The following is a 110,165-nucleotide window of genomic DNA, read 5'->3' as shown; positions in this document are numbered from 1 at the left end:
GACGAGTTCGCCGTGCTGCTGTGGAATCTCAGCGAGACCGATGCCCGCGCCAAGGCGGCTGCGCTGGAAGAGGCGATCGATCGGTTGACCTTCATGTTCCGTAACAGCCAGGTCACCGCAGGCGCCTCCGCGGGCGTTGCGATCCTCACCGCGCATTCGGATATCGATCGCGTGCTCGATGAGGCCGACCGTGCGATGTATGTGCGCAAGGCCCAGCGGCGCCACGAATCCCGAGAATTATAGCGCGCTGAGATCCTCCGGCACGTTGCCGTAGGCCCGCAACAGCTTGGCATCGCCGAATTCGCCGATCGCTGGATCGCCGGTGCGGCTGAACGCGACGGCGCCGATGCTGCCGGGCATCCGCGACATGGTCTCGGCGCGGCGCAGCGCGACCGCCGAGCTCTGGCATTCCTCGGCATTGCCGGCGACCGGCGTGCCGTCATCGTCCTGCATGAAGGGCAGTGCCACGTAGTAGGTCACATCGGCCATCGCTGTGCTCCCGAAGGGTTAGAGCGTTTTCGAGCGAAGTGGGTACCGGTTCGCGTGAAGAAAACGCGTCAAAACAAGAATCAGAGCCTCCGTTTCGATTCAATCGAAGTGGGCTCTAGGCGGCGTCGCTCGCCACCCGGGTCTGCGCCGGCACGCAGCCGGCGGTGATCGCGGCCTGCAATTCCTCAAGCTCGGCTTCCAGATATTCGTTGGCCATGATCAGCGCCTTGATGGTGCTGCGCAGGTTGCCGTCGCACATCGCGATCGCCTGATCGCAGGCCTTCTCGTAGCGGCTGTTGTCGGGCAGGGAAGGCGGTGCGGACATGGCGAAACTCCCTCTGATGGCTGGCGGCTGGGTCGGCATGTTCTCTTTTGTTCCTTCGGAGTCAAGCGCCGAGAAACCGCCTCGCGTCCGTTGCCGCGAACGTGAAGCCGGTGAGGCGCTGTGGATGACGGGGAAAACCGCCGCCCGGTCTGAACCGGAACGCCGAACCGCGAAGGCCCGCGCCGCGGCGCGCGTCAGGCAATGATGTCGGGCGTGATCTGGTCTTCGATGAAGGCGATGCGATCGCGCAGTTGCAGCTTCCGCTTCTTCAAGCGTTGCAGCATCAAGAGATCCGGCGCCGGCGACTGGTGCAGCGCGTTCGATCGCGGCATCGAGGTCGCGGTGCTCTTGTTGCAGCCGCGCGAGCTCGGCGATTAGTTCGCGCTCATCCTGATCGTTCATGGTTGTGTATTAACTGATAAGCACGATAAGGTTGTTACGGCGGAAGTCGCCGCTCGCCGGAATATCCTCCTTGAACGCGCGCCGCGCAAGCCGGACCGGTTCCATAGTCACGATTGGTTACAGATAAACCGAAATGAGTGCGTGCGGCATTTCGCGTCCCCCATCGACAGCGCCGTCCACTCGTGTACACTCGACGGTCCGGATCGAACCTGAGGTTTAACGCACCGAGGAGTGTTCGCAATGGCAATACAGGCCCATCTCATTGAGCTGGAGCGTAAACACAAAATACTCGAGAACGAACTGCACGAAGCGCTCGTTCACCCCTCTGTAGACGACCTGCATATTTGCGAGCTGAAGCGCCGCAAGTTGATGGTCAAGGATCAAATCGAGCGGTTGAGACTGTCCGCCGACGACACGGTCCACTAGACCGCCCCCCTGCAAATTAGCAAATAGCCTGGCCTTTCACCGAGGGATGAACGCCCAAGTGCGCGCGCATCCCCCGGAGGGCCTTGCTGTACTTGCTCAGAGTTCCGCCAACTCGCCGACATGGTCGGCGACCGCGAGCGATGACGTCAGTCCGGGCGATTCAATGCCGAACAGGTTGATCAGGCCCGCGACGCCGTGATCGGCCGGCGCCTGGATCAGGAAATCCTGGGTCGCCACCGCCGGCGGCACGATCTTGGGGCGGATTCCCGAATAGCTCGGCATCAGCGCGCCGTCCGGCAGGGCCGGCCAGTATTTCCGGATCGCCGGATAGAACCGCTCGGCCCGATCCGGGTCGACCGCGTAATCGATGTGATCGATCCATTGGACGTCGGGCCCGAACCTCGCCTGGCCGGCCATGTCGAGCGTCAGGTGCACGCCGAGCCCGCCGGGTTCCGGCACCGGGTAGATCAGCCGCGAGAACGGCGCCCTGGCGCTGCAGCTGAAGTAATTGCCCTTGGCCAAATAGGCCGTTGGAATCAATTCGATCGGCATGCCCTCGACGTTGCGCGCGACTGCCGTCGCGCCGAGCCCGGCGGCATTGACCAGGAGATCGCAGGCCAGCATCATCGGCGCGGCGCCGCCGGCCTCGATCTCGAACCCGTCGGCGGTGGCCCTGGCGTGGAGCAGCGGCGTATGGAAGGCGAACGCCGCCCCGGCCGCCTCGGCGTCACCGCGCAGCGCCAGCATGTAAGCATGGCTGTCGATGATCCCGGTCGAGGGCGACAGCAGCGCTGCGTCGCAATTCAGCGCCGGCTCCAGGGCGCGCGCCGCCTCGCCGGACAGAAGCTGCATGTCGTCGACGCCGTTGGCCTCGGCATGCGCGCGGATCGACTGCAGCTTCTCGGTCTCCGCAGGCGTGGTGGCCACGATCAGCTTGCCGCAATTCTTGTGCGGGATGCCGTGCTCGGCGCAGTAGCGGTAGAGCGCCCGCTTGCCGCTGACGCACATCCGCGCCATCAGGCTGCCGGCGCGGTAGTAGATGCCGGCGTGGATCACCTCGCTGTTTCGCGACGACGTCACCGTGCCGATCCCCTCGGCCTCCTCGAGCACAATCACTTCGCGGCCGGCCTGTGCCAGCCGCCGCGCCACGGCGAGGCCGATCACCCCCGCACCGACGATCACGCAATCAACCCTGTCCATCTCGTCCTTCAGGTCCGCAAATTTCCGCCCGGCCACGCCATGACCGCTGCCGCCAACATCGTTCAGCCGATCCAGCCGCTTCGGGCAAGTGCTTATTAGGCAAGTGCTTGGGCCATCTCAAAAAGTTGGGAAGCCATGCCCTGTTAGTGGAGCATTAATCATGTCAGGGCAATTGCCATAAATTAAGTCAGCATTTTCCGGTTGCATCAGTACGCGTTTACCCGATCCAAACCGCCGGAGCCGGACACTCGCCCCCGGAAATCCGCGGGTGATCGATGGCTGGCAGGAAGGTGCAGGCGGGCGGGAAGAATTCGATTCCGGCAAGGGCCGTGCTCTGCCTGATTGCCGCCGTCGCGCCGTGCGCTGCAGCCCGGGCCGGCACCGGTGCGTTCGCGCCGTCGAGCTATCTGGGCAGCCTCGATCCCGGCCTGGTCTGGGAGCTCCTGATCGGCAGCGTGGTGGTCGCGTCCTTTTTCGGTGCGGTCGGGCTGTGGATTCTCTCGGCGCTGCGCAAGGCCAAGCGCGCGCAATTGCGGCGCAACGCCTTCGTCTCGTCGGCACTCAACCATTTGAACCAGGGCGTGGTGATGACCGATGCGCAGGAGCGCATCGTGTTCTGCAACGACCGCTATCTCGACATCTACGGCCTGTCACGCGCCGACATCAGGCGCAACATGACCGGCGTCGAACTGCTGGAACTGCGCCGCGACCGCGGCGTGCTCGACCTCAGCGCCGAGGATTTCTTCGTCAGGGCCGCGGCGCCCGACGGACTGGTTACCGAGCTGCCCGGCGGCAGGTCGGTGCTGGTGAAGTATTTTCCATTGCCGAACGGCGGCTCGGTCGCGACCCATCTCGATTGCACCGACCAGCGCAAGCTGTCGCGCAAGCTCGCCTCGACCACGCAATTCCTGGAATCGGTGCTCGACAACGTTCCGGTCTGCGTCGCGGCCAAGAACATCGAGGACGGCCGCTACATCTTCGCCAACCGCGCATTCGAGCGCTTCTCGCGCTTCTCGCGCGATCACATCGTGGGCAAGCGCGCCGACGAGATCTTCCGCCCCGAGACCGCCGCCAGCATCGACACCGCCGACCGCGCGGCGCTGAACGCGGCGGAAGGCTATCATCGCAGCGAATTCTTCGTCGAACGCGGTTCGGACAAGCGGATCCTCGCCTCCAACCGCGTGATCGCCCGCAACGAGGCCGGCGAGCCGGAATTCCTGATCGCACTGTTCGAGGACGTCACCGATCGCCGTTCGCTGTCGCGCGAGCTCGAGAACAACAAGAAGTTCCTCGAGCTCGTGGTCGACAACATCCCGGTCTCGCTGATCGTGCAGCGGGTCAGCGACGGCCGCTACCTGCTGGCCAACCGCAGCGCCGAGACGATCCTCAATCGCCGCCGCGAGGACGCCGCCGGCCTGACCGCGTCCGACATCTTCAATGCGCGTGAAGCCAAGCTGATCATCGCCCGCGACGAGGCCGCGATCAGGAAGCGCAGCATGATCGCCGAGGAGCATCCGATCTCGACCAAGGACGGCCTGCGGCTGTTCCTGACCCGCCGCATGACCGTGCTCGACGATGTCGGCGAGCCGCAATATCTGATCAAGACCCATGAGGACGTCACCGACCGGCGCCAGACCGAGTCGCGGATGGCGCACATGGCCTATCATGACGGCCTGACCGATCTGCCGAACCGCGCCGCCTTCCTGCAGGCGCTGACCCAGATGATCGAGGCCTGCGACAGCACCGACGAGGAGTTCGCCGTGCTCTGCGTCGATCTCGACGGGTTGAAGGAGATCAACGACGTCTACGGCCATGCGATGGGCGACAAGGTGCTGATCGAGGTCGCGCAGCGTTTGCAGGCCGTGGCACGCGGCGGCGTGGTGGCGCGGCTGTCCGGCGACGAATTCGGCCTCATCATCGACGGCAAGCAGCCGGTCGCCGGCATCGCGCTGGCCGAGCAGGCCGCCGAGGCGCTCGGGCAGGATTTCCTGATCGACGGCAAGTCGGTGCGAACCGGCCTCACCACAGGGATCGCGGTGTTCCCGGACAACGGATCCGACGCGGCCTCGCTGCTGGCCAATTCCGGCGCGGCGCTGTTTCGCGCCAAGGCGAAGTCGCGCGGCACGATCTCGATCTTCGAACCGGAGATGGACCAGCAGATCCGCGATCGCCGCGTGCTGCACCAGGAGCTGTCGGTCGCGATCAAGAATGGCGAATTGTCGCTCTACTACCAGCCGCAGGCCGCCGCGGGCGGCAGCGTGGCGGCCAGCCAGATCATCGGCTTCGAGGCGCTGGCGCGCTGGCACCATCCGGTGCGCGGCTTCGTGCCGCCCGGCGACTTCATTCCGCTCGCGGAAGAAAGCGGCCTGATCGTCGAGATGGGCGAATGGATTCTGCGCGAAGCCTGCCGGGAGGCGGCCTCCTGGGCGATCCCGCTGCAGGTCGCGGTGAACCTGTCGCCGGCGCAATTCACCCATGGCGACCTCGTCGGCCTCGTGCATTCGATCCTGCTCGAGACCGGGCTCACGCCGGACCGGCTCGAGCTCGAAATCACTGAGGGCGTGCTGATCGAGGATTTCGACCGCGGCCTGTCGCTGCTGCGGCGGCTGAAGGCGCTCGGCGTCCGCATCTCGATGGACGATTTCGGCAGCGGCTATTCCTCGCTGAGCTACCTGCAGGCATTTCCGTTCGACAAGATCAAAATCGACCGTGCCTTCGTCATCAATCTCGGCCGCAACCCGCAATCGGCCGCGATCGTGCGCGCGGTGATCGATCTCGGCCACGGCCTTGAAATGTCGATCGTCGCCGAAGGCGTCGAGACCGAGGCGCAGCTCGACTTTCTCGCCGAAGAAGGCTGCGACGCGGTGCAGGGCTATCTGATCGGCAGGCCGGCCCCGATCGGTCAATTCGCCGCGCTGGTCGGCGGCGACCAGCTTGCCGAAACCGTGCGCAGAGTCGGGTAATTTGGCCTGAATGGTCGCCGGTCCGGCCGGCTGTGCTTGCCATCCGCTGCACGTCCGGCTACATCTCGACCCACCACATCATTTCAGCCGAGAAAGGAGGGCCGCGTCGTGGCGAGATACACCGATCCCCACCTCAAGCGTGGCCCCGTCAACGCCCTGCAGATGCGTTTGCAGGGCTGACCGGAAACTCGCGCTAAATCCTTCCTGGTCTGCCCTTCGTGGCCGTGCGGCGTCGAACGCTTGAGCGTTCGCGCCTCCACATCAATCCCTCGCCGCGCTTCGACACGCACATCCGATGATGGCTGGACGCCTCGGGATGTTGCGATTGCCGGCAAGACCAGAGAATTGATCGTGACCCTCATCAATGTCCGCAATCTCGGCGTGACGCTGAACGCGCCGCTGTTTTCCGAACTGAATTTTGTCGTCAATGCCGGCGACCGCATCGGGCTGGTCGCCGCCAACGGCCGCGGCAAGTCTACGCTGCTGCGCTGCATCGCAGATGCGATGGAGCCTAACGAAGGCGATATCACCCGTGCGCGCGGACTGACCGTTGGCCATGTCGAGCAGGATGCGCCGCCCAAACTCCTGGATACGCCGTTCCATGCCGCCGTGCTCGAGGCGCTTCCCGGCGAGCAGCGCGCCAGCGAGGGCTGGCGGGTCGACGTCGCCTTGCAATCGCTCGAGGTGCCGGAGGAGCTGTGGACGAGACCGCTGAAGCAGCTGAGCGGCGGATGGTTGCGGCTTGCGGTGCTCGCCCGCGTGCTGGTGACCGAGCCCGTTGTGTTGCTGCTCGACGAGCCGACCAACCATCTCGACCTCGCTAAGATCGGCCGGCTTGAGGCCTGGCTTAACGCGCTGCCGCGCGAGATGCCGGTGGTGATCGCAAGCCACGATCGCGCCTTTCTCGATGCGACGACCAACCGGACGCTGTTCCTGCGCCCGGAGCGGTCGCAGCTGTTCTCGCTGCCCTATACCGCGGCGCGCGCGGCGATCGACGAATTCGATGCCGCGGACGAGCGGCGCTATCAGCGCGACATGAAGGCCGTGCGGCAGCTCCGCCAGCAGGCGGCGAAGCTCAACAATCTCGGCATCAATTCCGGCAGCGACCTTCTGCTGTCGAAGACCAGGCAATTGAAGCAGCGCGCCGAGAGACTGGAGGAGACGGCGAAGCCCGCGCATTTGGAGCGCTCGGCTGGAACGATCCGGCTCGCCAACCGCGACACCCATGCCAAGGTCCTGATCAGGCTGGACAACGCCGGGATCGCCACACCCGACGGCAGGCTGTTATTCAGGACCGGTCAGCAGTTCATCTGCAAGGGCGACCGGATTGCGCTGCTCGGGCCGAATGGCGCCGGCAAGACCCGCTTCGTCGCGGCGCTGCGGCTGGCGATCGAGAATGCCGCAGCGGCACCGGCCGAGATCCGGGCCACCGAGTCATTGGTGCTTGGCTATTGCGACCAGGCGCTGGCCGATCTCGCCGATAGCGACACGCCGATGCGCATGCTGACGCGGCGCTTCGAGGTCGGCGATCAGCGTGCGCGCGGCTTGCTCGCCGGCGCCGGGCTCTCGATCGAGATGCAGGGCCGTCCGATCGGGCGGCTGTCGGGCGGGCAGAAGGCCCGCCTCGGCATGCTGGTGCTGCGGCTCACCCAGCCGAACTTCTATCTGCTCGACGAGCCGACCAACCACCTCGACATCGAGGGTCAGGAGGCGCTGGAGGACGAGTTGATGGAACAGCAGGCCAGTTGCCTCCTGGTGTCGCACGACCGCCAGTTCGTGCGCACGGTGGCCAACCGGTTCTGGGTGGTCGAAGGCAGGAAGCTGATCGAGGTCGATGGACCGGAGCAGTTCTTTGCCGCGGCCGGTACGGACTAGCGCGTGATGGAGTCAGATTGGATAGCCGTCGCGAAGACGGTGTGCCTCTCCCGCTTGCGGGGCCGTCGCAGGAGGAGCGCTGCCAAAATATCGAAAACAACCCCATGCAAAGTAGCCGGGGCGGCCGGCGTTCGAGCAGGCTACTTGACACGTCGGGCAACTCAGGGGCATTATTCCAATATTCCGAAATCATGCAAGCGTGCGCTCGCCCCAGCAAGCGGGAAGGTGAGTGTGCCGTGATTCACCCAGACATCATGTCGTTCAGCGCCGCGCCTTGACGCATTTTTCGTGCGAACCCGTCTTTCGTTCGCATGAAAATGCGATAGGCGTTGCGCATGGCGGACTACGACGTCGCGATCATCGGCGGTGGCCTGAACGGCACGAGCATTGCCCGTGATGCCGCCGGCCGCGGCCTGCGCGTGATCCTGCTGGAGCAGGGCGATCTCGGTTCCGGCGCATCGCAGGCTTCGCCGCGGCTGGTCCATGGCGATCTGGCCGGGCTGGAACGGCGGGAGTTCTTCCGCGTCCGCAGGGCACTGAGGGAACGCGACGTGTTGCTGCGCATCGCGCCGCATCTGGTGCGGCCGGTGCGCTTCGTGATCCCGGCGCATGCCGAGGAGCGGCCGGCATGGCAGTTGCGGTCGTTGCTGCTGCTCTATGAGCGGCTGACTTCGCGCAGCGGTCTGCCGCGCTCGGCGACGCTCGATGTCACCCACCATCCGGTCGGCAATGCGCTGAAGCGGCCGTTCGGAACCGCGTTCGAATATTCCGACTGCGTCGTCAACGATTCCCGGCTCGTCGTGCTCACCGCCGTCGATGCCGCCGCGCGCGGCGCCGATATCCGCACCGGCGCCCGCGTGACCCGGGGCGAGCGCGGCGAGACCTGGCGGCTGGTCGCGATCGACCGCGGCTATCGGCGCGTGATCACGGCGCGGGCGCTGGTCAACGCGACCGGCGCGTGGACCGCCTCGGTCGCCGACATTGTGCTGCGGGTGCCCGCGCCGCAGCTTGCGACCGTGCAGATCAGCCAGATCGTGGTGCGCCGCCTGTTCGACTGCGACAACGTCTATGTGTTTCAGAATCCTGACGGCCGGCTGATCTTCGCCAGTCCCTACGAGCGCGACTTCACCCTGATCGGCAGCGTCAGTCATCCCTTCAAGGGTGATCCGGCGGTTGTCGCAATTGATGTGCGCGAGGAGGCCTATCTCTGCGACGCCGCCAATCGCTACTTTCGCGAGCAGATCGCCCCAGTGGATGTGCTGCGGACCGTCTCCGGTGCCAATTCCGTGCTCGTGCCCGCGCGCCGGCACATGAGCGATGGCGCCGCGCTGCTCGATATCAGGTGCGGCAAGGCGCCGCTGCTCACGACCTTCGGCGGCGACGTCACCACCGCGCGGCGCCGCGCCGAGCGGGCGGTGTCGGAGTTCACGCGGTTTTATCCGATGACGCCGCGCTGGACCGCAACGGCGCCGCTGCCGGGCGGCGAGTTCGCGTGGCAGCGCTTCGAGACCGAGGTCGACATCGCCCGCGACCGCTGGCGCTTCCTCGGCGAGGCGCAGGCGCGGCGGCTGGTGGCCGCCTATGGGCTGAATGTGAAGGACATTTTGGGAGGCGCCAAAGAGAAGGCCGATCTCGGCCCGGCCTTCGGTCCCGAACTGACCGGCGCCGAGGTGCGCTACCTCATGCGCAAGGAATGGGCGCGCTTTGCCGACGATATCCTGTGGCGCCGCTCCAAGCTCGGGCTGACCATGCCGCAAGCCGATCGCGACGCGCTTGCGGCGTTCATGGCGAAGGCGGATTGAGCTCGCTTCAAACCCCCCCTTGAAAGGGGAGGTCGCTTTGCTCGCCAGAGCAAAGCGGGTGGGGATTCTGCCTCTATGACAACCGGTGTCGTCCGTGGCCGACCCCCATCCCGACCTTCCCCCTTTCAGGGGGAAGGAGGAGAGCTCCAGCAGCGGCTATTGCCTTGCAGCCTCTTGCGACCAGGCGAGGTCGCGCCGGGACGGACGGCGATGCAGCCGCTCCGAGATCAGGCTCGTTGCCTGTCGGCCCTGGCCGGCGCGCAGGCATGCGACGATGAAGGTGTCCTCCCACAATTCACGTTGCGCATGGCTGCCGCCGATCCGCACCAGTTCGGGCATCAGCGGCGCAAGGATGCGCACGGCGTCGTCGTGATCGCCGGCGGCGAAGGCCGCGATCCCGCGGCCGAGCCCGATCGCCGCGGGGCCCGGCGCCAGTCTGCCGTCGGCGTCGCGCGTGGCCATCTCGACCAGCCGCGCCTCGAGCGCGTCGTTGTTGGTCGTGGCTGCGACGAGCGCGTGGTGCACGTCGGCGAAATGCGCGCCGGCCTTCGGGAAGTAGCCGTCGCCATAGGCGGCGACATCCTTCCAGTGCTGCTCGAGACCGGTCTTGCCGGCGACCGTCAGCCGCCACAGCAGCGAGGCCGTGTCGGTGAAGATATTGAGCGGCGGATAGGGGCGGCCCGCCGGCTTGATGTGCTGCTCGTAAATGTCGAGCGCGCTGTCGGCGTCGCCTTCCTCGATCGCGATCAAGGCGAGGTGCCAGGCGAGATGGCCCTGCAGGAAACTCGTCCGGTCATTCGCCGGCAGCCAGGCGGAGAGGAAGCTGCGGCCTTCCGCCCCATTGCCCTGCTCGAACAGCGCGTGCGCCACCGCGTGCGCCGCCCCGGCATTCTCCGGCTTCAGCGCGTAGCCGCGCTCGGTGACGGCGCGGCCCGAGATGAGGTCGCCGGCCTCGGTCTTCGACCAGCCGAGATAGGTGAGGAACCACCAATCGTCGCCATAGTCGCCGGCGTAACGCTCGCAGACGGCAAGCCGCGCGGCGTCATGATCGGGCCGGCCGGAGAACGCATAGAGGCCGAAGGCGCCGAGCAACAGCGACAGCACCTGCGCATCGCGCGGATATTCGCTGAGATGCTGCTCGGCCGCGGCCATCGCCTTCTTGCCTTGGCCCTCGATCACAGACGCGATGATCTCGATGTGCTGGCGCTCGCGCGGGCTTGCGGCCGCGGCCAGCTGCCGTGCATCGGCTGCCTTGGCGCGGGCCTTGGCACCTTCCATGTTGAGCTGGTGCACGCGGGCACGGCCGATATGGGCCAATGCGAAATCGGGCTCCTCGGCGATCGCGGCCTCGAACGCCGCATCGGCGCCGTGCAGCGCCGCCAGCATGCGATCGACGCCGTCGACATAGTAGGCGGCGGCGCGGTCCGAGCTCGTCGTCAGCGGCAGGCCGTAGCGGTCGTGAATCATCGGTTGCCCCTCGAATTTGGCTGCGAAGTCTAGCAGAGGCGCGGTCGCCGACAATATTGCGGGAGATGTTCTTGAAGCGGTTGAGCCGGTGGCGATCCGCCGCTAGCTTGCCGCCAGAATCGCACCTTACGGGGAATCGGGGCTGACGGACGTGACATCGGGCGAAGCGAGTGCGGAGGCGGCAAGGCCGTTGCCTGAACCGGCCGTCTCGGACATGCCGCTGCTGCGGATCGAGGGTGTCGCCAAGTCGTTCGGCAATTTCCGCGCGGTTGACAAGCTCTCGCTCGATATTCGCGCCGGCGAATTCTTCGCGCTGCTCGGTCCGAGCGGCTGCGGCAAGACCACGCTGCTGCGCATGCTCGCCGGCTTCGAGACGCCGGACGAGGGCCGCATCCTGCTTGGCGGCAGCGACATCGCCCAGGTGCTGCCGCATGAGCGGCCCGTCAACATGATGTTCCAGAACTACGCGCTGTTCCCGCATCTGTCGGTGCGCGACAACATCGCCTTCGGTCTGAAGCGTGCCGGCATGGCGCGCGCCGACATCGCGGCCCGCGTCGCCGAGATGGTGGCGCTCGTCAAGCTCGAGGGGATGGAGAAGCGCAAGCCCGACCAGCTCTCCGGCGGACAGCGGCAGCGCGTCGCGCTGGCGCGCTCGCTGGCGCGGCGCCCTCAGGTGCTGCTGCTCGACGAGCCGCTCGCCGCGCTCGACAAGAAGCTGCGCGAGAGCACGCAGGCCGAATTGATGGAGCTGCAGCGCCGGCTCGGCATGACCTTCATCATCGTCACCCACGATCAGGAGGAGGCGATGACGATGGCCGGCCGCATCGGGGTGATGGATGCCGGCCGTCTGGTTCAGGTGGCAACTCCGCGCAATCTCTACGAGGCGCCGGCCTCGCGCTGGATCGCCGAGTTCGTCGGCGACATCAATCTGTTCAACGGCGAGGTCACGTCCCGCGAGAATGGGCGCCTGACGGTCGCGACGGCTGATGCAGGCGCCCTCGCGGTCAGCGAACTGTGGCCGCCGGTGACCAAGCAGGTCGTTTCCGTCGCGATCCGCCCCGAGAAGGTGAAGCTGTCGCGCCGCGCGCCGGCAACGGACGGCGGCGCGTCGCAGGCGATCAACCGGCTGGAGGGCGTCGTCACCGACGTCAACTATCTCGGCGGCGCGACCAGCTACCGGGTGAAGCTGGAGACGGGCGCGGTGGTGCGCGCGTCGATGGCCAACACCGCGCGGCTCGATGTCGATGCCTATCTTGCCGGCCAGCGCGTGGTGGCATGGTTCACCGCCGACGATTGCCTGGTGCTCGAGCAATGAGCGCGCGCCGCATCTTCGCCCGGCCGGCGCGGTTTGCCGCGATCGCGCCCTATCTGTGGATGGTGCTGTTCTTCCTGGTGCCGTTCGGCTTCGTGCTGAAGATCAGCCTGTCGCACACCGCGATCGCCCAGCCGCCCTATACGCCGGTGTTCGATTTCACCGAGGGCCGCGCCGCGCTGGCCGCGGCGTTCGCGCAATTGTCGTTCGACAATTTCCGCCTGCTGATCTCGGACAATCTCTACATCCTGTCCTATCTGCGCAGCCTCGTCGTCGCGGTGACCGCGACGCTGATCTTGCTCCTGATCGGTTATCCCATTGCCTACGGCATGGCGCGATTGCCGCAGCGTTGGCAGGGCGTGGCGATGATGCTGGTCATCGTGCCGTTCTGGACCTCGTTCCTGATCCGCATCTATGCCTGGATCAACATCCTGCAGCATGACGGCCTGCTCAACCAGGTTCTGCTCGCGCTGCACATTGTGTCCGCGCCGGTGGTCTGGCTGTCGACGGACAGCGCGATGTATCTCGGCATCGTCTATTCCTATCTGCCGTTCATGATCCTGCCGCTCTATGCAACGCTCTCCAGGATGGACGCGTCGCTGCTGGAGGCCGCGGGCGATCTCGGCGCCTCGCCGTTGCAGGCGTTCTGGCTGGTGACATTCCCGCTGTCGCTGCCCGGCGTCGGCGCCGGCGCGCTGCTCTGCTTCATTCCGATTGCCGGCGAGTTCGTGATCCCCGATCTGCTCGCCGGCTCCAACTCGCTGATGATCGGGCAGACGCTGTGGCTCGAGTTCTTCACCAACAAGGATTGGCCGGTGGCGTCAGCCGCCGCGATCGCGCTGTTGCTGCTGCTGGTGCCGCCGCTCGTGCTCTACGACCGCCTGCAACGGCGTCAGCTGGAGGCGGGCCGCTGATGGCGCGCACCGTCACCAGGCTCACCCGCTTCAACATGACGTCGCTGGCGCTCGGGTTGGCGTTCCTCTATCTGCCGATCGTCATCCTCGTGATCTACTCGTTCAACGCCTCGCGGCTGGTGACGGTGTGGGGCGGCTGGTCGCTGCGCTGGTACCGCGAGTTCTTCAACGACCGCGCCATGCTGGAGGCGGCGTGGATGAGCCTGTCGGTCGCCGCGGTGTCGGCGACGCTGGCGACACTGCTGGGCACGCTGGCGGCGGTCGGGCTGGCGCGCGGCGAGCGGTTCCGGGGGCGGGCACTGTTCTCCGGCATGCTGTATTCGCCGCTGGTCATGCCGGAGGTGATCTCCGGCCTGTCGCTGTTGCTTCTGTTCGTGGCGCTGAATGCCGAGCGCGGCTTCTGGACGGTGACGATCGCCCACACCACGCTGACGATGTGCTTCGTCACGGTCGTGGTGCAGTCGCGCCTCGCCACGCTCGACCGCAGCCTGGAAGAGGCTGCGATGGACCTCGGCTGCGATCCGGTGCGGGCGTTCCTCCTGGTGACGCTGCCGCTGATCGTGCCGGCGATCGTCGCCGGCTGGATGCTGGCCTTCACGCTGTCGCTCGACGACGTCGTGATCGCGAGCTTCACCACCGGCCCGGGCTCGGCGACGCTGCCGATCCGGATCTATTCCGAGGTCCGGCTCGGCGTGAAACCCGAGATCAACGCGATCTGCACGCTGGTGATCGCGCTGATCGCCGTGATCATCGTGATCGCCTCGTTCGCCTCGAAACTGTCGAGCGCGCGCGGCGAGAGCGCCGCGCCGCTGTAATTTCCGTCATTCCGGGGCGATGTGAAACATCGAACCCGGAATCTCGAGATTCCAGGTCTGGTGCTAGCGCACCATCCCGGAATGACAGCGCGTCACGACTTGACGGCGCCGGCGGTCAATCCGCCCACCATGTAGCGCTTGAAGGCGTAATAGACCGCGGCCGGCGGCAGCGCGTAGATGAAGCCGGTGGTCATGAGCAGCTCCCACGGCGAGTCGTCCGCGGCGAGGAAGTTGCCGAGCGCGACCGGCAGCGTGATGTCGGTGTCCTTTGACAGCAGCAGGAACGCGTAGAGATATTCGTTCCACGCGAGCAGGATCGCATAGGTGCCGACCGCGACCAGCGACGGCATCATCAAGGGCACATAGACCAGGCGGAACAGCTGCAGCGTGGTGGCGCCGTCCATCGTCGCGGCCTCGTCGAGCTCGACCGGCAGCTTGTCGGAGGCCTGCTTCAAGACCCAGATCGCGTAGGGCGCGGCGATCGTCACCATCGCGAGGATCAGCGACCAGTGATTGTTGAGCAGGCCGTAATTGCCCATGGTGCGGTACATCGGCACGGCGAGGAACGCGGCCGGAATGAAGTAGGTGAACAGCGCCAAGTTCATGACGGCGCGGCCGCCCGGCACGCGCAGCCGCGAGATCGAGAACGCGGCGGCGGTAGCGACGAACAGCGTCAGCGCACCGACCGCGAGCGCGATCACGGTCGAATTCCAGAACTGGATCCAGAAGTCGCGCAGGAAGTAATGCTGCTGGTGGAACACGATCGAGAAATTGTGCAGCGTCGGATGCGTCGGCCACAGCTTGCCGGTGAACGCGTCCTCCTTGGGCGAGATCGCGAACACGAACATGTGGTAGATCGGAATCATGGTCCAGATGAAGACCGGGATGCCGATCAGGAGCAGCTTGGCCTCGGTACCGACTTCGCGGAGGGTGGGCAGCTTCATCGCGACAACCGTTTCATCATGAAATAGACCAGCGGCAGCACGAACGGCATGGCGCAGACGATCGAGGCCATCGCCAGCGAGAGCTGGTCGAGCCTGAGATAGCGGATGCCGAGCGTCGACAGCACATGGGTGAGGTCGGCTGGCCCGCCGCCGGTGAGCAGATAGACGCTGTTGAAATCGCCCAGCGTCCAGATCATCGAGAGCAGCGTGCAGGTGATGTAGAGCGTCTGCATCGACGGCCAGGTGATGTAGCGGAATTTCTGCCACCAATTGGCGCCGTCGACGTCGGAGGCCTCGTACAGATCGTGCGAGATCGCGAGCCGTCCGGTCAGCAGGATCAGCGTCCAGAACGGCAGCGACTTCCAGATGTGGACACCGATCGCCATTGCGAGCGCGACCGCCGGATCGTTCAGCCAGTTCGGGCCGTCATCGCCGGTGAACTTGAAGATCAGCTGGTTGACCACGCCCCATTCGGGATTGAGCATGAAGCGCACCGACAGGATGGTCGGGATCGACGGCACCGCCCAGGGCAGGATGAAGATGACGGACAGCCATCTGATCCAGGGCCGCTGCTGGGCGAAGAAGCCGGACAGGAACAATGCGATCAGCATCTTGATGTTGATGCCGATGACCAGGAAGATCAGCGTGTTGACCGCCGCGCGCGCGAAGATCGGGTCATGATAGAGTGCGACATAGCTCGCCGGATGGCGCGCCAGCCACAGGCCGTAGCCGACCGGATAGACCACGAAGGCGAGGAAGACGAGCAGATAGGGCGCGAGCAGCGCGATGCCCCAGACCTGCGGCGGCGACAGCCGCGCCGACAACGGCGGCGAGGGCGCATCGGATGCGGAGAGTGTGATCGCCATTCGGTTACTCTAAGATGTCGCCTACGTCGTCGTCCCGGCGAAGGCCGGGACCCATAACCACAGGGCCCGGCCGTTGCCAGAAAGCCGTCGACCAGCCTGCTCCCAAATTACTGCCTCGGCGTATGGGTCCCGGCTTTCGCCGGGACGACGCGGAGCAAGTGTCGGCAGTGCCGGTCATCGTTGATGTTACCCCGCGACCTGCTTGATGCGGGCAATCAGTTCGTCGACGGCCTTGTCCACCGGCACCTTCTCGCTGACGACGCGGTTCATGGCCTTGGCCCAGACGTTCTCGTTGTTCAGGATGGTGAACTTCCAGTTCTTGGTGAAGTCGAACGGCGCGGTGCCGCCGGTGAACTGATTCCAGACCGCCTTGCGATGCCGGTCGGCCTGCCAGAATGGGCTCGCCTGGCTGGCCTTGGTCACCGGGAACCAGCGCCCGAGCGCGCCCTCGACATAGGGCCGCACATTGTCTTCCTGCATCAGGAACGCGATGAACTGCTTGCCCTCGGCCTTGTTCTTGGCGTTGGCGAAGATCAGTCCGGTCTTGACGTCGGAGCGGTACTTGATGGTCGAGCCGTCCGGCGCCTTCGGGAAGGACGCGGTGATGATGTCCTGCTCATAGGCCTGCTTGCCGGCGGCGCGCTGCGCGTCGGTCAGCGCCGGGTTGGTGGAGTCCTCGAACCACTTCGCCGCGATCGAGATCGTGAAATTGTGGGTCATCACGATCGTCTTGTTGTGGAAGGCGACATTGTTGTCCGGGTCCTTCCAGGTCGTGGAGGACGGCGGCGTGCAGCCCTTGATGTATGTGTCGGTGTAGTCCTTCAGTGCGTGGATCAGGCCGTCGCGCACCTTGGGATCGTCGACCAGGAGCTTGCCGTCGTCGTCGACCAGCTTGACGTGGTAGGCGTCCATGAAGGTGTAGAACGACTGGAACGAGTCGGTGGATTCCACCCCCATCGGCTGGCCGACGCCGTAGATGCGCTGGCCGGTCGCCTTGCGGATCGCGGGCTGCACCTTGTCGCACCAGAACGTCCAGTAATCCTCCCACTTGGTCGGAATGTCGGCGGCCTTGAAGCCGGCCTTCTCCAGCATGTCGCCCCAGATCTGGACGTGCATGCTCTGCTGCTTCAGCGGGAAGCCGTAATAGGACTTCTTCTTGGTGACGTCATTGTAGAGCAGGGCGGCTTCCAGCGTGTTCGGCGCGAAGGCATCCTTCATCGGCAGCATGATGTCGGACAAGTCTTCGAGCTTGCCCTCGAACGCCCACTTGCCCTGGGCCTGCACGTCGTAGGTGTCGGAATAGGCGACGTCGGGCACGGTGCCGGAATCGAGCGCGGCGACCGTCTTCGGAATCATGTCCTGGATCGCGTATTGCGACAGTTCGACCTTAATGCCGGTCTTGGCTTCGAATTTCTTGATCGTCTCGAGCAGCGCGTCGTCTTCGGATTTGTAAAATCCCTTGCCCCACCAGACGGTGATCGTCTTGCCCTGGGCGAGCGCGGGTGCAGTTGCGGCGAACAGGCCGACCGCGGCGACCGCAATTGATAGCGCACCGATAACCTTGGATCTCACGTTGTTCTCCCTCATGAGGCCGGCTTTTTAACCGGTTGGAGAAAACACTAGCGCATGCCCGTGACCCGATAAAGATGTCGCGCCGCCGACTTGTGTAGGGGTTTGCGGCGAGCGCGTGGATCGGTCCCGGTGCATCGATGCGCAAAGTGAATGGATTCAGTTCGACTTCGCATTCTCGGCCGACGCCGCCGGTGCGCCGCCGGGCGCGCCTGCCGCAGCATCGGGCGCCGCCGCGGGCCGTGCGGCTCCGCCGGTGAAGCGCTCGATCACCGAGCGCACCGCGTCGCGGGTCTTGCGATCCTTCACCGCATCGAGCAGCGGGGCGGAGGCCGGCGAGCGGCGGATCAGGCTTTCCGGATCGGGGAAGATCAGCGGATCGTCCCACGGCCCCTGGATCACGAAGGGCAGATCGAAACCGTTGCCGCCGGCCGATGCCGAGGTCAGGCTGGCGACGCCCTTGAGATCATATTCGCGCGACGGCACCGAGGCCGTGCCGGTCAGCGTGATCTTCGCGGTGGGGCTTTCGACATGAATGTCGTCAGCGGTCGCGACGCCGTCGGCGAATTTCACCGAGATGCTGAGATTGTCGTAGGGCGTCGAGCCGGAGCGGAAATTGCCGCCGCCGGACAGCGGCCGCTTCTCCAGCCGCTTCAACAGCTGCTCGACATTGAAGCCCGCGATCGCGCCGTCATGCCCGTTCAGCGTCGCGGTGCCGTCGAGCGACGACGCGAGCCCGAACGGGCTCGAGCCCGAGGCGGTCAGAGAGACGTTGAGATTGCCGCGGCCGGACAGCTTGTTGATGCCGAACAATTCGCTGGCGCAGGCCTGCAAATCGACATCGGTGAACTGGAATTGCGCCCTGACGTCGGCGACCGCATCCGAGCGCGCGATCGCGAACGAGCCCTTGGCGATGCCGCCATACATCTGCGCCTCGCCGACGCTGAGCGCCAGCGCGCCGCCGCGCAGATTGGCGCCGAACGCGGTGCGGCCGAGCTTGGACGGGCCGACCGTCACCTTGGCCGCCGACAGGCGCATGTCGAGATCGGTCGACGACAGCGAGGAAAGGTCGAACAGCTGCCTGTTCCAGTCGCGCTGGCCGCTGGCCAGCAGGCGGAACGTCGAGATGTAAGGCGTGAAATCGAGGTTGCCGGCGGCAAGCGTCGCCTGCAGCGTCTGCCGGCCGTTATTGGCGTAGGTCATCACGCCCTCGGCGACGTTGCCGTCGAGCTCGACATTGACATTGGTGAGCGCGACCGAGCCGCCGACCACATTGGCGCGGGCCTTCAGCGCGAAGCGGCCGAAGCCGCCACCGCCGCCGGGCGGGGCCTGGCCCATCCAGCGCAACGCGTTGCGCAGCGACGGTGAGTCCATGGTGGCGACGCCTTCCATCATCAGGCTGGTGCGGTTGGCGACGGTTCCGTCGAAAGCAACTTTCAGCGGCGCGCTGGCGAGCCGTGCCTTCAGGCCGGAGCGGTCGCCCGACAGCAGCGCGACGAAGTCGCTGGCGCTGATCGAGCCGTCGACGCGTTCGCCGCGCCAGTCGAACTGGCCGGTTGCGGCAAAGGAACGCGAGATCGAAGGCCAGGCCAGCGACAGGTCGATATCGCCGAGCTGCTCGGAGATGTTGTTGGTGCCGTCCTGGTAGTTCAGCTCGCCGTCCTGGATCCGGATTTCGGAGAACGACACCTGGTTCTCGGCGCCGGGCGTCATCGCCTTGGCGATGGTCTCGACGAACGGCGTCCAATTGCTCTCGCCGGCGCCGTCGCGGACCACATGGATATGCGGACGGAGCATCATGACGTCGGCAATCTCGAACCGCCGCAGCAACAGCGGCAGCAGGCGCAGATTGGCGGTCAGCACGTCGACCTGCAGGGCGGGACCGATGGTATCGGCGCCCTTCAGCCCGACATTATGAAAGGAGACGTAGCTGCCCGGAAAAACCGAGACGTCGATCGGGCCGTTGACGACGAGTTCGAGCCCGGTCACGGCGCGGATCTGCGCCTCCACCGCGCGCTGCAGCGCGTCCCGGTTGAGGAACCACGACGTTCCGACCAGCCCGACCAGCGCCAGGCCGAAAAGCGCCGCGATCGGCATCCCCAGGCGCTTAATTCCTTGGGCCATCGTCAATGACATATCCGGGTCGGGTTGAATTTTGTCGGGTCGTCGTCGAACACAGCGGGCTCTCGCCGGAGGCCCCTGCCAACCCACGCAACTTGAAGGGTTTTCTTGTCGCTTTCAAGGCCATGTTGCTGCCGCGGGCCGCCGCACCGGGCCGTGATTGACGCATTGCGAAGATTTCGCCTAATAATCCGCTTTGCCACAGCCGTTCCGCGCCCTCCATCAGGTATTCGCTGCATGAACAAAGTTTATCCCGACGCCAAATCGGCACTCGATGGTCTCCTCAAGGACGGCATGATGATCATGTCGGGCGGCTTCGGCCTCTGCGGCATCGCCGAGACCCTGTCGGACGCGATCCGCGAGTCCGGCGTCAAGGGCCTCACCGTCGTCTCCAACAATGCCGGCGTCGACGGCATCGGCCTCAGCCGGCTGCTGGAGACCCGCCAGATCAAGAAGATGATCTCGTCCTATGTCGGCGAGAACAAGCTGTTCGCCCAGCAGTATCTCGCCGGCGAGCTGGAGCTCGAGTTCAACCCGCAGGGCACGCTGGCCGAGCGCATCCGCGCCGGTGGCGCCGGAATCCCGGCCTTCTACACCAAGACCGGCGTCGGCACGCTGATCGCCGAGGGCAAGGAAGTGAAGGAATTCGACGGCGAGAAGTACATCATGGAGCGCGGCCTGTTCGCCGACGTCGCCATCGTCCATGCCTGGAAGGGCGATACCGCCGGCAACCTGGTCTACCGCAAGACCGCGCGCAACTTTAACCCGATGATGGCCACCGCCGCGAAGGTCACCGTCGCCGAGGTCGAGCATCTGGTACCGGCCGGCGAGATCGATCCGGACCACATCCACACCCCCGGCATCTTCGTCAAGCGCATCATCGAGGTCGGGACCGGCAAGAAGCGGATCGAGTTCCGCAACACCCGCCCGCGGCCCGCCGCCTAAAACCCATTTCTTCAGGAGAGCCTCATGGCCTGGACCCGTGAACAGATGGCCGCCCGCGCCGCCAAGGAGTTGCGCGACGGCTATTACGTCAATCTCGGCATCGGCATCCCGACGCTGGTCTCGAACTACATCCCCGACGGCATCGACGTCAGCCTGCAGAGCGAGAACGGCATGCTCGGCATGGGCCCGTTCCCCTATGAGGACGAGGTGGACGCCGACCTCATCAATGCCGGGAAGCAGACGGTGAGCGAGCTGCCCTCGACCAGCTATTTCTCGTCGGCCGATTCCTTCGGCATGGTGCGCGGCGGCCATATCGATCTGTCGATCCTCGGCGCCATGCAGGTGGCGCAGAACGGCGACCTCGCCAACTGGATGATCCCCGGCAAGATGGTGAAGGGCATGGGCGGCGCCATGGACCTCGTCGCCGGCGTCAAGCGCGTTGTGGTCGTGATGGAGCATTCCGCCAAGGACGGCGCGAAGCTGCTCAAGCAGTGCAACCTGCCGCTGACCGGCGAGCGCGTGGTCGACATGGTCGTCACCGATCTTGCGGTGTTCACCATCGACAAGCACGGCAAGGACGGCATGGCGCTGATCGAGCTCGCCGACGGCGTCACGCTCGACGAGGTCAAGGCCAAGACCGAGGCCGAATTCCGCGTCGCACTGAAGAACACCTGAGATGATCGGCGCGGGACGATCCTCGATCCGTCCCGCACGATCCGATGACGCCGGCTTCATCGCCCGCATCGTTCTGGCCGCGCAGCGCGGCCCGTTGCCGCGCGGCTGGTTCGACATCGCGCTCGACCGGGGCGAGCCGGAATGCCTGGCGTTCATGACGCGGCTCGCCGTGGCGCGGGTGCGGTCATGGTATCACGTCGTCCATTTCCTGATTGCTGAAGTCGATGGCGTGCCGGCCGCCGCGCTCTGCGCGATGCCGGCATCCGGAACCGTCGTCGCGGCACGTGCGGCGATCGAGGAAGTCGCAGCAGAGACCGGCATGGATGCCGATGCCATCGTCGCGCGCGGCGGCTATGCCCGTAACTGCTGGGTGCAAGGTGGCGAGAGCGACTGGCTGATCGAGCATGTCGCCCGACAAGCGTCCCATCGTGGCGGCGGCCTGGTGCAGGACTTGATCCGCCGCGCACTCGCCGACGGCAAGGCGGCCGGTTACACGCAGGCATCGATCTCGTTCCTGATCGGCAACGACGCCGCCGAACGTTGCTACGCCAGGGCCGGCTTCGCCTTCGCCGAAGAGAAGCGCGACGCCGCCTTCGAGGCGACGACCGGCGCGCCGGGCTTTCGCAGATTTGCGCGGGCGATGTGAATAGGGCGCACGGCGAACGGCCCGCATATACATCTGTCGTCCCGGCGAAGGCCGGGACCCATACGCCGCGGCGGATGTTGCAGGCGGGACTCGTCGTTGCAATCGCGCATGACAATTCGCGTCGGTGGTTATGGGTCCCGGCCTTCGCCGGGACGACAGTGAGTGTGCGGCACGGCTTGTGAGTCATACGCCCGCATTTTCGCGACATGGTTTGTCCGAGTTGACAGTTTTTTGCTGAGTTTCCCGTCGGGCAGCCACACGGCGCGGCGCATTCGGCGCCCGTCGCGCTCGCCGGCTTGTCCGGTCGTCCATGCAATGGCAGAATTGCGCCATATTGTGCAAAATCGGACACGGGCCATGCCACTCATCCGGATCTGGGTCTATGACGGTATCCTCGCTTCGGGCGTGGCGGGGATTGTCGACGTGTTCACCGCCGCCAATTCGGTGACGTCGCGGCGACCGCGACGTCGCAGCGGCACGCCGTCGCAGCTGCGGTGGCGCGTCGAGTCCTTGAGTGGCCGGCCGGTCCAGACGGCGTCAGGCCAGGTCATCGGCGTCGATGGGCCGATCGGTGCGCGATCTTCGGCGGACGCGGTGGTGATCCCGGGACCGTTCGTCGGCGATATCGAACGCTTCTTCGCGCGGCTCGATACCGTCGAGCCGCTGCTCGCGGCGCTGCGCCGGCAGCATGAGCGCGGTACCCTGCTCGCGTCCTATTGCACCGGCAGCTTTATCCTCGCCGAGGCCGGCCTGCTCGACGGCAGGGTTGCGACCACCCATTGGGCGAAGGGACGGACATTCGCGATGCGCTATCCGGCAGTGGATCTGCGCGTTGCCGAGATCCTCACCGAGCAGAACCGCATTGTCTGCTCGGGCGCGGTGACCACCTCGCTCAATCTCGCGCTTCGGCTGGTCGAGAAATTCGCCGGTGCCGACGTGGCCGCGGAGACCGGCAAGCTGATGCTGATCGACAGCAATCGCGCCTCGCAGTCACCCTATGTCAGCCGCACGTCCGACACGCAGCACTCCGACGCGCTGGTGGCGCGGGCGCAGAGCATGATGGAGAAGTCGCTGCAGCAGGGCTTCAGCCTTGCCAAGCTGGCCCGCGACCTTTCGGTCAGCGAGCGCACCTTGAACCGCCGCTTCAAGCTGGCGGTCGGCGAGGCACCGCTGCAATATCTGCAAGCGCTGCGGGTGGATGTCGCCAAACGCCTGATCGAAACCACACGGCTGAAGGTCGACGCGGTCAGCGCGCGCGTCGGCTACGACGACCTGTCGACCTTCCGTCGGCTGTTCAAGCGCGAAACCGGGCTCTCGCCGCGCGAATACCAGCGCCGGTTCGTGCGCAGGGCTCCCGCCGCCTGAGCACGCCGTGTCCGAATTTGCCCTGAAAATGGCGATACTGCCACTGCTGCCGGGAGTGCGCCTCGGATAGACCTCGTGCTGTCAACAACAGGAGGTCTCTCAATGCCGATGATCGACGTGACAATTCCCGAAGGAGCCCTGAAGGTGGAAGCGGAAGCGCGGCTCATCAAGGAGCTCGGCGATATCCTGATCGGTCACGAGGGGTTCGATCCGGCGAACAAGGTTGCGCAAGGCGTCACCGTTGTCTTCCTGCATCGGCCGGCCGCCGTTTACGTGGCGGGCCGGCCATCGCCATCGCCGCGATTTCGCATCGTCCCGACGGTCCCCGAGGGGCAGTACACCGAAGCCTCGCGTGCGGCCTTGGTGAGGGACGTGACCGATGCCGTGGTGCGCGCCGCCGGCGGTTCGTTCGAGGACGTGGCGCCGCAGGTCTGGGTGTTTCCGACCGAGATCCCCGACGGCCAGTGGGGCAGCCGTGGCGTCATTCGTCCGCTGCCGGACATCCAGGCCTTCATCGCCGGCGAGCACGAGCGCAAGGTCGGCGAGGCGCGTCTGGCGCGACGGCGGCGCGTCAAGGCGCTGGAGCTGCTTGCGGGCGCGTTCGACGCTGTCCGTAAGGGCGTCGACTGACGCGGGCACAGCCATGACATCCGACACCCATTTCAGGCTCGCGGCGATCCAAGCCGCCGCGGTGCCATTCGATCGCGACGCCTCGGTGGAGAAGGCCTGCCGCCTGATCGGCGAGGCGGGCGCCATGGGCGCGACGATCGCCGCCTTCGGCGAGACCTGGCTGCCCGGCTATCCCTTCTTCTGTCACGCGCCGACCGGGCCGAGCACGTTTCGCGCGATGGCCGAGTATCTCGACAACGCGGTCGAGATTCCCTCGCCCGCGACCGATCGGCTCTGCGCCGCCGCCGAGGCCGCCGGATTGGATGTCGTGATCGGCGTCGCCGAACGCGATGCCGTGACCAAGAGCACGGTCTACTGCACGCTGCTGTTCATCGGTCGCGAGGGACGGCTGCTCGGCCGCCATCGCAAGCTGAAGCCCACCTTCAACGAGCGCTCGGTGTGGGCCGATGGCGACGCGGCGGGGCTGCGCGTGCATGAGCGGCCCTATGGCCGGATCAGCGGCCTCAATTGCTGGGAGCACAATACCATGCTGCCCGGCTATGCGCTGGCCGCGCAGGGAACGCAGATCCACGTCGCAGCGTGGCCGGGGCGGGAGCCCGCGGCGGCGCCACCGTCGCCGACGCCGCTCTGGCCGCGGCAGTTGTTGCTGTCGCGAGCGTTCGCCTCGCAAGCCGGCTGCTACGTCATCGCGGTCGGTGGCATGCGCTCGCACGAAATCACGCCGGAACGCTACCGCGAGCTCTCGACGATCGAGTACAGCGGCGACAGCGTCATCATCGATCCGCGTGGCGAGGTCATCGCAGGTCCGGCGCAGGGCGAGACCATCCTGATCGCGGACGGCTCGCGGGAGGCCGTGCTCGCCGCCAAGGCGCTGTGCGATATCGGCGGCCATTATTCGCGCCCCGACCTGCTGCGGCTGATCGTCGATCGCAATCCGCAGGAGCGGGTCATCGACTGCGGCTTCGCCGGGCGTGTCACGCCGGAGATGTGGGAGTGACGCGACGGCGCGGGTATCCCGCGCCGTCGAAGCTTGTCGCGAGAGAGGTCGCTCCGCCTCACGAAGCTTCCTGCGGAATTGCGGATGGTGATTCCTCGCCCTTGAGCTCCTCGAGGCTGCGATGCCGCGGCTCGATGCCGAGCGCCCATACGGTGATGATCTGCACGATGAGCAGTCCGATCATCAGGGCCATCACGCCGGCGACGCCGCGCGCTTCGAACAGCATCACGACCAGGAATGGTGTCACGATGGTGGCACCTCGACCGAGTGTGTTGACTATGCCGGATGCCCGCAGCCGCACCTCGGTCGGGAACAGTTCGGGAATATAGATGCCGAACAACAGTGCGACCAAGACATAGATCGGCACGGTCAGCGCGAAGCCGACGGCCGGCAGCAGGAATGGATCCGAGATCATCGGATAGATGACGCCGAGGATGATCGAGATCAGCGATGCGCCGATGATCGTGGGCTTGCGGCCCCAGCGGTCGGCGGTCAGGGCGCCGATCGCCGAGCCGATCGGCGCGCCAAGCGCCATCAGCAGCGAGTAGCCGAACGAGGTCGCGACGGACAGGCCCTGCTTGATGAAGAACACCGGCAGCCAGGTCACGAAACCGTAGAGCAGCGTATTGATGGTAATCAGGCATACCGCGCCGACGATCATGCGGGACAGCAGCGGCGCGGTGAACAGCGTGGCGAGATCGGGCGACACCGGTGCCGGCGTTGCAGCCGCGGGCGCCGGCAAGGGCTGCCCCTGGGAAGCTTCTTTCTCGATCGCCTGCATCAGCGCCTCGGCCTCGGCGGTGCGTCCCACCGCCTCCAGCCAGCGCGGCGACTCCGGCAGCGACTTGCGCAGGTACCAGACGATCAAGGCGCCGACGCCGCCCAGCACGAACATCGCGCGCCAGCCGAATTGCGGGACGACGACCGATGCGACCAGCAGCGCGATGGGCAGGCCGGTCACGACGCAGACGGCGGTGAAGCCGAGCCACTTGCCGCGGCTCCGGGCCGGAACGAACTCGGTCATGGTGGAATAGCCGACAACGTTTTCGGCGCCGAGACCGACGCCCATTACGAAACGGCAGGCAATCAGAAAGGCCATGTTTGGCGCAAACGCCGCCGCCAGGGACGCGATGCCGAACAGCAGCAGATTGAACTGGTAGGTGAAGCGTCGTCCGTAACGGTCGCCGAGGAAGCCGGTGCCGAAAGATCCGAGCATCATGCCGACGAAGGTTGCGGAGATGAACGCCGCGTTTTGGGCGAGCGTCGAGAATCCGGTCTTCAACGTCACGCCGAGCACGGTGCCGGCGATATAGATGTCGAAACCGTCGAAGAACATTCCGATCCCGATCAGGATCATGATCCGGCGATGGAATGGTCCGATCGGAAGCCGATCGAGGCGGCTCCCGGCATTGACCGATGTCGACATTTGCGCTCTCCCCTTGACTGTTTCCTGGTGATGCGGCCCGCCATCTGTGGGCGGTTTGCCGCTTTGCTCGACTGCGGCTAGTTCAACCGGCGCTGGCTGGCCGTGTCGCGGTACCAATCGAATGGCTGTTCGTGGGTCGCGACCATCACGCTCTTGGTGTTGAAATGGTCGTCGAAACTCTCGGTGCCGCATTCCCGGCCGATGCCGGAATCGTCAACGCCGCCCAGGGCGAGGCCGGATCGAGCCGGTGGTGATCGTTGATCCAGACGATCCCGGCCTTGACCGCGGCGGCCACGCGATGCGCACGCGCGACGTCGCGGGTGCGAATGGCGGCTGCGAGGCCAAAGGGCGAATCGTTGGCGAGCCGGAGCGCGTCGGCCTCGTCCTTGAAGGGGGTCACCGAGGTGAAGGGGCCGAACACCTCCTCCTGGAAGATCCGCATGTCGGATTTGACGTCGGCGAACACGGTCGGTTCGACGAAATAGCCGTTGTCGTGGCCCGCGACCTTTGCGGCCACGCCGCCGGTGAGCAGACGCGCGCCGTCTTCATGACCGTAGCGCGCATAGCTGAGAACGCGGTCGCGCTGGCGTGCCGAGATCACCGGCCCAAGCTGCGTGTTCGGATCGAACGGATCGCCAATGCGGATGGTGCGGGTCTTGGCCTGCAGCTTTTCGACGAACTCGTCGTAGATCGAGGCCTGCACGATATGGCGCGACGCGCAAACGCAGGTTTGGCCGGCGCCGATGAAGGCCCCGAACGCGGCATAGTTGACGGCGCGGTCGACGTCGAAATCGTCGAATATCATCACCGGCGTCTTGCCGCCGAGCTCCATGGTCTGGTGCGCGAACACCTTCGCCGCGGCGCTGCCCGCGATGCGGCCGGCTTCGGTCCCGCCGGTCAGCACAAGCTTGTCGATGTCGCCATGCTCGGCGAGCATCTTGCCGGCGCTCTGGCCGAGGCCAAGCACGATGTTGAAGACGCCGGGAGGCAGCCCGGCCTCGCTGAAGATCTGGGCGAGCTTCAGTGTCGTCAGCGGCGTGTATTCCGATGGCTTGACCACGGTGACGCATCCGGTCGCCAGCACGACGGCAAGCGACTTGCACAAGATCATGAGCGGGTGATTGAAGGGCGTGCAGTTGGCGACGATTCCGATCGGCGTGCGCAGGGTGTAGTTCAGATACGCGCCTTCGACCGGGATGACGGAATCACGGCGCGACAGCGCCAGTCCGGCGAAGTAGCGGAAGAAATCCGGCAGGCGCGACAGCTGCGCGCGGGTTTCGTTGACCGGACGGCCGTTGTTCAACGTCTCCAGCCGGTACAGCGTGTCGAGATTGGCCTCGAACGCGTCGGCGAGCCTGTTGACGAGCCGGGCGCGCGCTCTCGTGTCCATCCCGCCCCACGCCTTGCCTTCGAATGCAGCGCGCGCGCTCTTCATCGCACGATCGATATCCGCGGCGGTCGAATTCGGAATGCGGGCGATGACGTCGCCGGTCGCGGGATTGCGGACGTCGAGCATCTCGCCGTCTCCGGCCTCGACCTCGCGTCCGTCGATGAAGTTGCCGTGGATCTCGACGTCGATCGTCGCGGGCTTCGACGGAATGTTCATGATGACCTCTCTTCGACGATGACGGCGTTGCGCTTGAGTGCCGGCAGCACGCGCTTTTCGGTCGCCGCGATGTGAGCCTTGATGATGCGGGCCGCGGTGCGTGCCTCGCGCTGCTGCATGGCATCGATCAATGCGACATGCTCGGCCACGAGCTTCGCCGGGTCGTGGCCCTTCAGATTGGAGACGCTGACGCGCACCAGCCGATCGGCCTGGCCGATCAGGTCGCAGAGCGTGGCCGCCATGCGGCGGTTGCCCGATGCGTGCGCCAGCGCCGAGTGGAAGCCGCGATTGTAGGTGATGAAATCTTCATGGCTGCCGGAGAAGCGGCGGAATTCATCGAGTGATTTCAGGATGCTGTCGGGCGCGCTCTCGATTGCTTCGGCGACGCAGGCCGGCTCGAGCGCAAGGCGGAAGCGCAACAGATCGCGCGCGTCGGACAGCGAGATCGGATTGACCCGGTAGCCCTGGCGGGGCTGCACCGTCACGAGGTGCTCGCGCTCGAGCCGCAGCAGGGCGTCCCGGACCGGCTGGCGGCTGACGGCGTAACGCTCCGCCAGATCCTGCTCTCGTATTTCATCACCGGGAGCAAACTGGCACGATAAAATATCAGACCGTAGGTTTTCGTAGATATTTTCGCGGAGAAGGGTCATTTTTGCGGATCTCCTGCCCAGTAAATTGCAGTCTCTGAAATATCACGTCAAGCTGAAATCCTTGAAATCGCGGTGATTTGATTTATCAATCGTCCGCAGGGGCGCTTCGGAGCCCAAATGCGCGAATTTCAGGCGCGATTTGAAAGAGAGCGACGATGGACAGGCTTTTGGCCAACCGCACAGTCAACGCAGCCCAGTCGGGCGAGGGGCCGCCGTTGGTCCTGTTCCACTCGCTGCTGTCGGATCGCGCGAGCTTCGATGCGATCGTGCCGGAGCTTGCCCGGTCGTTTCGGACCATCGTGCCGGAACTACCGGGATTCGGTCGGTCGAGCGCGGTCGAGGGTGGCCTTGTCGCGATTGCCGACCGGATGGCGGACGCGGTGCATGATGCGGCTGATGGCACGCCGGCCATCGTGCTCGGCAATGGTTATGGCGGGTTCGTCGCGCTTCAAATGGCGATCCGCCACCCGGCGATCGCGAGCCGGCTGATCCTCGCCGACAGCGGTGCGGCATTCTCCGAGCCGGGCCGCGAGGCGTTTCGCAACATGGCCAGGGTTTCACGCGAGAAGGGGCTCGCCGCGATCACCGACATTGCAATGCGCCGGCTGTTTGCACCGGATTTCCAGGCACAGCATCCCGCGCTGATGCAGGATCGCCGCGACGCATTCCTGCGCACCGATCTCAACGTGTTCTGCGCGGCCTGCGACGCGCTGGCGAGCCTCGATCTTCGTGCCGGACTACGCAGCGTGACCGTGCCGACGCTCGTCGTGGTCGGCGAATATGACGAGGCGACGCCGCCGCCGATGTCGTACGAATTGGCGGGCGGTCTGCCGAGAGCCAGGCTCAGGGTCATTCCGGGATGTGCGCATGTCCCGCAACTGCAATCGCCAAAACTGTTCCTCGATACGATCGGCGATTTCCTGGCGGTCAAGCATAACGCGCCCGCCTGAGGCGCCCGTACGCGGCTGGATCGTGCCGCGGGTCACGCGGTGGCGTGCCGACAATTTGGGCAGAACGCCCAGCTAATGCCGTTTGACGCGACAGCATCTCTGCCTAGTCTGACCGGAGACGGAGATGAAACATGCGAGCGATCCTTGATCACTGCACCGGCGGTCGCAGGCGCAGCCTGCCGGCGGGCACGGATTTCATCGAGGAGGGCGGCAAGACCGGTCATCTGTTCGTGCTGCTCGAGGGCAAGGTGGAAGTCGTCAAGGGCGACAGCCTGGTCGCCGTCATCGACGAGCCCGGCGCGGTGTTCGGCGAGATGAGTGTGCTGCTCGACCGGGCGCACAGCGCCAAGGTGCGCACCGCCACTGATTGCGTCCTGTACGAGTTCGACGATGCGGCGTCGTTCCTGCGCGAGCAGCCGGCGGTGGCGCTGCTGATCGCGCAGCTGCTGGCGCAACGGCTTCATGTCGCCACGACCTATCTTGCCGACCTGATGCACCAATATGCCGATCACGGCACCCATCTGGCGATGGTCGGCGAGGTGCTGCAGAGCATGATCAACCTGCCGCCGATGCAGGTCGCGCCAGGCTCGGATCGGCAATCCGATCCAAGGATATGAGCCAGTCCGGCGCATCGCGCACGGGAGCCGCCGGCCGCGACAGCGGCGCCTTGAGGTCGATCATCTGCGCATCGCCGGCGGCGAGCCAGAACGCCTTGTCCTGCGCGAGATCGAGCACGATGCAGACCGGAGGCCGGCCGGGCTGCAGGCCGGTGTTGAACACCCAGCTCGCTCCGATCCGGTCGAACCACGAGCCGCTCTGGATGAACGGCGACTGATGCACATGGCCCGAGATCACCATCGCCGGATGGTGGCGCTCGATCCAGCCGAGCAGCTCGGCGTCGCCGAAGAAGCGCTTGCCGCCCCAGCTGGTCGGCGAATCCGCCGGCGGGGCGTGATGGACCCAGACCCAGCGGCGGTGCGGCACTGCGGCTGCGGCACGAAGCTGATCGTCGATCCGCGCCTTGACCAGCGGGCCGTCCCACCACGGGCACACCGTGAACAGCGTGTCGCCGATCGTCAGGTTGTCGCCGTCGCAGGCGACGCCGAATTCCCTGATGCCCGCGACCCAGCGCGCGATCTTCTCGCCCTCCGGGTTGCGCTCGTCGAGGTCGTGATTGCCCGAGCAGAAGATCACCCGCGTGAGATCGGCGAGCCGCGACAGGTATTTCGTGACGACGACGATCTGGGCGCGGAAATCGACCGCCGAGCCGAGGTTGAGCGCATCGCCGGCGAAGATCACGAGATCGAATTGCGGTGCCGCCGCCAGCAGCCAGTCGAACTGCGGCAATGAGTAATGCAGATCGGCGACGACAAGACAGCGCATCGGTGAAATCCGAATGCCCGGAAAACGGGCGGGGCCGCACGGCAATGATTTCAAACAAGCCAAATCGCAGCAAGATCTATGCCGCGCCGCGCGGATCCGACGCGACAGATGTTCGCAGTGTCCTGGAATTGGCCGGCAAGACCGCGAAGGGCAGATCGCCGCTTACGCCCTTGCTGCGGCGTGGGCGAAGGTCACCTCGATCAGCGTGCCGGTGCGGCCGCCGGTCCGGATCTGGAATTTGGCGCGATTGGCTTCGACCAGCGCCTTGGTCAGCGACAGGCTGACGCCGCCGGAGCCGGCCTGATCTGAAGGCGTCGGGGCGCGGAACGGCTCCAGCGCCGCGGCGACCTCGTTGTCGTTGAGGCTCTGCCCGGTGTCGCGCACGCGCAGCATCACCTCGCCGAAATCCGACAGCGCGGTCGAGACGATCACCTGGCCGCCGGCATTGGCGAGATGGATCGAATTGCCGATCAGGTTCAGCGTGATCTGGCGCAGCGCGCGGGCGTCGGCGACGACAAGCGGCAGCGTGTGGGCGAGCGAGGTGCGGATGATGATGCGTTCGCGGTTGGCTTGCGGCTGCATGACCGCGACGCAGCTCTCCACCATCTCGTTGAGGTTCTGGCTGGCGAAGGCGAGGTCGAGCTTGCCGGTCTCGATGCGCGACAGGTCGAGCAAATCGTTGACGATCGCGATCACCCGCTCGCCGGAGGCGCGGATGTCCTTCATGTATTCGACATAGCGCTCATTGCCGAGCGCGCCGAAGCGTTCGCCGATCATCACCTCGGCAAAGCCGATGATGGCGTTGAGCGGCGTGCGCAGCTCGTGGCTGATCCGCGCCAGCATGTCGGACTTGGCGTTGGCGGCGCGTTCGGCAAGCCGCCGCGCCTCGCGCAATTCGCCTTCGCTCCTTTTCGTTTGCGAGAGATCACGGAACACCGCGAAGAAGTTCGGTCCATCGGCGCGGGTGCGGCCCATCGTCACCGACAGCGGGATGATGCCGCCCTGGCGGACGCGGCCGAGCGTCTCGCGGCCATGGTCGAGCAGGCTGGCGACGCCGGCCGATTTCATGCTGGCAAGATAGTCGAGGATGCCGTGCTGGCTTTCCGGCGCGAACAGGTCGGCGAGCTTGCGGGTGACGAACTCGTCGCCGTCATAGCCGAACAGCGCCTCGGCGCTGCGGTTGCAGGAATGGATGTTGCCGTCGGCATCGAACATGATGATGCCTTCGGCCGCGGTGTCGAGGATCGCGCCGAGCTCCTCGGCGTCGGCGTGGCCGGCCTGCGGCTCGGCCGGCGCAAGCAGTGGCTCGGCGGCCGCCGCACGCTCCGGCTCCGGCTCGGACAATGCGGCGGCGATCGCGGCATCCTCGTCCAGCGTGCGCGAGAAGATCAGCGCCAGCGCGGAATCGTCGTCCCAGGTGATGGTGTGCAGCCGCGCCTCCGCGGACACCGACTGCCCGCCATGCTCGGTGCTCTGGTTCGCGGAGATCGTCACCGGCGTGCCGGTGCCCGACGCGCTGCTCGCCTGCGAGACGCCGGGCTCGACATAGAGCGCGTCGAGACCGCCAGCGGCTTCCAGCGCGTGCAGGCTGTCATGGCCCATGCGCGAGAGGAAGGCGTGGTTGGCATAGAGCAGGCGGTCGAGGCGGTAGATCAGGATGCCGACCGGCAACAGATCGAGCAGCGCGCGGTCGCGCCGGGAATCAGCGCGCGGCGCCGGCTCCGCCGCAGCCAGCCAACTAGCCTTTGGCGGATCGGCCGGCGTCTCCAGCTGCGCGACCGTCTCGTGCGGCGTCGCCTCAGCTTGCTGCGGCGGTTCGCTTGCGGGCGCCGATTCGGCGACCGGCTCGGCCGGCACGCTGTCGTCCGTGGTCGCGGCGAGGCCGGCCTCGTTCTCGAGCCGCGCCGACAATTGACGGGCGAGCTCGTTGAAGGCGTTGTTCTCGACCGGCGTCAGCGACGGCGGCCGGGTGTCGCCGGCGGGACGGAACGGCACCACATTCGGTGGCGGGTCGTGACGCACTTCGTGCGTTTCCTCGTGCGTTTCCACGGCGTGATCCGGATCGGCTCGGTGTGAAGTCTCTGCGGCTGTCGGCTCGGTCAATTCCTCGGGTGGTGCTATGGCGGTCGTGTCGGGCGGCGGCTCCGCGTGAGGCGGAGGATTGTCCTGTGGCGCGGCGGGCCCGGGCGGCGCGGCGGTGCGCGGCGCCGGCGCGACATCGGCCGACAGCGATTGCGGCGCGAGCGTGCCGCTGAAGAACTCATAGCGGCGCAATGCGGCGAGTCGCGCAAGCCCGTCGAGGTCGCGACACACACCAAAGCCGCGATAGCCGGCGAAATTCCTGGCACGATCGAACACCGGCAGGCCGGACAGTTCGACCGGCAGCCGGCCGCCACCGTCGACCGGCCAGCGCAGCGTGATGCCGCTCCAGGTGTCATGGCTGGCGAACGCCTGCATGACGCGGCCCTCGGGATCGAGGCCAAAACTCTCGGCGATGTCGCTCCACAGCCGACCGAAGCCCGCCGCGGTGTGCAGGCCGATCAGGCGGGTGAATTCATCGGAGCCGAGCGAGAAGCGGGCCTCATGGTCCATCTGCCACATGAAGCGCAGCGGATGCCGCCGCACCGGCAACGGCGCGTCGAGCCAGGATGGTGGTGGCACCGGCGCCAATGTCGCGGGCTCCGGCTCGGCGGCAGGCGGCGGCGTGGGCGCATCCGCGATCGCATAAGGCGAGGGGACGGGATCGGCCGGGGGCGCCGATGTTTCCGGCGCGTTTGCCGTCTCTGCGAGATCAGGCGCGGGCTCTTCGGCGTGCGTCTCCGTGGGCACTTCGATCAGCGCTTCCGACACCGGCTCCTCGACCGCAGGCGTGTCGTCGGGCGTGGTGTCGAATGCCGCGGTCTCGACCGGCGTTGGGTCTGTTTGCGTGAGTTCTGCCGACGCGAGCGGCGAGGCAAGATGCGTAGGCTCCTCGATCTGCGCGCCGTCCGGCACTTCGATCAGTGCTTCCGACAGAGGTTCCTCGGCGGCAGCTGTTTCGTCTTGCGTGGTGTCGAGAGCTGCGGTCTCGACGGGCGCCTCTACGTGCGCCGCCTCTGCTGCCACGGCAGATGGAGCAGCATTCTCAGGTTCGGATTTGGCCGCGCTGACGATCGGCTCGATTGTGACGCGCTCTTCCGACTGCGGATCCAGCGCGTCGAACAGTGTGAAGGCGATCGGTGCTGCGCTGGCCGTCGCGGGCGCTTCGTTATGCGCAACGGCTTGTTCGACAACTGCAGGTGCTGGCGGCGGCTCTACGGCCATGGCCTCTTGCTGCGCTGGCGCTGCGGGAGCCGGTGCTTCGGGCGCCGGCATCTCCGGCTCAACCGGCGCAGGCACGATCGGCGCCGGCCTTGCGGCGAGATGCGCCGCCGGCTTGATCAACGCGACCAGCGCGCGATCGGCGCCGTGCCCGATCCGCTGCAGCACGACGCGGCCGATCGCGACGCTCGCCGCCGCGCGGCCCTGCGCCAGCGCTTCACCGCGCGCGGCATCGAGACCGGCTTCGGTGAGGTCGTGCAGGCCGGGCAGCGCACGCGCCGCCTCATTGGTTGCGACCAGCAGTCCGTCGCTGGTGAAGGCGGCGGACGGACGCGGCAAGCCCTGCAACAGCCGTTGCAGGCGTTCCGCGAGCGGCATGCCGCGGCCGGTCGCGTTGAGCGCGGTCATCAGGATGCTGTGGCTGCCGTCCGGCAGGTCGATCCGGGCGCAGCCGCAGGTCGCGAGCATGCCGGGCGCCGCGCCGAAGCCGCGCAGGCGCTCCAGCCGGACCGCGCCATTGGCGTTCAGGCCGTGGCCGAGCCGCGCGACCTGGCGGCGGTGCGGATCGGCCGGGCCGAAGCCGCGCTTCGCCAGTTCGGCGCCGTTGGCGGCACCGAATACCTGCGCGCCGACCGGATTGGCCCAGAGAATCCGCGCGCCGTCGGCCGCCCACAGCCATGCCGGCAGGGCGCCCGTCGCATGATCCGCCAGCCTGACATCGCCGAGCGCCTGGATCTGGAATTCCGCGTCACTCATCACGCAAGATTTGACCGCATGGGTTTGGCTTTCTTCCTTAAGCTCAGCCGAAGGCCCGGCAGCCGCAGGACGACAGCCTTAACAGAAGGTTAGTATCGCAACTGGGGGACGGCAGGTCCATGTCCGCAGCGAAACTGCCCAGCCTTAAGCCGGGATAACGTTAACTTCGCTGAACGATCCACAGCCGTTTGGCGTTGTCGGGCAAAGAGAGGTTGCTGCGAGCCGCGCGATGCGGAACCAGGCGGCGCCGCGTCACACCTGCGATTGCAGTGCCACGATATACATTCAGCCGTCTATCTTGCCCTGGGCCCGCAGGGCCAAGCGGCGGGCCGATCAGCAAGCGAGGGAGAGCGACCATGAGCGATAACGGGCGTGACCATTTCGAGATCCCCAAGTTCGAGATTCCCAAGGATATGCAGTCGATGGCGGAGGCGAGTTTTGAGCAGGCGCGCAAGGCGTTCGAGCAATTCGTGACCAACGCCAAGGACACCGCCGGCAAGATCGAGGAGCGCAACGCCACGATGCGCGCCGGCGCCAAGGATCTTTCGGCCAAGGCGCTGACCTATGCCGAAAAGAACGTGCAGTCGTCGCTGGACTACGCCGAGGCGCTGCTCAAGGCCAAGGACCTCAGCGACGTCATGCGGCTGCACAGCGAATATGTGCAGGGCCAGATGCGCTCGCTCGCCGAGCAGGCCAGCGAGATGGGCCAGGCCGTCAGCCGGGCCGCGATGGACGCGGTCAAGCCGAAGAACTGACGAGGCGCATTGGCCGCGGCCGACCCCGGCGCGTTCAGCCTCGGGCGGCCGCGGTAATCTTTTGTTCCGCCAGATAAAAAATGTGGCGCCGCACGCGATCTTACGTTGCGTTGCACAAAATTGACATGATATGGGTGTTTATTAGGCGCGCCCGACGAAGGGCACTCCCGTGAATCAAGGCAGCGTGATCCATTTCAGCGCTCCCGGCCTGATGGGCTCCGGGACGTCCGCAATGGTCACATCTACTCACCCGTTGCGAAGGATTACACGTATGACCAACCCGTCCGATCCGTTTTCCGCCTCGATCATTCCGTTTGAAGTTCCCGAGCAGATGCGCGCGTTCGCCGAGAAGGGCGTTCTGCAGGCCCGCGACAGCTACGCCAAGTTCAAAGACGCTGCCGAGACCCACAACTCGACGGTCGAGGCCGTGTTCACCTCGGTGAGCAAGGGCGCCAGCGAGTATTCGGCCAAGCTGATCGAGTTCTTCAAGGCCAACACCACCTCCTCGCTCGACTTCGCCCAGGAGCTGTTCAGCGTGAAGTCGCCGACCGAAGCGGTCGAGCTGTGGACGTCGCACGCCCGCAAGCAGTTCGAGACCTACACCGCGCAGGCCAAGGAACTGGCCGAGCTCGGCCAGAAGGTCGCCAGCGAGACCGCCGAGCCGATCAAGGCCAGCGCCTCGAAGTTCTACAAGCCGGCCGCCTGATCGCTGCCGTTTGGGAGACCAGCGAAAGGCCCGGGCCGAAGCGGTCCGGGCCTTTTTGCTGGACGCGGCCGTCGAACGGCCCGACATAACAGCGGAAATCGGCGCGTTACGGCCTTGCCAAAGCGCGGCGTTGCACCTAGTTTCCGCCCGAAATCGCCGCCCCGCTTGAGCGGGCCGCGCGTCAGGATGCAGTTGTAGCTCAGTTGGTTAGAGCGCCTGTCTGTGGAACAGGAGGTCGGTGGTTCGAGCCCACCCAACTGTACCACTACAGTTGAATTGCCCCGCACTCTCAGCATCTTACTGATAAGCCAAACGGATTTGCGCCTTGCAAAATACAAAAGGGCGCACAAATGGCGTTGCGGATGGTCGCACTAAATCGACTTGCTGATAACAGATGGATTGCTCGGAAGGTCATCCCTCAGGATGTCCGAGAGGAATACGCCCGACTGTATCGGGTGAAGCGCGAAGTTCATCTAAAGCTGCCTGCGGACACACCTAAACACGAGGCCAAGGTTCGCCTCGCTGAATGGGTTTCTGAGGTCGAAACACAAATCGCTACTTTGCGCGCCAAACGGAACGGCGAAGGTCAGCCGCTCACCAAGCTCAACGCGATAGCTTTGGCAGGCCGGTGGTACACTTGGTTTGTCGGGCAATACGAAGACGATCCGGGGCCGCCGAAGCGTTGGCGGGAGATGAGCGATCACCTCGTTTGGGATGTGATCTACCCTGAGGCCCCCGAAAGTTATCACGAGAACCCGAAGGCCGATCCTCACTGGGAATGGCAGAAAGAACCTGAGGTTCGCGAAGCGGTGAGGCCGCAGGTCGCTGAGTTGGCGCGTGTTGCGACGTTTCTCGCCAGTGAGGGTAGGGCGCTAAACGCCGCTGCCTATGCGCTGTTCGTTGATGCCGTGAGCGACAATCTTTTGCCCGCCATAACGCTGCTGGAGCGGCGCGCCAATGGCGACTACTCCCCAGACGATACCCCGGAAGGCTTCCCGCCGTTCACGGATGGGTCGAGGCGAACTACCGGCATTAGCTGCTGGGATTTGTTCGAAGCGTTCGTGAAGGCCATCAAGCCTGCGGACAACACAGTGCAGCGTTGGCGTGCCGTGTTCCTTGAGATGCAACGACATTTTGCAGACGTCGGTGCCGATGGGATCACTGAGGAGACCGCGCGTACATGGGTGCGAGGCTTGGTCACCGCGGAGCGTTCCGCGACTACGGTGCGTGAAGTATGGCTTTCGTCGTCGCGTCGGGTGTTCGGTTGGGGCGTGGAGCATAAGCACGTCAGAAAGAACCCGTTCGCGGACATCAAGGTCGACGTTCCCAGAAAAGCGAGAAGCCGCGAGACGAAGGCGTTTACAGAGCAGGAAGCTCGCACAATCTTGATGGCTTCCAGCGCGATCAAGGACCCCAAGACACCGTTGGAGCGAGCAAAACGCTGGGTGCCATGGCTGTGCGCGTACTCGGGGGCTCGTGCAGGCGAGGTCACTCAGCTTCGTTGCGAGGACATTGAGAAGCGAGGTGGCTTCTATTTTATGAAGCTCATGCCAGATGCGGGCACGATCAAGACGAGGAAGACGCGTGTTGTTCCTTTGCATGAGCATATAATTGCCCAAGGGTTTCTCGAAATGGTTCGCTCGGTTGGGCAGGGCGCATTGTTTTACGATGATAAGACGCCGCACCGTACGAGCAGTGATCCAATGAACCCCAGTCGGAGCAGAGCGGGCAATGTGCGCGGAGACTTGGCGGATTGGGTGCGAGACCAAGGAGTGAGAGACCCGGAATTGAGCCCAACCCACGCGTGGAGGCACACTTTCAAGCAGATTGCTGAACGCGTCGAGATCACCGAGAAGGTACACGACGCCATTACAGGCCATGCTCCTGCCAGCGAAGGCAGGAAGTATGGACAGCCGACCGCCGAGGACATGGCCAACGCGCTCAAGAAGTTCCCACGATACAAGCTCGATTGAATGTCAAACGTTGTCGGACTTGCTCTGCGTCGGGACACGACACAGCATTGGCGTGCCAAGGCATACACACAGCACCCTCAAAGCAACCTGAAGAATGACCGGCGAGCCTGCAGGCAGCGCTGAACCACCGCGAAAGTTCGAATGCGATGAATGACAATTCCGAGGATTGGACGCTGACCGAAGCCCCCGCGTGGGAGCCAAAGACGCCCAAAGAGGAACGTGAGGTGCTCGACAGGGCTCCCTTGGCGACCCTGCGGGCCACACCAGCGAGCACCGAGGCCTTTAGGTTGATGAGCGGATTAGCCAAGCAGTATCCAAGGCCACAAGCCGCGAAGGGCAAGGCATACAGACGTGAGAAGACTTTGGTGGATCACGCGCACGCGGTCGGCGCGTTTGTCGCCGATCTGCTCGCCGCAATCGAGAGCGAGCGCAGCGAGGGGTGGCTCAGGTGTTCGCTCAGGAAACAGGACTACACCGGCCAATACATCAAGTGGCGGATGTTCGACGCGGTGCGCCAAGCCTTCACGGAAGCCGGACTTGTAGAGCATAAGCCGGGGTATCCAGGATCGTATCAGTTCGAAAACCCCGGCCCGATGGTCGGCAAGCTCACGCGCTATAGGGCGACACCATCGCTTCTCGCCGTGTGCGAAGCCCATGGCGTTACACCAGCGAACGTCCGCGAGCGTTTTCGATTTGATGAGGTAATGCCTTCAGAGCTGGTGCAGCTTACCTCGCCATCCCAGAAGACGCCGGACACCGAAAAGGTGCAGCGGCTCCGAGCGCAGGTCGCGGCACTCAACGCCTTCTTCGACAAACACACCCTCGAACACCCGCAGATCAGGCATCTCGGTTGGGTGCGGAAGTTCCACGAAGCCCGTAATCTGCAGACCTATAGGTGGAACAAGGGCGGCCGCTTATACTCGTACCCGCAGAACGCTGCCTGCTATCAACACCTCGCCGAAACGCAGCGGCTCAATATGCGCATAGATGGCGAGGACGTAGTGGAGATTGATATCTCCTCCTCCTACCTAACCATTTTCTATGCTTGGTGCGACCAGCAACTCGACACCGAGAGTGATGCCTACGGCGACATCCTTGGTCCTACCAAGCTCGACCGGGAGGTGGCCAAATTCTGCATCAACGTGTCGTTCGGAAACGGACGTTTTCTGACCGCGTGGACGAAGAAGATACGGCAAGAGTTTCGGGACCGTTTGGAGCCTAAGGGCATATCGCCAGACGACTTCGATCCCAAGGCTTACCCAATGCGAGAGATCAAGCAACGTGTGCTGGAACGGCACCCAATTCTGGGGCGTCTCGGTGGTACAATCAGAGGCCGTGTTCGAGACTGGGCCGATCTGATGTTCGTTGAGAGCGAGATCATCGTCGCCACCATGCAGGAGCTTATGGCGAAGGACATCCCAAGTCTGCCGGTCCATGACAGCCTGATTGTGCGAGCGAGCAACGAAGCCGAGGCCGTCACCGTACTGAAGCGCCAATTCCGGACCCGTACTGGGGTGGTGCCTAAGCTGGACGTCGGTCGACCTGATCTGTTCTAAGAAGTTGGGTGGCAACCATATCTAAGGTACCAATCATACCTAAGTATCTGATATATATACATATATCTGCTATCTACTGGATTGCTCTGCCTGTGTCCCCCCCCCGGCGCACATACCGTCCATACCGTCCACCGTCCATATCGTGGAACGAATGTTGGTCGGCGATTGGAGGGTGAAATTGTAGATAACCGGGTTGGGAAGGCGGCTCGATAAGTATATGAGCGGCTCCGGGGAGGAGCCATTGCCACATTACACCCGCTTAGGCCCCCAACGACTCTGCGGAGTCCGTGGATGCGTTTTGGCCGTTTGAGGCCGGTTGGGTAGCCTCACCTCGGAAGGCCTTCCCGTGGACTCCCTGAGGCCCTGACGGCCCCTTCGTGATGTGCCAGAGCGGATACGCAATTTTTCATCAACGCCTGAGGCCATTCGGGGCCCCCAAGGGACACCGGAGTCGTGAGTTTGGCGGCGGCTGTCCCTTTCAAGCTCGATGAACGAAGTCGGAGATGCGGAGGGTGGCCAAAGGGGCCCCGGGACCGCAAAGGGGACCCGCTGGGGCTCAAGGTGCATGTAGAGCCACTCACCCGCCGCACCTTCTATTCCGCAAACACATGATAGCTTCGGCTCAACTCGCTGAGGACGAGCCAAGGCACACGCCGTTCCGCAATAGTCAGAAGCGCCTCAATCGCCAATGCAAGAGGAGCGCTAGTTTCAACGTCAGACACCCAGCGGTCTGGATAGTAACGCGCGTAGTTGCCAGCCATGAACAGCGCAACATAGATGAAGCCAAACTCGTTCAGAGGAAGGTGGGTGCTTGTCCAGCAACGAAACTCCGATGCCGTGAAAGCTGAGGCCGCGGGAAGGACAATCGCATGGTCCGGGTCGGTCGAAGCGGTCCGGAGCGTAAGCGCTCCACCGTTAGGAAGTGCAATGTACTCTAGCCTGTCGACCAGAGCGGGGTGAACGCGCATATCTGCAAAAACATTGGGCGCGACAAGCGAGGGATGAAGGACGTAACGCAATACGCTTTGCTGGGGATGATCGTCGCGCGTGATCCTACCCCGGGCGCATTGGCTCGGGATGCCATGCTCACCGAGGAATTCAATCATGTCCGGAATTTGAGTGAAGCAATCGAACAGCGTTAGGCCGGAAGCTGGAAGCAGGGGAAGACGTTGATCGTCGGGTGAACCCAACAGCCGAAATCCAGAGGTCTGACCACCGTCCAGATGGTACACGGTTTGCTTTCCTACATGAGGAAACTCACGCGCGCCCCTGTGCCACAACTCGAAGGTCCCCAAGCGTTCCTCAGCCGCATTGCGAGTTACGATCATTGGCTTCGCTACCAGACCTGCGGCGCTGATCGTCAGATTGTCAGCCAGCGTCCCCGAGCGAGTATCCGTAAAGACCAAGCCATGATGTCGGTGATGTTCCCGCGCACGGTCAAGGCTGCTGTCGCCTGGTTGCTTAAGCAGCATCTCCGCCAGCGCGAGGTTCATCAAGGCATAGTAAAGAAGGGTAGGCTTGGTGATCGGGCTCACAGCCCCTGCCGCTGCCGCGTATTCGCGGGCTTGCATGAGACAGTAGCGTATCTGCCTCGCCTGCTTCTGCGCGTTCCTCTTTTGGCCCAGTGAGAGACCATGGAGCTGCATCAGAATGTCTGTGACTAACGGCACATTCTGAAAACGCTGCAGCGATGACCAAGCCACGCGTTCCTGTGGCGACCGGACAACCAAAAGGTCGGAGATGAGCATGCGGTAACGCAGGTTAACTCAGCGAAATGCGCGGAAGAGCGCCGCAACGCTTTCCCATACCGTCGCGCGGACTACTGTTTCGGCTGCCACTTGAGCCAGCCGATCAGTTGAGATTGACGAGGCAGGCGCATTAGCTGAGGGCGATGAAGCGGCCGTACGGCTGGACGGGGACGCAACAGAGAGCCCCAGTTTTGCCCTAAGCGCGTCTCGGTCTCTCCCGGCGAGATGAATGTACTCGTTGTTCTTTGTGACGACCTGCCAGAGCAGCGTATCTTGCTCCGCCTTCGGGAGATGCGAAACCTGATCTTGCATCCTCGCCATGAACTCGCGGTGTTTCATTTCAACGAATTTCCTGTCACGGCCGAAGATTTCGCGCCAGAACGCATCCACCTGCGGAGTGAGGTCCACCGGTTCAGCGGCAGCTTGAGCCAATAACGCATCCGTGGTCGAGGCCGAGGGAGCGCTCAAACCTAGTTTGACTCTCAGTGCTTCCGGGTCATGCTGCTGCAAACCAGCATAAACAGTCATCTGTTTGATGACCGCCTGAAGTGCTCCTTCTTGCTCTCCCTGAGGGAGACGCGCGGCCTGAGCTTCCAAGCTGTTCAAGAACTCATTGAATTTCCTTTTTTTGGTTTCCGGGTCGCTCTCAAGCGTCTCACGCCAGACTTCGTCGAGCTGATCTAGGAAATTCATAGGGTAATACTCCAAAAGAGAGCAGCTTGCCGGGACGCTTTTGGCCCGTCAACACGTCTACTCGTAGTACGTGTTTTTACGCGAGCCACTCGCAACGCAGCCGTAAGTCTGGCGGCGGCCGCTCCCTTTAAGCTCCCGCAGCGAAACCGGGTGACCTCAGGTCGGCCAAAAAGGGGCCCGGTGATCAAAAGGGGACCCGTTGAAAGCTGTTGGGGTTGCGGCGCCTAGCCGTGCCCCACGAGCCAGAACGCGACCGTGCCGAATACCGCAGCGGCCACAGGGGTCTCGAATGACACCGCGACGACCGCGAGGAGGGTGAAGAGCGCTGCGGGTGTCATCGGGCGTCCCCTTGCATAGCACTACTTGGCACTCGGTCCGAAGCTCGTGCGAGCATCAGCTTGATCGCCGTGGGCGCATAGGGCGTACCGGCCCCGGTCGTGTGGCCAGCCTCAGCAAGGGCAGCCGAGATTTCCCGTAGTGACCGTTTGCCGCCCTTCGGCCTCGCACGTGCCAGCTTGCGAGCCATCTCCACCGTTTCAGGCTTCTGCTCGGCAATAGACTTGCGACCCTCCACCTTGATGCCGGTGCGCCGCTTGCGGTCCCGAGCGCCCTTGAGCTTTGCCACGAGCATGGCCTTCTCGAACTCGGAGATGGCGCCGAGAACCTGCCTAATGAGCCGAGCGGTGGGTGTATCGTCGAGGAAGGACGTTGGGCTATCGGCCGCGATGAGGTCGAAGCCTCGGGCCTTGAGCATCGCGAAGCCAACCTCTTGGACCATGAGGTCACGAGCGAACCGGCTGGCCGTCTCGACGATGATGGTCTTGGTGCCATTGGCCTCCAACGCTTCCAGCATCTCCGCAAAGCCAGGTCTGGTGTCGATGGGGTCAGAGCCCTTGACCGCCTCGTCGTGATAGGTGCCTGCCAACTCAATACCGGCTCGACGCGCGAACCCCTCGATAGCTTGGAGCTGCCTTCGACCGCTGTCCTTGTCCTCACCAATGTTTGCTGCCGAAGAGGTCCTCAGGTAGGCGAATGCTTTGCCTGATTTTGTCGATTTTGCCATGACTTGCTTGCCTTGTCCGTATCGTATTCTTGAGAAATAGATACGAAAGACGGTTGAATCAATGTCCCTTTTGGAATCGCAGAGATTCATTTCTGCATGGGCGATGGCATTGGTCTTTCGTCGACGTGTCCTGTAGTTGGCGCGCCCCTAGGTTGCAACGTGGGTTGCAGACCGTTACCTTGGCCTACGTGGGGACTGAGGACGGGGTCGATTCGGGTTCGTCCGGCTGGAGAAGCTCGGTCGAGCTCAAATGACTATCAAAAAACCAACTTTCGAGGAATTTGGGGCTTTCTCCAAAGGCACTCTCAAATTCGATGTCGACGACAGGTCGCTACAGAACTGGATCAATCTGAACATTGAGACAGCCCGGCAGCAAATTCAACAGCACGACATAGTTTCCTTTCTCGAAGAGCTGGTCGCCAAGCACCAAGCGACGTCAACGCGGTTGCCGGTCAATATTGTAAGTCGAGATTTCCAGCTCTACGTCAAAAGCTACTCGTCGGTTGTCTCGAAGCTCTATCGCGCCAATGTCCTAAACAATCCGAGATTTGATCGGTCTCCCAAAAAGGGATGGATCACGCCTCGGAATATGTTTGGTCGGGTCAATGATCTCGTGCGGTCGACCATCGTCTGCCGTCACATCGATGAGCCGGCAAAAATCGCACAGCAGATTACGGCAAAGGCTCTTTCGCTAGGCCTCAAGGCGAGCTCGCGAGCGCAAACGAAGGATGAAGGATACTACGCGCATCATGTGTACGTGAGCGTTCCTGTCAATCTGATGGACCAGAATTGGCAAGAACTCGCGGAAGCTGTTCTGCTTGAGATTCAAGTTACAACAGAAATGCAGCATATGCTGTACGAGCTCACCCACAGATTTTACGACAAAGAACGAAATCTGGCTCCAAAGGATGATCCTGGTTCTTGGAAGTGGGATTACCGCTCGGCCCGCTTCTCTGCCTCCTATCTTAGCCATACGTTGCACATGTTGGAGGGAATGATCTTGCAGCTGTATGAAGACACGGAGGAGAAGGCGGTAGTCGCTCAGCAGTCTGCGACGAAACCTGCGCCAGAGGTTCCTGCCGCCACTCCGACACCAGCCGCAGCTCCCACCGATCAAGCTGCGGATGAGCGACTTTCTGACCAGCCCCAATCTGGCGAACACTTGCAGGCCGCACCTTCTGAAGGCCAACCATGAAAAAGACAAGCACCGCACCCCCAACACCCTCGGTAGAGCATCTGCCGACTATATTTCGACGGATTCGGAGTGGCGACTATCGCGTCCCGCCGTTCCAAAGAGACTTTGTCTGGGAGGAGAAGCAGGTCCTTGAGCTTCTCGAGAGCGTCTACCGAGGATTCCCAATCGGCAGCATCTTGCTGTGGCGTGTTGACCGGCCAGTTTTCAAGAGCGTGAAGAAGACGATGGTGGGCTTCCCGTCGACTGATGATCGCTATCCCGCCAGTTTCGTTCTCGATGGTGTGCAGCGGCTGACCTCGTTGAACGGCGTCTTCAACCGAGATGAAGTGTCCGATGATGATCGCTTTGACATCTACTTCGACTTAGAGTCAGAATCCTTTGTGCATGCTCGTGACGCAAGACGCGCTGACCGCACGCTGCCCCTTCATTCTATATTTCATCCGCGAGCGTTCTTGGAGCAGCAGAAGAGCTTAGCCAGCCTAAGAGGCAGCGACCTTCTGTTGGAGAGAGCGGTCAACCTGCTGTCTGTGTTTCAGGAGTACATGGTGCCCGTCGTGAGCATTAGCGAGAGAAATGCTACGGAGGTTGTAAATATCTTCGAAAGGATCAACTCGACCGGCGTGCGGCTTGGCGTGGTCGATTTCATGCGAGCTCTAACGTGGTCAGATGAGTTTGATCTCACTGCCGAGCTCGATGATTTGCAGGCGGAGTTAGAAGAGCACGGATTTCGTTTTGAGGATGAAACGTTGCTGAAGGCCATGGGCATCATCGTAGGGTTGCCGCCCTTGCCCGATATCTTGCTGCAGCTCCGTGACGTTTCGGCCAAGCGGCTGCATGATGCAGTTAGAACGCTACGAGAAACTCTGCTGAGGGCGACACACTTCGTTGCGCGAGAGTTCGGCATGGCCAGCACGGAAGCCTTGCCATACGAAGCGCAGTGGCTTCTCATGCTGATGTTGGTCCGCGCAGATGTAAATCTGAGCCGCATAACCAGCAGGCTGCGGTATTGGTTCACTACCACGAGTTTCTATGAAGCCTTGAAGGGACGTCCCGACCATGCCTTGGTGCGCATGATCGATGAACTGGCGGTTGAACTTCGGGAAGGGACGGGCATTCAGCCACCCTCCAGAGATATCCGTGCGAGCGAGCTGGTCACTAAGCGGTTCCTTCGAGGAAAGGCTACCAGCGTAGCCTACGTTCAGCTGCTCATCCGCAACGGGCTCTTTAGGCAGCTTCCTCTCGCGAGCGTTCCTTACGAGCAATTCGTCCCGATAGTAGAGCGCTCGTCCCTTTCGGAGGCATTCGGGCGGCGCCTCACGTTTGCTCGAACCATTGCCAATGTGGTGTACGTTCCTTCCGAGCTTATGCGGGACTGGGAGGGTGGAATTGAGAGCCTTGATCGCCTGAGGGATTACGATCCGCAACTGCTCGAAACTCAGTTCCTGACCGAGCGATTCTTACGGCAGCTTAGAAGAGGGGATGTGCGACAAGCTCTGCTGACGCGCGCATCGGCCATCAGAGGTGCCGTGGAGCGTCTTGAGGATGACGAGCTGGCTGTTTAGAAATACAAAACTCGGCTACAAATGCTGCACGAGCAAGCGCAAAAACGTCAATAAAATCAGTAGGTGAGGCGGGATTAGGCAGTACCCACCCACCTATACCAGCGCCGTCTGCTCCCATCCGGTGGAAGCTGAGGAAGGCTCCGGCTGACATCATCGTGCGGCTTCCGTCCTAGACTGCAGAAAACCAAGCACTCATGTCGCCTTGCGACAAGAGAACGCGGCTGCTCGTGCAACTAGATGTCGTATAAACGCAACGGTAGTACGCATAGTCCTTTGCAACGGGAGGCTCGCATGGCGAACAGCGCATTGACCGAGGGCCTAAAGTTCGGTGACACAGGAGAAGCTGTAACTCAGCTGAATTCTTATCTAATGCAATTTGGGTACACGTTAGACCCATCTCCTCGTGACATCGATCTATACTCTGTAGTTGCCCGTGCTCCTAGCAGAGAGTTCGATAAATCGACTGAGGCTGCGCTCCAGAGATTTCAGCGGAGACACGGACTAGACCCCACGGGCATCCTAACTGCTGAAACGATATCCTTGCTCGACCGACCTCGTTGCGGCGTTCCGGACCCTCCCTACAATATCAGGTACGGCTCCTCAGGAAGGTATTGGGACAAAAGCGACCTCTCCTACGCGTTTCACGAGCTTTCGCATGATTTGCCACAGCCTGATATTCGGAGCACGATCATAAATGCTTTTGCCGCGTGGGCAGCAGTTGTTCCGCTCAGATTCACGGAAGTGTCCGCAGCTGCACCGCATGATATTGCGATTCGCTTTGTGTACGGAGACCACGGCGATGGAAATCCATTTGATGGACCAGGTAGAGTTTTAGCCCACGCCTATTATCCCCCGCCGGGCAATTTCGCAGGCGACGTCCACTTCGACGATGCCGAGGTATGGAGAATTAATCCCTCACGGCCTAGCGAGTTCGATTTGTTGTCGGTAGCAATTCATGAGATTGGCCACGCGCTCGGACTGACGCATTCGACAATACCGAATTCGATCATGTACGATGCATATAATGGCGTCCGCCAGCTTACTAATGATGACATCATTGCAATAGGACGTCTGTATGGCGCGGTACCAAAGGGAAGCGTGCTGACCGGATTTACTTACATCGACCATGATGCGAATAAAAATGCGATCCACTGGAGCCCTGACGGGCTGTTTCTTGGCGCTGGACGGCCGAACTATGCAGGTGGGTCTCCTGTAGCGGGTATCTTGTCGTATCAGAACGGGATATTGACCGCATTCTCGAACGCTGGCGGCAACGGACATCGCATCTGGTTTAGTGCGGAAGGCAACCACCTCGGAGGTGGGGAGCTAAGATACGATGGCAGCTCTCCTGTAAGAGCGATGTGCGCGCACGGTGGTGGGGTCTTGACCGCATTCTCGAACGCCGGCGGCAATGGTCATCGCATCTGGTTCAGCCCCAATGGACTGCATCTGGGGGGTGGTGAGCTGAGATACGATGGCAGTTCTCCGGTTAGTGCAATGTGCAGTTATGGTGCGGGGGTCTTGACCGCATTCTCAAACGCCGGCGGCCACGGTCATCGAATATGGTTCAGTCCGGACGGCAAGAACTTGGGAGGTGGCGAGTTGAGATACGATGGCAGCTCGCCGATAGAAGCGATGTGCGAGTTCCAAGGAGGCGTGCTGGTCGCATTCTCGAACGCCGGCGGCAATGGTCATCGCATCTGGTTCAGCCCCAATGGACTGCATCTGGGGGGTGGTGAGCTGAGATACGATGGCAGTTCTCCGGTTAGGGCGATGTGCGTGTATGAAAAGGGGTCCTGACCGCATTCTCAAATACAGGCGACTACGGTCATCGAATATGGTTCAGTCCGGACGGCAAGAACTTGGGAGGTGGCGAGTTGAGATACGATGGCAGCTCTCCAGTAACGGCGATGGCGGTTTACTGAAGCAAGAGCAGCCATACGAATCGTCACGAGCGGTCGGCGCTCCCATGCGGCTCGTCGCAGCATATTCTTGACGGGGATGATCCTGTCATGGCGTGTCAGGCTGCTTTACGAAATACAAAACCCTGATACAAAGGATAGCTGAAGGGTCGCAAATTCGTTAGGTTTATCAATGGGCGAGCGGGGTGTTGGCAGTACCCACCCAACTGTACCATCCGCAAGATCATTCAGCGCGACATCGCAAGATCAGACCATCGCAAGGTCGCTTGCCCTTATCGCCCGGCGTGTCATCGCGTCCGCTTGCACTTCTCTGTCCCGTCACCCAAACTGGCTGACACGACGCCTTAACGACGCCTAGTGACACCTTTGGGGGGATGCATGGGGATCGCCGGTTCAAGGAGTTTTTCGTTTGGGTTGATTTCAGCGGTTGCCTTGGCGGCGCTGCTGCTGCCGGGCCGGGGCGAGGCCTACACGCCGGATCAGCAGCAGGCCTGTACGCCCGACGCGTTCAGGCTTTGCAGCCCCGAGATTCCCGACGTCGATCGCATCACGGCCTGCATGATCAGGAACAAGGCGCAGCTCTCGCCGGCCTGCCGCGTGTTCTTCCGCGCAGGTCCCGAGCCGCGCGAGGCGAGCGAGCGCGTGGAGCGGCGGCCTGCCAAGCGGAAGGTCTCCAAATCGCACAAGGTGAAGAAGCCGGCCCACTGACCTGGCTCTCATCGCGCGCAGGCGAGGCGTCACCAGCTTGACGCGTGTCGTCGCGCAATCGTGCGCTTCGCGCGAAAATGCGCGATAGATCGTCTGGCTGCGATTTCAAGTCAGTCATGCGCGACAGACTGACGCCTTGTGACGCTGTCACGCAGCATCATCTGTGGGGCTTGTGTGGTTTGCCAAATCCGTTCCGCCTGTGGAACGGAGGAGTGGGACGCGTGAGCGAATACTACAAGCAAGAGATCGATCGGCACTTCGCCTGGTTCGAAACCAAGCTGCCGGAAAAGCCGGCGCGCTTCGTCGCGTGGCTGCGCAAGCCGTCGTCACGCTATGTGCGGATTCCGCTCGCGATTCTCCTGATCATCGGCGGCATCTTCAGCTTCCTGCCGGTGCTCGGGCTCTGGATGCTGCCGCTCGGACTCCTTTTGTTCGCGCAGGACGTTCCGTTCCTGCAGAAACCGACCGCGCAATTGCTCGGCTGGATCGAGCGCAAGTGGATCGAGCGCGAGCGCGCGAAAGCTGCCGGAAAACGCTAGGCACTGAGTCAAATCAAACGCTTAGCGCTTCCATTTGCGGTTGCGTCATAAGTTCGGTGTAACTCAAAAAGCAAAACGCGCCGGTAATCTTGGCCACTTTGCGGATTGCAAGAAATTTTTTCTTTCGCGAATCAGCGTGCTGATTCATTTTCGCCTCCTGGGGTCAATCTGGAGGCCAACGTATGAACGTGATTGTTTTCGCTTCGCGTAAGGGGGGCTCGGGAAAAAGTACCCTGGCTGCTCACCTCGCCGCGCAAGTGCACAAGGCAACGAAGCCCTGTTTGCTGATCGACGCCGATCCGCAGGGCTCGCTGACTCTCTGGCATAAACTGCGCGGCACCAACGAGCCGGCGATCAAGACGGCGGTGAACTCGGTCAGCGGGATCATTGCCCAGGCCAAGCGTGACGGCATCGAGTGGGTGTTCATCGACACGCCGCCGAACCTCTCGGCTGTGGTCGACGACTCCATCAAGAACGCCACGATGGTGATCATTCCGGCGCGGCCCGGCGTGTTCGACGTCAACGCCGTGCAGGAAACCATCCAGACCTGCCGCTCGATGCGCAAGCCCTATGCCGTCGTGATCAACGGCGCGCCCGCGCAGCGTGACGGCGCCGAAAGCCGCATCGTCGCGATCGCGCGCGAGGCGCTGGCGAAATTCCGCGCACCGGTGTGGAGCGGCCAGATCACCAACCGCGCCGATCTTCTGATGGCGCTCGGCCAGGGCGAAGGCGCCCGCGAATATTATGCGGAAGGCCGCGCCGCCGCCGAGATCAATCGACTGTGGGCCGCAATCGAACGCTCGATCAAGGCGATCCGCGGCACGGCGTCGGCGTCCGGTACGATGCACAAGCAGGCGGCGTAACAACGCCGCTTACGTTCGAAGTGAAAGAACGCGCGGCACTCGCGCGTTTTTTGTCGATTGATGGAACGTCATTCCGGGGCGATGCGCAGCATCGAATCCGGAATCTCGAGATTCCCGATGCGCGATTGCGCATCTGCGGTCTGATGCTTCGCACCATCCCGGAATGACCGATTAGGCGGCAGCCCTCACGCTACCATCAGCAGATAGAACGCAATCACCGGCACCAGGGTCAGGATCACCGACCAGATGCCGACAGCCCATAAAATATCCTCGGTCGTAAAGCCCGGCTCGACACCGGGCCTCACGGCAACAAAATTCCTGGAATTCACGACGCCCCCGCGTTGGTCTTGGCAATACGGAAGGCTGTACGCGAGCGGTTTTAAGATCCCGGTCGGAATTTCGCTGGCATTTGCGCGCGGGTGCTACTTCGGATTAACCACGGCCCCGCCGGTCGGCCGCTTCGGCCGGGGCCGAAAGCCTCAGCGCATTGCTCCGTCCCGATCGCGGATCGCTCCGAGATGCTCGTTGATCCGGAATACGATCAGGATGAACTCGGCGGCGATGCGCGAGAACACGATGCCGACGAAGACGCTGGCGATCGACGCGAGCAACTGGATGAATCCGACGAACGGGCTGATCGCCATCGCCGTCAGGCTCCACAGGATGCCGGAGATCCCGAACAGCACGATGACCGCGATCACCAGCCAGTAGAACGTCTTGATGATCGTGGGCGTGATGAAGCGGTCCCACTGAAACAGATCCTGGAAATCGAACATCATGGTTCTCCCGGCCAGCCGAAATATGATTCGCGTCTCGTTCATCCTACTGCGTGACCGCCGGCGTGATCACTTCATCCCGGAAGCCTGCGCCGCAGGCGTCCGTCAGGACGAGGCCTTTTGCCGGGCCAATGGTTCGGGCGGCGCCAAAGCGCCTCCGCGACCAGAGGGACCGATAACGCAGAACCCCAAACCATCTCGCCTGCGCGAGCCCCGGACCGGGCGCCGGCAGTCCAGGGGCGAGCTATGCGAGTGGGCCGGTTGTGATTGCCGCAAATAACGGCCACAATCGGGCTTCCCTCCGGCATATCCTCACCCAATGACCACGCTGACCTTCGAAGACTTCAAGCCCGGCCGCTTCGGCACGTTCGGCCCGCGCCATGTTTCACGCGAGGAGATCCTCGCCTTTGCCGCCGAATTCGACCCGCAGCCGATGCATCTCGACGAGGAGGCGGCGAAGAAATCCATGCTCCGCGGCCTGTCGGGCTCGGGCTGGCATCTCGGCTCGCTGATGATGCGGATGCTGTTCGACGGCTTCATCGGCCGCACCGCCTCGCTCGGCTCGCCGGGGGTCAATGAGATGCGCTGGGTGGCGCCGCTGCGTCCGGGCGACGATTTGACGCTGGATGTCGACGTCGTCGAGGCGCGCGTCTCGAAGAGCCGGCCTGAGACCGGCATCGTCACCTTCAAGGGCACGATCCGCAACGCGCGCGGCGAGATGCTGTGCGAGATGGAGTCGCCGATCATCATCAGCCGCCGCGACGGCGCGAGCGCATAGGAGAGGTCATGCGCTTTTTTGAAGATATCGAGATCGGCGCGCGGCGCGAGTTCGGCTCCTTCACCTTCACGCCCGAGGACATCAAGCGGTTCGCCGCGCAGTTCGATCCGCAGCGCTTCCATCTCGACGAGGAGGAGGGGCGCAACTCGCTGTTCGGCGGGCTCGCCGCATCGGGCTGGCATGTCGCCAGCGTCTGCATGAAGCTGCTCGTCGCCGACGGCAAGCGGCTCGCCGCGGAAGCCGCCGCGCGCGGCGAGGAGGTCGCGGTCTGGGGGCCCTCGCCGGGCTTCCGCGAACTGCGCTGGATCTGCCCGGTGCTGGCAGGCGATACCATCAGCTTCACCAACCAGGTCGAGACCAAGCGCACGTCCGAAAAGCGGCCCGAATGGGGCATCCTTCAGGCCCGCAACACCGGCGTCAATCAGCGCAACGAGGTGGTGTTCTCGTTCCTCGCCACCGCTTTCGTGCCGCGGCGGAATCCCGGTTCCTGATGTTGCCCGCGCGCCTCTGATGTTGCCCGGACGCCATGGTTAGCGAATGACTTCTGCTGCCGACGCAGTTGTGCGTTGCGTGGAACTCAGTTTTTGCTAACGCATTCTGAACCTTTGTCCCTGCCTTATGGTTTGAGGGCACGGACATCTGGCAAGAATGACTGGGGATACCATGGCAGATCGCAGCGCGCTGAAACTCGTCGGCATTATCTTCGCGACGGTAACGGTTGTGGTGATGCTGGCCACCGGAATGGTCGTGAAGGGCTTTGCCGACGGCAATTATTCCTTCGAGACCACCGCGAGCATCGACCGCTGATTGACCGTCCGTAGCCGTCGGCGCTCGATGGAGCGCCCGGTGCGCGCAATTGCGCCTTTCAATGTGATCTGTCGGCAGGCTACGTCACATTTCTTCCAAGCTTCAGTCTAACGATTCCAGATCAGCACCATCACGACGGTCGCGGCTATCAGGATGCCGATGAACCGGATCATGATCGTGCCGATGCCCTGCTGCGGCTGGCGCAGCGGAATCGGATCGGCGGCGCTATCCGGCCGGACGCTCTGCATGACTTCGTCTCCAAATGGATGCCCGGCTAATGTCCCGAATCCGAAGTTCGCATCATTTGCCGCACCTTCGGAGCGAACTTCGGATTCGATAAGGACACTAGCAAACTTATGATTCTAGTGTGCTTTATGAATGCGAAGTTCGTGAAAGTGGCTGCCGCGAAATCGCACGAACTTCGCATTCAGCACACTAGGCGCGGTCCGGACGCGAATTCCGGATTGGACGCGGGCTCGACATCCCAAGTTCAAATCGGCTTCTGCAAAAATTGACGTCCCGGAGTTTACACCGCGCTGAATAACGAATCGTTCTGCGCTGAATCAGGCCGCAAAGCGAAGCCGCCGCCCCCCGTTCAGGAGGCGGCGGCGATCAGTTTGGAAAACTGAAGTATCAGCTGTTGCGCAGGCCGTCGGCGGCGCGCTTCCACTGCGAGACGTTGTCGGCGATCATGCGCGTCGACTTCATCGCGGCCTGGCTTAGCTGGGCATAGCCGGAGATCTCGCGCTGGACGCGCTGGCCCTCGGCATGCAGCAGGTCACGCAGGCTCTCGAGCTCGCCGATCAGCTTCTCGATCTCGGCGAGCGAGGTGCCGGCGACGCGCTGGATCAGCGAGTTGACGTTGCTGACGGTGGCATCGGTGTTGGTGTCGGTCGGCGCGGTCTCCGGGCTCGCCACCGGCCGGCGCAGATAGGCGATATCGTTGCGCACGAAGTCGCGGATGCCGGCTTCGACTTCCGAGACGGCGGCGAGGTTGGTGTCGACCTCGGACGTCGTTTCGACTTCGGCTTCCTCGGTACGGTTGGTGGCGTTCATCGGCTTTCCCCTTGTTCGCAATGGCGAAGCGCGGCTTGTCCCCCGCACGACGAATTGATGAAGTTACGGACCTATCAGTGCCGCCGAATTTGACCGCATCTGGGCCAAGTTGCGGCAATGCCTGATCATTTAGCGCGATAGAGCTAACAGACCGTTCACCATGAGCGTTTGTAGCCGGCGCTGATGCTCTTGCTGGTGGTGCCCTGGGAGGTCTCGCCGACCGAGCCGGAGACGGTAACGCCGTCGAACAGCTTCTGCTCGGCGCCGATCCGGCGCAGCCATCTGTCGTCGGAGGTCGACAGCGTCTGGCCTGCCGTGATGCTGGTGCCGGTGTCGTTAACGGACAGGCTCGCCGACTGATCGGTGTCGTAGCTGCGCGAGGGGTGGCTGATGATGCCGGGCACCGGGACCACGCCCTGCTGAATGAGGTTGTAGCCGTTCTGCAGCGTCAGCGAATATTGCTCCGACAGCGGCACCGACTTGCTCAGGGAGGTGCCGACCTTGCTCTGGTCGGCGGCGGGATCGACCCGCGCCTCGACCGACGTCTTGTCCCAGATCGACGCCACGCCGCCGGTCGAGATCGCGGCCCAGGCCGAGCCGCCGGACTGCGGCAGGCTGCCGCCATTGGCGAGCCGCTCCGACAATTGCTCCGACGTCGTCATCGTGCCTTGCCTTGCGACCGTCATGTCGGCGCCGATGCGGGTATCGAGGAATGGCGAGATCGACTGCTTGACCGACACCGCCGACGAGCCGTTGGCGTTGTTGTTGGTCGACCAGGATGGATCCTTGCCGGCGACGCTGGCGGGCCTCGCCGCACGCTTCGGCGCCAGCGTGGGCAGGCTGGTGGAATCGGTGTCGAGCTGGCTCCAGTCGAGCTTGCTCTCGTCGATATCCTTCAGGATGTCGGCGTCATTGGCATTGGCCGCCGGCGGCTCCTCGTCGGCCGCAGCCTCGGCGTTATCAGTTGCGGTATCCTGGGCTGCGGGAGCGATCTGCCACGGCGGGATTTGCGCGGCGGCCGACAGCGCCATCGCCAAGGTGAAGCCGGCTGCCAGCACCGGCAGCGCTGTCCAGCCAAATCGCAATATGAAAGTCATTCCCAGCCCGCAAATTCCAGAGCCGCAGCATGCATTGCCGTGGCGCAAAATTGTGGCATCGGCGCTCTGAAAGCAAGTGATCAACGCGTGATCGTCATGTCCGGGACAAACGCGATGCGCGTTCGCGCGGCGCGTCCCGAGCGCGGCCGTTCGGGGCTGGCAAAACAGGCCGCCGCTGCCGGGGCGCCTGAACCCGAAGACGCGCTTCGCGCTTTAGCGCCCCGGACGTGACGAAGGCGTGAAACCGAAAAGCCCTCAGACCGCGATGCGCGGCAGATGGATCGGGTAGCCGACGGTCTGCTCGACGAGGTCGAAACTGTCGACCAGCACGCGGAAGCTCGTCAGCTTGCCGGCCCTGAACTGCGCGAAATGCGCGATCCGGAGCGAGATCGGCTTGTTGGAGTCGAGTGCCGTCAGCGAATAGCGCAGCATCGAGGCTGCGGAATCCACGCCGAGCATGATCTGTTCCCGGTCGAAGCGGTGAACCCTGAGGTTCTCGCCGATCTGCCGGATCACCTCGAGCACCGCGGCCTTGCCGCGGCGCGCGCCGAAAAAGGAAAACAGGTCGATCGGCCCATAGATGGACCATTCGACCTCGTCGTCGAGCAGCGGCTCGATATCTGCAAGCTGGCGTTCGTTGATCGCGCGATGCAATGCGCGCGAAAAACGCCAGAGACTATGCTCTGTCATTTTGGCCTTGTCCTGAAACTGGATTTCAAACGCAAACGGATGGCAGGGGATCAGCGCCGACGCCTTGCCAGGTTGCTGCACATCGCTATTGCGGCTTGAAATAGTGCCGAACGGCAAAAACGCAAATGAATTTTTTGCAATGCACAATTGCGCGGAATTTTACCGGAATGTGACCGCCGACCTCTGGTTTCTGGTTCTGACGCGCTTCTTTGATGCGAACCGGCATCCACCCGCATCACGTACGGAGCAGGCTTCGCGCGAAAACGCTCCGGTCGCCGCAATTCAGCGGTCGCGCTGCCGCACCGGTTGCCGCTCGATCACGATCTCGGCGTCGCGGATCGCCACTACCGCGAACAGCAGCGCGCCGCCGATGCCGCCGATCGCGGCGCCGAGCGGCATGAAGGTGAAAAACACCAGCGTTCCGCTGTCGATACCCGAGGTTCTGGCCAATCCGATCCAGCTAAGCCCGGCTCCGATGCCGAAGGCGGCGCCGCCAAGGGCGCCCAGCGCCAAGCCAAGCACAGCGAGCAATGCGATTTTCATGGTGATTTCAGCCCCGACCGCAACAAGCCCGGTAATAAGTCAGCGCCGGGCCGTCGAGGTTCAACGCCGGCGCTGCGAATTTGCCTGCACGATGTCGTCGTGCCCGGTCAGCGCCGCCGCGACGTCGCGCTCCAGCACCTGCTGGACGAGGTCGAAGGTGTCGATGATCTCGCGGATCTCGGTGATCTTGCCGTCGCGCAGCGTGTAGAACACCGCGACGTCGAACTGCACCACGCGGGCGTTGTTGCGCTTGCGCAAGAATACGCGCAGCTGCGCGGCAACCCTGTCGCCCTGGGTCACCACGATCGGCGCCTCGTAGCGCATGTCCGAATAGCGCTCGTGGATCGTGGTCCACATCTGGCGCAGCGCGGCCTTGCCGCGGTGCTGGCCCATATGCGGAAGAATGTCGATCGGGGCGTTGGCGAGAAACGCGACGTCGTCGCTGCAGCGATCGAGCGCGCCCTCGATGCCGCCGGCATAGTAGACGTCGAGGAAGTTCAAGACGCGCTGCCGGTTCAAATCCTCGCCCATGATCGACTCCGCCGGTCCGACTCGCTCTGGCCCGGCATTGTGAACCGGAGCATTCGACAATCAAACAACATATGTTTGACGCGCGAGACGCGATTAGGTTCGGCAACCAGTGCGTGCATTGTGGCGCAAAATGCATGCGCCGCGCCGGTTCGCGCAATGCGACGACGGCGGGCGTCGCGGTGCAGGCGCGGTTTATTCCGCGCTTGCGCCGTTTAAATCTTCGCGCCCGCGGCCTTGCCGCGGCGCCGCCGGCCCGTATGCTTCGCGGCGGAAGGCGGCCGAACAGAGCCGGCCCCGATGGGGAGAGACCAATGAAGCGCATCACCCACTTCGCCGCGATCCTGTCGCTGCTGGCATGCCCGGCGATCCCGCCCGCCTTCGCACACACGCCGCAGCAGCCTGCCCACCAGCTCTACAATGAAGGCGACCTCAAGCTCGAGAGCGGCGAGGCGATCAAGGATTTCTCGATCTCCTACGTCACCCACGGCACGCTGAACGCGAAGAAGTCGAACGCCATCCTGATGGTGACCGCGATCTCGGGCAATCATCACCGGCTCGATTTCATGATCGGCCCCGGCAAGGCGCTCGACCCCGACAAGTATTTCATCGTCTGCACCGACGCGATCGGCAACGGGCTGACCACGTCGCCGAGCAATTCGAAGGCGCAGCCGCGGATGCAGTTCCCGAAATTCGCGATCCGCGACATGGTGGAATCGCAGTATCGGCTGATGAAGGAGAAGCTGGGCATCGACCATGTCGTCGCGGTGGTCGGCCCCTCGATGGGCGGCATGCAGGCGCTGCAATGGGGCGTCAGCCATCCGGACTTCATGGACGCGCTGGTTGCGATGGTGCCGCTTGCGAAGACGCCGGCCTGGTCGGTCGCGGTGATGGAGGCCTCGCGCAAGGCGATCATGAACGATCCGGCGTGGAAGGACGGCAATTACGACGCGCCGCCGGAGAAGGGCCTCAAGCTGTTCCGCGATATCGTCGCGCTGCTCGCGGCGCGCACGCCCGACATGTATGCGGCGCAGTTCAAGTCCGGCCCCGACGTGCTGCCCTGGATGGCCGAGCAGGAGACCGCGCTGTGGAAGCTGTTCGACGCCAACGACTGGATCTACCAGAGCTGGGCCTATGACCGGCACGATGTCGGCACCACGGCCGGGTTCGGCGGCGACACGGCGAAGGCGCTGGGCTCGATCAAGGCGAAGACGCTGATCCTCACCGGCTCCAAGGACCTGCTCAATCCCGAATTCGAGCCGAACCAGATGGGCCAGAACATCGGAGGCGTGACCATCAAGACGATCAGCCCGGGCACCGTGACCGGCCACGCCTCGGCCGGCGGTTTCTTCCCGCCGGATGTCGAGTTTCTCAACCGCGAAACCGGCGTGTTCCTCGACGGCGTGACCGATGGCGGCAAGAAACTGAAGTGATCGGCTGAGCCGGCCGCGCCTCGCAGACGTGCGGCGGCAGCTGTCCGCGAGTTAATGAAACCTCCGCCCGCGCGCCCGGTTGGTTCGGCGTGGGCGACGCATCCGCAATGAGGAGTTCCGTATGAGAAACACCGTGCCGCTTGCCGTCGCCGCCCTGGTTGTCTCCAAATAAATCATGCGAGCGCGCACCGCGCGACGGTGAGCCGGCGTCGACGCCGGCCACGAGGCCTTGAGCTCCTCCGGGGCCGGCCGGTGAAATCGCGCCGGCTCGCTGTCGCGGTGCGTTCGACAGCAGCCGATCCGACGGCGCCGCCTTGCCGGCGGCGGGGTCGATGGTGAACCGCTTATTCTTCCCGGAACCGGCCGTGCCGCTGCACCGTTGATGCGGCAGCGTTGCATTGGAGCCGCATCATGAAATCGATTGTTTTCGCGTCCGTCATTGCCGTCAGCGCGCTCGCCTTGGCGTCGCCTGCCGACGCCAAGGGTTGCATCAAGGGCGCTATCGTCGGCGGCGTCGCCGGTCATTATGCCGGCCATCACGGCATGCTCGGCGCCGCCGCCGGGTGCCTCTACGGCCGCCATCACGCCAAGCAGCAGCGCCAGCAGCAACCGCAGTCACAGCCCGCGCAGCAGGAGAAGCTGTAGGATCAGTTGTGAAGCCACGTTCCGGGAACGAAGTCTCGTTCCGGGAACGAAGGGTCGTTCCGGGAACGCCGTCCGCACCGGCCGCGTTGTCTCCATGCGTAACGGAGACGATGATGACGAAACCAAAGACAAAGACCATCCAGCCCGTTCCCGACGACAACAAGAGCCACAAGGGCCCCGGCAGCACCCCCAGCGTTCCCATCGACACCACCAAGGGCCATCGCGACGACGAGAAGCACAACATCCGCGAGCAGGCCGCGCACGGCAATCTGACTCAGAACACCAGCAACAAGCGATCGGGTTAGGCGGTCACACTCTCGGTGTCGTCCTGGCGAAAGCCAGGACCCATATGTGGACGGCCCCCGTGGCACAAGAGCTGTTTGGTGAGATCGGATCGCTTGCATCCATATGTCCGGCCTGTTGGGTGCGATCGAATGGATCGCTGGCCAAGATGGTTTGCGCGATGCGAGTTCCAAACAACCACGCGGCCTGTTGGCGGCCGATGGGTCCTGCGGACTGTCTCGCATCGTTGCTCGATCGATCGCTCCATCTGCTCTTGCAGCTCCGGTCGGCCGGCGAGCGAGCCCGCCGGCTAATCGATTAGGCGGCGGCTGTCATGGGATTCATCCGTGCCGCCTCGTAACTCTCGCCCGTTGCCATCAGCTTCCAGGCGATACGGGCCACTTTGTTGGCGAGCGCCACGGCCGCAAGCTTCGGCGGCTTGCGCTTGATCAGGGCCAGCAGCCAGCGCGAGTGATGACCGCGTCCCCGCCTGGCCTGCTGGATCACCGCTGTGGCCCCGACCACCAGCAGACGGCGCAAGTTCTCATCGCCAGCCCGCGTGATCTTGCCAAGCCTGGTCTTGCCAGCGGTGGAGTGGTCCTTGGGTGTCAATCCCAGCCAAGCCGCAAAATGACGACCAGAACGGAACGTGCGCGGATCAGGTGTCTTCATCACCAGCGCGGTTGCAACGATCGGACCGACCGAGGGGATCTGAGCCAAGCGCCGGCCCGTGGCATCGGCGCGGTGCCGACGTGCTCCCGGCCCAGCACCACAAACAGCTCGCGCGCCAGAACCGGAAGCGTCTCGTCCTGCGCAATCCGCACCAGCAGTGGTTCGATCGCGTCCAGTCCCTTGGGGGCGATCAGGCCATACTCCGCCGCATGGCCGCGTATCGTATTGGTCAGCTGGGTGCGCCGGACGATCAATCCGTCGCGGACACCCATCAGCATCAGCGCGGCCTGCTGCTCGGCCGTCTTCACCGGCACGAAGCGCATGCTCGGCCGGCTCATCGCTTCACACAGGCCTTCTGCATCCCGCCCGTCATTCTTGTTCCGCATCACGTAGGGTTTGACCAATTGCGGTGCCATCAGCTTCACCTCGTGACCGAGCTTGGAAAGCTGACGCGCCCAATGTTGCGAAGCCCCGCATGCCTCCATCCCGATCACAGTCGGCGGCAATTTGGCGAAGAACTCCAGCACTTGTTTGCGCGACAGCTTCTTGCGCAGCACCACCTGCTCCGCCGCATCAACCCCATGCAGCACAAAAATATACTTCGACGTATCAATCCCAATGCGGATAATCTGGTTCACGGACGGCTCCCTTGTATGAGATCTCAGACAACCTCATTCTGGCACACTGATGCCGTAGGGGGCCGTCCACACCATCAACCACCCAATTCAGTAATGAGCGGGATGGCGGCCCAACGTCGCGCAGCAATTGTGATTTGGGGTAATAGGTCCTGGCTTTCGCCAGGACGACGATGAGCGTCCGATTCTCTCCTAGGCCACCGAAGCGATCGGGGGTTTTGCCAATAGTATCGCTCTGCGGTCATGGACCAGATTTTCCAGGCGGTGGGCTACGACATTCAGCGTCGCGGTGTCGACCGCATTTTCATCGCCCGCCTCGGCCTTGAGACGTTCGCTCTTGAGAATATTGTCGATCTCGTCCTCGATGTCTGAAAGTTCGTTCTCGAAGTTGACCGTGCGGATCCGGCGCGCAAGGCCGTAAAGCGTGTCGAGAGGACCCTCACGGATTTCGGGCTGCCCGATTCCCAAAAATTTCCATGCGGCGGCAAGCACCGAAGCGATTCCTCCAAGGATCATCGGGCCCAGATAAATGTAGTCGCTGTATTCATCAAGGAAACTCTGTGTTGTGCCGTTATAGACGGCCAAGGCCCCAGGATGGACGGGAAGGTAGGCGTCCGCGTCGGTGCTGGGGGCGGTGATCTGGGCAAGGAGAGGATTCTCCGGCAGCAGCTCCCTACGCACCTTCAAGATGCTCTGGGTAAGACTTGTTGCGACGTCGGCGCTGAGGCTCTTTCGTGCGACAAGATAGAGCGAAGTCTTCGAGAGTCGTCAGATCGTCATCGGGGACAGGAGGTGATCCGCGCAGGGTGCCCTTTGGCACGTCGAAGCTCTCATAGGCGCGATTGCTGTCTGCAATGGCCGCGGCCGAGTCGATCGGGATCAGGACCGGAGTGGCTTTTGTACCTTGCGGGAAAAAGCCCTTCACCAGCGCAATGTATTTCCCCGTCAGAGGGATGACCACAAGCAGGGCGCTGACTTGTTTTGATTGGACGGCTTTCCGAGCATCTTGCAAGCCGAGGTTCTTGAAAACCGTCTTGTTGCGGGCAAGGTCGTAGGTGTTGTTCAACACATCGACGAGCTTGGCGTTTGCCTCGCCTCCGAGCACGCCCACGGTCTGGCCCTTGAGCTTGCTGATGCTGTCGATCGATGAACCGGGGGGAGCGATGAGAGCACAGTCATGTGCGACAGCACGACAATGGCCTCGGCCTTGGACAAGTCGCCGACGTCGCCGCGAACGGCAGCGAGATCGACAGCTCCCGCAGCGAACTGCTTGCCCGATTCCACGGCTGTTCCGGTGTCGATGACCTTCAACCGTACCGAAGCGCCGTCGGAGGCAAGCTGATTGGCGACCGCCGTCATTGCGCCGGCTGCTTCTCCGTCGATCGAGCCGACCGCCAGCGTCAGCGTCACCGGACGACTGTACCAACGATATCCATAGAGCCCGGCGGCCGTGCAGAGCAGGATCACTCCCACCAGCGAAACAACGCGGAGCCAGAGCGGCATTCTGATCGAAATCATGACGACTTCCCCCGATGCCGGAACAACTATGGCTTCAAAATGTAAGGGGTAGGGGATACCCGTGATTGATGCAGGTCAAGGGGGCTTTGCTTAAACGGTGCTTGCGGATCAGACGAGCAAGCCATCGTGACGCCTATCACGTCGCGGGTGGCAGCCGGATTGGCGGCATCGGATCATCCGATTACCTGAACCGAACGCCATTGCCAGCCGACGGTCTCGCTGCAGCTCATGACGACGATGATCATGATGTCGCTGCTGCCGTCGCGGGGGCAGCGTGCGGTGAACTTGCGCTTTACCGCCGATCTACCTTATTTGCGGTCATGCAAATTAGAGACGAACGCCCTGAAGACGCCGCCACGATCAGCCGCGTCACGGCGGCCGCCTTCGCCAACGCGCCGCACAGCAGCGGCACCGAAGCCCGCATCGTCGAGGCGCTGCGCGCGGCCGGCGCGCTGACGATGTCGCTGGTGGCTGTCTCCGAGGTCGGCAGCATCGCCGGCCACGTCGCGTTCTCGCCGGTGCAGATCGATGGCGTAGCCGGACGCTGGTACGGCCTCGGCCCGGTCTCGGTCGCACCCGACATGCAGCGGCGCGGAAGCGGCAAAGCTCTGATATGCGAGGGGCTCATCCGGCTTGCGGAGCTCGGGGCCGATGGCTGCGTCGTGCTCGGCGATCCCGCGTACTACCGTCGCTTCGGCTTCCTCGATGATCGCCGGCTGACCTATGACGGCAAGCCGAGCCGATACTTTCAGCGGATGGTGTTGAAGGGCAAGGCACCCAAAGGGGATGTGAGCTACCATCCGGCGTTCGACGTGGCGTGATCGAGGAGAGGCTGAAGATGAAGCTGTCTATGGCAGCATCATTTCCTCGATCCGCGCCGGCACCGCGCCAAAATCGCTGAACCGGGCCCAGTTCGGCCGTATCCGCACATAGCCGATGTTCGGCCATGTCTCGCGCTCCGGCCCGTCGGGCCACGCCGCGAAATACACCTGCTTGCAGGCGATGAGCTCCGCGCCGCTCGGGAAGTCCGCGACGCCCTCGACCTGCGCGGTCTGCTCGGCGTCCCAGCCGATCACCAGCGCCGCGCGCGGATCGGCGCGGAGGTTCTGGTATTTGCGCGAGGTGGTCAGCGTGTCGAAGATGATCTCAAGATCGTCGCTGACCGCGATCCCGACGACCGCCGCCTGGGGCGCGCCATTGTGAACCGTGCTGACCACCGCGAGCCGATGCATCCGCAGGAAGGCGAGCAGCTCGGCGCGCGTCATGATCTACCTTTTCTTCCACCCGCCCCGCTTGCCCGGCGCGCCGCCGCTCGACCGCGGCGACGGGCCGAACTCCGGCCCCGACTGCCGCGAGTCGGTCGGCTGGATGATGCGGCTCGTGGTGCCGAACGGCTTTGCGGGCAGCGCGCCGCTGGGGCGGAAGGGCAGCGATTCCGGGCCGTGCATCTCGTCGAGATCGGGCTTGTGGATGCGTGAGCCGGACTTGCCGCCGCGGCTCGCCTTGAGCGAGGTCTGCGCCGACTTGTTCTTCAATGCGCTGACCGGCAGGTTGGCGGCATCGCCGTATTTTCTTGTGCCGGCATAGGCGCCGGCCTGCTTCTGCACGTTGCGCTGCTTGGCGGTGGGGTCGTCGACCACGGCCATCTCGGTGGCGCGCAGCCGCTTGACCTCGTCGCGCAGTCGCGCGGCCTCCTCGAAGTTCAAATCGGCCGCGGCCTCGCGCATCCGCGTTTCGAGATCGCTCAGCACGGCCTCGAAATTATGCCCGATACTGATGACGTCGTCGGCGATGCCGCCGTCGCCGATCTCGACCAGCACGTGGTCGCGCTCGTAGACGGAGTTGAGGATGTCGCCGATCGACTTCTTCACGCTCTCCGGCGTGATGCCGTTGGCCTCGTTGTACTCGACCTGCTTCTCGCGGCGCCGCGTGGTCTCGGCCATCGCGCGCTCCATCGAGCCGGTCATGCTGTCGGCATAGAGGATCACCTTGCCGTCGACGTTGCGTGCGGCACGGCCGATGGTTTGGATCAGCGAGGTTTCGCTGCGCAGAAAGCCTTCCTTGTCGGCATCGAGGATCGCGACCAGCGCGCATTCGGGAATGTCGAGGCCCTCGCGCAAGAGGTTGATGCCGACCAGCGCGTCGAACGCGCCGAGGCGGAGATCCCGGATGATCTCGATGCGCTCGATCGTGTCGATATCCGAGTGCATGTAGCGGACGCGGATGCCCTGCTCGTGCAGATATTCGGTGAGGTCCTCCGCCATGCGCTTGGTGAGCACCGTGATCAGCGAGCGATAGCCCGCCGCCGCGGTGGCGCGCACCTCGCCGACGAGGTCGTCGACCTGGGTGCGGGCAGGGCGGATGTCCACGGGAGGATCGATGAGGCCGGTCGGACGGATCACCTGCTCGACGAACACGCCGCCGCTTTCGTTCAGCTCCCAGCCGCTCGGCGTCGCCGACACCGCAACCGTCTGCGGCCGCATCATGTCCCACTCCTCGAAGCGGAGCGGCCGGTTGTCCATGCAGGAGGGCAGGCGGAAGCCGTATTCGGCGAGCGTCGCCTTGCGGCGGAAGTCGCCGCGGAACATGGCGCCGATCTGCGGCACGGTGACGTGGCTCTCGTCGGCGAAGATCAGCGCGTTGTCCGGTACATATTCGAACAGCGTCGGCGGCGGTTCGCCGGGGCGGCGCCCGGTGAGATAGCGCGAATAGTTCTCGATGCCGGCGCAGCTTCCGGTCGCCTCCATCATCTCGAGATCGAAGGTGGTGCGCTGCTCGAGCCGCTGCGCCTCCAAGAGGCGGCCCTGGTCGTTGAGCTGGTCGAGCCGCATCTTCAATTCTGATTTGATCGACTTGATCGCCTGCACCAGCGTCGGGCGCGGCGTCACATAGTGCGAATTGGCGTACATCTTGATGAATTCGAGCTCGTCCTGCTTGTGGCCGGTGAGCGGATCGAACTCCTCGATCGTCTCGATGGTGTCGCCGAACAGGTTCACCCGCCAGGCGCGGTCCTCATAGTGCGCCGGGAAGATGTCGATGACGTCGCCGCGGACGCGGAAGGTGCCGCGGGTGAAGTCGGCCTGGGTGCGCTTGTACTGGAGAGCAACGAGGTCGGCGATGAGCTGCCGCTGGTCGATGCGCTCGCCCTTCTTCAGCGCGAAGGTCATCGCGGTGTAGGTCTCGACCGAGCCGATACCGTAAATGCAGGACACCGAAGCGACGATGATGACGTCGTCGCGCTCGAGCAGCGCGCGCGTTGCCGAGTGGCGCATGCGGTCGATCTGCTCGTTGATCGAGGAATCCTTCTCGATATAGGTGTCGGTGCGCGGGACGTAGGCTTCCGGCTGGTAGTAGTCGTAATAGCTGACGAAATACTCGACGGCGTTGTCGGGGAAGAAGTTCTTGAACTCGCCATAGAGCTGGGCGGCCAGCGTCTTGTTCGGCGCCAGGATCAGCGCCGGGCGCTGCGTCGCCTCGATCACCTTGGCCATGGTGTAGGTCTTGCCCGAGCCGGTGACGCCGAGCAGCACCTGGGTGCGGTCGTTGCGGTCGATGCCCTCGACCAGTTCGGCGATCGCGGTCGGCTGGTCGCCCTTCGGCTGGTAGTCGGACTTGATCTCGAAGCGCACGCCGCCTTCGGATTTCTCCGGGCGCGGCGGGCGGTGCGGGGTCCACACCCGCATCGAGCCGTCGTCCTTGCGGAACTCCGGGCGGCCGTCGCGGATCAGGTTCTCCAGCGCGTCGGCGGTCGCCTTGACGCCGAGCGCCTCCATCTTGCTGCGCGGCGGCCGCGCCAGCGCCTCGTCGTCGTCCTCGGCGGTCGGCAGGCCGAGCTGCCGCGCCAGTTCCGGATCGAGGGTCGGGATGGTGGCCGAGGTGCCGTAATTGGCCTGCGGGGCCTCGCCGAGGCCCGAGGTATCGCGCCTGGCGACGTCCTCGCTGGTCTCGCGCGTCGACGCCCGCGCGCGATGCGCGGCGGCCTCGCCGCCGGCGCGACGGTCCCAGGAATTGTCCGGCGGCGGCTGCAGGCCGGTGCCCGAACCCATGCCGGCATCGCCGCGGTTGATCGCGGGATTGAGCAATTCGGCAAGCGCGGGCCCGATCGGGAGGACCTCGGGCCGGTGTGCTTTGGATTTGGGGGTTTTGCCGGGCTTTTTCGGAGTGTTCGGTGTCTTCGCCATGTCCCGAATATGGGACGAGTCCGGCAGCGAGAAAAGGGTAAACGACGGCTGGATAGCTGCACGGGCGAGGCTGCTGACAGCAGGGTGTCAGCAGGGGGCGCCGTCGCGGAGTTCAGGCCCGCGGCAGGTCGACGATGTCGAGATGGATCCCGCCGCAGCCGTCGCAGCGCATGGTCCAGTATTCGGCGGCGCGGCCGGGGATCACGCGCAGCAGCGAAAGCGATGCGGCGCATTCCGGGCAGCTGGTGCGGACCTGCGCCGGCCAGACCGGATCCGGCTCGCATTGCGGGACGGCAACCACGACGTTACCGGTCACGCCGACGCTTCGGCCGCCGGCATTGTCATGCCATAGCGTTGCGGGAACCGGTCGATAGCCCGCTTCGCGTCGGCGATCGCCGCATCCGGATCGGACCACGCAAAGCCGATGTCGAGCGTCGGAAACAGCATGCCATCGATGACGACCGGCCTTTGATCGACCCGTTGAACCCTGGCGTGCCATTGCCCCTTCCCCACTTCGAACGACTTGATCTCAAAACCGCTGTAAATCATGTGCGACCTCGAAACGCCCTTCTCATAGGAAGCACGAGCGCGTTGCGCCAAATGTGAAGCAGTTCACAACTCGCCGGGTTTATTTCCAGGAGCAATGGAACCCGGAGCTAGCGGCGGTTCGCGATGTGGTCGGCGAGCACGGCGGCATCGTCGCCGACGCCTGACAGGAACGAGGATTTCATCTTCGACAGCCATTGCAGGCCGAGGAAATAGAGGCCCGGCACGTCGGACACGCCGTGGCGGTGTCGCGGCGCCCCGTCGGCATCCAGCACCGGTATGTCGATCCAGTTCAGATCGAGGCCATAGCCGGTGGCCCAGATCACGCTCCTGATCCGCGCGGCGCGCAGGTCGATCGCATCGAGCGGCGCGGTGAGGCACGGCGGATCGGGCAAACGGAGGCGCGCCAAGGGATCTTCGGGATGATCGAGGCCGTGCGCCGCGACGAAGTCGTCGACGATCCCGAGGAAGGTCGCGTAATAGGCGTCGCCATTGGCGATGTTGGCGGCGAGATCGGGCGCGATCTCGAGCACGCCATCGCGCGCCGCCGTCACGCGGCCGAGCAGGGTCACGCCGCCGGCGGCGAAGCGGCGGAAGTCGACGGTGTGGCCGCCATGGGCGCCCGAAATCACCGGCAGCAGCCGCGACGGGCCGCGCTGCTCGACCGGCGTCCGGTCGATGCCCATCTCGGCCAGCCACCAGATCAGGTCGCGCCCGCGATAGCGCCGCGGCAGCCGGTTGTGACGTCCGATCGAGAGGAAGACCTCGCGGCCGGCGCGCATCAGCTCTTCGGCGATCTGCGCACCCGAGGCGCCGGCACCGACCACCAGCACCGCGCCGTCAGGCAATTGCGCGGGATTCCTGTAGCCGGCGGCATCGACCTGAAACAGGCCGGGGTGATCGCGCAGCAGATCGGGCCGCAGCGGCCGTTGATAGGGACCGGTGGCGACGACGACGTTGCGGGCGGCGATGCTGCCGCCGGCAGATTCGGCGAGGAAGCCGCCGGCGTCGCGGCGCAGCTTCGTGACCGCGACACCGTAGCGGATCGGCGGCGCGACGAACGCGGCGTAGTCCTCGATGAAGGCGATGATGGCAGCGGTGTCCGAGAAGCCGTCGGGATCGCTGTGCGGAAACGCGAAATCCGGCAGCCGCACCGACCAGTTCGGAAACTGGAACATGAGGCCGTCCCAGCGTTCGCTGCGCCAGCGCTCGGCGATGCGACCCCGCTCCAGCACCAGATGGGCGATGCCGCGCTGCTTCAGCCGATGGCTCATGGTGAGCCCGGCCTGGCCGCCGCCGATCACCAGCGTATCGACGGTCTCGTCAGGCACTGCGCGATCCCTTGCGGCGGGCGGCGGGCTCCGCCGCGGCGCGGATGATCCAGCGCCGGAACGCGGCGAAATCGCGCTGCTCGGCGTGGAAGCCGCGATAGACCAGATACCAGCGCATGCCCTTCGGCACGCTGAGCGCAAACGGCGCCACCAGCCGGCCGGCGGCGAGATCGTCGTCGATATAGGGCCGGATGCCCATCGCGATGCCGAGCCCGTCGCTGGCTGCCTGCAGCGCCTGGCCGTAGAACTGGAATTCCGGCCCGCGCGCGGTCAGGCGCGGCACGCCCGCGGCCTTCAGCCAGGACGGCCAGTCGTCGGGCGAATGCGCGACGCGGATCAGGCTCGGGCCCTTGAGGTCGGCGGGGCGCTTCAGGGTGTTGGCGAGCCGCGCCGTGCACACCGGCATCAGATCGGCGGCAAACAGCGGCTCGGCGACGAGGCCCGGCCACTGGCCGTCTCCGAGCTGGATGCCGCAGCTCCAGTCGTCGGCGAACGGCACCGCCATGCCGCCGGTCGTGATCCGCACCTCGATGTCGGGCTCCGCTTTGCGGAACTCGGCAAGATGCGGGATCATCCATTTCAGCGCAAAGGTCGGTCCGACGCCGACGGTCAGCACCCGCGCGCTCGCGGATGCCGTGACCTGCGCGGTGAGGCTCGCGAGCGCGTCGAAGATCGGCGTCAGCCCGCCCTGATAGGCGCGGCCCGCCGGCGTGGTGACGAGGCGGTTGGCCTTGCGCTCGAACAGCGCGACGCCGAGCCGCTCCTCGAGCAGATGCACCATCCGGCTGATCGCGGCGGCCGAGACATTGAGCTCGCTGCCCGCCGCCGCGAAGCTGCCGGTCCGCGCCGCGGCTTCGAACGCCTTGATGCCGTTGAGAAAGAGCAGCCGCCGCATGAACCCTCAGGAAAACTGATGCAAGGTCAAGATAACTCAGTTTGCCGGAACAGGCCAAGCGGCGCAGAAATACCGGAGACAATGAATCCCTGCTGACCCCGGCGAGGACCACATGACAGAGACCACAGACGCCCTGGTGCTCGATCTCGTGGAATGGGTGGCGCGCGGGCCGCGGCGCTATGCCGAGGTGCTCGAGGTCTGGCGCACCTCATGCCCGCGGCTGACGATCTGGGAGGACGCCGTTGACCGCGGCTATATCGCGCGCCGTCCCTCGGTCGAGGGCATGCGGGTGATGGTCACGGAAAGCGGCGAGACATTCTTGCGCGCGCATGGGCGGATACATTGAGTCCGGCGATTTGTCCGATCCGCCTGCCGAACTGCTTTCTTCACCTCACCCGCAAGCGGGAGAGGGGGCGCAGTATTGACGCGGCTGGAATTGCCAATCTCTGATGTCAGCGCGCCGGTTCGGCGAGCCGTGGCCGGATGATCTCGACCATCCGGTCAGCCGACGTCCCCGGCGGAAAGAAGCCGAGATAATTGCCCTCGCGGTCCATCAAATAGATGTAGGCGGTGTGATCGACGGTGTAGTCGCCGGCATCCTTCAGCGGCACCCGCGCGAAGTAGACCTTGTAGGCATCAGCGAGCTTGCGGATCGCATCACCGCTGCCGGTCAGTCCGATCAGGCGCGGGTGGAACATCGGCACGTACTCCGCGAGGTGGGCCGCGGTGTCACGCTCGGGATCGACCGTGATGAAGATCGGTTGCACCTGGTCGCCGTCGCGGCCGAGCTTGTCGAGCGCCAGGGCGATCGCCTGCAGATCGGTCGGGCAGACGTCTGGGCAGGTGGTGAAGCCGAAATAGATCAGCATCAGCTTGCCGCGAAACTCCTTGTCGGTGCGTTCATGGCCGGCCTGATCGGTCAGCGCGAACGGGCCGCCGACCGGCTCCCTGTTCCACATCAGGATGTCCATGATCTCGGCGGCCGAGCGCGCCGATTGCGGCGGCGCATCGCCCGCCAGCACCGGCGCCAGCGTCAGCCACAGGCCGGCGCCGGCGTAAGCGAAGCCGCGCAGGACCGGCGCGATCATATGCCGAAGGAGAGGCGGCTGCCCGTCGTCGTGACCAACACCTTGTCGCCCATCTGCGCGGTCGCCTCCTGCACGAAGTCGAGCCCGGAGCAGTGCATCGGGATCAGCACGTCGGGGTCGAGCTTCCTGATCTCGGCGACCACCTCGGTGAGGTAATCCTTCGGCGCCGGCCCGAGATGGAAGCCGCCGACGATGGCGTGCACCTTCTGGATGCCGGAGACCTCCTGCGCCTGCTTCACCGAATTGACAATGCCGACATGGCCGCAGGACGAGATCACGACGAGGCCGAAGTCCCGCACGTTGAAGCAGGTGGCGTGCTCATGGATGTGCTCGTCGGGCACGATCTTGCCTTCCATCTCGGCCGGCAGATAGTGGCTGGCATTGCAGCCGAGCCCGTCCTTGATGCCGAACTCGACCCAGGTCTGCGGCAACACGCGCTCGATGCTGCGGCGGGTGATCTTGCCGGTGGTGAAGGCGTGGCCGGCGATCACGGTCGGGGTCTCGCACAGCACCGTGGTAACGCGCTGCGCCGCGAGCTGGCGGCGGTCGAGCGTGCCGAAATCGTTGAACTGGCCCTTGGTCGGCGTTGCGCTGACGCGGTGGCAGAAATTGTCCTCGCCGCCGGCATAGAGCTTCACGTCGGCCGGTAGCTTGTCGCGGAACTTGTCGAGGAAGCCGTTGAGGCCGCCGAAATGATCGTAATGCCCGTGGCTCACGATCAGGCCGTCGAGCTTCGCCGGATCGACGCCGACCAGCGCCATGTTGTTGAGCAGCACCTCCGGCGTGTAGCCGTAGTCGAGCATCAGCGTGCGCTGCGCGCCCTTGGCCTCGGACTCCAGCCACAGCGACAGGCCCCATTCATTGTGCAGCGACTTCTGGTAGTTGGCGGAGCGCGGCGGCGGCGCAATGGTGACGCCGCCGGCCTGCTTCGGCTTGAAGAACAAATCGAAGCTGGAATCGACCAGCACGCGGATCGAGAGCTTGTCGACGGTCGGCACCTCGATCGGTGCGGCGCTCGCGATCTCGACGCAGGAGAAGGCGCCCGCGGCTGCTGCGCTGGCGATCGCCGCCGAGCCTTTCAGGAAATCACGTCGTGCCAAATCCCGTGTCATCGCAATCCCCCGTGTTTTGAAAACTTTTCAATACTAAACACGTTGAGCCTAGGAGCAATCGGGACGCGGCTCAATCGGGCACTTGCGCTGGCCGCAGATCACATTCGCGCACGGTGCAATGCGCGCGCCATTGACTTGGGTGCGGTTATGCGCCCAAGTCAATGCATTCGCATCTTTCTCGCCGATGCGCGGCATCGGCAGTCCCTGGCAATGCAGGATCACGCCCATGATCGACCTTCACTACTGGTCCACGCCGAACGGTCACAAGGTAACGATGTTCCTTGAGGAGACCGGATTGGAGTACAGGATTTTCCCGGTGAACATCGGCAAAGGCGATCAGTTCAAGCCGGAGTTTTTGCAGATCGCGCCGAACAACCGCATCCCCGCAATTCTCGATCACGCGCCGAAGGGCGGCGGCAAGCCGCTACAGCTGTTCGAGTCCGGCGCGATCCTGCTCTATCTCGCCGAGAAGACCGGACGATTCCTGCCGGCCGATATCCATGGCCGCTATGACGCGATCCAGTGGACGTTCTGGCAGATGGGCGGGCTCGGGCCGATGGCCGGGCAGAACCACCATTTCCGCAACTACGCCGTCGAGAAGCTGCCTTACGCGATCGACCGCTACGTCAACGAGACCAACCGGCTCTACGGCGTGCTCAACAAGCGGCTCGCCGATCGCGAATTCGTCGCCGGCGACTACTCGATCGCCGACATGGCGAGCTATCCGTGGGTCGTGCCCTACAAGAACCAGGGCCAGGAGATCGACGATTTTCCGCATCTGAAGCGCTGGTTGGAGACGATCGGCAAGCGCCCGGCGACCGTGCGCGCCTATGCCAAGGCGAAGGAGGTCAATCCGAATTTCGGCCAGCCCGCGATCCGCACCGAGGAAGAGCGCAAGCTCTTGTTCGGGCAGACCGCGGCCGTGGTGCGGTAGGGCGAACTCCTCCGTCATTGCGAGGAGCGAAGCGACGAAGCAATCCATCTTTCCGCGTATGCGGGTCGATGGATTGCTTCGCTTCGCTCGCAATGACGGATGTAGCACTCGCGGGTTTTCAAGCCCCGACATACCTCGCCGGCCGCCGTTCCTTCCACGCAGCTAACCCCTCGGCGAGATCGCGGCCCGGCACCAGCGCGGCGAACTGCTCGCTCTCGACCAAAAGGCCCTCGGCAATCGGCATGTTGAGCCCGCGCGTCACCGCGGTGATGGTGCCGGCGACGGATCCGGGCGAATGCCTGGTGATCCGGTCGGCGAGTTCGCGCGCGGCGGTCAGCAACTGATCATGCGGCACGACCTGATTGACCAGCCCGATCTCGCGCGCATGCTCGGGCGGGAACGGATCGCCCGTCAGCAGCAATTCAAGTCCGCGCTTGCGTCCCGCCAGCCGTGGCAGCCGCTGCGTGCCGCCGAAGGTCGGGGGCATGCCGAGCTTGATCTCGGGCTTTGCAAATTGCGCGCGGTCGCTGGCGACAGCGAGATGTACCGCCTCGGTGATCTCGCAGCCGCCGCCGAAGGCGAGCCCGTTGATCGCGGCGATCACGGGCTTCTTGAATGCCTCGAGCCGCGCGGTCATGGCTTGTCCCCGTCGGACGAAGTCGCGCACCGCGACGGCCGCTCCCTGTTTGACGCTCCCAGAGAATTCGTGGATGTCGGCGCCGGCCGAGAAGGCGCGCTCGCCGGCACCGGTCAGGATCACCGCGCGCACCTCAGCGTCGCCCTCGATGCGATCGAGCGCCGCCATCAGCTGATCGATCAGCGCATAGTTCAGCGCGTTGAGCTGCTCGGGACGGTTCAATGTCATCAGGGCGATCCCGTCGCTGATCTCGAGCAGGATGGGTTCGGGCATGGTGCGCTCTCCGGCATGGCTGTTTCGTGTCTGCGCCGAACGTATGGCCAGCCGGAATTTGTGTATATTCACTGGTTAGTATACATACGCAGAATGCCCAGACCTTCCGAGCCCACCCGCGAGCGCATCGTCCAGGCGGCGAGCGCGCTGTTCTACAATGAAGGCATCCGCCGCGTCAGCGTCGACGAGGTCGCCGCCAAGGCCGGCCTCACCAAGCGCACGCTGTATTATCACTTCAAGAGCAAGGATGACCTCGTCGCCGCCTATCTCGCCGCGCGCGACCAGCCCAATCTCGCGCTGTTCCGAAAGTGGTTCGCGGAGGCCGAGGGCGGCCTGGCGGTGAAGGTCGAGGCGATCTTCAAGAACCTCGCGCGCTCGGCGCGGCACCCGAAGTGGAAGGGCTGCGGCTTCCTGCGCACCTCCGCCGAACTGGCCAACATGCCCGGGCATCCCGCGATCAGGATCGGCGCCGCGCACAAGAAGAAGTTCGAGGACTGGCTGCGCGCGACCTTTGCGGAAGCGGAGATTGTCGATCCGCTCAAGCTGGCGCGGCAGATCCTGCTGCTGCTGGACGGATCATTCGCCGTGGTGCTGCTGCACCGTGACGCGAGTTATATGGAAACGGCCGGCGAGGCTGCGCGCACGCTGATCGAGACGGCGCTGGGGAAGCAGGGGCGTAAGCGGGGTTAGGACAGGACGAGAGTAGGTTGAATGGTAGTCGCGAAGGCGGTGCGCTCCCTCTCCCGCACGCGAGAGAGGTGCAGCAGCCTGCGGCGAGACCTTCTCGCAATGACGATTAAAGCGCGCCGCGCTCCTGCATCAGCGCCAGCACGGCGTTGAGATCCGGCAACACGGCTGCGCATTTCGCACGGGTCTCGTCGGTCGGTGGCGCCATGTCCGGCACCATCAGCGTGATCGCGCCGGCGGCGTGGGCGGCGGCGACGCCGTGGTTGGAGTCTTCCACCGCGATGCAGGACGCCGACCTCACGCCGAGCCGCGCGGCGGCCTTGAGATAGAGCTCCGGATCCGGCTTGCCCTGCGCGACATCGTCAAGCGTCAGCAACGTGTCGAAGCGCGCGCGGATGCCGGCGAGGGTGAGGTTGCGTTCGGCAGAGCGGCGCGAGGACGAGGTGACGATCGCCATTGGGCGCTCCGCGGCGGCGATGGCGTCGAGCAGATCGAGCGTGCCTGATTTGAGCGGCAGGCCCGACTGCATCATCCGATCGCGATGTTCGAGGAAGGCCAGGTCGACCGCCTCCAGCGGAAACGTCGCGCCGTAATGATCGCGCAGCATCGCCTCGCAGACCGGGCCGGGAAGGCCGACCATGGAATGGCACAGCGCGACGACGTCGTCGGTGTAGCCGCACACGTTCAGCGCCGCGACCAGGCTGTCGAAGTAGACCTTCTCGGTGTCGAGCAGCGTGCCGTCCATGTCGAGCAGGACGGCGTCGACGGTCCAGCGTGCCTTCACGTGGCGCTCACCGCTGCTTGCTGTTCCGCGAGCTTCCGCAAGCATGCGGGGCACAGGCAGTCGCCGCTATCGGTCGGCATCGGCAGGCGAAAACTCTCATCGGAGCACCAGCATGCTCCCGTGAGCGAGCAGGAAAATTCGCTGCCGCATGCCGTGCAGGCAAGCCGGCGCGGAGATGCTGGTTGGGGACGATCGTTTGACGAGAGGTCCATTCTAACCGCGATTTAATGCGCGAATTAATCTCGGGTTCATCCCGGACCGCGCTATGATGCCAGGCAACTGATATAGCCGGGATAGGCCGCCAAGGAAATCGTCAAGGGAATTCTGATGGCCCGTGATTCGCAAGCCGCGCTGGTTGCCCTCAACCGGTTTGGATTCGGCGCCCGCGGCGGGGCGTCCGGCGACTTCATCAACGCGGCCTCCGATCCGCGCGGTTTCGTGCTGGCGGAACTGGCGCGTCCGAACGGCGCGCTGCTCGAAGTGCCGGGCTTGCTTTCGACACCCGAACTCGGCAAGCAGGTGTTCGATTATCAGTTCGAGATCCAGCAGGCGCGCAACGCCGCGAAGGCCGCGCAGCAAGGCGCGAGCGAGACGTCGCCGCAGGGGCCGGACACGAAGTCGCGGCAGCGGCGCAATCTGTCGCTGTCCACTGCCGCCAAGGAGATCGCCGGAAAAGATCCGACAATGCAGGCGCAGGGCGCCGATGGCGCCAATGCGGCGATGACGCCGTCGGCTCCGATGCAGCCTCCGACGATGCAGACGGTGGCTGGTCCGCCCAAGCCGCCGGCGCAACCGCTCAACATCATCCAGAAGACATTCCGTGCCGAGGCGCTGGCGCGGCTGCAGCGCGGCGTGGTCGCCGATTGCGGCTTCGTCGAACGGCTCGTGGTGTTCTGGTCCAACCACTTCTGCATCTCCGCCAACAAGGGCGCGCTGGCGCGGATGTGGGCCGGCTCGTTCGAGCGCGAGGCGATCCGTCCGCATGTGCTCGGCCGTTTCCCGGACATGCTGAAGGCCGTCGAGCAGCATCCGGCGATGCTGTTCTTTCTCGACAATCAGCAATCGCTCGGCCCGGAGTCGCGCGCCGGCATCAACCGCAATCGCGGCCTGAACGAGAACCTCGCGCGCGAGATCATGGAGCTGCATACGCTCGGCATCGGCGGCGGCTACACCCAGGACGACGTGACCTCGCTGGCGCGCGTCATCACCGGCTGGACCTTTGCCGGCCGTCGTGGCCAGTTAGGTGTGCCCGGCAGCTTCGTGTTCAACGTCAATGCGCACCAGCCCGGACCGCAGCAGGTGCTCGGCAAGACCTACGCGCAGGCGGGCGTTGCGCAGGGCGAGGCGGTGCTGTCGGACATCGCGCGGCATCCCTCGACCGCAAAATTCATCGCGACCAAGTTCGCGCGCCACTTCGTTGCCGACGATCCGCCGCCGGCGCTGGTGGCGAGGCTGCAGGATACATTCACGAAAACGGACGGCGATCTCAGGGCGCTGGCCACCGCGCTCGTTCAGTCCAGCGAGGCCTGGCAGGCGCCGCTGACAAAGATGCGTTCGCCTTACGAATTCCTGGTCGCCTCCGGCCGCCTGCTGGCGCGCAATCCCGAGGATCCGGGCCGCTATCTCAGCGGCCTCAACGTGCTCGGCCAGCCCTTGTGGTCGCCGGCCGGGCCGAACGGTTTTCCGGACACCGCCGCGGCCTGGGCGGCACCTGAAGGCGTCAAGCTCAGGCTCGACATTTCGGCGCAAGTCGCCTCCCAGCTCGCCGACCGGTTCGACCCGCGCGACCTGCTCGAACTCATTGCCGCCGATGCCGCCTCGCCCGAGACGCGGCGCACCATCGAGCGCGCGGAATCGCGGCAGCAGGCGCTGGCGCTGCTGTTGATGTCGCCCGAGTTCCAGAGGAGATGACGATGGAATGCTCCGAGAGCCTGATGCTGCAGGCGACGTCGCGGCGCGCGCTGCTGCTCGGCGGCGCCTCGTTTGCGGCCTGGGCCTACTTGCCGAAATTCGCGCGCGCCGCCGATGTCCGCGATCCGCGCTTCGTCACCATCATCCTGCGCGGCGCGCTCGACGGTCTTGCCACGGTCGCCCCGGTCGGCGACCCTGATTATGCCGGCCTGCACGGCGCGATCGCGCTGCGCCCCGATGGCCCGAACGCGGCGGTGATGCTGGATCAGTTCTTCGCCCTGCATCCGGCGATGCCGGAATTTTCGCGGATGTATCGCGCCAAGCAGGCCGCGGTGGTTCATGCGGTGGCGACCTCCTATCGCGATCGCTCGCATTTCGACGGTCAGGACGTGCTGGAAAGTGGCTTCCCCGGTCCGGGCCGCGTGCAGTCCGGCTGGCTCAATCGCGCGCTGGAAGCCTTGCCGAAAGGCGAGCGGGTGACGAGCGCGCTCGCGGTCGGCCCGACCACGCCGCTGGTGCTGCGCGGCGCGGCGCCGACCGTCGGCTGGGCCCCGACCGCGCTGCCGCAAGCCGCCGACGACACCGCGATGCGGCTGCTCGATCTCTATCAGCACCGCGATCCGGCGCTGGCGAGCGCGCTGACGCAAGGCTTGCAGCTCGAGAAGCAGGCGCAGGGCGACGAGATGAAGCCGAAGCCCGGAGCGGGCGGCGAGGCGGCGATGCGCCTCGTGGCGCGCGGCGCCGCGAAATTGATGGCGGCCGATGACGGCCCGCGGATCGGTGCGCTCGCCTTCGATGGCTGGGACACCCACGCCAATGAAGGCGGGCCGGTCGGCCGGCTCGCGCAGCTGCTCGGCGGCCTCGACGGCGCGCTGGCGGAATTCCAGAGCGGCCTCGGCGCGCGCTGGCGCGACACCGTGATCGTGGTCGCGACCGAGTTCGGCCGCACCGCGCGCATCAACGGCACCGAGGGCACCGACCACGGCACCGGCACCATCGCGCTGCTCGCCGGCGGCGCGGTGAATGGCGGCCGCATGATCACCGACTGGCCCGGCCTCAAGCCCGCCAATCTCTACCAGGCCCGCGACCTGGCCCCGACCACCGACCTGCGCGCCGTGATCAAGGGCGTGCTGCACGACCAGTTCGGCCTCGGCGAGCGCGTGCTGGCCGATGCCGTGTTTCCGGACAGCGCCCCGGTAAAGCCGATGAAGGGGCTGGTGGCTTGACTTCCTCAACCTCTCCCCGCTCTTTGCGGGGAGAGGTCGGAAGCGACGCATCGCGTTGCTTCCGGGTGAGGGGCAGGGCAATGCGTGGCCGCAAGGAAACACCTATCCGACTCGCGAGAGGGCTGCGCGCCAATCAAACGGACGCGGAGACCGTGCTTTGGAATCGCATCCGCAATCGCCAGATTGATGGCCATAAGTTCGCACGGCAGGTGCCGGTCGGGAGTTACATTTGCGACTTCGTCTGCCGCGAGCGACGGCTCGTGATCGAAGTGGATGGCGGTCAGCACGCGGACTCAGCTGCAGACGTGGTCCGGGACCGGTATCTCACCGGGGAGGGCTATCGCGTGCTTCGCTTCTGGAACAACGATGTGCTCGGCAACGTCGAGGGTGTGTTGATTACAATTCAGACTGAGTTGCGCGGATAGATGCCCCTCCCCCAACCCTCTCCCCGTGAAGGACGGGGAGAGGGAGCGGAGAGAGTGCCGTTCGCTTCACGCCTTCGTTATCCCATCGATCTCCGCCATCTCCTCCGCGGAGAGCTTCCAGCTGATCGCCTTGACGTTCTGCTCGATCTGCTCGGGACGCGTCGCCCCGGCGATGACGCTTGCGACTTGCGGGCGGGCGGCGAGCCAGGAGAAGGCGAGCTCGAGCATGGCGTGGCCGCGCTCCCTGGCAAACGCCTGCAGCTTCTCGACGATGTCCTCGTTGCGCGGCGTGACGTAGCGATCCTTCAGGGCCGGCGCCTTGGCGAAGCGGGTATCGGCGGGTGCAGCGGCGCCGCGCTGGTACTTGCCGGTCAACAGGCCGCTGGCGAGCGGGAAGAACGGCAGCAGGCCGAGATTGTATTGCTGCGTCGCCGGCAGCAGGTCCTTCTCGATGTCGCGCACCAGGAGGCTGTATTCGTCCTGGCAGGACACGAAGCGGTTCATGTTCATCTGGCGCGCGACGTACTCGGCTTCGGCGATCCGCCAGGCCGGGAAGTTGGAGTTGCCGATGTAGCGCACCTTGCCCTGGCGGACGAGATCGTCGAGCGCGCGCAGCGTCTCGTCGATCGGGGTGAGCGGATCGTAGTCGTGCTGCTGGTAGAGATCGATATAGTCGGTCTTCAGGCGAGTGAGGCTCGCTTCGACTGCGGACATGATGTAGCGCCGCGAGGCGCCCTGCTTGGTGCCGTCGGTCGCCATCGGCTTGGAGAATTTGGTGGCGAGCACGATGTCCTTGCGGCGGTCGCCCAGCACGGTGCCGAGCACGGTCTCCGAGCCGCCCATGCCGGCATAGATGTCGGCGGTGTCGAACAGCGTGATGCCGAGATCGATCGCCTTGTGGATCACCTTGCGCGAGGTTTCGAGGTCGGTGCGCTGGCCGAAATTGTTGCAGCCGAGGCCGACCGCGGACACGCGCAGCCCGGAGCCGCCGAGATTACGAACTTCCATGAGACAATCCTGTGGGATGGGCGAGGGGTGCCGCGCATTGTGACGCGCTGTCCCGAGCCCGGCAAGGTGCCGTCCTACCGCCGATCACGCATGGCGGTGTCGCAAAATGAGATGTCGCAAAAAAAGCGGTCCCGGTCAGACGCGGCGACTGACGGGGACCGCTTGGCGAAGATCTGAGACGGGGGGCCTGATCTGCGCGAGCGGAAGCCTAGCCGGGCTTTGTAACGTGCCGGTGACACCTCTGTTCAATCCACAGGCCGCGAAGATCCGCTCAGACAATCTTGCGATAGATGACGAAGCCCGGCTTGTCCGCGACCTTGTCATAAAGCTGCATCGCGGTGTGGTTGGTCTCATGCGTCTGCCAGTAGACGCGTGGCGATCCCGCGAGCCTGGCCTGCGCGTAAACGCCGTTGATCAACGCGCGGCCAACGCCCTTGCCGCGCGTGGCTTCGCTGGTGAACAGATCCTGCAAATAGCAGGTTGGCGCGATCGCCGTGGTCGAGCGGTGAAACAGATAATGCGTCAGCCCGAGCAATTTGCCGCCGGCGTCGGCGACCAGCGCGTGCACCGGCTCATAGGCATCGAAGAAACGCTCCCACGTCATCGCAGTGATCTCGGGCGCGAGCGCGGTCGGCCCGGATCGCTCATAGAAGGCATTGTAGCCGTCCCATAGAGGAAGCCACTGGGCGTAGTCGTCGCGGTTGACGAAGCGGATGGTGACGTCGTTGGCCATGGAGGATTCCTGGATGATCCTGCGTTGCGGGCGATGTCTCCGCACGGCTCGCAAGGTTCTACCGTCGCTATCTCGCAGGATCAATTGCGGACGAGGTCGCGCGTCACTCGGCGGCGCGCAGCAATCGCGCCAGACGGCGCTCGCGCCCGGCGCGCTGCGCCCGATATTCATCGGCCTTCGCGGGATCGTCGGTGTGCCGCACGAGGTCGGTGACCGGCGTGTAGCTCAGCATGCGGCCGCCGTCCGGCAGTGCGGTGCAGCTGAAACGCAGCACCTGGCCGTCGGCGAGGTTGAGATTGATCGGCGTGGAGTTGCCGGCGCGCATCATCGCGATGCGCTCGGCGATGAACGCGCTCAGCTCGTCTTCCGGCAGTTCATAGGCGCCGGTGTCGCGGCCGTGATACATCAGCGCGACGAAGGGCGGCTTGCTCTCGGCCTGCGCATCCGACAGCGCGAAATAGTCGCGGAAGGCGCGGTTGATGAATTCGGCGCGGGTGTCGGCGTCGAGCAGCACGATGCCGATGTCGACCTGGTCGAGCGCGGCGGCGAGCCGCTCCGCGGTGGCGTGATGCTGCTGGTCCGCGGCAAAGGCGTCGATCCATTTCTGCCGCAGCATTCCGGTGATCACGGCGGTGCCGGCCGCGGTCGCCGCCAGCATCAGCATCCGCGCGACGTCGGCCGTGTCGTAACCGGGCAGCGCGCGATGATTGAGGAAGAACAGCGCCGAGGCGGCCACCGCGATCGCGGCGGAGATCAGCCCGGAGGTGATGCCGCTGATCGAGCTCGCAAGCGCCACGATGCAGACGAACAGCGGCGCGGGATTGGGGACGGCGACAACGAGGCGATCGAGCAGGAAGGCGGCGGATGCCGTGATCGCCGTCAGGGCCGGACCTGAAATTGCACGCCAGTCGAACCGCATGCGCGTTCTCGCTATCTATCAAACGAACGATAAAGCCGCAGTTTGACGACAGGGCCGCAACCGCGCCGGCATTTCTGTCCCGACGGTTAAGCGGGCGTTGCGGGGGCCGAACCAGCTTTCGCTGCTTTCAAATCAAATGATATGCAGATCGGCACGGAACCCGGTTCCGTGCCTGCGGGTTACCGCGTGCTTTGCTTGCAAGAGGACATTCGATGCCCGCCATTTCGCCGTCGCTGCTGCCGATCCTGATGCTGTTCGCCTCGAACGTCTTCATGACCTTCGCCTGGTACGGCCATCTCAAGTTCAAGGATCACTCGCTCCCCATCGTCATCATGGTGAGCTGGGGCATCGCCTTCTTCGAGTACTGGCTGGCAGTGCCGGCCAATCGCTGGGGCAGCGCGGTCTACTCGGCGGCGCAGCTCAAGACCATGCAGGAGGTGATCACGCTGGTCGTGTTCGCCGCCTTCTCGGTGTTGTACCTGAAGGAGCCGCTGGGCTGGAATCACGCGCTCGGATTTGCCTTCATCGCCGCCGGCGCGTTTCTGATCTTCCACAAATGGGGCTAGAGCATCTTCGGTTCTGATTGAATCAGAACCGAAGCTCTGAATTCTTGTTTTGACGCGTTTTCTTCACGCGAACCGGTTTCCACTTCGCTCGAAAACGCTCTAATGCGCTTTGCGCCTGAGCTAGTGGTGCGGGGCCGGCTTGGCGGTCGGCGTCGTGACATGCGCGGGGCGTGCACGGTCTTCGCCTTGCGTGCCGGTCACGATCAGGAGCGATGCCGCCAGCAGGATCGCCGCCGACAGCGTCACGGTCACCAGTCCGACGGGGGTCTTCATCATGTCGCGCCGCTGTCTCTCCCGCGCCTTGCCGCGGATCAGGTGCCAACCGGAAATTGCTTGATTAGGCCGGGATCGCCGTTGCCATGGTGATGTTGCTCGACAGCACCGTCACGGCGACGACCAGGCACAGCGTCAGCGCGCCGAGCGCGAGCGACGCGGCGATCGCGTTCGTCAGCCGGGATGATGCCACCGGGGCAGGGCGGCCATCGAAGCCTGCCGTGCCGGACCACCGTTTCATGGTCTAAATCCCTCAGGCCGCGAGCGAATCACTCGCGACATCCGCGCGAATCTGCCGGTTGTCACCGGCAACATTGCGGCGGTGGCGCCGTCCAAAAATGGCTAAAATACGGCGGTGGCGCGAGTTTTGCCCGTTATTTGGGCAGTTTCCCCGTTATTCCCTAGATTCACACCCGGCCGTTCAGACGCCGGCCGCGAGGCGAGGCTCAGGCTCGGCCTCGGTACCAGGCTGCCAGTCCATCGAGACAAATCCGGGGGTCTGCTCGACCCGCTTGAGCCAGGCGCGGATCGACGGAAAGGTCGCCAGGTCGAAGTCGCAGCGGTCGGCGACGTGGGTGTAGCCGTAAAGGGCGATGTCGGCGACGGTGAGCTGTCCGGCGGCGAAATAGGCGTGTTCCTTGAGGTGATTTTCCATCACCTGCAGCGCCGCATAGCCGCGCTCCATCCAGTCCTCCAGCGCGTGCGTCTGCAGGTCGCGTCCGCCCTTGACCAGCGACAGCCAGAAATAGGCGGCGCCGATGTTCGGCTCCAGCGCGTGCTGCTCGAAGAACATCCACTGCAGCGCCTCGGCGCGCTCGATCCGCGACTCCGGCGCCAGCGGCGTGCCGATCGCGACGTACCAGAGGATGGCATTGGACTCGGCGAGATGGCGGCCCTCGGCGACCTCGAGCAGCGGCACCTGGCCGCTCGGATTCTTGGCCAGGAATTCCGGCGTGCGGCTCTCGCCGCGCAGGATGTCGATCTCGATCGCCTCGTACGGCGTGTTCAGCACGGCAAGCGCCAGCCGGACCTTGTAGCTGTTGCCGGAGCGCTGCATCGAATAGAGCTTGTACATTGCGTCGTGGTTCACTCGGTCAGGGAGACGGTACGCTTAAAAATTGCGCGGCCTGTCACACCGCAACGCCGCTAAACAATGATGCTGACGGGGGTGCGTCGCAAGCCCTGCAGTGTGGAAAAAGTCGAAACGTCTACTGCACTGCACACGTGCAGAACGATTCCATCCACACGGCAGAACAACTCGGATCACGCCTGCGCGACGCTCTGCACGGTGCCGGTCGATGGCCAAGGTCGCGACCATGGCCGGCGCGCTGCAATTCACAAACCTTAACGCGCCATCCTTGGCGGCACGACGCGCCGGTCTGCGTTGACGACCCGCCGTCAGCGCTGTCAGGCAGGTGCCGCGCGGCATTGTCCTCGGAGCAATCCGCGCCGGCGCATGCCGCCGAAGGCTCTGCCGGCAAGGCCGGAGCTATGGTCACCCGCCTTGCCGGATATGAGTCATCCGGCGCCGGAACTTGCGGAAAATTGCGCGCGCGGCGAGCCATGCGCGAAAGTTTTCGAGCTTTACCGCCAAGCTTCTTGCGGTGCAGCGGCGACAGGCCTAGGGTGCCGCGATCCCATTCAAATCAAGTCGTGGCCCTACGGCTCACGACGTTTGCCAGGAGATGATAATGGCCTTCCTGTCCGCTGCGCTCGACCGTGTGAAGCCGTCCGCGACGATCGCGGTCACGGACAAAGCACGCGCGCTGAAAGCCGCGGGCCGCAACGTCATCGGCCTCGGCGCCGGCGAGCCTGACTTCGATACGCCCGCCAACATCAAGCTGGCAGCGATCCACGCGATCGAGGCCGGCAAGACCAAGTACACCGATGTCGGCGGCATTCCGGAGCTCAAGGAAGCCATCATCAACAAGTTCGCGCGCGAGAACGGCCTGACCTACAAGCCGAACCAGGTCATCGTCGGTACCGGCGGCAAGCAGGTGCTCTACAACGCGCTGATGGCGACCATCAATCCGGGCGATGAGGTGATCATCCCGGCGCCGTACTGGGTCAGCTACCCCGAGATGGTGGCGCTCGCCGGCGGCGAGTCGGTGCCAGTGGTGTGCCCGGCCTCGACCGGCTTCAAGCTGCGTCCGGAAGATCTCGAGAAGGCGATCACGCCGAAGACCAAGTGGGTGATCCTGTGCTCGCCGTCGAACCCGACCGGCTCGGCCTATACGAAGAGCGAGCTCAAGGCGATCACCGACGTGCTGGTCAAGCATCCGCATGTCTGGGTGATGACCGACGACATGTACGAGCACCTCGTCTATGACGACTTCGTCTTCACCACGGCGGCGCAGGTCGAGCCGAGCCTGTACGATCGCACGCTGACCGTGAACGGCGTGTCGAAGGCCTACTGCATGACCGGCTGGCGCATCGGCTATGCCGGCGGCCCGGCGCAGCTGATCAAGGCGATGGCGACGATCCAGTCGCAATCGACCTCGAACCCGTCGTCGATCGCGCAGTGGGCGTCGGTCGAGGCGCTCAACGGTCCGCAGGACTTCATCGCCGCGAATAACAAGGTGTTCAAGGAACGTCGCGATCTCGTGGTGTCGATGCTCAACCAGGCGAGCGGCATCGAGTGCCCGCGGCCGGAAGGCGCGTTCTACGTCTATCCGTCCTGCGCCGGCACGATCGGCAAGAAGGCGCCGTCGGGCAAGCTGATCGACAACGACGAGGCGTTCGTTACCGAATTGCTCGAGAGCGAAGGCGTTGCCGTGGTGCAGGGATCGGCATTCGGGCTCGGACCCGCGTTCCGCATCTCCTACGCCACCAAGACTTCCGATCTCGAGGATGCCTGCAAGCGTATCCAGCGCTTCTGCGGTAATCTGCGGTAGGTCGATCCGAAATCAAGAAACGCTCCCGCACCTGGTGCGGGAGCGTTTTTGTTTGTGCGCTGAAATCGCGCCGGTAAATTCGACGAGTCAAATCACATCCTGCTCACCTCACGCGCGTGTGTGCGAACATCGATGCCACACGCGGGAAGTTTTTACGGCGTCTTTGCGCGCTGCCTTGTTTTGGACACGAGCCTTCCTTCCTGTCCGCCGCGCAAATTCAGTTCACCTTGCGGAGACAGTTCAATGCGACTTTCGACCCTCACCCTTGCAGCGCTTGCGTTGCTGGCGCCGTTCGCCACCGCCAACGCGGCGCCTCAGGTTCAAGCCGGGGTCCTGCAATGCCAGGGCGGCGAGAATGTCGGCTTCGTTGTCGGCTCTGTCGCGCGCCTCGAATGCGTGTTTCAGAGCGGCGGCCGTCGGCCCGAGCCCTATGTTGCGACCGTGAAGCGGATCGGCGTCGACCTTGGCGTCACCGCGACGACCCAGCTCGCCTGGGCCGTGAGCGCGCCGACCACCCAGCTCCCGCGCGGTGCGCTGGCCGGCAGCTACGGCGGCGTCGGCGTCAACGCCTCGGTCGGCCTCGGCGCCGGCGGTAACTTCCTGTTCGGCGGCCCGAACAATGCCTATGCGCTGCAGCCGGTCAGCGTGCAGGGCCAGACCGGCCTCAACGTCGCGGCCGGCATCGCCGGGATCGATCTCGAGCCGGTCGCCTACGGCGGTCCGCGCCGTCATCATCGTCACCACCGTCATCATCACCACCACTAGATTTGTCTTAACGCGTTTTCTTCACGCGAACCGGTATCCACTTCGCTCGAAAACGCTCTAAGCTGGTCGGTGTCCGATCAAAGAGGCCCGCGAAAGCGGGCCTCTTTTTTTGTTGTCTGTTGTTTGCTGTCCGTTGCTCGATCAATCGGCAGACCCTGAGGAACATAGCAGCGCCGCAACATCTCCTGACAATCGGTGGCCGGGCACCGCAAATTCTGGCTGGACGTTCGATGTTGTGGCATAGGATGCGAACGGCGCCGCAGACACGGCGCCGTTCGGTTCTCTGCTCGCGTCATGCCTCTCAGCCGGAGACTTCCCAACATGCGTCGCTTCACTCGCCTCGCCGGTGCTGCCATTGCCACGCTGACCGCAATCGTTGGCGCCAGCGCCCAACAGCCGATCCAGCGCGTGCAGGTCGGCGTCCTTGAATGCCGCGGCGGCGCGAGCGTTGGCTTCATCGTCGGTTCCGTGACCCATCTCGGTTGCGTGCTCCGCGCCAATGGTCTGCCTGAGGATCGCTACATCGCGACCATCCAGAAGGTCGGCATCGATCTCGGCATCACCCAGGAATCGGCGCTGGCCTGGGGCGTCTACGCGCCGGTGGAGCGGCTCGGGCCGGGTGCGCTGTCCGGCAACTATGCCGGCGCGCAGGGAAGCGCGACGCTCGGCGTCGGTGTCGGCGGCAACGTGCTGGTTGGCGGCTCCGACAACACCATCGCCCTGCAGCCGCTCAGCGTGCAGGGCCAGGTCGGCATCAACATCGCCGCCGGCCTCGAAAGCCTGGAGCTGCGTCCGGGCCGCTAAAGCCGTCTAAGCATGATCTTATCGGAAAACCGCTTCGCACTTTTCCGGATCATGCTCTAACGCGCGCCCGTGCGGTTGGTCAGCGTGCCGAAGAAGCCGCTTGCTTCTTCGGCAACGATCCAGGGCGCCTCGGCGTGAACATAGTGCCCGGTCTCGACGAACCTGATCGAAGGTTCGCTCCAATAGTCTCCCAACCTGTCCGACCATTCGGGCGCGATCAACGGATCGCGGCGGCCCCAGAGAAAGCGCGACGGCACGTCGATGCGCGGCTGTGCCGGCAGCTTGCCTTCCAGCCAGAGCCGGCGATTGGGCGCGGACGAGAGATACCAGTCGAAGCCGCCCTGGATGTTGCCCGGCTTCATGAAGTTGTCGACATAGGCTTCCAGCAGGTCGCCGAACACCGCGGGATCGTCGCCCGACCAGTGGTCGAGGAAATGCCGGAAGTAGAGCCGGCATGACTCGCGCGAGCTTCCGACCAATTGCGCGGCCCATGGCAGCTGCTGGAAGTATTGATACCAGACCTCGATCAGGTGGCCGGGCTGGCCGTAGCGATAGCCGAGGCCCGGATAGGGCGTGCAGAGATAGAGCGTGCCGATCAGCCGCTGCGGATGTCGATGCGACATCGCCTGCATGACGTAGGCGCCGAGATCGCCGCCGATGACGCCGAAGCGCTGATAGTCGAGCGCGTCCATGACGGCAAACATATCCAGCGCGTGGCGCTCCGCGGTGGCGGACGCATCGGGCCCCGTTGTCGGCTTGCCGGTGTCGCCGCAGCCGCGCAAGTCGGGCGCGATCAGTTCAAAACTGTCGCCGAGGCGCAGCATCAGCGGGCGCCACACCAGCCAGAACTCCGGCCAGCCGTGAAGCAGGAGCAGCGGCGGCCCTTTGCCGAAGCGCGCGACATTGACGCGCAAATCGCCGATATCGATCTTCTGTTGCGTAATGCCTGCCGCGGCTGCTTCTGCGAAGGCTTTTTCCAGCGCCGTCATGGGGACTCCCTTTGCTTTGTCGCAGGCTGTCCGCGTTCGCGCGTCCGGTCCAATACTCGTTCGATACGGTTGCAGAGCTATTGCGTATGACTGACGGCACCCGCCGCTGTGCTATACCGACGGCATGGAATTGCGACATCTCAGATATTTCGTGGCGCTCGGCGAGGAATTGAACTTCACCCGCGCGGCCGAGCGGCTGCACATCGCGCAACCGCCGCTGAGCCAGCAGATCCGTCAGCTCGAGGACGAACTCGGCGTGACGTTGCTGCAGCGGAATAGCCGTCCTGTCAGGCTCACCGAGGCGGGCGAGCTGCTGCTTGCGCGCGCCCGCTCCCTGCTCGCAAATTTCGAGGCCGCGGTTGCGGACACGCGGCGCGTCGGGCGCGGCCAGGCCGGCAAGCTCGCGATCGGATTCGTCGGCTCCGCGATGTTCGCCGGTCTGCCCGATATCTTAGGCAGCTATCGCGACGCCTGTCCCGACGTCGAGCTTGTGCTTGACGAGATGCTGGCGGCCGAGATTGCCGAAGCGCTGCGGCGACGCCGGATCGATGTCGGCTTCGCACGCCCGGCGCTATTGCCGGAGGCGGGTCTTGCCCAGCGCCTGATCCTGGAGGAGCCCTATGTCGCGGCGTTGCCGCGCGCGCATCCGCTTGCCGAGAGGGACGACATTGCGCTTGCCGAATTGTCCGATGATGCCTTCGTGCTCTATCCGGCGCGGCCGGCGCCATCGGTCACCGGCCTGATCGTCGCCGCGTGCCAGGCCGCCGGATTCACGCCGCGACTCGCGCAGGAGGTACTGCATCTGCAAACTGCGATTGGCCTGATCGCCGCCGGCGTCGGTGTATCGCTCGTCCCGGAGGCCGCGGCACGCGCGCAGACCGGTCGCGGCGTGGCGTATGTCCGCTTGGCCGCGCCGGCGGTGACGGCGCCGCTCACGATTGCGTGGCGTGAAGAAGATGTCTCGCCCGCCGTGCAGCGTCTGCTCGACCTTGCGACACGCTGGCGCGAGATTTCTCCGGGACTTGCGCGAAGGAACTGACGCAGCCGATGCAATTGTCCGGACGATGGCTCGGAATTGCAAACCTCCGCGACGCCGCACCGCAGCGACGTTTTCCCGCTTGCCAAATGTCAAACGCAGGCAGAGCATAAACGGTCGCCGACCCAATCATGGGCCGAGCTCCAAAACGAGGAGGCGGCAATGGGACAAGACGTCAGAAGTCCCCGAGGTCCACGGTGCATCGCATTGGTGGGCCCTTTCCAAAGCGGTAAAACCACACTTCTGGAAGCGATCCTGGCGCGCACTGGCGCCATTAAAACTGCCGGCAGCGTCGATGCCGGAACCTCCGTCGGCGATGCCAGCCCCGAGGCGCGTCAGCACAAGATGGGCGTAGGCCTGACCGCCGCCACCACCACCTTTATGGGGGACAGCTACACCTTTATCGATTGTCCCGGCTCGATCGAATTCGCGCACGATATGCGTGCAGCGTTGCCGGCGGTCGATGCCGCGGTCGTGGTCTGCGAAGCCGACGAGAAAAAGCTGCCGCAGCTGCAGATCATCCTGCGCGAGCTCGAGGAGCTCGGAATTCCCCGTTTCCTGTTCCTGAACAAGATCGACCGCGCCAACAAGCGCGTCCGCGAGACGCTTGCGACGCTGCAGCCGGCCTCGCGGGTGCCGCTGGTGCTGCGCCAGATCCCGATCTGGAACGGCGATCTGATCGAAGGCTTTGTCGATCTCGCGCTGGAGCGCGCCTTCGTCTATCGCGAGCACAAGCCGTCGGAGGTGATGGCGCTCGAGGGCGGCAATCTCGATCGCGAGAAGGAAGCCCGCTTCTCGATGCTGGAGAAGCTTGCCGACCATGACGACGCGCTGATGGAGCAGTTGCTGGAGGATATCCAGCCGCCGCGCGATGCCGTGTTCGACGATCTCGCCCGCGAACTGCGCGAAGGGCAGATCTGTCCGGTGCTGCTCGGCGCTGCGAGCCGCGAGAACGGCGTGCTGCGCCTGATGAAGGCGCTGCGCCATGAGGCGCCCGGCGTTGCCGAGAGCGCCAATCGGCTCGGCATCAAGGATCAGAAGGATGCGCTGGCCTACGTGTTCAAGACCGTGCATTTGCAGCACGGCGGCAAGCTGTCGCTGGCGCGCGTGCTTGCGGGCCGGCTCGACGACGGCGCGACGCTGCAATCCTCAAGCGGCGAGAGCGGACGCGTCTCAGGCATCCTCGCGGTCTCTGGCGGGCATGACAGCAAGCGGCCGCAGGCCGAGGCCGGCGACACCGTCGCGCTCGGCAAGCTCGATGCGATCAAGACCGGCGATACGGTCTCGAGCGGCAAGACGGCGCCGGCCTCGCTGGTCAAGGTCGAGCCGGCCGCGGCCGTGCTGTCGATCTCGATTGCCGCGACCGACCGCAAGGACGATGTCAAGCTCGGCCAGGCGCTGCTGCGGCTGAACGAGGAAGATCCCTCGCTGACGATGATCCAGAACCCGCGCACCCACGACACCGTGCTGTGGGGGCAGGGCGAGATGCATCTGCGCGTGGCGCAGGAGCGGCTGAAGGACCGCTACGGCGTCAACGTCAAATCGCATCCGCCGGCGATCGGCTATCAGGAGACCATCCGCAAGCCGATCACCCAGCGCGGCCGGCACAAGAAGCAGTCCGGCGGCCATGGCCAGTTCGGCGACGTCGTGCTCGACATCAAGCCGAAGCCGCGCGGGTCAGGCTTCGAATTCCACGAGAAAGTGGTCGGCGGCGCGGTGCCGCGCAACTATATCGGCGCGGTGGAAGAGGGCGTCGTCGACGCGCTGGCGCGCGGCCCACTCGGCTTTCCCGTGATCGACGTCGACGTCACGCTGACCGACGGCTCCTATCATAGCGTCGACTCGTCCGATCTCGCGTTCCGCACCGCGGCGCGGATCGGGGTCAGCGAGGGGTTGCCGCAGTGCCAGCCGGTGCTGCTGGAGCCGATCCATATGGTCGAGATCGTCTGTCCGACCGACGCCACCGCCAAGATCAACGCGATCCTGTCGGCGCGCCGCGGCCAGATCCTCGGCTTCGACACCCGCGACGGCTGGATCGGCTGGGATTGCGTCCGCGCCACGATGCCGGAATCGGAGATCGGCGACCTGATCGTCGAGCTGCGCTCCGCCACCGCCGGCGCCGGCACCTTCACCCGCCAGTTCGACCGCATGGCCGAAGTGACGGGCCGCGCCGCCGACCAGATCATCGCCGCGCATCGCGACGCGGCGTGATCGAATTGTCATTCCGGAATGGTCCGAAGGACCAGACCCGGAATCTCGAGATTCCGGGTTCGATGCTGTCGCATCGCCCCGGAATGACGGGCCAAGATAGCGCCCGTGATTCCCTTCCTATGACGCAGTTTCCGCCAGCATGCTTGAATCCCGCCGTAACCTGGCGCTGGCCTGCGCGCTCAGCGCAATGGCCGGCTATGTCGACGGCATCGGCTATCTGCATCTCGGCGGGCTGTTCGTCTCCTTCATGAGCGGCAACTCGACGCGGCTTGGCGTGACGCTGGCCGAGGGGCATTGGCAGCACGCCCTGGAAGCGCTGGAGCTGATCGTGCTGTTCGTCGCCGGCGCCGCAGCCGGCAGCCTGATCGTGCTCAGCGCGCTGGTGCATCGCCAGCCCCTCCTCCTGCTCATCGAGGCGTGGCTGCTCACGGCGGCGGCGGTGGCCTATGCCTATGGCCTGTCGAACGCCGCGGTCGCCGCCATCGTGCTGGCGATGGGGCTCGAGAACGCCGTATTCCAGCTCGAAGGCGGGGCCGGGCTCGGCCTCACCTATGTCACCGGGGCGCTGGTGAAGGCCGGTCAGCTGATCGCCGCCGCGCTCACAGGCGGTGCGGGCTGGGCCTGGCTGCCGAATCTGCTGCTGTGGGCGGCGCTGGTCGCGGGCGCGCTCGCCGGCGCGCTGGCCTATGGCTGGATCAACCTCGCGGCGATCTGGTTCGCCGCAGCCGCCGCGTTCGCCCTCAGCGCGCTGGTTGCCGCAACCGCGAAGCGGACGGATTGACAGCGCGCCCGCCTTGGCCGATGTCACGATCATGACGTCCTCAAGCAAAACCCGCGCCGCGTGCCTGATCGGCTGGCCCGCCGCGCATTCCCGCTCGCCGCTGATCCATCATTACTGGCTGCGCACGCTCGGCATCGAGGGCGGCTATGTGATCGAGGCGGTGCCGCCGGAGGATTTCAAGGATTTCCTGTTCCGCCTGTCGCTGCGCGGCTTCGTCGGCGCCAACGTCACCATTCCGCACAAGGAGCGCGCGCTGGCGCTGTCGGCGCCGGACGAGCGCGCCCGTGCCGTCGGCGCCGCCAACACGTTGTGGTTCTCCGATGGCGAGTTGCGCTCGACCAACACCGATGTCGAAGGCTTCATCAACAATCTCGACGCCTGCGCGCCCGGCTGGGACAAGACCGCGGACGCGCTGGTGCTCGGCGCCGGCGGCGCGGCCCGTGCGGTGGTGTTCGGCCTGATCGAGCGCGGCATCGCGCGCGTGCATTTGGTCAACCGCAGCATCGATCGCGCCCGCGCGCTGGCCGGGCAATTCGGCGCGCGGGTTCATCCTGCGACCTGGGACAAGGTTGATGAGCTGCTGCCGCGCGCCGGCCTGCTGGTGAATACCACCTCGCTCGGCATGCATGGTCAGCCCGCGCTCGAGGTCGATGTCGGTCTGCTGCCGCAGGGCGCGGTTGTCTCCGACCTCGTCTATGTGCCGCTGGTGACGCCGCTGCTTGCGGCGGCAGAGGCGCGTGGTCTGAAGACCGCCGATGGACTAGGCATGCTGCTGCATCAGGCGGTGCGCGGTTTCGAGTTATGGTTCGGGCGGCGTCCGCAGGTCACGCCGGAACTGCGCACGCTTGTTGAGGCCGATCTCACAAAGACTTGAGGCCTGGAATAGCATCTCCGGAACGGGGTCTGGTGTTAGTCCCCCCGCGTTCCCTCCCGGAGATCAGTCATGCCTGCCAGCCGCTCCCATCTCATTCGGCCGTTCATCGCGCTTGCGATGGTGACGGTGTCCACGCTCTACGCGCTCGCGCAGCAGCCGCCGACGCCGACGCGGGTGCGTGGAACCGTCGAGAGCGTCGACGGCGATACGCTCGCGGTGAAGTCGCGCAGCGGCGAGGACGTCAAGCTGCACATGGCAGGCAACATGGTGGTGCTCGGTCTCACCAAGATCGCGCTGTCCGACATCAAGGTCGGTTCCTTCATCGGTACGACCACCGTGCCCGGCTCCGACGGCACGCCGAAGGCGGTCGAGGTGCATGTCTTCCCGGAAAACATGCGCGGCACCGGCGAAGGGTCGCGGCCGTACGATCTGAAGCCGAACAGCAGCATGACCAATGCGACCGTCGCGCAATCCGTCGTCAGCAATGACGGCCACACATTGCTGGTCAAATACAAAGACGGCGAGAAGAAGGTGGAGGTCGCACCCGATACACCGGTCGTGACCTATGTTCCCGGCGACAAGGCGGACCTGAAGGCCGGCGCCAAGGTGATCGCCTTCATGAAGAAACTGCCGGACGGCTCACTTGAAACCGATCGCGTCAGCGTCGGCCGCGACGGCCTAACCCCGCCGATGTGACGTGAACGGCAGTCCCTCAACGTGTCGTCCCGGCCTAGTGCGCAATTGCGCACGGGAGCCGGGACCCATAACCACCGATGATAATTGTTGAGAAGAGCTGGGGTCACAGCGTGCCAAATCTCGTAGGGTCGTGGTTATGGGTTCCGGGTCGCGCTTCGCTTGCCCGGGACGACGAAGGCTATCCGGGCTACGGCAGCTTTGCACACGCGAGCGCATCACCTGTCCGTTATCGCAGTAACGGCCCCCTCACCCGGCGCGTAGTTGTCGTGTGAGCCGTCGCTTCCGCGAGAAGTTGTGGCTTGCACGGAATACCACCAATTCCCCGGTGTTCCTTCATCCGCCAGCCCAACCCATGAGGGACACCATGCCGAAATCGACGCTGTTCGCCGCATTGCTTCTTGTTGCCTTTGCCTCGGCTGCATCCGCGCAGCAGCCGCCGGCGGTGCGTATCCGCGGCACCATCGAGGCCGTCGACGGCGCGATGCTGTCGATCAAGTCGCGCGACGGCGCCGACATGAAGGTGCGGACCACCGACAACGTCGCGGTGTTCGGCGTCGCCAAGACCGATCTGTCGGAGATCAAGCCCGGTTCCTATATCGGCGTCACAGCGATGCCCGAGCCCGACGGAACGCAGAAGGCGATCGCGGTTCATATCTTCCCGGAGAACCAGCGCGGCGCCGCCGAAGGCTTCCGCCCCTGGGACCTGCGCGCCAATTCGACCATGACCAACGCCACCGTCGCCGAGACCGTGAAGGGCACCGACGGCCAGAACATCACGGTGAAGTACAAGGACGGCGAGAAGAAAGTCGTGGTGCCGCCGGGCACCCCGGTCGTCACCTTCGTCGCCGGCGACAAGTCGGAACTGAAGCCGGGCGCCAAGATCATCATCTTCGGCGCGCTGAAGAAGGATGACGGCACGCTGGAAGCCAACCGCGTCAATGTCGGCCGCGACGGGATTGCGCCGCCGATGTGATGCGGAACAGGCTCCGCCGTCGTCCCTGCGAAAGCAGAGACCCATAACCACAGGGTTGAGTTGTTGAAGCGCTGTCGCCCGCAGCGCTGCGAAACGACGGCCATCGGTGGTTATGGGTCCCGGGTCGCGCTTCGCTTGCCCGGGACGACGTGTTGAGAGAGGCTGCCGCTCCGCGCTAAACCGCCAGCACGTGATCGTCGATCTCGGCGATGGTGTTGACGCCGCACAGTCCCATCGTGGTGGTGAGCTCCTTGCTCAGGATATCGATCGCCTTGGCGACGCCCGCCTGACCGCCGGCGCCGAGGCCATAGGCATAGGCGCGGCCGATCATGCAGGACTTCGCGCCGAGCGCGAGCGCCCGCATCACGTCCATGCCGGTGCGGATGCCGCCGTCGAACATGATCTCGAGCTTCGAGCCGACCTCATCGACGATCTCCGGCAGCACCTCGATCGAGGACGGTGCGCCGTCGAGCTGGCGGCCGCCATGGTTGGACACCACGATCGCCTGCGCGCCGGTCTTGGCGGCGAGCTCGGCGTCCTCGACATCGAGAATCCCTTCGAGGATCAGCTTGCCCGGCCAGATGCTGCGGATCCAGTCGATGTCCTTCCAGTTCAGCGAGGTGTCGAACTGCGAGGCGGTCCATTCCGACAGTTTCGTCAGGTCCTCGGTGCCTTTGACGTGGCCGGCGATGTTGCCGAAGGTGCGGCGCTTGCCTTGCAGCACGCCCGAGACCCAGGCGGGCTTGGTCGCGAAGTCGATCAGCTTCGACAGCGACCATTCCGGCGGCACCGTCATGCCGTTCTTGATGTCCTGGTGGCGCTGGCCGATCACCTGCAGGTCGACGGTCAACACCAGCGCCGAGCATTTCGCCGCGATCGCGCGCTCGATCAGCGACTTGATGAAGCCGCGGTCCTTCATGACGTAGAGCTGGAACCAGAACGGCTTGTCGACGGCGGCCGCGATGTCCTCGATCGAGCAGATCGACATCGTGCTCTGGGTGAAGGGAATGCCGGCCGCCTGCGCGGCGCGGCAGGCATAGATCTCGCCGTCGCCATGCTGCATGCCGAGCAGGCCGACCGGCGCCAGGATCAGCGGCATCGCCGCCGGCTCGCCGAGGATCGTGGTCGCCAGGGTGCGCTTGGACACATCGACCAGGATGCGCTGGCGGAACTTGATCTGCTGCAGATCTTCCGAATTCGCGCGCAGCGTGTCCTCGGTATAGGAGCCGCGGTCCGCATAATCGAAAAACGCCTTCGGCACCCGGCGCTTGTGCAGCTGGCGCAGATCTTCGATGCAGGTAATGTGCTTCATGGACGGTCCCGGCCCTTCTTCTGTGTCGCAAGTTCTACGGAGGCGCCTTGCGGGTGTTCGATCTTGCCGTCATCTAGCATGGATGGGGGAGCTGCCAAATCGAAGACGGATGGGAGAGCGCGATGACCCAATCAGGCTCCAAACCGAAAGCAGACGAGAACGCCGAGAAGCGCCGGCTCGATGAGGCCCTGGAAGAGGGGCTGGAGGAGACGTTTCCCGGTTCCGACCCCGTCAATGTCACCCAGCCGGCCCCCAGCAAGGGCGACCAGCACGTCAAGCGCAGCGGCAAAGGGTAGGGACGACATTCGTTCCCCAGGTTGCCGAAGGAGTAATAATGTTATATCTTTCAGTGCCTTAATGTCGAAGCACGGGGTTTAGCCCCGGTAATGATTCATCATATTTTTTGAAGTCCTTTTAGCGCCTGGCAGTCTATAAGGCCGATGCACGCTAGACTGGTAGGCGTTCAGGACTCTCTCGCCGGGTGGTTCGAGAGGTCCGTGTTGGGGGTTACATGAGCCGCAAATATTTCGGGACCGATGGAATTCGGGGCCGCGCCAATGGACTGATCACGCCGGAGCTCGCGCTCAAGGTGGGGCAGGCCGCGGGATTGGTGTTTCAGCGTGGCGATCATCGCCATCGCGTCGTGATCGGCAAGGACACGCGGCTGTCCGGCTACATGATCGAATACGCGATGGTCGCGGGCTTCACCTCGGTCGGTATGGACGTGCTGCTGGTCGGCCCGATGCCGACCCCGGCGATCGCGATGCTCACCAAGTCGATGCGCGCCGATCTCGGCGTCATGATCTCGGCGTCGCATAATCTTTTTGAAGACAACGGCATCAAGCTGTTCGGACCGCAGGGCTTCAAGCTGTCGGACGATGTCGAGAAGCAGATCGAGCAGCTGCTCGACGAATCGCTCGACCGCCGCCTGGCGCAGAGCGCGAGCCTCGGCCGCGCCCGCCGCATCGACGGCGTCCATGACCGCTACATCGAATTCGCCAAGCGCACGCTGCCGCGCGATCTCTCGCTCGACGGCCTGCGCGTCGTGGTCGATTGCGCCAACGGCGCCGCCTACAAGGTGGTGCCGGAAGCGCTGTGGGAACTCGGCGCCGACGTGGTGCCGATCGGGGTCGAACCCGACGGCTTCAACATCAACAAGGAATGCGGCTCCACCTCGCCGGAAGCGCTGTCGCGGAAGGTGCGCGAGATGCGCGCCGACATCGGCATTGCGCTCGACGGCGATGCCGATCGCGTCATCCTGGTCGACGAGCGCGGCCACATCGTCGACGGCGACCAGCTGCTCGCGGTGATCGCGCAGAGCTGGAAGGAGGAGGGGCGCCTCGCCAAGCCCGGCATCGTCACGACCGTGATGTCCAATCTTGGGCTGGAGCGTTTCCTGCAGGGCCTCGGGTTGCAGATGGTCCGCACGCCGGTCGGCGACCGCTATGTGCTCGAGCAGATGCTGAGCGGCGGCTACAATCTCGGCGGCGAGCCGTCGGGCCATATCATCATGTCGGACTATTCGACGACCGGCGACGGTTTTGTCGCGGCACTGCAGGTGCTGGCCGTGGTGCAGAAGCTGCGCCGCCCGGTGTCGGAGATCTGCCGGCGTTTCGATCCATTGCCGCAAATCCTGAAGAACGTGCGCTATCGCAGCGGCAAGCCGCTCGACGACGCCGAGGTCAAGTCCGCGATCACCGACGGCGAGAGGCGCCTCAACGGCCATGGCCGTCTGTTGATCCGCCCCTCCGGCACCGAGCCGGTGATCCGCGTGATGGGCGAGGGCGACGATCGCATCCTGGTGGAAGAGGTCGTCGACAACATCGTCAGCGCACTCGGCCACGCCGCCGCGGCTTAAGCCCCGTCCGGCCTCGTCAGCTCGTGATCCTGAGGAGCGCGCCCTTGCGCGCGTCTCGAAGGATGCACGGCCCATTGTCGCAATGTGGCGAGCGCCGGGCCGTGGACCCTTCGAGACGCGCTGCGCGCTCCTCAGGGTGACGGGGATAGAGTTTGGCCGCCGGCTGGCCACACAGCGCATCGCTGCCATCGGCTAACGCAACTGGTTTGCCTCACCTCCGCGTCGTACGACACGGAGGTATTTTTGCGAATCTGTCCGGGAATGCTGCATTGAACAAACCCGTCGTGAGCAAACAGGCGCTGGGCGAGCCGGTGCCGGTGCCGGAGTTGACGGCCGCAAAGGTCGCCGCCGCTGCGGGGCCGGCCTATGTCGTGCTTGCCGGCATCAGCTTCTCGCACTTCCTCAACGACACGATGCAGTCGCTGATCGCTTCGGTCTATCCGATCCTGAAGGACAATTACGCGCTCGACTTCGCGCAGATCGGCATGATCACGCTGGCGTTCCAGTTCACGGCGTCGCTGCTGCAGCCGCTGGTCGGGCATTTCACCGACAAGAAGGCGCAGCCGTTCTCGCTTGCGATCGGCATGGGCTTCACCTTTTTCGGTCTGTTGCTGCTCAGCGTTGCGCACACCTATGGGGTCATCCTGATTGCGGCTTCGCTGGTCGGCCTTGGCTCCGCGGTGTTCCACCCGGAATCGTCGCGCATCGCGCGGCTGGCGTCAGGCGGACGTTACGGTTTCGCGCAATCGGTGTTCCAGCTCGGCGGCAGTTTCGGCACCTCGATGGGGCCGGTGCTCGCAGCACTGATCGTGGTGCCGTTCGGTCAGCCCTCGATCGCCTGGTTCTCCTCGATCGCGTTCCTTGCCATCGTGATCCTCTGGCGCATCGGCGTCTGGTACAAACCGCAGATATCGGGCAAGAAGACGGCCGCCAGCGCGCGGCATCCCGACCATCCGGATCAGCGGCGCGTGAAGATCGCGCTCATCGTGCTGGTCGCGCTGCTGTTCTCCAAGCAGCTCTATGTCTCGAGCCTGTCGAGCTATTACATCTTCTATCTGATCGACCGGTTCGGCGTCTCGACGCAGGCGGCGCAGCTCTATCTGTTCGTGTTCCTTGCCGCCAACGCCGCGGGTGCGTTCATCGGCGGTCCGCTCGGCGACCGCTTCGGCCGCAAATACGTGATCTGGTTCTCGATCCTCGGCGCGCTGCCGTTCACGCTGGCGCTGCCCTATGCCGGCCTGTTCGCCAGCGCCGTGCTGACGGTGGTGATCGGTTTGATCATCTCGTCGGCGACGTCGGCGATCATCGTGTTCGCGCAGGAATTGATGCCGCATCGCTTCGGCATGATCTCCGGCGTGTTCTTCGGCGTCGCGTTCGGGATCGGCGGTCTCGGCGCCGCCGTGCTCGGCAAGCTCGCCGACCACACCTCGATCGCCTTCGTCTATCAGCTGTGCGCCTTCCTGCCGGCGATCGGCCTGCTCGCGGTGTTCCTGCCGAAGATGCCGAAGGCCGTTCGCTGAACTCCCGGCAGTGAGGCGGGGCAGCAGCGGTTCCCGCATTAAGCATTCGCTAACACACGCGGCTCGCGTGCGCTGCAAACGGCGCGCTTGCGTCAACGCTTCATTAGCACCTGTGGCGAGATCGCCATCTTTCGCCGCCGCGTGCGCGCATTTATGGACTCATAAGCGACAGCCGCGGAGAAAGGTGAGAGAAAATCAACCTTAAAAATTAGGGTTAAGTGCCGCTTAAACATTTCCTGCCATCGTCCGGGCCGTGAGTTTCAGACGTGGGGCTTTCGTGTCGCCTCACTTGGCCCAAAAGGACGAAGCCAATGCGTAGCGTAAAGACCCTGATTGCCGCCGGAGCGGCATCTCTGTTGTCCTCGGCGGCGTTCGCTGCCGACATGCCGATCATGCCGCCGCCCCCGATGGCGTATGCGCCTCCGCCGGTCCAGGACTTCGGCGGCTGGTATCTGCGCGGCGATATCGGCATGACCAACACCAAGGCGAGGCTGCACGTCAACGCCTACGATACGCTGCCGGCCGGCACCGCCTTCAACCAGTATGGCCACGGCTTCGACGGCGGCGTGCTCTACGGCATCGGCGTCGGCTATCAGTTCAACAGCTGGTTCCGCGCCGACATCACCGGTGAGTATCGCTCGAAGGTGAGCTTCAACGGCACCGACTTCTTCACGTTCCCCGGGCCGAGCTCCTTGGGTGACACCTATCATGGCGGCATCCAGAGCTGGGTCGGCCTCGTCAACGTCTACGCCGATCTCGGCACCTGGGGTTGCTTGACCCCGTTCATCGGTGCCGGTGTCGGTGCCGCAGTGCTCAAGACCGCGGCGTTCTCCGACGTCACGACGTTCCCGAGCGGGTCGGGCCTCACCAGCTCCTTCATCGCCGATGGCGCCACCAAGACCAATTTCGCCTGGGCGCTCCACGCCGGTGTCGCCTACAAGGTCACCAACAACTTCACGGTTGAACTGGCCTATCGCTACCTCGACATGGGCACTGCCGCCCACGGCCAAGGTCACTTCTTCGACGGCACGCCGGCCGGTCCCTCGAGCTTCCAGTACCGCGACATCACCTCGCAGGACGTGAAGCTCGGCGTGCGCTTCAACTTGCCGTGCTGCGACGTGCCGCCGCCGCCTCCGCCGCCGCTGATCCGCAAGGGTTAATTTCGGGCCTTCACGGTTAACGATTGCAACGGCGCGGGACCATCCCGCGCCGTTTTTCTTTGCCGCGTCATGTCGCGAACTTGCCGCGTCATGTCGCGCACTTCCGCAACTTGCGTGCTCGAAAACGGGTGGCGACAACGATTGGTTAAGGTTAACAGGCGATGATCAACACGAAATCGGTGCGGTGGATGGAGCGTTGCAATGCGTAGGTTGCTGCTGGCGGGGATGATGATTGGAACGGTGACCGGCGCGCAGGCTGCCGACCTGCCGGACTTTCCGATCCTGCGCGGCTCCTATGTCGATGCACCGAGCAGGAGCGGGAACTGGGAAGGATGGTACGTCGGCGGCCAGATCGGCTATTCCTCCGGCGACATCGATTTCAGCCACGCGCCAAGCGCGATGACCTCCTTCATGCTGCGCGAGAGCGTTCTGGCCGACCCGGTTTCGGGTTGGGCCCTGCTGCCGAAGAACCATGCGCAGAGCAACGGGTTCGGCGCGTTCGTCGGCCGCAACTGGCAATGGGACGACGTCGTGCTCGGCGTCGAGGCCAACTACAATTACCTGAACGGCCTCGAAAGTTCGGCGGGCGACTCGATGACGCGGCAGATCGTGAATCCCAAGGGCGAGACTCCTCCGAGCGGGCACACCTACACCTACAACACCACGTTGTCGGGGAGCGCCGCCTTGCAGGTCAAGGACGTCACGACCTTCCGTGGACGCGCCGGATGGGCGGCAGGCAACTTCCTGCCATACATGTTCGGCGGTGTTGCGGTGGGACGCATGTCCGTGTCGCGTTCGGCGACGGTGTCGTTTGACAAGTACGATGCCTGGGCCGAGACCCAGACGGTCGGCAACAACACCGTTACAATTCAGCATAACGACTACCTGGGCTCAGGCAGCGCCGCCCAGACGGAGCAGCGGGTGAACAACTATGCGGTCGGCTGGACCGCGGGCCTCGGGCTTGAATATTGCGTGGTCGGCGGGTTGTTTCTCCGCGGCGAGTGGGAATATGTGCGCTTCGCGGCGGTCAAGAATATCGCCGTCGACATGAACAGCTTCCGGGTCGGCGCCGGCTACAAGTTCTGATCGCCGCTGCCGTAGCCGGCGACGGTTGACAGACCGGGGAGCGACTGCTGCTCTGTCGTCACACGGTGCGGAGCGCGATCACATGAAAATCTACGGCGACGCCAATTCAGGCAACTGCCTGAAGGTGAAATGGGTGTGCGACAGGCTGGCGCTGCCGTACACATGGGTCGAGATCGACACCATGAAGGGCGGCAGCCGGACCGCGGAATTCCTCAAGCGAAACGGCTGGGGCCAAGTGCCGACGATGGAGCTGGATGACGGCCGCACGCTGGCACAATCCAACGCCATCATCCGCTATCTCGCGCGCGGCAGCGACCTGATCCCGAGCGATCCCTATCGCGCGGCGCAGATGGATGCCTGGATGTTCTGGGAGCAGAACAGCCACGAGCCTTATGTGGCCGTCTGCCGCTTTCAGGCCGTGTATCTCGGCAAGGCCATCTCGGAGATCGATCCGAATCTCATCAAGCGCGGCTATGTCGCGCTCGATCATCTGGAGCGGCATCTTGCGGGGACGCAATTTTTGGTCGGAGACGCGTTCTCGCTCGCCGACGTCTCGCTGCTCGCCTATACCCGTGTCGCGGAGGATGGCGGCCTCGAACTCGCGCGCCATCCCGTGATCCGTCGCTGGATCGCCGATGCCGAGCGCGTGCTCGCGCTGCCGCCGGTCCGCTGACCTCAGGTGAATGCCGCCATGACTGAAGCTTCATCCATCACGATCCGCCGCGCCCGCCGCGAAGACGTCGCCGCCATCGTCGGCATGCTTGCGGACGATCCGCTCGGCAGTGCGCGCGAGCGGATCGAGGATCCGCTGCCGCAAAGCTATTACGAGGCCTTCGCGCGGGTCGAGCGCGATCCCAACCTGCAGCTCGTCGTCGCCGTCGACGGAGAGGGCGAAGGCGTCGTCGTCGGCTGTCTACAACTTGCGGTTCTGCCGGGCATCAGCTCGCAGGGCGGCTCGCGCGGCCTGCTCGAGGACGTTCGCGTCGCAAAGCATTGCCGCAGCCGCGGCATCGGCGAGAAGCTCGTGCAGTGGGCCGTCACGGAGGCGCGCGCGAGAGGCTGCATGCTCGTCGAGCTGCTGACGCATCATACGCGGGTCGATGCGCAACGCTTCTATGAACGGCTCGGGTTCGCGCGCAGCCATGTCGGGATGACGATTCGCTTTTGAAACCGCGCGCACGAAGTTGTGCCATCTACCGGGCAATGCCTGCAGCAGCGGATAGTCTGCGATCCGGTTAACAGGCAATAAACTAAGCCGGCCTCCGTGATTTTACCGGTCGGAACGAGTTCCGGTATGTCGGACGTCTCCCACGGGGCGACGGGCAACTGGGGATTGGAATGTCGGATTATTCGATCGTGCGGGTCGGCAACGAGTACATCGTGCAGGCCGGCGAGAAGCGCATTCTGAAAGTATCGAGCCGGCGCAGGGCGGTTAAGATCATGACTCTGGCGGCAGATTTGCTCGATCAGGAGACGATCCAGCAGGTCGAGGACGCCCCATCAATCAGCCGTGATGACCGGATTGCTCCAGACGAGTCCGAACTTTCTTGACGTTTGGGTACCTTTCCACTATCCCCGACCGCGGGAAACCTCTCCCCACCGAGAGGCAGCTATCTGGAAGGGTAGATTATGACTGCAGCGAAGCCCGCTTCGCGGCCTGAAGTGCCGCATTTTTCCTCCGGCCCCTGTGCCAAGCGCCCCGGCTGGAACCCCAACAATCTCAAGGACGCCGCCCTCGGCCGCTCGCATCGCGCGAAAGTCGGCAAGGCCAAGCTCAAGCTCGCGATCGACCTGACGCGCGAGGTGCTTGAGGTGCCCGCCGATTACAAGATCGGCATCGTACCGGCGTCGGACACCGGCGCGGTCGAGATGGCGCTGTGGTCACTGCTCGGCGCGCGGCCCGTCACCACGCTCGCCTGGGAATCCTTCGGCGAGGGCTGGGTCAGCGATATCGTCAAGGAATTGAAGCTGAAGGACGTCACCAAGCTCAACGCGGCTTATGGTGAAATCCCCGATCTCTCCAAGGTCGATCCGAAGTCGGATATCGTCTTCACCTGGAACGGCACCACCTCGGGTGTGCGCGTGCCGAACGCCGACTGGATCAGCGCAGACCGCGAAGGCCTGACGATTTGCGACGCGACCTCGGCCGCCTTCGCGCAGCCGCTCGATTTCGCCAAGCTCGATGTCGTCACCTTCTCCTGGCAGAAGGCGCTCGGCGGTGAAGCCGCACACGGGATGCTGATCCTGTCGCCGCGTGCGGTGGAACGGCTCGAGACCTACAAGCCGGCCTGGCCGCTGCCGAAGATCTTCCGCCTCACCAAGGGCGGCAAGCTCAACCAGGGCATCTTCGAAGGCGAGACCATCAACACGCCGTCGATGCTTTGCGTCGAGGACTATCTCGATGCGTTGAACTGGGCGAAGTCGATCGGCGGCCTGAAGGCGCTGATCGCCCGCGCCGATGCCAACACCAAGGCGCTCGCCGACTGGAAGGCGAAGACGCCGTGGATCGACTTCCTGGCCAAGGATCCTGCGATCCGCTCCAACACCTCGGTGTGCCTCAAGTTCACCGATCCCGCGATCACCTCGCTTCCTTCAGACGCACAGGCCGACTTCTGCAAGAAGCTGGTCGCGCTGGTTGAGAAGGAGAACGCCGGTTTCGACTTCGCGTATTACCGCGACGCGCCGGCCGGCCTGCGGATCTGGTGCGGCGCCACCGTCGAGGCAAAGGACGTCGAGTTGCTGACGCAGTGGATCGACTGGGCGTTTGCCGAGACCAAGGCAGCGTTGCCCAAGGCGGCATAAGTTTTCCCTTGTCACCTCTCCCCGTTCTTACGGGGAGAGGTCGGATCGCTCGGCAGCGCAATTGCGCGCCTGAGCGATCCGGGTGAGGGGCCCTTTCGGCTTGTTCCTCGCTCGTGGCTGCCCTTACCCCAACCCTCTCCCCGCAAGAGCGGGGAGAGGGAGAAGTGATCAGAGACTTCACCAGATCGGTCCAGGAGACCCGCCCGCGGCAGGGCAAAGGAACAATCGAGATGACAAAACCCAAAGTTCTGATTTCCGACGCGCTGTCTCCCGCCGCCGTCCAGATCTTCAAGGATCGCGGCGTCGAGGTCGACTTCCAGCCCAACCTCGGCAAGGACAAGGAAAAGCTCGCCGAGATCATCGGCAATTACGACGGTCTCGCGATCCGCTCGGCCACCAAGGCGACCGCCAAGCTCATCGAGAAGGCGACCAGGCTCAAGGTGATCGGCCGCGCCGGCATCGGCGTCGACAATGTCGAGATCCCGGCCGCGACCGCCAAGGGCATCATCGTGATGAATACGCCGTTCGGCAATTCGATCACGACCGCCGAGCACGCGATCACGCTGATGCTGGCGCTGGCGCGCGAGATTCCGCAGGCCGACGCCTCGACCCAGGCCGGCAAGTGGGAGAAGAACCGCTTCATGGGCGTCGAAATCACCGCCAAGACCCTCGGCGTGATCGGCTGCGGCAATATCGGCACGATCGTCGCCGACCGCGCGCTCGGCCTGCGCATGAAGGTGATCGCGTTCGATCCGTTCCTGTCGCCGGAGCGCGCCAAGGACATCGGCGTCGAGAAGGTCGAGCTCGACGATCTCTTGAAGCGCGCTGATTTCATCACGCTGCACACGCCGCTGACCGAGAAGACCCGCAACGTGATCGATGCGGCCGCGATCGCCAAGATGAAGAAGGGCGTTCGCATCATCAACTGCGCGCGTGGCGGCCTGGTCGACGAGCAGGCGCTGGTCGATGCGCTGAATTCGAAGCATGTCGCGGGCGCCGCCTTCGACGTGTTCGTCGAGGAGCCGGCGACCTCGAACGTGCTGTTCGGCCATCCCAACGTAATCTGCACCCCGCATCTCGGCGCCTCCACCACCGAGGCGCAGGAAAACGTCGCGTTGCAGGTCGCCGAGCAGATGTCGGACTATTTGTTGTCGGGCGCGATCTCCAACGCGGTCAACTTCCCCTCGATCACGGCGGAAGAGGCGCCGAAGCTGAAGCCGTTCATCGAGCTCGCCGAGAAGCTCGGCTCGTTCGCCGGCCAGCTCACCGAGAGCGGCATCCTCAAGACAGAGATCACCTATGAGGGCCACGTCGCCGAGATGAAGATCAAGGCGATCACCTCGGCGGTGCTGTCGGGCCTGCTGCGGCCGATGCTGGGCGAGGTCAACGTGGTCTCGGCGCCGATCGTCGCCAAGGAGCGCGGCATGGTGGTGGACGAGGTCGTCCGCGCCGCGCAGAGCGACTATGAAAGCCTGATCACGGTCACCGTGACCACCGAGCGTCAGGAGCGTTCGGTGTCCGGCACCGTTTACGCCGACGGCAAGCCGCGCCTCGTCGACATCAAGGGCATCCGCGTCGACGCCGAGTTCGGCAAGTCGATGATCTACGTGACCAACGAGGACAAGCCGGGCTTCATCGGCGCGTTCGCGAGCCTCTTGGGTGATGCGAAAATCAATATCGCGACCTTCCATCTCGGCCGCGTCAAGCAGGGCGGCGACGCCATTGCGCTGGTCGAGGTCGACGGCGCGGTGCCGGCGGAGCTGCTCGCCAGGGTACAGACGCTGCCGCAGGTGAAGCAGGCCAAGGCGCTGACGTTTTAAGGCACTGACGTTCTGAGGCACTGACGTTCTGAGCCGCCGACGTTTCAAGGCGCCGATGTTTTAAACGTTGTTTGAGCGATTCTCGTCGTCCGGGACGCGCCCGGACGTGACGAACAAAGATACCGCTCAAGCATATCCAAATTCCGATCTGCGGAACATGACGCCGTCTCCGGTCCCGGAGGCGGCGTTTGTCGTTCCGGGACGTCCGGTATTGCTGTTGCGCCTGCCGAAAAATGTGTACGAACGGGTCACGACGCGCCACAATGACCGTCATCTCAGAGGGAGAAAACAATGCGTGAAGCCGTAATCGTTTCCTACGCGCGCACCGGCCTGGCGAAGTCCGGCCGTGGCGGATTCAACATCACCCCGCCGATGTCGCTCGCCGCGCACGCCATCAAGCACGCGGTCGACCGCGCCGGCGTCGACAAGGAGTATGTCGAGGATTGCTATCTCGGCAATTGCGCGCATGGCGCGCCGAACATCGGCCGCCAGGCGGCGCTGCTCGCCGGCCTGCCGAAGTCGACCGCGGGCGTCTCGGTGAACCGCTTCTGCTCGTCGGGCCTGCAGACCATCGCGATGGCCGCCAACTCGATCCGTTCCGACGGCTCCGATTGCATCGTCGCCGGCGGCGTCGAGAGCATCTCGATTCCCGGCGGCGGCTCGCCGAAGGAATCGATCGATCCGGACCTGCTCAAGACCGCGCCCGACATCTTCATGGCGATGATCGATACCGCCGACATCGTCGCCGAGCGCTACAAGCTCAGCCGCGAATACCAGGACGAGTATTCGCTGGAGTTCGCAACGCCGCATGGCGGCCGCGCAGCAGGCCAACAAGTTCAAGGACGAAATCGTCCCGATGAAGACCAAGATGAAGGTGGTCGACAAGGCGACCAAGGCCGAGTCGATCGTCGATTACGTGGTCGATCGCGACGAGTGCAACCGCCCCGAGACCACGCTGGAGGGCCTCGCCAAGCTCGAGCCGGTCAAGGGCCCGGGCAAGTTCATCACCGCCGGCAATGCCAGCCAGCTCTCCGACGGCGCCGCCGCCGTGGTGCTGATGGAGGCCAAGGACGCCGAGAAGCGCGGCCTCAATCCGCTCGGCCGCTTCGTGGCCTGGGCCTCGGCCGGCTGCGAGCCCGACGAGATGGGCATCGGTCCGGTCTTCGCGGTGCCGAAGCTGCTCAAGCGCCACGGCCTGAAGGTGGACGACATCGATCTCTGGGAGCTCAACGAGGCGTTCGCCAGCCAGTGCCTCTATTCGCGCGACCAGCTCGGCATCGATCCCGAGAAGTATAACGTCAATGGCGGTTCGATCGCGATCGGCCATCCCTTCGGCATGACCGGCGCCCGGCTCACCGGCCACCTGCTGCAGGAAGGCCGTCGCCGCAAGGCCAAGTGGGGTGTCGTGACCATGTGCATCGGCGGCGGCCAGGGCGGCGCCGGCCTGTTCGAGATCTACAGCTAAGCGCGATCGACACTGATCGTGTGCGAACGAGCGGCCCGGCGGCAACGCCGGGCCGCTTTTCATTTGGAGCCGGCTACCTCGCCGGTGAGGTAAGCGCGCGCTCGTCAAACTCGAGCGAGGCAATCAGTTCGAGCGTCTGCCGGAGATCGGCGGCCTGCCTTGCGCCGAAGCCGGTCTCGAAGCGCTCCTGCGCCTTGAGCCATGCGGCCTGTGATTCCTCGAGCCTGGCTTCGCCGCGCTTGGTGAGCCGCACCAGCCGGCTGCGCCGGTCGCTCTTGTCGACGGTGATGGTCAACAGACCGTCGCGCTCGAGCGGCTTGAGGTTGTGGTTCAGCGCGGTGCGGTCGAGCACCAGGGCTGCGGCAAGCTCGCCCATCGTCGGCGCGCCCGACCGCCTGACATAGACCAGAATCGCCCGTTGCGTGCCGCGCAGGCCGGATGTCGCAAGGACCTGATCGTAGAGCTGCGACACCCGCCGCGTCGCCTTGCGCAACGCCGTGAGATTACACCGGCTGGGTTCCGTTTTCGCCATCGCTGCCTCCGATGGACTTGACAAATACATGCATATGCACCTAATGGCAATAGATGCATATGCACGTATTTCGGAGGGTGTGATGTCGGAGGTAGAGGCGGAGACCATCGATCTGGTCGTCGAACCTGATGCGCGGCCGCGGTCCGGCGTCGCCACCGCAACCCCGCGCCAGGTGCTTGCGATCGTGTCGGTCGGAATTTGCCTCGCCAATCTCGATCTGTTCATCGTCAATGTCGGGCTGCCGAACATCGCGCAGGAATTTCGCTGCGCCTCGCTTGAGGATTTGTCCTGGATCCTCAATGCCTACGCCATTGCCTACGCGGCGTTGCTGGTGTTCTTCGGCCGGCTCGCCGAACGCCACAGCCGCAATCTCAGCTTCCTGCTCGGCGTCGCGCTGTTCACGGCCGCGTCGGCGGCATGTGCGCTTTCGTCCAGTGTCGAGTTCCTGGTCGTCTCCCGCGTGGCGCAGGCGGCCGGTGCGGCATTGATGACGCCGACCTCGATCGGCCTGCTGCTGGCATCATTTCCGCCCGAGCAGCGCGCCGGGGCGGTGCGCACCTGGACGGCGATCGGCGGCCTTGCCGCCGCACTGGGCCCGCTCGCGGGAGGCGTCCTGGTCACGTTCGACTGGCGCTGGATCTTCATCGTCAATGTCCCGATCGGCGTGGTCGCGCTTGTCATCGGCTGGCTGAAATTGCCCGAAGTGCCCGGTCACGACGTGCCGCGCCCGAGTTCATGGGCGGCGCTGCTGGTGACCTCGGGTATCGGTGCGCTGACATTTGCGATCGTGAAGGCGAACGATTGGGGATGGAGTTCGCGCGGCGTCGTGCTCGGCTTTGCCGTCGCGACCGTCTCGCTCGCCGCCTTCGCGTGGCATTGCCTCAGATCGAGGAATCCCTTCGTCGATCCTGCACTGTTCGCGGTCAGGCCGTTCACCGGCGCGTCGCTGGTGATGGCGCCTTATTCGGCGGCCTTCGGCGCCATGTTGCTGTCCTGCGCGTTGTGGGAGCAGACGGTATGGGGCTGGTCGGCGTTGAAGACCGGCCTTGCAATCGCCCCCGGTCCGCTGATGGTGCCGATCACCTCGCTGTTGTTTGCCGGCCGGCTGATTGCGCGGTTTGGCGCCGCGGCCGTAGTCTCCGCCGGAATCCTGCTGTTCGCGGCCGGCCTCGCGATCTGGGCGACGCTGCTCGGGGCCGACCCCAATGCGTCTGCCGTCGTCGCGGGCGTGATGCTGATCGGTATCGGCGTCGGGCTGACCTTTCCGACCCTGATGGGCGTCGGCGCCGGCGCGCTGCCGCCATCGTCGTTTGCCACCGGCTCCGGCGTCATCAACATGATCCGGCAGGCGGCACTGGCGATCGGCGTCGCGATCTTCGTCGCGATCCTTGCAACGCCGGTCTCGATGACCGAGCGGATCGCGGCGTTTCAGCGCGGCTGGTGGATCATGATCGCGATCACCCTGGCCGGCTTCGTGCCCAATTATCTGTTCATCCGGCGCAAGGCAGATCGCTAAGGTCCGAAAGACATCGCCGCGCCATGCGGCGGCCGCGACGGTGCCATCGTGGCGCCGCAGGGAAACCCCAATCGAACCAGTCCCTTCCTCGCTGCGTCTCACCACGAGAAACGGCGCGCCCTCGAGCCCGGCGCGCCGTTCGTCTCGCGCGCGATGCGGCGTTTTTTCCGGAGGGATGTCATGTGTAAAATTGCGAATTATCTTGTGACCACCAGCCTGGTGCTGGCGGGTACGCTGGTTGCCGGGCCGCTGCATGCGGCCAATCTCGATGCGGCCTCGCAGGTCGATGCCGTGACCGTCTATCCCGATGGCGCGAGCGTCGCTCGCGTCATCACGCTGGACCTGCCCGCCGGCGACAACACCCTCATCGCCAGGGATTTCCCGATCGGGCTCGATCCGTCCTCGCTGCGGGTCGAAGGCGAGGGCGGAGCGAAGCTCACGATCGGCGCGATCGATACAAAGCTGCCGCAGCCCTTGCTGCCGCCAAATCTTTCCGAGATCGACAAGCGCATCGAGGCGCTCAACGATGAGCGCGCCGATTTGCAGGGACTGATCAGCGCGGCCGAGGCGCGGCGCAAATTCGCCGAGCGCTTTGCCGAAGCGTCGCCCGCGGGCCTCGGCGAGAAGGGCGAGGCGCGTCCGCTCAGCGAGTGGCGCGCGGCGTTCTCGGCGGTGGCCGACGAGGTTGCAACCGCCGACAGCGCGATCCGTGACGCCGAGCGCAAGATCCGTGTGATCGACCGCGACCTTGCGCAGCTCGCAGCCGATCGCACCAGCAAGCCGCCGAGCAAGGTCGAGGTGCGGATCGACGTCGCCTCGCAGGCGGCGACCAAGGCGACCTTGCGGGTTACCTATGCGGTTTCCAACGCCCGCTGGACGCCGCTCTATGACGCCCGGCTCGACACCGGCGCCAAAGACCGCAAGCCCGCGATCGAACTGGTCCGCCGTGCCGAGATCACCCAGTCGACCGGCGAGGACTGGTCGAACGTGGCGCTCGTCGTCTCCACCGTGCGGGTCGCGCGCGGCGGCAACGCGCCCGACCTCCGCTCGCTGATCGTGCAATATCCGCAACCGCCGCGGCCGCTGGCGAAGCTTTCGGGAGAGGCCAGCATGCGCTCGCGCGAAGCGCTGGCGCCCGCGCCGGCCGCCGACGCGGTTCAGCAATTCCGCTTTGGTGGGGGACGCATGGACGAACTGGAAGCCACCGCCGAGGTCGGCGCCTTCCAGGCCACCTTCAAGATTCCCGGCCGCGTCAGCGTTGCCGCCAATGAGGGCGCCAAGAGCCTGCGCATCTCGACGGCGACGATAACCCCTGATCTCGCGGTTCGCGCCGTTCCGGTGATCGACCCGACCGCGTTCCTGGAAGCGAGCTTCGTGCAGGCCGACGATGCGCCGCTGCTGCCGGGGCAAATCTCGATCTACCGCGACGGTATCTTTGTCGGCCGCAGCCGGATGGCCACCGCCGCCAAGGACGAGACAGTGCGGCTCGGTTTCGGCGCCGACGACAAGGTCAAGATCGAACGCACGGTGGTGAAGCGCAACGAGGGCTCCGCCGGCCTGATCGTGACCACGTCGAAGACCGACGAGCGCGCCTTCAAGACCACGGTGCGCAACGGCCACGACTTCCCGATCAAGGTCGCGATCCAGGATCAGCTCCCGGTCAGCGAGAACGACGATATCGTGGTCGAGATGCTGCCGTCGTCGACGCCGGCGACGACGACCAACCTGCGCGACAAGCGCGGCGTGCTGGAATGGGCGTTCGAGGCCAAGGCCGGCGAAGTCCGTGACATCAATTTCGCCTGGCGGATGCGCTGGCCCAAGGACAAGGGCGTCGTGATGGTGCCGGCGGGCTAGAGCCCGTGCCGGGGCTCTAGCGTTGTTGCTTGACGCGTTTTCTTCACGCGAACCGGAACCCACTTCGCTTGAAAACGCTATGAGGACCTGCGTCATCTGCCGATGACAACCCTGCCGATCTCGGGC

108 protein-coding genes, 1 tRNA gene and 5 pseudogenes (1 of these 114 only partly in view) are annotated in these 110,165 nt (G+C 64.4%); 64 read left to right on the top strand and 50 right to left on the bottom strand.

All coding sequences use genetic code 11. The features are described from left to right. A protein-coding gene (locus tag ACSKB9_RS18920; RefSeq protein WP_438074864.1) for a GGDEF domain-containing protein crosses the window boundary here: on the top strand, positions 1-243 show its end. 483 nt of this gene lie to the left of the window's left edge; only the last 243 of its 726 coding nucleotides appear in the window; its start codon lies off the left edge, out of view; it ends in the stop codon at positions 241-243. Here ACSKB9_RS18920 and ACSKB9_RS18915 read toward each other — a convergent pair. The 3 genes and pseudogenes from ACSKB9_RS18915 to ACSKB9_RS18905 form a co-directional block, all read right to left on the bottom strand. Then, entirely contained in the window at positions 238-489 is a 252-nt protein-coding gene (locus tag ACSKB9_RS18915) for a hypothetical protein (RefSeq protein ID WP_018268738.1), read from the bottom strand. The genes ACSKB9_RS18920 and ACSKB9_RS18915 overlap by 6 nt on opposite strands. A gap of 115 nt (positions 490-604) precedes the next feature. Continuing rightward, positions 605-814 carry a hypothetical protein gene (locus tag ACSKB9_RS18910; RefSeq protein WP_438074862.1) on the bottom strand — a complete coding sequence of 70 codons (210 nt, stop codon included), beginning with the start codon at positions 812-814 and terminating at the stop codon, positions 605-607. A 194-nt stretch (positions 815-1,008) separates the two neighbouring features. After that, a pseudogene (locus ACSKB9_RS18905) lies at positions 1,009-1,216 on the bottom strand (YdcH family protein). Between the two features lie 240 nt (positions 1,217-1,456). On the opposite strand from ACSKB9_RS18905, the gene ACSKB9_RS18900 reads away from it, so the two are divergent. Further along, positions 1,457-1,642: a YdcH family protein gene (locus ACSKB9_RS18900; protein ID WP_016847370.1), complete on the top strand. Its 186-nt coding sequence runs from the start codon at positions 1,457-1,459 to the stop codon at positions 1,640-1,642. 96 nt (positions 1,643-1,738) lie between these two features. Here the strand turns inward: ACSKB9_RS18900 and ACSKB9_RS18895 are convergent, their stop codons facing one another. Then, entirely contained in the window at positions 1,739-2,842 is a 1,104-nt protein-coding gene (locus ACSKB9_RS18895; RefSeq protein WP_438074860.1) for an NAD(P)/FAD-dependent oxidoreductase, read from the bottom strand. A gap of 275 nt (positions 2,843-3,117) precedes the next feature. Between ACSKB9_RS18895 and ACSKB9_RS18890 the strand changes: the two genes are divergently transcribed. The 3 genes from ACSKB9_RS18890 (at position 3,118) to ACSKB9_RS18880 (ending at position 9,482) form a co-directional block, all read left to right on the top strand. Next, positions 3,118-5,805: a sensor domain-containing protein gene (locus ACSKB9_RS18890; protein WP_438074858.1), complete on the top strand. Its 2,688-nt coding sequence runs from the start codon at positions 3,118-3,120 to the stop codon at positions 5,803-5,805. A gap of 351 nt (positions 5,806-6,156) precedes the next feature. After that, positions 6,157-7,680 carry an ABC-F family ATP-binding cassette domain-containing protein gene (locus ACSKB9_RS18885; RefSeq protein ID WP_438074856.1) on the top strand — a complete coding sequence of 508 codons (1,524 nt, stop codon included), beginning with the start codon at positions 6,157-6,159 and terminating at the stop codon, positions 7,678-7,680. Between the two features lie 335 nt (positions 7,681-8,015). Then, positions 8,016-9,482 (top strand): glycerol-3-phosphate dehydrogenase, encoded by a 1,467-nt coding sequence (locus ACSKB9_RS18880; RefSeq protein WP_438074854.1) that lies wholly within the window; start codon positions 8,016-8,018, stop codon positions 9,480-9,482. Positions 9,483-9,638: 156 nt separating this feature from the next. On the opposite strand, the gene ACSKB9_RS18875 is transcribed toward ACSKB9_RS18880, so the two are convergent. Next, positions 9,639-10,868 (bottom strand): tetratricopeptide repeat protein, encoded by a 1,230-nt coding sequence (locus ACSKB9_RS18875; RefSeq protein WP_438080295.1) that lies wholly within the window; start codon positions 10,866-10,868, stop codon positions 9,639-9,641. Between the two features lie 295 nt (positions 10,869-11,163). On the opposite strand from ACSKB9_RS18875, the gene ACSKB9_RS18870 reads away from it, so the two are divergent. Genes ACSKB9_RS18870 through ACSKB9_RS18860 form a run of 3 tightly spaced genes read left to right on the top strand, consistent with a single transcriptional unit; the run spans position 11,164 to position 13,990 of the window. Continuing rightward, the gene (locus ACSKB9_RS18870; protein WP_438080293.1) at positions 11,164-12,264 is read left to right on the top strand and encodes an ABC transporter ATP-binding protein; all 1,101 of its coding nucleotides are present in this window, start codon (positions 11,164-11,166) and stop codon (positions 12,262-12,264) included. Beyond that, positions 12,261-13,175: an ABC transporter permease gene (locus ACSKB9_RS18865; RefSeq protein WP_438074852.1), complete on the top strand. Its 915-nt coding sequence runs from the start codon at positions 12,261-12,263 to the stop codon at positions 13,173-13,175. The genes ACSKB9_RS18870 and ACSKB9_RS18865 overlap by 4 nt, the downstream gene beginning before the upstream one ends. After that, positions 13,175-13,990: an ABC transporter permease gene (locus ACSKB9_RS18860; RefSeq protein ID WP_438074850.1), complete on the top strand. Its 816-nt coding sequence runs from the start codon at positions 13,175-13,177 to the stop codon at positions 13,988-13,990. The genes ACSKB9_RS18865 and ACSKB9_RS18860 overlap by 1 nt, the downstream gene beginning before the upstream one ends. A 92-nt stretch (positions 13,991-14,082) precedes the next feature. Here the strand turns inward: ACSKB9_RS18860 and ACSKB9_RS18855 are convergent, their stop codons facing one another. The 4 genes from ACSKB9_RS18855 to ACSKB9_RS18840 all read right to left on the bottom strand — a co-directional run bounded on the left by ACSKB9_RS18855 (position 14,083) and on the right by ACSKB9_RS18840 (position 19,493). Then, positions 14,083-14,934 (bottom strand): carbohydrate ABC transporter permease, encoded by an 852-nt coding sequence (locus tag ACSKB9_RS18855; RefSeq protein WP_057019024.1) that lies wholly within the window; start codon positions 14,932-14,934, stop codon positions 14,083-14,085. After that, entirely contained in the window at positions 14,931-15,800 is an 870-nt protein-coding gene (locus ACSKB9_RS18850; RefSeq protein WP_253638622.1) for a carbohydrate ABC transporter permease, read from the bottom strand. Before ACSKB9_RS18850 ends, ACSKB9_RS18855 begins: the two co-directional genes overlap by 4 nt. Before the next feature lie 186 nt (positions 15,801-15,986). Beyond that, the gene (locus ACSKB9_RS18845) at positions 15,987-17,372 is read right to left on the bottom strand and encodes an ABC transporter substrate-binding protein (protein ID WP_438074847.1); all 1,386 of its coding nucleotides are present in this window, start codon (positions 17,370-17,372) and stop codon (positions 15,987-15,989) included. 156 nt (positions 17,373-17,528) lie between these two features. Continuing rightward, positions 17,529-19,493, bottom strand: a complete 1,965-nt coding sequence (locus ACSKB9_RS18840; protein WP_253588857.1) for an AsmA family protein — start codon at positions 19,491-19,493, stop codon at positions 17,529-17,531. A gap of 234 nt (positions 19,494-19,727) precedes the next feature. Here ACSKB9_RS18840 and ACSKB9_RS18835 point away from each other — a divergent pair, with 234 nt between their 5' ends. The 6 genes from ACSKB9_RS18835 (at position 19,728) to ACSKB9_RS18810 (ending at position 24,748) form a co-directional block, all read left to right on the top strand. Next, positions 19,728-20,435, top strand: coding sequence for a CoA transferase subunit A (locus ACSKB9_RS18835; protein WP_028336014.1), 708 nt, complete (start codon positions 19,728-19,730; stop codon positions 20,433-20,435). A gap of 24 nt (positions 20,436-20,459) precedes the next feature. Then, positions 20,460-21,110, top strand: coding sequence for a 3-oxoacid CoA-transferase subunit B (locus ACSKB9_RS18830; RefSeq protein WP_076861292.1), 651 nt, complete (start codon positions 20,460-20,462; stop codon positions 21,108-21,110). 1 nt (position 21,111) lies between these two features. Next, positions 21,112-21,756, top strand: a complete 645-nt coding sequence (locus ACSKB9_RS18825) for a GNAT family N-acetyltransferase (protein ID WP_438074844.1) — start codon at positions 21,112-21,114, stop codon at positions 21,754-21,756. A 357-nt stretch (positions 21,757-22,113) separates the two neighbouring features. Next, on the top strand, positions 22,114-23,121 hold the full coding sequence (locus ACSKB9_RS18820) for a GlxA family transcriptional regulator (RefSeq protein ID WP_438074842.1): 1,008 nt from the start codon (positions 22,114-22,116) through the stop codon (positions 23,119-23,121). 102 nt (positions 23,122-23,223) lie between these two features. Next, complete coding sequence (locus ACSKB9_RS18815; protein ID WP_438074840.1) at positions 23,224-23,751, top strand: tautomerase family protein; 528 nt, start codon at positions 23,224-23,226, stop codon at positions 23,749-23,751. A 13-nt stretch (positions 23,752-23,764) separates the two neighbouring features. Further along, on the top strand, positions 23,765-24,748 hold the full coding sequence (locus tag ACSKB9_RS18810; RefSeq protein WP_438074838.1) for a carbon-nitrogen hydrolase family protein: 984 nt from the start codon (positions 23,765-23,767) through the stop codon (positions 24,746-24,748). 58 nt (positions 24,749-24,806) lie between these two features. Here the strand turns inward: ACSKB9_RS18810 and ACSKB9_RS18805 are convergent, their stop codons facing one another. From ACSKB9_RS18805 to ACSKB9_RS18795, 3 genes and pseudogenes are all read right to left on the bottom strand, one after another. Then, a complete protein-coding gene (locus ACSKB9_RS18805) occupies positions 24,807-26,174 on the bottom strand; it encodes an MFS transporter (protein WP_028336020.1) in 1,368 nt (455 codons plus the stop codon). Between the two features lie 77 nt (positions 26,175-26,251). Then, a pseudogene (locus ACSKB9_RS18800) lies at positions 26,252-27,780 on the bottom strand (aldehyde dehydrogenase). Beyond that, positions 27,777-28,430, bottom strand: a complete 654-nt coding sequence (locus ACSKB9_RS18795; protein WP_438074835.1) for a GntR family transcriptional regulator — start codon at positions 28,428-28,430, stop codon at positions 27,777-27,779. Before ACSKB9_RS18795 ends, ACSKB9_RS18800 begins: the two are co-directional and overlap by 4 nt. Positions 28,431-28,585: 155 nt before the next feature. Here ACSKB9_RS18795 and ACSKB9_RS18790 point away from each other — a divergent pair, with 155 nt between their 5' ends. Continuing rightward, entirely contained in the window at positions 28,586-29,380 is a 795-nt protein-coding gene (locus tag ACSKB9_RS18790) for an alpha/beta fold hydrolase (RefSeq protein ID WP_438074833.1), read from the top strand. A 131-nt stretch (positions 29,381-29,511) separates the two neighbouring features. Then, positions 29,512-29,997, top strand: a complete 486-nt coding sequence (locus tag ACSKB9_RS18785; RefSeq protein ID WP_092085086.1) for a Crp/Fnr family transcriptional regulator — start codon at positions 29,512-29,514, stop codon at positions 29,995-29,997. Here the strand turns inward: ACSKB9_RS18785 and ACSKB9_RS18780 are convergent. Both ACSKB9_RS18780 and ACSKB9_RS18775 read right to left on the bottom strand, forming a co-directional pair. Beyond that, positions 29,936-30,763, bottom strand: coding sequence for a metallophosphoesterase family protein (locus tag ACSKB9_RS18780; RefSeq protein ID WP_438074831.1), 828 nt, complete (start codon positions 30,761-30,763; stop codon positions 29,936-29,938). The genes ACSKB9_RS18785 and ACSKB9_RS18780 overlap by 62 nt on opposite strands. A gap of 162 nt (positions 30,764-30,925) precedes the next feature. After that, positions 30,926-34,819 carry a PAS domain-containing protein gene (locus ACSKB9_RS18775; protein WP_438074829.1) on the bottom strand — a complete coding sequence of 1,298 codons (3,894 nt, stop codon included), beginning with the start codon at positions 34,817-34,819 and terminating at the stop codon, positions 30,926-30,928. 356 nt (positions 34,820-35,175) lie between these two features. On the opposite strand from ACSKB9_RS18775, the gene ACSKB9_RS18770 reads away from it, so the two are divergent. The 5 genes from ACSKB9_RS18770 to ACSKB9_RS18750 all read left to right on the top strand — a co-directional run bounded on the left by ACSKB9_RS18770 (position 35,176) and on the right by ACSKB9_RS18750 (position 39,809). Then, positions 35,176-35,574, top strand: a complete 399-nt coding sequence (locus ACSKB9_RS18770; protein WP_438074827.1) for a phasin family protein — start codon at positions 35,176-35,178, stop codon at positions 35,572-35,574. Between the two features lie 271 nt (positions 35,575-35,845). Beyond that, a complete protein-coding gene (locus tag ACSKB9_RS18765) occupies positions 35,846-36,280 on the top strand; it encodes a phasin (RefSeq protein WP_028336028.1) in 435 nt (144 codons plus the stop codon). A gap of 188 nt (positions 36,281-36,468) precedes the next feature. Next, positions 36,469-36,545 (top strand) — tRNA-His (locus tag ACSKB9_RS18760). An 85-nt stretch (positions 36,546-36,630) separates the two neighbouring features. Continuing rightward, positions 36,631-38,253 (top strand): tyrosine-type recombinase/integrase, encoded by a 1,623-nt coding sequence (locus tag ACSKB9_RS18755; protein ID WP_438074825.1) that lies wholly within the window; start codon positions 36,631-36,633, stop codon positions 38,251-38,253. Between the two features lie 146 nt (positions 38,254-38,399). Beyond that, positions 38,400-39,809: a hypothetical protein gene (locus tag ACSKB9_RS18750; RefSeq protein WP_438074823.1), complete on the top strand. Its 1,410-nt coding sequence runs from the start codon at positions 38,400-38,402 to the stop codon at positions 39,807-39,809. A gap of 593 nt (positions 39,810-40,402) precedes the next feature. Here the strand turns inward: ACSKB9_RS18750 and ACSKB9_RS18745 are convergent. From ACSKB9_RS18745 to ACSKB9_RS18735, 3 genes are all read right to left on the bottom strand, one after another. After that, a complete protein-coding gene (locus ACSKB9_RS18745; protein WP_438074821.1) occupies positions 40,403-41,557 on the bottom strand; it encodes a YaaC family protein in 1,155 nt (384 codons plus the stop codon). 18 nt (positions 41,558-41,575) lie between these two features. After that, a complete protein-coding gene (locus tag ACSKB9_RS18740; RefSeq protein ID WP_438074819.1) occupies positions 41,576-42,250 on the bottom strand; it encodes a hypothetical protein in 675 nt (224 codons plus the stop codon). A gap of 334 nt (positions 42,251-42,584) precedes the next feature. Further along, complete coding sequence (locus ACSKB9_RS18735; protein ID WP_438074817.1) at positions 42,585-43,313, bottom strand: recombinase family protein; 729 nt, start codon at positions 43,311-43,313, stop codon at positions 42,585-42,587. Between the two features lie 250 nt (positions 43,314-43,563). Between ACSKB9_RS18735 and ACSKB9_RS18730 the strand changes: the two genes are divergently transcribed. The 6 genes and pseudogenes from ACSKB9_RS18730 to ACSKB9_RS18705 all read left to right on the top strand — a co-directional run bounded on the left by ACSKB9_RS18730 (position 43,564) and on the right by ACSKB9_RS18705 (position 49,239). Next, a complete protein-coding gene (locus ACSKB9_RS18730) occupies positions 43,564-44,508 on the top strand; it encodes a hypothetical protein (protein ID WP_438074815.1) in 945 nt (314 codons plus the stop codon). Next, positions 44,505-46,070 carry a DUF262 domain-containing protein gene (locus ACSKB9_RS18725; RefSeq protein ID WP_438074813.1) on the top strand — a complete coding sequence of 522 codons (1,566 nt, stop codon included), beginning with the start codon at positions 44,505-44,507 and terminating at the stop codon, positions 46,068-46,070. The genes ACSKB9_RS18730 and ACSKB9_RS18725 overlap by 4 nt, the downstream gene beginning before the upstream one ends. Before the next feature lie 237 nt (positions 46,071-46,307). Then, positions 46,308-46,604 (top strand): annotated as a pseudogene (locus ACSKB9_RS18720) (peptidoglycan-binding domain-containing protein); the annotation flags it as partial. Between the two features lie 6 nt (positions 46,605-46,610). Next, positions 46,611-47,870, top strand: coding sequence for a M10 family metallopeptidase domain-containing protein (locus ACSKB9_RS18715; RefSeq protein ID WP_438080291.1), 1,260 nt, complete (start codon positions 46,611-46,613; stop codon positions 47,868-47,870). A 536-nt stretch (positions 47,871-48,406) separates the two neighbouring features. Next, positions 48,407-48,700 (top strand): hypothetical protein, encoded by a 294-nt coding sequence (locus ACSKB9_RS18710; RefSeq protein WP_438074811.1) that lies wholly within the window; start codon positions 48,407-48,409, stop codon positions 48,698-48,700. 212 nt (positions 48,701-48,912) lie between these two features. Beyond that, positions 48,913-49,239 (top strand): hypothetical protein, encoded by a 327-nt coding sequence (locus ACSKB9_RS18705; protein ID WP_438074809.1) that lies wholly within the window; start codon positions 48,913-48,915, stop codon positions 49,237-49,239. 13 nt (positions 49,240-49,252) lie between these two features. On the opposite strand, the gene ACSKB9_RS18700 is transcribed toward ACSKB9_RS18705, so the two are convergent. Continuing rightward, complete coding sequence (locus ACSKB9_RS18700; protein ID WP_438074807.1) at positions 49,253-49,387, bottom strand: hypothetical protein; 135 nt, start codon at positions 49,385-49,387, stop codon at positions 49,253-49,255. Positions 49,388-49,421: 34 nt separating this feature from the next. Here ACSKB9_RS18700 and ACSKB9_RS18695 point away from each other — a divergent pair, with 34 nt between their 5' ends. Beyond that, positions 49,422-50,102, top strand: a complete 681-nt coding sequence (locus ACSKB9_RS18695) for a ParA family protein (RefSeq protein ID WP_028336032.1) — start codon at positions 49,422-49,424, stop codon at positions 50,100-50,102. A 185-nt stretch (positions 50,103-50,287) separates the two neighbouring features. On the opposite strand, the gene ACSKB9_RS18690 is transcribed toward ACSKB9_RS18695, so the two are convergent. Both ACSKB9_RS18690 and ACSKB9_RS18685 read right to left on the bottom strand, forming a co-directional pair. After that, the gene (locus tag ACSKB9_RS18690) at positions 50,288-50,431 is read right to left on the bottom strand and encodes a hypothetical protein (RefSeq protein ID WP_438074805.1); all 144 of its coding nucleotides are present in this window, start codon (positions 50,429-50,431) and stop codon (positions 50,288-50,290) included. A gap of 150 nt (positions 50,432-50,581) precedes the next feature. Continuing rightward, a complete protein-coding gene (locus tag ACSKB9_RS18685) occupies positions 50,582-50,878 on the bottom strand; it encodes a DUF4282 domain-containing protein (protein ID WP_026193358.1) in 297 nt (98 codons plus the stop codon). A 319-nt stretch (positions 50,879-51,197) separates the two neighbouring features. Here ACSKB9_RS18685 and ACSKB9_RS18680 point away from each other — a divergent pair, with 319 nt between their 5' ends. The 3 genes from ACSKB9_RS18680 (at position 51,198) to ACSKB9_RS18670 (ending at position 52,463) form a co-directional block, all read left to right on the top strand. Beyond that, complete coding sequence (locus ACSKB9_RS18680; RefSeq protein ID WP_157344390.1) at positions 51,198-51,656, top strand: MaoC family dehydratase; 459 nt, start codon at positions 51,198-51,200, stop codon at positions 51,654-51,656. A gap of 8 nt (positions 51,657-51,664) precedes the next feature. Next, positions 51,665-52,147: a MaoC family dehydratase gene (locus ACSKB9_RS18675; protein ID WP_438074803.1), complete on the top strand. Its 483-nt coding sequence runs from the start codon at positions 51,665-51,667 to the stop codon at positions 52,145-52,147. 172 nt (positions 52,148-52,319) lie between these two features. After that, complete coding sequence (locus ACSKB9_RS18670; protein WP_016841369.1) at positions 52,320-52,463, top strand: hypothetical protein; 144 nt, start codon at positions 52,320-52,322, stop codon at positions 52,461-52,463. A 107-nt stretch (positions 52,464-52,570) separates the two neighbouring features. On the opposite strand, the gene ACSKB9_RS18665 is transcribed toward ACSKB9_RS18670, so the two are convergent. The 6 genes from ACSKB9_RS18665 to ACSKB9_RS18640 form a co-directional block, all read right to left on the bottom strand. After that, positions 52,571-52,711 carry a hypothetical protein gene (locus tag ACSKB9_RS18665; RefSeq protein WP_438074801.1) on the bottom strand — a complete coding sequence of 47 codons (141 nt, stop codon included), beginning with the start codon at positions 52,709-52,711 and terminating at the stop codon, positions 52,571-52,573. 385 nt (positions 52,712-53,096) lie between these two features. Then, complete coding sequence (locus ACSKB9_RS18660; protein ID WP_016841371.1) at positions 53,097-53,519, bottom strand: hypothetical protein; 423 nt, start codon at positions 53,517-53,519, stop codon at positions 53,097-53,099. A 155-nt stretch (positions 53,520-53,674) separates the two neighbouring features. After that, the gene (locus ACSKB9_RS18655; RefSeq protein ID WP_438074799.1) at positions 53,675-54,616 is read right to left on the bottom strand and encodes a hypothetical protein; all 942 of its coding nucleotides are present in this window, start codon (positions 54,614-54,616) and stop codon (positions 53,675-53,677) included. A 255-nt stretch (positions 54,617-54,871) separates the two neighbouring features. Then, the gene (locus ACSKB9_RS18650) at positions 54,872-55,306 is read right to left on the bottom strand and encodes a nuclear transport factor 2 family protein (RefSeq protein ID WP_026193357.1); all 435 of its coding nucleotides are present in this window, start codon (positions 55,304-55,306) and stop codon (positions 54,872-54,874) included. Positions 55,307-55,588: 282 nt separating this feature from the next. Continuing rightward, on the bottom strand, positions 55,589-55,849 hold the full coding sequence (locus ACSKB9_RS18645; RefSeq protein ID WP_028336038.1) for a hypothetical protein: 261 nt from the start codon (positions 55,847-55,849) through the stop codon (positions 55,589-55,591). Between the two features lie 60 nt (positions 55,850-55,909). Then, positions 55,910-56,380, bottom strand: coding sequence for a nuclear transport factor 2 family protein (locus tag ACSKB9_RS18640; RefSeq protein WP_050382837.1), 471 nt, complete (start codon positions 56,378-56,380; stop codon positions 55,910-55,912). Positions 56,381-56,691: 311 nt separating this feature from the next. Between ACSKB9_RS18640 and ACSKB9_RS18635 the strand changes: the two genes are divergently transcribed. The 3 genes from ACSKB9_RS18635 to ACSKB9_RS18625 all read left to right on the top strand — a co-directional run bounded on the left by ACSKB9_RS18635 (position 56,692) and on the right by ACSKB9_RS18625 (position 58,760). Beyond that, complete coding sequence (locus ACSKB9_RS18635; RefSeq protein ID WP_438074796.1) at positions 56,692-57,810, top strand: alpha/beta fold hydrolase; 1,119 nt, start codon at positions 56,692-56,694, stop codon at positions 57,808-57,810. Positions 57,811-58,221: 411 nt separating this feature from the next. Next, complete coding sequence (locus ACSKB9_RS18630) at positions 58,222-58,455, top strand: hypothetical protein (RefSeq protein ID WP_438074794.1); 234 nt, start codon at positions 58,222-58,224, stop codon at positions 58,453-58,455. 110 nt (positions 58,456-58,565) lie between these two features. Further along, positions 58,566-58,760 (top strand): hypothetical protein, encoded by a 195-nt coding sequence (locus ACSKB9_RS18625; RefSeq protein WP_016841379.1) that lies wholly within the window; start codon positions 58,566-58,568, stop codon positions 58,758-58,760. Between the two features lie 295 nt (positions 58,761-59,055). On the opposite strand, the pseudogene ACSKB9_RS18620 reads toward ACSKB9_RS18625, so the two are convergent. The 4 genes and pseudogenes from ACSKB9_RS18620 to ACSKB9_RS18605 all read right to left on the bottom strand — a co-directional run bounded on the left by ACSKB9_RS18620 (position 59,056) and on the right by ACSKB9_RS18605 (position 61,562). Next, positions 59,056-60,047: pseudogene (locus ACSKB9_RS18620) on the bottom strand (IS110 family transposase). Between the two features lie 189 nt (positions 60,048-60,236). Then, a complete protein-coding gene (locus ACSKB9_RS18615) occupies positions 60,237-60,731 on the bottom strand; it encodes a hypothetical protein (RefSeq protein WP_438074792.1) in 495 nt (164 codons plus the stop codon). Continuing rightward, positions 60,718-61,110, bottom strand: coding sequence for a hypothetical protein (locus tag ACSKB9_RS18610; RefSeq protein ID WP_438074790.1), 393 nt, complete (start codon positions 61,108-61,110; stop codon positions 60,718-60,720). The genes ACSKB9_RS18615 and ACSKB9_RS18610 overlap by 14 nt, the downstream gene beginning before the upstream one ends. Beyond that, positions 61,107-61,562 carry a hypothetical protein gene (locus ACSKB9_RS18605; RefSeq protein ID WP_438074788.1) on the bottom strand — a complete coding sequence of 152 codons (456 nt, stop codon included), beginning with the start codon at positions 61,560-61,562 and terminating at the stop codon, positions 61,107-61,109. The genes ACSKB9_RS18610 and ACSKB9_RS18605 overlap by 4 nt, the downstream gene beginning before the upstream one ends. Positions 61,563-61,882: 320 nt before the next feature. On the opposite strand from ACSKB9_RS18605, the gene ACSKB9_RS18600 reads away from it, so the two are divergent. Continuing rightward, the gene (locus ACSKB9_RS18600) at positions 61,883-62,383 is read left to right on the top strand and encodes a GNAT family N-acetyltransferase (protein ID WP_438074786.1); all 501 of its coding nucleotides are present in this window, start codon (positions 61,883-61,885) and stop codon (positions 62,381-62,383) included. A gap of 27 nt (positions 62,384-62,410) precedes the next feature. Here ACSKB9_RS18600 and ACSKB9_RS18595 read toward each other — a convergent pair whose 3' ends face one another. The 6 genes from ACSKB9_RS18595 to ACSKB9_RS18570 all read right to left on the bottom strand — a co-directional run bounded on the left by ACSKB9_RS18595 (position 62,411) and on the right by ACSKB9_RS18570 (position 68,515). Then, positions 62,411-62,827, bottom strand: a complete 417-nt coding sequence (locus tag ACSKB9_RS18595; RefSeq protein WP_438074784.1) for a pyridoxamine 5'-phosphate oxidase family protein — start codon at positions 62,825-62,827, stop codon at positions 62,411-62,413. A 3-nt stretch (positions 62,828-62,830) separates the two neighbouring features. Beyond that, positions 62,831-65,743: an excinuclease ABC subunit UvrB gene (uvrB, locus tag ACSKB9_RS18590; protein WP_438074782.1), complete on the bottom strand. Its 2,913-nt coding sequence runs from the start codon at positions 65,741-65,743 to the stop codon at positions 62,831-62,833. Positions 65,744-65,855: 112 nt separating this feature from the next. Beyond that, on the bottom strand, positions 65,856-66,059 hold the full coding sequence (locus ACSKB9_RS18585; RefSeq protein ID WP_425249136.1) for a hypothetical protein: 204 nt from the start codon (positions 66,057-66,059) through the stop codon (positions 65,856-65,858). After that, positions 66,056-66,343, bottom strand: a complete 288-nt coding sequence (locus ACSKB9_RS18580; RefSeq protein WP_253606860.1) for a hypothetical protein — start codon at positions 66,341-66,343, stop codon at positions 66,056-66,058. The genes ACSKB9_RS18585 and ACSKB9_RS18580 overlap by 4 nt, the downstream gene beginning before the upstream one ends. Positions 66,344-66,399: 56 nt before the next feature. Then, on the bottom strand, positions 66,400-67,620 hold the full coding sequence (locus ACSKB9_RS18575) for an NAD(P)-binding domain-containing protein (protein WP_438074780.1): 1,221 nt from the start codon (positions 67,618-67,620) through the stop codon (positions 66,400-66,402). Beyond that, complete coding sequence (locus ACSKB9_RS18570; RefSeq protein WP_069276582.1) at positions 67,613-68,515, bottom strand: LysR substrate-binding domain-containing protein; 903 nt, start codon at positions 68,513-68,515, stop codon at positions 67,613-67,615. Before ACSKB9_RS18570 ends, ACSKB9_RS18575 begins: the two co-directional genes overlap by 8 nt. A gap of 112 nt (positions 68,516-68,627) precedes the next feature. On the opposite strand from ACSKB9_RS18570, the gene ACSKB9_RS18565 reads away from it, so the two are divergent. Then, on the top strand, positions 68,628-68,861 hold the full coding sequence (locus ACSKB9_RS18565) for a hypothetical protein (RefSeq protein ID WP_438074778.1): 234 nt from the start codon (positions 68,628-68,630) through the stop codon (positions 68,859-68,861). A 106-nt stretch (positions 68,862-68,967) separates the two neighbouring features. On the opposite strand, the gene ACSKB9_RS18560 is transcribed toward ACSKB9_RS18565, so the two are convergent. From ACSKB9_RS18560 to ACSKB9_RS18550, 3 genes are read right to left on the bottom strand one after another with little or no spacing between them, the layout of a single operon-like run. After that, a complete protein-coding gene (locus tag ACSKB9_RS18560; protein WP_438074776.1) occupies positions 68,968-69,603 on the bottom strand; it encodes an SCO family protein in 636 nt (211 codons plus the stop codon). After that, positions 69,600-70,715, bottom strand: a complete 1,116-nt coding sequence (locus ACSKB9_RS18555; RefSeq protein ID WP_438074774.1) for an MBL fold metallo-hydrolase — start codon at positions 70,713-70,715, stop codon at positions 69,600-69,602. The genes ACSKB9_RS18560 and ACSKB9_RS18555 overlap by 4 nt, the downstream gene beginning before the upstream one ends. 48 nt (positions 70,716-70,763) lie before the next feature. Further along, the gene (locus tag ACSKB9_RS18550) at positions 70,764-70,943 is read right to left on the bottom strand and encodes a hypothetical protein (RefSeq protein ID WP_438074772.1); all 180 of its coding nucleotides are present in this window, start codon (positions 70,941-70,943) and stop codon (positions 70,764-70,766) included. On the opposite strand from ACSKB9_RS18550, the gene ACSKB9_RS18545 reads away from it, so the two are divergent. Continuing rightward, positions 70,942-71,649, top strand: coding sequence for a glutathione binding-like protein (locus ACSKB9_RS18545; protein WP_438074770.1), 708 nt, complete (start codon positions 70,942-70,944; stop codon positions 71,647-71,649). The genes ACSKB9_RS18550 and ACSKB9_RS18545 overlap by 2 nt on opposite strands. Positions 71,650-71,767: 118 nt before the next feature. On the opposite strand, the gene ACSKB9_RS18540 is transcribed toward ACSKB9_RS18545, so the two are convergent. Further along, entirely contained in the window at positions 71,768-72,559 is a 792-nt protein-coding gene (locus tag ACSKB9_RS18540; protein WP_438074768.1) for a crotonase/enoyl-CoA hydratase family protein, read from the bottom strand. Positions 72,560-72,652: 93 nt separating this feature from the next. Between ACSKB9_RS18540 and ACSKB9_RS18535 the strand changes: the two genes are divergently transcribed. Then, on the top strand, positions 72,653-73,249 hold the full coding sequence (locus tag ACSKB9_RS18535; protein ID WP_438074766.1) for a TetR/AcrR family transcriptional regulator: 597 nt from the start codon (positions 72,653-72,655) through the stop codon (positions 73,247-73,249). A gap of 106 nt (positions 73,250-73,355) precedes the next feature. Here the strand turns inward: ACSKB9_RS18535 and ACSKB9_RS18530 are convergent, their stop codons facing one another. Continuing rightward, entirely contained in the window at positions 73,356-74,030 is a 675-nt protein-coding gene (locus ACSKB9_RS18530; RefSeq protein WP_438074764.1) for an HAD family hydrolase, read from the bottom strand. 327 nt (positions 74,031-74,357) lie between these two features. Between ACSKB9_RS18530 and ACSKB9_RS18525 the strand changes: the two genes are divergently transcribed. The 3 genes from ACSKB9_RS18525 (at position 74,358) to ACSKB9_RS18515 (ending at position 77,592) form a co-directional block, all read left to right on the top strand. After that, a complete protein-coding gene (locus tag ACSKB9_RS18525) occupies positions 74,358-75,941 on the top strand; it encodes a DUF1800 domain-containing protein (RefSeq protein WP_438074762.1) in 1,584 nt (527 codons plus the stop codon). Then, complete coding sequence (locus ACSKB9_RS18520) at positions 75,938-77,167, top strand: DUF1501 domain-containing protein (RefSeq protein ID WP_438074760.1); 1,230 nt, start codon at positions 75,938-75,940, stop codon at positions 77,165-77,167. Before ACSKB9_RS18525 ends, ACSKB9_RS18520 begins: the two co-directional genes overlap by 4 nt. Positions 77,168-77,247: 80 nt before the next feature. Continuing rightward, positions 77,248-77,592, top strand: a complete 345-nt coding sequence (locus tag ACSKB9_RS18515; RefSeq protein ID WP_253606874.1) for an endonuclease domain-containing protein — start codon at positions 77,248-77,250, stop codon at positions 77,590-77,592. 66 nt (positions 77,593-77,658) lie between these two features. On the opposite strand, the gene ACSKB9_RS18510 is transcribed toward ACSKB9_RS18515, so the two are convergent. From ACSKB9_RS18510 to ACSKB9_RS18500, 3 genes are all read right to left on the bottom strand, one after another. Continuing rightward, positions 77,659-78,600, bottom strand: coding sequence for an aldo/keto reductase (locus tag ACSKB9_RS18510; RefSeq protein WP_438074758.1), 942 nt, complete (start codon positions 78,598-78,600; stop codon positions 77,659-77,661). A gap of 271 nt (positions 78,601-78,871) precedes the next feature. Further along, positions 78,872-79,333, bottom strand: coding sequence for an N-acetyltransferase family protein (locus ACSKB9_RS18505; protein WP_438074756.1), 462 nt, complete (start codon positions 79,331-79,333; stop codon positions 78,872-78,874). 103 nt (positions 79,334-79,436) lie between these two features. After that, a complete protein-coding gene (locus ACSKB9_RS18500) occupies positions 79,437-80,252 on the bottom strand; it encodes a PAS domain-containing protein (RefSeq protein WP_438074754.1) in 816 nt (271 codons plus the stop codon). 212 nt (positions 80,253-80,464) lie between these two features. On the opposite strand from ACSKB9_RS18500, the gene ACSKB9_RS18495 reads away from it, so the two are divergent. Next, positions 80,465-80,818: a DMT family protein gene (locus tag ACSKB9_RS18495; RefSeq protein ID WP_076829887.1), complete on the top strand. Its 354-nt coding sequence runs from the start codon at positions 80,465-80,467 to the stop codon at positions 80,816-80,818. A gap of 120 nt (positions 80,819-80,938) precedes the next feature. Here the strand turns inward: ACSKB9_RS18495 and ACSKB9_RS18490 are convergent, their stop codons facing one another. The 3 genes from ACSKB9_RS18490 to ACSKB9_RS18480 all read right to left on the bottom strand — a co-directional run bounded on the left by ACSKB9_RS18490 (position 80,939) and on the right by ACSKB9_RS18480 (position 82,166). After that, positions 80,939-81,094 (bottom strand): hypothetical protein, encoded by a 156-nt coding sequence (locus tag ACSKB9_RS18490; protein WP_168859260.1) that lies wholly within the window; start codon positions 81,092-81,094, stop codon positions 80,939-80,941. Between the two features lie 61 nt (positions 81,095-81,155). Further along, entirely contained in the window at positions 81,156-81,332 is a 177-nt protein-coding gene (locus tag ACSKB9_RS18485) for a hypothetical protein (protein ID WP_168859259.1), read from the bottom strand. 180 nt (positions 81,333-81,512) lie between these two features. Continuing rightward, positions 81,513-82,166 carry a glutathione S-transferase family protein gene (locus ACSKB9_RS18480; RefSeq protein ID WP_057015955.1) on the bottom strand — a complete coding sequence of 218 codons (654 nt, stop codon included), beginning with the start codon at positions 82,164-82,166 and terminating at the stop codon, positions 81,513-81,515. 616 nt (positions 82,167-82,782) lie between these two features. On the opposite strand from ACSKB9_RS18480, the gene ACSKB9_RS18475 reads away from it, so the two are divergent. The 3 genes from ACSKB9_RS18475 to ACSKB9_RS18465 all read left to right on the top strand — a co-directional run bounded on the left by ACSKB9_RS18475 (position 82,783) and on the right by ACSKB9_RS18465 (position 85,554). Continuing rightward, the gene (locus ACSKB9_RS18475) at positions 82,783-83,985 is read left to right on the top strand and encodes a pyridoxal phosphate-dependent aminotransferase (RefSeq protein WP_028340563.1); all 1,203 of its coding nucleotides are present in this window, start codon (positions 82,783-82,785) and stop codon (positions 83,983-83,985) included. Between the two features lie 243 nt (positions 83,986-84,228). Beyond that, positions 84,229-84,750 carry a DUF992 domain-containing protein gene (locus tag ACSKB9_RS18470; RefSeq protein ID WP_057015953.1) on the top strand — a complete coding sequence of 174 codons (522 nt, stop codon included), beginning with the start codon at positions 84,229-84,231 and terminating at the stop codon, positions 84,748-84,750. A 321-nt stretch (positions 84,751-85,071) separates the two neighbouring features. Next, positions 85,072-85,554, top strand: a complete 483-nt coding sequence (locus ACSKB9_RS18465) for a DUF992 domain-containing protein (protein WP_168859258.1) — start codon at positions 85,072-85,074, stop codon at positions 85,552-85,554. A 56-nt stretch (positions 85,555-85,610) separates the two neighbouring features. On the opposite strand, the gene ACSKB9_RS18460 is transcribed toward ACSKB9_RS18465, so the two are convergent. Beyond that, on the bottom strand, positions 85,611-86,543 hold the full coding sequence (locus ACSKB9_RS18460; RefSeq protein WP_438074750.1) for an alpha/beta fold hydrolase: 933 nt from the start codon (positions 86,541-86,543) through the stop codon (positions 85,611-85,613). Between the two features lie 124 nt (positions 86,544-86,667). On the opposite strand from ACSKB9_RS18460, the gene ACSKB9_RS18455 reads away from it, so the two are divergent. From ACSKB9_RS18455 to ACSKB9_RS18430, 6 genes are all read left to right on the top strand, one after another. Continuing rightward, a complete protein-coding gene (locus tag ACSKB9_RS18455) occupies positions 86,668-87,582 on the top strand; it encodes a LysR substrate-binding domain-containing protein (RefSeq protein WP_438074748.1) in 915 nt (304 codons plus the stop codon). 159 nt (positions 87,583-87,741) lie between these two features. After that, positions 87,742-89,790, top strand: coding sequence for an elongation factor G (locus ACSKB9_RS18450; protein WP_438074746.1), 2,049 nt, complete (start codon positions 87,742-87,744; stop codon positions 89,788-89,790). Positions 89,791-89,929: 139 nt separating this feature from the next. After that, a complete protein-coding gene (locus ACSKB9_RS18445) occupies positions 89,930-90,571 on the top strand; it encodes a YoaK family protein (RefSeq protein ID WP_438074744.1) in 642 nt (213 codons plus the stop codon). Positions 90,572-90,602: 31 nt separating this feature from the next. Next, a complete protein-coding gene (locus ACSKB9_RS18440) occupies positions 90,603-91,445 on the top strand; it encodes a shikimate dehydrogenase (protein WP_438074742.1) in 843 nt (280 codons plus the stop codon). 117 nt (positions 91,446-91,562) lie between these two features. After that, positions 91,563-92,141, top strand: coding sequence for a hypothetical protein (locus tag ACSKB9_RS18435; protein ID WP_438080288.1), 579 nt, complete (start codon positions 91,563-91,565; stop codon positions 92,139-92,141). Between the two features lie 364 nt (positions 92,142-92,505). Further along, the gene (locus tag ACSKB9_RS18430; protein ID WP_057015947.1) at positions 92,506-93,114 is read left to right on the top strand and encodes a hypothetical protein; all 609 of its coding nucleotides are present in this window, start codon (positions 92,506-92,508) and stop codon (positions 93,112-93,114) included. Positions 93,115-93,289: 175 nt separating this feature from the next. On the opposite strand, the gene ACSKB9_RS18425 is transcribed toward ACSKB9_RS18430, so the two are convergent. Further along, complete coding sequence (locus ACSKB9_RS18425; RefSeq protein ID WP_438074740.1) at positions 93,290-94,426, bottom strand: alpha-hydroxy acid oxidase; 1,137 nt, start codon at positions 94,424-94,426, stop codon at positions 93,290-93,292. 122 nt (positions 94,427-94,548) lie between these two features. On the opposite strand from ACSKB9_RS18425, the gene ACSKB9_RS18420 reads away from it, so the two are divergent. The 11 genes and pseudogenes from ACSKB9_RS18420 (at position 94,549) to ACSKB9_RS18370 (ending at position 106,137) form a co-directional block, all read left to right on the top strand. Beyond that, positions 94,549-94,722, top strand: coding sequence for a hypothetical protein (locus ACSKB9_RS18420; protein WP_438074738.1), 174 nt, complete (start codon positions 94,549-94,551; stop codon positions 94,720-94,722). A gap of 215 nt (positions 94,723-94,937) precedes the next feature. Then, complete coding sequence (gene glmM, locus ACSKB9_RS18415; protein WP_438074736.1) at positions 94,938-96,284, top strand: phosphoglucosamine mutase; 1,347 nt, start codon at positions 94,938-94,940, stop codon at positions 96,282-96,284. Between the two features lie 269 nt (positions 96,285-96,553). After that, positions 96,554-97,804, top strand: coding sequence for an MFS transporter (locus ACSKB9_RS18410; RefSeq protein ID WP_438074734.1), 1,251 nt, complete (start codon positions 96,554-96,556; stop codon positions 97,802-97,804). A gap of 311 nt (positions 97,805-98,115) precedes the next feature. After that, positions 98,116-98,964, top strand: coding sequence for an outer membrane protein (locus ACSKB9_RS18405; RefSeq protein WP_438074732.1), 849 nt, complete (start codon positions 98,116-98,118; stop codon positions 98,962-98,964). Between the two features lie 201 nt (positions 98,965-99,165). Further along, a complete protein-coding gene (locus ACSKB9_RS18400) occupies positions 99,166-100,050 on the top strand; it encodes an outer membrane protein (protein ID WP_438074730.1) in 885 nt (294 codons plus the stop codon). 82 nt (positions 100,051-100,132) lie between these two features. After that, positions 100,133-100,723 (top strand): glutathione S-transferase family protein, encoded by a 591-nt coding sequence (locus ACSKB9_RS18395; RefSeq protein WP_438074728.1) that lies wholly within the window; start codon positions 100,133-100,135, stop codon positions 100,721-100,723. A gap of 18 nt (positions 100,724-100,741) precedes the next feature. Continuing rightward, a complete protein-coding gene (locus ACSKB9_RS18390) occupies positions 100,742-101,218 on the top strand; it encodes an N-acetyltransferase family protein (protein WP_438074726.1) in 477 nt (158 codons plus the stop codon). Between the two features lie 170 nt (positions 101,219-101,388). Further along, complete coding sequence (locus ACSKB9_RS18385; protein ID WP_438074724.1) at positions 101,389-101,601, top strand: hypothetical protein; 213 nt, start codon at positions 101,389-101,391, stop codon at positions 101,599-101,601. A gap of 78 nt (positions 101,602-101,679) precedes the next feature. Next, complete coding sequence (locus ACSKB9_RS18380) at positions 101,680-102,852, top strand: phosphoserine transaminase (protein ID WP_283068104.1); 1,173 nt, start codon at positions 101,680-101,682, stop codon at positions 102,850-102,852. 230 nt (positions 102,853-103,082) lie between these two features. After that, positions 103,083-104,672, top strand: a complete 1,590-nt coding sequence (gene serA, locus ACSKB9_RS18375; protein ID WP_438074722.1) for a phosphoglycerate dehydrogenase — start codon at positions 103,083-103,085, stop codon at positions 104,670-104,672. Positions 104,673-104,963: 291 nt separating this feature from the next. Next, positions 104,964-106,137 (top strand): annotated as a pseudogene (locus ACSKB9_RS18370) (thiolase family protein). Positions 106,138-106,210: 73 nt separating this feature from the next. Here ACSKB9_RS18370 and ACSKB9_RS18365 read toward each other — a convergent pair. Beyond that, entirely contained in the window at positions 106,211-106,669 is a 459-nt protein-coding gene (locus ACSKB9_RS18365) for a MarR family winged helix-turn-helix transcriptional regulator (RefSeq protein WP_438074720.1), read from the bottom strand. Between the two features lie 82 nt (positions 106,670-106,751). Between ACSKB9_RS18365 and ACSKB9_RS18360 the strand changes: the two genes are divergently transcribed. Both ACSKB9_RS18360 and ACSKB9_RS18355 read left to right on the top strand, forming a co-directional pair. After that, on the top strand, positions 106,752-108,185 hold the full coding sequence (locus ACSKB9_RS18360) for an MFS transporter (RefSeq protein ID WP_438074718.1): 1,434 nt from the start codon (positions 106,752-106,754) through the stop codon (positions 108,183-108,185). 180 nt (positions 108,186-108,365) lie between these two features. Continuing rightward, a complete protein-coding gene (locus tag ACSKB9_RS18355; protein WP_438074716.1) occupies positions 108,366-110,039 on the top strand; it encodes a mucoidy inhibitor MuiA family protein in 1,674 nt (557 codons plus the stop codon). The last annotated feature ends 126 nt before the right edge of the window (positions 110,040-110,165 follow it).

This window comes from Bradyrhizobium sp. BR 1433 (assembly GCF_051547665.1).
GTDB classification, from domain to species: Bacteria; Pseudomonadota; Alphaproteobacteria; order Rhizobiales; family Xanthobacteraceae; genus Bradyrhizobium; species Bradyrhizobium australafricanum.
This window is presented reverse-complemented; position numbering and strand designations above follow the sequence as displayed.

Bases quoted from the DNA above. Each gene is read 5' to 3' on its own strand.
- ACSKB9_RS18840 (WP_253588857.1), bottom strand. From the start codon at position 19,493: ATGGCCCAAGGAATTAAGCGCCTGGGGATGCCGATCGCGGCGCTTTTC.
- ACSKB9_RS18515 (WP_253606874.1), top strand. From the start codon at position 77,248: ATGCGTGGCCGCAAGGAAACACCTATCCGACTCGCGAGAGGGCTGCGC.
- ACSKB9_RS18565 (WP_438074778.1), top strand. From the start codon at position 68,628: ATGACAGAGACCACAGACGCCCTGGTGCTCGATCTCGTGGAATGGGTG.
- ACSKB9_RS18560 (WP_438074776.1), bottom strand. From the start codon at position 69,603: ATGATCGCGCCGGTCCTGCGCGGCTTCGCTTACGCCGGCGCCGGCCTG.
- ACSKB9_RS18635 (WP_438074796.1), top strand. From the start codon at position 56,692: ATGAAGCGCATCACCCACTTCGCCGCGATCCTGTCGCTGCTGGCATGC.
- ACSKB9_RS18880 (WP_438074854.1), top strand. From the start codon at position 8,016: ATGGCGGACTACGACGTCGCGATCATCGGCGGTGGCCTGAACGGCACG.
- ACSKB9_RS18795 (WP_438074835.1), bottom strand. From the start codon at position 28,430: ATGACCCTTCTCCGCGAAAATATCTACGAAAACCTACGGTCTGATATT.
- ACSKB9_RS18405 (WP_438074732.1), top strand. From the start codon at position 98,116: ATGCGTAGCGTAAAGACCCTGATTGCCGCCGGAGCGGCATCTCTGTTG.
- ACSKB9_RS18550 (WP_438074772.1), bottom strand. From the start codon at position 70,943: ATGGGCGTGATCCTGCATTGCCAGGGACTGCCGATGCCGCGCATCGGC.
- ACSKB9_RS18545 (WP_438074770.1), top strand. From the start codon at position 70,942: ATGATCGACCTTCACTACTGGTCCACGCCGAACGGTCACAAGGTAACG.
- ACSKB9_RS18495 (WP_076829887.1), top strand. From the start codon at position 80,465: ATGCCCGCCATTTCGCCGTCGCTGCTGCCGATCCTGATGCTGTTCGCC.
- ACSKB9_RS18500 (WP_438074754.1), bottom strand. From the start codon at position 80,252: ATGCGGTTCGACTGGCGTGCAATTTCAGGTCCGGCCCTGACGGCGATC.
- ACSKB9_RS18460 (WP_438074750.1), bottom strand. From the start codon at position 86,543: ATGACGGCGCTGGAAAAAGCCTTCGCAGAAGCAGCCGCGGCAGGCATT.
- ACSKB9_RS18855 (WP_057019024.1), bottom strand. From the start codon at position 14,934: ATGAAGCTGCCCACCCTCCGCGAAGTCGGTACCGAGGCCAAGCTGCTC.
- ACSKB9_RS18765 (WP_028336028.1), top strand. From the start codon at position 35,846: ATGACCAACCCGTCCGATCCGTTTTCCGCCTCGATCATTCCGTTTGAA.
- ACSKB9_RS18890 (WP_438074858.1), top strand. From the start codon at position 3,118: ATGGCTGGCAGGAAGGTGCAGGCGGGCGGGAAGAATTCGATTCCGGCA.
- ACSKB9_RS18475 (WP_028340563.1), top strand. From the start codon at position 82,783: ATGGCCTTCCTGTCCGCTGCGCTCGACCGTGTGAAGCCGTCCGCGACG.
- ACSKB9_RS18510 (WP_438074758.1), bottom strand. From the start codon at position 78,600: ATGGAAGTTCGTAATCTCGGCGGCTCCGGGCTGCGCGTGTCCGCGGTC.
- ACSKB9_RS18400 (WP_438074730.1), top strand. From the start codon at position 99,166: ATGCGTAGGTTGCTGCTGGCGGGGATGATGATTGGAACGGTGACCGGC.
- ACSKB9_RS18645 (WP_028336038.1), bottom strand. From the start codon at position 55,849: ATGAAAATCGCATTGCTCGCTGTGCTTGGCTTGGCGCTGGGCGCCCTT.
- ACSKB9_RS18395 (WP_438074728.1), top strand. From the start codon at position 100,133: ATGAAAATCTACGGCGACGCCAATTCAGGCAACTGCCTGAAGGTGAAA.
- ACSKB9_RS18570 (WP_069276582.1), bottom strand. From the start codon at position 68,515: ATGCGGCGGCTGCTCTTTCTCAACGGCATCAAGGCGTTCGAAGCCGCG.
- ACSKB9_RS18820 (WP_438074842.1), top strand. From the start codon at position 22,114: ATGCCACTCATCCGGATCTGGGTCTATGACGGTATCCTCGCTTCGGGC.
- ACSKB9_RS18830 (WP_076861292.1), top strand. From the start codon at position 20,460: ATGGCCTGGACCCGTGAACAGATGGCCGCCCGCGCCGCCAAGGAGTTG.
- ACSKB9_RS18675 (WP_438074803.1), top strand. From the start codon at position 51,665: ATGCGCTTTTTTGAAGATATCGAGATCGGCGCGCGGCGCGAGTTCGGC.
- ACSKB9_RS18630 (WP_438074794.1), top strand. From the start codon at position 58,222: ATGAAATCGATTGTTTTCGCGTCCGTCATTGCCGTCAGCGCGCTCGCC.
- ACSKB9_RS18700 (WP_438074807.1), bottom strand. From the start codon at position 49,387: ATGAATCAGCACGCTGATTCGCGAAAGAAAAAATTTCTTGCAATCCGC.
- ACSKB9_RS18665 (WP_438074801.1), bottom strand. From the start codon at position 52,711: ATGCAGAGCGTCCGGCCGGATAGCGCCGCCGATCCGATTCCGCTGCGC.
- ACSKB9_RS18505 (WP_438074756.1), bottom strand. From the start codon at position 79,333: ATGGCCAACGACGTCACCATCCGCTTCGTCAACCGCGACGACTACGCC.
- ACSKB9_RS18555 (WP_438074774.1), bottom strand. From the start codon at position 70,715: ATGACACGGGATTTGGCACGACGTGATTTCCTGAAAGGCTCGGCGGCG.
- ACSKB9_RS18805 (WP_028336020.1), bottom strand. From the start codon at position 26,174: ATGTCGACATCGGTCAATGCCGGGAGCCGCCTCGATCGGCTTCCGATC.
- ACSKB9_RS18875 (WP_438080295.1), bottom strand. From the start codon at position 10,868: ATGCTGGCGGCGCTGCACGGCGCCGATGCGGCGTTCGAGGCCGCGATC.
- ACSKB9_RS18535 (WP_438074766.1), top strand. From the start codon at position 72,653: ATGCCCAGACCTTCCGAGCCCACCCGCGAGCGCATCGTCCAGGCGGCG.
- serA (WP_438074722.1), top strand. From the start codon at position 103,083: ATGACAAAACCCAAAGTTCTGATTTCCGACGCGCTGTCTCCCGCCGCC.
- ACSKB9_RS18755 (WP_438074825.1), top strand. From the start codon at position 36,631: ATGGCGTTGCGGATGGTCGCACTAAATCGACTTGCTGATAACAGATGG.
- ACSKB9_RS18425 (WP_438074740.1), bottom strand. From the start codon at position 94,426: ATGAAGCACATTACCTGCATCGAAGATCTGCGCCAGCTGCACAAGCGC.
- ACSKB9_RS18780 (WP_438074831.1), bottom strand. From the start codon at position 30,763: ATGCGCTGTCTTGTCGTCGCCGATCTGCATTACTCATTGCCGCAGTTC.
- ACSKB9_RS18695 (WP_028336032.1), top strand. From the start codon at position 49,422: ATGAACGTGATTGTTTTCGCTTCGCGTAAGGGGGGCTCGGGAAAAAGT.
- ACSKB9_RS18670 (WP_016841369.1), top strand. From the start codon at position 52,320: ATGGCAGATCGCAGCGCGCTGAAACTCGTCGGCATTATCTTCGCGACG.
- ACSKB9_RS18770 (WP_438074827.1), top strand. From the start codon at position 35,176: ATGAGCGATAACGGGCGTGACCATTTCGAGATCCCCAAGTTCGAGATT.
- ACSKB9_RS18900 (WP_016847370.1), top strand. From the start codon at position 1,457: ATGGCAATACAGGCCCATCTCATTGAGCTGGAGCGTAAACACAAAATA.
- ACSKB9_RS18790 (WP_438074833.1), top strand. From the start codon at position 28,586: ATGGACAGGCTTTTGGCCAACCGCACAGTCAACGCAGCCCAGTCGGGC.
- ACSKB9_RS18480 (WP_057015955.1), bottom strand. From the start codon at position 82,166: ATGTACAAGCTCTATTCGATGCAGCGCTCCGGCAACAGCTACAAGGTC.
- ACSKB9_RS18785 (WP_092085086.1), top strand. From the start codon at position 29,512: ATGCGAGCGATCCTTGATCACTGCACCGGCGGTCGCAGGCGCAGCCTG.
- uvrB (WP_438074782.1), bottom strand. From the start codon at position 65,743: ATGGCGAAGACACCGAACACTCCGAAAAAGCCCGGCAAAACCCCCAAA.
- ACSKB9_RS18485 (WP_168859259.1), bottom strand. From the start codon at position 81,332: ATGAAACGGTGGTCCGGCACGGCAGGCTTCGATGGCCGCCCTGCCCCG.
- ACSKB9_RS18730 (WP_438074815.1), top strand. From the start codon at position 43,564: ATGACTATCAAAAAACCAACTTTCGAGGAATTTGGGGCTTTCTCCAAA.
- ACSKB9_RS18850 (WP_253638622.1), bottom strand. From the start codon at position 15,800: ATGGCGATCACACTCTCCGCATCCGATGCGCCCTCGCCGCCGTTGTCG.
- ACSKB9_RS18605 (WP_438074788.1), bottom strand. From the start codon at position 61,562: ATGATTTCGATCAGAATGCCGCTCTGGCTCCGCGTTGTTTCGCTGGTG.
- ACSKB9_RS18355 (WP_438074716.1), top strand. From the start codon at position 108,366: ATGTGTAAAATTGCGAATTATCTTGTGACCACCAGCCTGGTGCTGGCG.
- ACSKB9_RS18725 (WP_438074813.1), top strand. From the start codon at position 44,505: ATGAAAAAGACAAGCACCGCACCCCCAACACCCTCGGTAGAGCATCTG.
- ACSKB9_RS18490 (WP_168859260.1), bottom strand. From the start codon at position 81,094: ATGATGAAGACCCCCGTCGGACTGGTGACCGTGACGCTGTCGGCGGCG.
- ACSKB9_RS18380 (WP_283068104.1), top strand. From the start codon at position 101,680: ATGACTGCAGCGAAGCCCGCTTCGCGGCCTGAAGTGCCGCATTTTTCC.
- ACSKB9_RS18360 (WP_438074718.1), top strand. From the start codon at position 106,752: ATGTCGGAGGTAGAGGCGGAGACCATCGATCTGGTCGTCGAACCTGAT.
- ACSKB9_RS18625 (WP_016841379.1), top strand. From the start codon at position 58,566: ATGATGACGAAACCAAAGACAAAGACCATCCAGCCCGTTCCCGACGAC.
- ACSKB9_RS18910 (WP_438074862.1), bottom strand. From the start codon at position 814: ATGTCCGCACCGCCTTCCCTGCCCGACAACAGCCGCTACGAGAAGGCC.
- ACSKB9_RS18740 (WP_438074819.1), bottom strand. From the start codon at position 42,250: ATGAATTTCCTAGATCAGCTCGACGAAGTCTGGCGTGAGACGCTTGAG.
- ACSKB9_RS18825 (WP_438074844.1), top strand. From the start codon at position 21,112: ATGATCGGCGCGGGACGATCCTCGATCCGTCCCGCACGATCCGATGAC.
- ACSKB9_RS18735 (WP_438074817.1), bottom strand. From the start codon at position 43,313: ATGGCAAAATCGACAAAATCAGGCAAAGCATTCGCCTACCTGAGGACC.
- ACSKB9_RS18775 (WP_438074829.1), bottom strand. From the start codon at position 34,819: ATGAGTGACGCGGAATTCCAGATCCAGGCGCTCGGCGATGTCAGGCTG.
- ACSKB9_RS18470 (WP_057015953.1), top strand. From the start codon at position 84,229: ATGCGACTTTCGACCCTCACCCTTGCAGCGCTTGCGTTGCTGGCGCCG.
- ACSKB9_RS18860 (WP_438074850.1), top strand. From the start codon at position 13,175: ATGGCGCGCACCGTCACCAGGCTCACCCGCTTCAACATGACGTCGCTG.
- ACSKB9_RS18450 (WP_438074746.1), top strand. From the start codon at position 87,742: ATGGGACAAGACGTCAGAAGTCCCCGAGGTCCACGGTGCATCGCATTG.
- ACSKB9_RS18520 (WP_438074760.1), top strand. From the start codon at position 75,938: ATGACGATGGAATGCTCCGAGAGCCTGATGCTGCAGGCGACGTCGCGG.
- ACSKB9_RS18650 (WP_026193357.1), bottom strand. From the start codon at position 55,306: ATGACAGAGCATAGTCTCTGGCGTTTTTCGCGCGCATTGCATCGCGCG.
- ACSKB9_RS18895 (WP_438074860.1), bottom strand. From the start codon at position 2,842: ATGGACAGGGTTGATTGCGTGATCGTCGGTGCGGGGGTGATCGGCCTC.
- ACSKB9_RS18525 (WP_438074762.1), top strand. From the start codon at position 74,358: ATGGCCCGTGATTCGCAAGCCGCGCTGGTTGCCCTCAACCGGTTTGGA.
- ACSKB9_RS18915 (WP_018268738.1), bottom strand. From the start codon at position 489: ATGGCCGATGTGACCTACTACGTGGCACTGCCCTTCATGCAGGACGAT.
- ACSKB9_RS18430 (WP_057015947.1), top strand. From the start codon at position 92,506: ATGCCGAAATCGACGCTGTTCGCCGCATTGCTTCTTGTTGCCTTTGCC.
- ACSKB9_RS18455 (WP_438074748.1), top strand. From the start codon at position 86,668: ATGGAATTGCGACATCTCAGATATTTCGTGGCGCTCGGCGAGGAATTG.
- ACSKB9_RS18685 (WP_026193358.1), bottom strand. From the start codon at position 50,878: ATGTTCGATTTCCAGGATCTGTTTCAGTGGGACCGCTTCATCACGCCC.
- ACSKB9_RS18600 (WP_438074786.1), top strand. From the start codon at position 61,883: ATGCAAATTAGAGACGAACGCCCTGAAGACGCCGCCACGATCAGCCGC.
- ACSKB9_RS18745 (WP_438074821.1), bottom strand. From the start codon at position 41,557: ATGCTCATCTCCGACCTTTTGGTTGTCCGGTCGCCACAGGAACGCGTG.
- ACSKB9_RS18365 (WP_438074720.1), bottom strand. From the start codon at position 106,669: ATGGCGAAAACGGAACCCAGCCGGTGTAATCTCACGGCGTTGCGCAAG.
- ACSKB9_RS18465 (WP_168859258.1), top strand. From the start codon at position 85,072: ATGCGTCGCTTCACTCGCCTCGCCGGTGCTGCCATTGCCACGCTGACC.
- ACSKB9_RS18640 (WP_050382837.1), bottom strand. From the start codon at position 56,380: ATGGGCGAGGATTTGAACCGGCAGCGCGTCTTGAACTTCCTCGACGTC.
- ACSKB9_RS18810 (WP_438074838.1), top strand. From the start codon at position 23,765: ATGACATCCGACACCCATTTCAGGCTCGCGGCGATCCAAGCCGCCGCG.
- ACSKB9_RS18390 (WP_438074726.1), top strand. From the start codon at position 100,742: ATGACTGAAGCTTCATCCATCACGATCCGCCGCGCCCGCCGCGAAGAC.
- ACSKB9_RS18445 (WP_438074744.1), top strand. From the start codon at position 89,930: ATGCTTGAATCCCGCCGTAACCTGGCGCTGGCCTGCGCGCTCAGCGCA.
- ACSKB9_RS18435 (WP_438080288.1), top strand. From the start codon at position 91,563: ATGGTGACGGTGTCCACGCTCTACGCGCTCGCGCAGCAGCCGCCGACG.
- ACSKB9_RS18420 (WP_438074738.1), top strand. From the start codon at position 94,549: ATGACCCAATCAGGCTCCAAACCGAAAGCAGACGAGAACGCCGAGAAG.
- ACSKB9_RS18870 (WP_438080293.1), top strand. From the start codon at position 11,164: ATGCCGCTGCTGCGGATCGAGGGTGTCGCCAAGTCGTTCGGCAATTTC.
- glmM (WP_438074736.1), top strand. From the start codon at position 94,938: ATGAGCCGCAAATATTTCGGGACCGATGGAATTCGGGGCCGCGCCAAT.
- ACSKB9_RS18750 (WP_438074823.1), top strand. From the start codon at position 38,400: ATGAATGACAATTCCGAGGATTGGACGCTGACCGAAGCCCCCGCGTGG.
- ACSKB9_RS18440 (WP_438074742.1), top strand. From the start codon at position 90,603: ATGACGTCCTCAAGCAAAACCCGCGCCGCGTGCCTGATCGGCTGGCCC.
- ACSKB9_RS18385 (WP_438074724.1), top strand. From the start codon at position 101,389: ATGTCGGATTATTCGATCGTGCGGGTCGGCAACGAGTACATCGTGCAG.
- ACSKB9_RS18595 (WP_438074784.1), bottom strand. From the start codon at position 62,827: ATGACGCGCGCCGAGCTGCTCGCCTTCCTGCGGATGCATCGGCTCGCG.
- ACSKB9_RS18865 (WP_438074852.1), top strand. From the start codon at position 12,261: ATGAGCGCGCGCCGCATCTTCGCCCGGCCGGCGCGGTTTGCCGCGATC.
- ACSKB9_RS18815 (WP_438074840.1), top strand. From the start codon at position 23,224: ATGCCGATGATCGACGTGACAATTCCCGAAGGAGCCCTGAAGGTGGAA.
- ACSKB9_RS18655 (WP_438074799.1), bottom strand. From the start codon at position 54,616: ATGACTTTCATATTGCGATTTGGCTGGACAGCGCTGCCGGTGCTGGCA.
- ACSKB9_RS18680 (WP_157344390.1), top strand. From the start codon at position 51,198: ATGACCACGCTGACCTTCGAAGACTTCAAGCCCGGCCGCTTCGGCACG.
- ACSKB9_RS18660 (WP_016841371.1), bottom strand. From the start codon at position 53,519: ATGAACGCCACCAACCGTACCGAGGAAGCCGAAGTCGAAACGACGTCC.
- ACSKB9_RS18540 (WP_438074768.1), bottom strand. From the start codon at position 72,559: ATGCCCGAACCCATCCTGCTCGAGATCAGCGACGGGATCGCCCTGATG.
- ACSKB9_RS18835 (WP_028336014.1), top strand. From the start codon at position 19,728: ATGAACAAAGTTTATCCCGACGCCAAATCGGCACTCGATGGTCTCCTC.